The 115,343-nt window shown below is 44.2% G+C and carries 100 protein-coding genes, 1 pseudogene and 1 riboswitch; of the genes and pseudogenes, 53 read left to right on the forward strand and 48 right to left on the reverse strand.

Annotated features, from left to right (window positions below; all coding sequences use genetic code 11):
• Positions 1-448: 448 nt before the first annotated feature.
• The 9 genes from DN752_RS16650 to DN752_RS16690 form a co-directional block, all read right to left on the reverse strand.
• Positions 449-1,009, reverse strand: coding sequence for a hypothetical protein (locus tag DN752_RS16650; protein ID WP_112784997.1), 561 nt, complete (start codon positions 1,007-1,009; stop codon positions 449-451).
• 296 nt (positions 1,010-1,305) lie between these two features.
• On the reverse strand, positions 1,306-2,373 hold the full coding sequence (locus DN752_RS16655) for a branched-chain amino acid aminotransferase (protein WP_112784998.1): 1,068 nt from the start codon (positions 2,371-2,373) through the stop codon (positions 1,306-1,308).
• A 4-nt stretch (positions 2,374-2,377) separates the two neighbouring features.
• Positions 2,378-2,926 carry a cob(I)yrinic acid a,c-diamide adenosyltransferase gene (locus tag DN752_RS16660; protein WP_112784999.1) on the reverse strand — a complete coding sequence of 183 codons (549 nt, stop codon included), beginning with the start codon at positions 2,924-2,926 and terminating at the stop codon, positions 2,378-2,380.
• A 133-nt stretch (positions 2,927-3,059) separates the two neighbouring features.
• Positions 3,060-3,782 (reverse strand): ABC transporter ATP-binding protein, encoded by a 723-nt coding sequence (locus DN752_RS16665; protein ID WP_112785000.1) that lies wholly within the window; start codon positions 3,780-3,782, stop codon positions 3,060-3,062.
• Between the two features lie 169 nt (positions 3,783-3,951).
• Entirely contained in the window at positions 3,952-6,762 is a 2,811-nt protein-coding gene (locus DN752_RS16670) for a tetratricopeptide repeat protein (protein ID WP_162633240.1), read from the reverse strand.
• Positions 6,762-7,049 (reverse strand): Asp-tRNA(Asn)/Glu-tRNA(Gln) amidotransferase subunit GatC, encoded by a 288-nt coding sequence (gene gatC, locus DN752_RS16675; protein WP_112785002.1) that lies wholly within the window; start codon positions 7,047-7,049, stop codon positions 6,762-6,764. The genes DN752_RS16670 and gatC overlap by 1 nt, the downstream gene beginning before the upstream one ends.
• A gap of 21 nt (positions 7,050-7,070) precedes the next feature.
• Positions 7,071-7,805: a lysophospholipid acyltransferase family protein gene (locus tag DN752_RS16680; RefSeq protein WP_112785003.1), complete on the reverse strand. Its 735-nt coding sequence runs from the start codon at positions 7,803-7,805 to the stop codon at positions 7,071-7,073.
• 7 nt (positions 7,806-7,812) lie between these two features.
• A complete protein-coding gene (locus DN752_RS16685) occupies positions 7,813-8,184 on the reverse strand; it encodes a globin domain-containing protein (protein ID WP_112785004.1) in 372 nt (123 codons plus the stop codon).
• A 136-nt stretch (positions 8,185-8,320) separates the two neighbouring features.
• Positions 8,321-9,673 carry an NfeD family protein gene (locus DN752_RS16690; RefSeq protein ID WP_112785005.1) on the reverse strand — a complete coding sequence of 451 codons (1,353 nt, stop codon included), beginning with the start codon at positions 9,671-9,673 and terminating at the stop codon, positions 8,321-8,323.
• Positions 9,674-9,941: 268 nt separating this feature from the next.
• Between DN752_RS16690 and DN752_RS16695 the strand changes: the two genes are divergently transcribed.
• The 3 genes from DN752_RS16695 (at position 9,942) to DN752_RS16705 (ending at position 12,711) form a co-directional block, all read left to right on the forward strand.
• Entirely contained in the window at positions 9,942-11,162 is a 1,221-nt protein-coding gene (locus DN752_RS16695) for a LysM peptidoglycan-binding domain-containing protein (protein WP_112785006.1), read from the forward strand.
• A gap of 230 nt (positions 11,163-11,392) precedes the next feature.
• Entirely contained in the window at positions 11,393-11,947 is a 555-nt protein-coding gene (locus DN752_RS16700; RefSeq protein ID WP_112785007.1) for a hypothetical protein, read from the forward strand.
• Entirely contained in the window at positions 11,944-12,711 is a 768-nt protein-coding gene (locus tag DN752_RS16705) for a TIGR02757 family protein (RefSeq protein ID WP_112785008.1), read from the forward strand. The genes DN752_RS16700 and DN752_RS16705 overlap by 4 nt, the downstream gene beginning before the upstream one ends.
• 80 nt (positions 12,712-12,791) lie before the next feature.
• Here DN752_RS16705 and DN752_RS16710 read toward each other — a convergent pair whose 3' ends face one another.
• The gene (locus DN752_RS16710; protein ID WP_162633241.1) at positions 12,792-13,133 is read right to left on the reverse strand and encodes a hypothetical protein; all 342 of its coding nucleotides are present in this window, start codon (positions 13,131-13,133) and stop codon (positions 12,792-12,794) included.
• 537 nt (positions 13,134-13,670) lie between these two features.
• Complete coding sequence (pyrE, locus tag DN752_RS16715; protein ID WP_112785010.1) at positions 13,671-14,318, reverse strand: orotate phosphoribosyltransferase; 648 nt, start codon at positions 14,316-14,318, stop codon at positions 13,671-13,673.
• Positions 14,319-14,401: 83 nt separating this feature from the next.
• Here pyrE and DN752_RS16720 point away from each other — a divergent pair, with 83 nt between their 5' ends.
• Entirely contained in the window at positions 14,402-15,088 is a 687-nt protein-coding gene (locus DN752_RS16720; RefSeq protein WP_112785011.1) for an NUDIX hydrolase, read from the forward strand.
• Here the strand turns inward: DN752_RS16720 and coaD are convergent.
• From coaD to DN752_RS16740, 4 genes are read right to left on the reverse strand one after another with little or no spacing between them, the layout of a single operon-like run.
• On the reverse strand, positions 15,076-15,531 hold the full coding sequence (gene coaD, locus DN752_RS16725; protein ID WP_112785012.1) for a pantetheine-phosphate adenylyltransferase: 456 nt from the start codon (positions 15,529-15,531) through the stop codon (positions 15,076-15,078). The two genes, DN752_RS16720 and coaD, sit on opposite strands and share 13 nt — an antisense overlap.
• A 10-nt stretch (positions 15,532-15,541) precedes the next feature.
• Positions 15,542-16,375 (reverse strand): DUF3822 family protein, encoded by an 834-nt coding sequence (locus DN752_RS16730; protein ID WP_112785013.1) that lies wholly within the window; start codon positions 16,373-16,375, stop codon positions 15,542-15,544.
• Positions 16,376-16,377: 2 nt separating this feature from the next.
• Complete coding sequence (locus tag DN752_RS16735) at positions 16,378-16,965, reverse strand: hypothetical protein (protein WP_112785014.1); 588 nt, start codon at positions 16,963-16,965, stop codon at positions 16,378-16,380.
• Positions 16,966-17,017: 52 nt separating this feature from the next.
• Entirely contained in the window at positions 17,018-17,521 is a 504-nt protein-coding gene (locus DN752_RS16740; RefSeq protein ID WP_112785015.1) for an NUDIX domain-containing protein, read from the reverse strand.
• Positions 17,522-17,544: 23 nt separating this feature from the next.
• Here DN752_RS16740 and DN752_RS16745 point away from each other — a divergent pair, with 23 nt between their 5' ends.
• Both DN752_RS16745 and DN752_RS16750 read left to right on the forward strand, forming a co-directional pair.
• On the forward strand, positions 17,545-18,972 hold the full coding sequence (locus DN752_RS16745; protein ID WP_112785016.1) for an ATP-dependent DNA helicase: 1,428 nt from the start codon (positions 17,545-17,547) through the stop codon (positions 18,970-18,972).
• A 163-nt stretch (positions 18,973-19,135) separates the two neighbouring features.
• Entirely contained in the window at positions 19,136-19,558 is a 423-nt protein-coding gene (locus DN752_RS16750) for a DUF1573 domain-containing protein (protein WP_112785017.1), read from the forward strand.
• Between the two features lie 384 nt (positions 19,559-19,942).
• On the opposite strand, the gene DN752_RS16760 is transcribed toward DN752_RS16750, so the two are convergent.
• Entirely contained in the window at positions 19,943-20,152 is a 210-nt protein-coding gene (locus DN752_RS16760) for a hypothetical protein (protein WP_112785019.1), read from the reverse strand.
• A 476-nt stretch (positions 20,153-20,628) separates the two neighbouring features.
• A complete protein-coding gene (locus DN752_RS16765; RefSeq protein ID WP_112785020.1) occupies positions 20,629-22,518 on the reverse strand; it encodes a DUF294 nucleotidyltransferase-like domain-containing protein in 1,890 nt (629 codons plus the stop codon).
• Positions 22,519-22,649: 131 nt separating this feature from the next.
• On the opposite strand from DN752_RS16765, the gene DN752_RS16770 reads away from it, so the two are divergent.
• Positions 22,650-23,312 carry an HAD family hydrolase gene (locus tag DN752_RS16770; RefSeq protein ID WP_112785021.1) on the forward strand — a complete coding sequence of 221 codons (663 nt, stop codon included), beginning with the start codon at positions 22,650-22,652 and terminating at the stop codon, positions 23,310-23,312.
• 85 nt (positions 23,313-23,397) lie between these two features.
• On the opposite strand, the gene DN752_RS16775 is transcribed toward DN752_RS16770, so the two are convergent.
• From DN752_RS16775 to DN752_RS16795, 5 genes are all read right to left on the reverse strand, one after another.
• Positions 23,398-24,147, reverse strand: coding sequence for an SGNH/GDSL hydrolase family protein (locus DN752_RS16775; RefSeq protein WP_112785022.1), 750 nt, complete (start codon positions 24,145-24,147; stop codon positions 23,398-23,400).
• Positions 24,148-24,210: 63 nt separating this feature from the next.
• A complete protein-coding gene (locus tag DN752_RS16780) occupies positions 24,211-25,260 on the reverse strand; it encodes a S66 peptidase family protein (RefSeq protein WP_112786591.1) in 1,050 nt (349 codons plus the stop codon).
• A 22-nt stretch (positions 25,261-25,282) separates the two neighbouring features.
• Positions 25,283-26,542 carry a D-alanyl-D-alanine carboxypeptidase/D-alanyl-D-alanine-endopeptidase gene (locus tag DN752_RS16785; RefSeq protein ID WP_245949274.1) on the reverse strand — a complete coding sequence of 420 codons (1,260 nt, stop codon included), beginning with the start codon at positions 26,540-26,542 and terminating at the stop codon, positions 25,283-25,285.
• 90 nt (positions 26,543-26,632) lie between these two features.
• Complete coding sequence (locus tag DN752_RS16790) at positions 26,633-27,019, reverse strand: DUF423 domain-containing protein (RefSeq protein ID WP_112785024.1); 387 nt, start codon at positions 27,017-27,019, stop codon at positions 26,633-26,635.
• 186 nt (positions 27,020-27,205) lie between these two features.
• On the reverse strand, positions 27,206-27,880 hold the full coding sequence (locus DN752_RS16795) for a YggS family pyridoxal phosphate-dependent enzyme (protein WP_112785025.1): 675 nt from the start codon (positions 27,878-27,880) through the stop codon (positions 27,206-27,208).
• A 196-nt stretch (positions 27,881-28,076) separates the two neighbouring features.
• On the opposite strand from DN752_RS16795, the gene DN752_RS16800 reads away from it, so the two are divergent.
• From DN752_RS16800 to DN752_RS24530, 19 genes are all read left to right on the forward strand, one after another.
• Positions 28,077-29,615 (forward strand): GH3 family domain-containing protein, encoded by a 1,539-nt coding sequence (locus DN752_RS16800; RefSeq protein WP_112785026.1) that lies wholly within the window; start codon positions 28,077-28,079, stop codon positions 29,613-29,615.
• Between the two features lie 4 nt (positions 29,616-29,619).
• Positions 29,620-30,249, forward strand: a complete 630-nt coding sequence (locus DN752_RS16805; RefSeq protein WP_112785027.1) for a LysE family translocator — start codon at positions 29,620-29,622, stop codon at positions 30,247-30,249.
• 91 nt (positions 30,250-30,340) lie between these two features.
• Positions 30,341-30,529, forward strand: a complete 189-nt coding sequence (locus DN752_RS16810; RefSeq protein ID WP_112785028.1) for a type II toxin-antitoxin system VapB family antitoxin — start codon at positions 30,341-30,343, stop codon at positions 30,527-30,529.
• Complete coding sequence (locus tag DN752_RS16815) at positions 30,522-30,914, forward strand: PIN domain-containing protein (protein WP_112785029.1); 393 nt, start codon at positions 30,522-30,524, stop codon at positions 30,912-30,914. The genes DN752_RS16810 and DN752_RS16815 overlap by 8 nt, the downstream gene beginning before the upstream one ends.
• Positions 30,915-31,251: 337 nt before the next feature.
• Positions 31,252-32,652 carry a glycosyltransferase gene (locus DN752_RS16820; protein ID WP_112785030.1) on the forward strand — a complete coding sequence of 467 codons (1,401 nt, stop codon included), beginning with the start codon at positions 31,252-31,254 and terminating at the stop codon, positions 32,650-32,652.
• Between the two features lie 102 nt (positions 32,653-32,754).
• A complete protein-coding gene (locus DN752_RS16825) occupies positions 32,755-34,878 on the forward strand; it encodes a peptidase domain-containing ABC transporter (RefSeq protein ID WP_245949539.1) in 2,124 nt (707 codons plus the stop codon).
• A gap of 7 nt (positions 34,879-34,885) precedes the next feature.
• Positions 34,886-35,098: an HTH domain-containing protein gene (locus DN752_RS16830; protein ID WP_112785031.1), complete on the forward strand. Its 213-nt coding sequence runs from the start codon at positions 34,886-34,888 to the stop codon at positions 35,096-35,098.
• Positions 35,099-35,176: 78 nt separating this feature from the next.
• Positions 35,177-35,386, forward strand: a complete 210-nt coding sequence (locus tag DN752_RS16835; RefSeq protein WP_112785032.1) for a hypothetical protein — start codon at positions 35,177-35,179, stop codon at positions 35,384-35,386.
• Positions 35,387-35,946: 560 nt separating this feature from the next.
• Complete coding sequence (locus tag DN752_RS16840; protein ID WP_162633242.1) at positions 35,947-36,147, forward strand: hypothetical protein; 201 nt, start codon at positions 35,947-35,949, stop codon at positions 36,145-36,147.
• A gap of 390 nt (positions 36,148-36,537) precedes the next feature.
• Positions 36,538-37,167 (forward strand): hypothetical protein, encoded by a 630-nt coding sequence (locus DN752_RS16845; RefSeq protein ID WP_112785034.1) that lies wholly within the window; start codon positions 36,538-36,540, stop codon positions 37,165-37,167.
• A 1-nt stretch (position 37,168) separates the two neighbouring features.
• Entirely contained in the window at positions 37,169-37,705 is a 537-nt protein-coding gene (locus tag DN752_RS16850) for a peroxiredoxin family protein (protein WP_112785035.1), read from the forward strand.
• A gap of 212 nt (positions 37,706-37,917) precedes the next feature.
• A complete protein-coding gene (locus tag DN752_RS16855; RefSeq protein WP_162633243.1) occupies positions 37,918-38,154 on the forward strand; it encodes a hypothetical protein in 237 nt (78 codons plus the stop codon).
• 11 nt (positions 38,155-38,165) lie between these two features.
• Positions 38,166-38,351 carry a hypothetical protein gene (locus DN752_RS16860; protein ID WP_162633244.1) on the forward strand — a complete coding sequence of 62 codons (186 nt, stop codon included), beginning with the start codon at positions 38,166-38,168 and terminating at the stop codon, positions 38,349-38,351.
• A gap of 58 nt (positions 38,352-38,409) precedes the next feature.
• Positions 38,410-38,628, forward strand: a complete 219-nt coding sequence (locus DN752_RS16865) for a hypothetical protein (protein WP_112785038.1) — start codon at positions 38,410-38,412, stop codon at positions 38,626-38,628.
• A gap of 324 nt (positions 38,629-38,952) precedes the next feature.
• Positions 38,953-39,864, forward strand: a complete 912-nt coding sequence (locus tag DN752_RS16870; RefSeq protein WP_112785039.1) for a glycosyltransferase family 2 protein — start codon at positions 38,953-38,955, stop codon at positions 39,862-39,864.
• Between the two features lie 190 nt (positions 39,865-40,054).
• Positions 40,055-40,267, forward strand: coding sequence for a hypothetical protein (locus DN752_RS16875; protein WP_112785040.1), 213 nt, complete (start codon positions 40,055-40,057; stop codon positions 40,265-40,267).
• Between the two features lie 227 nt (positions 40,268-40,494).
• Positions 40,495-40,686 (forward strand): hypothetical protein, encoded by a 192-nt coding sequence (locus DN752_RS16880; protein WP_162633245.1) that lies wholly within the window; start codon positions 40,495-40,497, stop codon positions 40,684-40,686.
• A gap of 59 nt (positions 40,687-40,745) precedes the next feature.
• Positions 40,746-40,931: a hypothetical protein gene (locus DN752_RS24780; RefSeq protein ID WP_112785042.1), complete on the forward strand. Its 186-nt coding sequence runs from the start codon at positions 40,746-40,748 to the stop codon at positions 40,929-40,931.
• A 303-nt stretch (positions 40,932-41,234) separates the two neighbouring features.
• The gene (locus DN752_RS24530; protein ID WP_162633246.1) at positions 41,235-41,411 is read left to right on the forward strand and encodes a hypothetical protein; all 177 of its coding nucleotides are present in this window, start codon (positions 41,235-41,237) and stop codon (positions 41,409-41,411) included.
• Between the two features lie 115 nt (positions 41,412-41,526).
• On the opposite strand, the gene DN752_RS16890 is transcribed toward DN752_RS24530, so the two are convergent.
• From DN752_RS16890 to DN752_RS16900, 3 genes are read right to left on the reverse strand one after another with little or no spacing between them, the layout of a single operon-like run.
• Positions 41,527-42,573, reverse strand: a complete 1,047-nt coding sequence (locus DN752_RS16890; protein WP_112785043.1) for a vWA domain-containing protein — start codon at positions 42,571-42,573, stop codon at positions 41,527-41,529.
• On the reverse strand, positions 42,560-43,483 hold the full coding sequence (locus DN752_RS16895; protein ID WP_112785044.1) for a hypothetical protein: 924 nt from the start codon (positions 43,481-43,483) through the stop codon (positions 42,560-42,562). Before DN752_RS16895 ends, DN752_RS16890 begins: the two co-directional genes overlap by 14 nt.
• Positions 43,476-44,354, reverse strand: a complete 879-nt coding sequence (locus DN752_RS16900) for a DUF58 domain-containing protein (RefSeq protein WP_112785045.1) — start codon at positions 44,352-44,354, stop codon at positions 43,476-43,478. Before DN752_RS16900 ends, DN752_RS16895 begins: the two co-directional genes overlap by 8 nt.
• 108 nt (positions 44,355-44,462) lie before the next feature.
• On the opposite strand from DN752_RS16900, the gene DN752_RS16905 reads away from it, so the two are divergent.
• A complete protein-coding gene (locus DN752_RS16905; protein WP_112785046.1) occupies positions 44,463-44,810 on the forward strand; it encodes a DUF4296 domain-containing protein in 348 nt (115 codons plus the stop codon).
• Between the two features lie 140 nt (positions 44,811-44,950).
• Positions 44,951-47,341 (forward strand): endonuclease MutS2, encoded by a 2,391-nt coding sequence (locus DN752_RS16910; RefSeq protein WP_112785047.1) that lies wholly within the window; start codon positions 44,951-44,953, stop codon positions 47,339-47,341.
• A gap of 108 nt (positions 47,342-47,449) precedes the next feature.
• Here the strand turns inward: DN752_RS16910 and DN752_RS16915 are convergent, their stop codons facing one another.
• Genes DN752_RS16915 through DN752_RS16945 form a run of 7 tightly spaced genes read right to left on the reverse strand, consistent with a single transcriptional unit; the run spans position 47,450 to position 53,546 of the window.
• Positions 47,450-47,887, reverse strand: a complete 438-nt coding sequence (locus DN752_RS16915) for a nuclear transport factor 2 family protein (protein WP_112785048.1) — start codon at positions 47,885-47,887, stop codon at positions 47,450-47,452.
• 8 nt (positions 47,888-47,895) lie between these two features.
• Positions 47,896-48,372, reverse strand: coding sequence for a hypothetical protein (locus tag DN752_RS16920; RefSeq protein ID WP_112785049.1), 477 nt, complete (start codon positions 48,370-48,372; stop codon positions 47,896-47,898).
• 59 nt (positions 48,373-48,431) lie between these two features.
• Positions 48,432-49,067: an ABC transporter ATP-binding protein gene (locus DN752_RS16925; RefSeq protein ID WP_112785050.1), complete on the reverse strand. Its 636-nt coding sequence runs from the start codon at positions 49,065-49,067 to the stop codon at positions 48,432-48,434.
• Between the two features lie 2 nt (positions 49,068-49,069).
• Positions 49,070-49,849, reverse strand: a complete 780-nt coding sequence (gene lpxA / locus DN752_RS16930; protein WP_112785051.1) for an acyl-ACP--UDP-N-acetylglucosamine O-acyltransferase — start codon at positions 49,847-49,849, stop codon at positions 49,070-49,072.
• Positions 49,846-51,240, reverse strand: coding sequence for a bifunctional UDP-3-O-[3-hydroxymyristoyl] N-acetylglucosamine deacetylase/3-hydroxyacyl-ACP dehydratase (locus DN752_RS16935; RefSeq protein ID WP_112785052.1), 1,395 nt, complete (start codon positions 51,238-51,240; stop codon positions 49,846-49,848). Before DN752_RS16935 ends, lpxA begins: the two co-directional genes overlap by 4 nt.
• A 38-nt stretch (positions 51,241-51,278) precedes the next feature.
• Positions 51,279-52,301 (reverse strand): UDP-3-O-(3-hydroxymyristoyl)glucosamine N-acyltransferase, encoded by a 1,023-nt coding sequence (gene lpxD / locus DN752_RS16940; RefSeq protein WP_112785053.1) that lies wholly within the window; start codon positions 52,299-52,301, stop codon positions 51,279-51,281.
• 15 nt (positions 52,302-52,316) lie between these two features.
• Entirely contained in the window at positions 52,317-53,546 is a 1,230-nt protein-coding gene (locus DN752_RS16945) for an HD domain-containing protein (RefSeq protein ID WP_112785054.1), read from the reverse strand.
• A gap of 66 nt (positions 53,547-53,612) precedes the next feature.
• Between DN752_RS16945 and porX the strand changes: the two genes are divergently transcribed.
• Genes porX through DN752_RS16960 form a run of 3 tightly spaced genes read left to right on the forward strand, consistent with a single transcriptional unit; the run spans position 53,613 to position 56,823 of the window.
• Positions 53,613-55,175 (forward strand): T9SS response regulator signal transducer PorX, encoded by a 1,563-nt coding sequence (gene porX / locus DN752_RS16950; RefSeq protein ID WP_112786592.1) that lies wholly within the window; start codon positions 53,613-53,615, stop codon positions 55,173-55,175.
• Between the two features lie 6 nt (positions 55,176-55,181).
• Complete coding sequence (gene tsaE, locus DN752_RS16955; protein WP_112785055.1) at positions 55,182-55,616, forward strand: tRNA (adenosine(37)-N6)-threonylcarbamoyltransferase complex ATPase subunit type 1 TsaE; 435 nt, start codon at positions 55,182-55,184, stop codon at positions 55,614-55,616.
• Positions 55,606-56,823, forward strand: a complete 1,218-nt coding sequence (locus DN752_RS16960; RefSeq protein ID WP_112785056.1) for an alanine dehydrogenase — start codon at positions 55,606-55,608, stop codon at positions 56,821-56,823. The genes tsaE and DN752_RS16960 overlap by 11 nt, the downstream gene beginning before the upstream one ends.
• A 14-nt stretch (positions 56,824-56,837) precedes the next feature.
• Here the strand turns inward: DN752_RS16960 and DN752_RS16965 are convergent, their stop codons facing one another.
• A complete protein-coding gene (locus tag DN752_RS16965) occupies positions 56,838-57,311 on the reverse strand; it encodes a response regulator (RefSeq protein ID WP_112785057.1) in 474 nt (157 codons plus the stop codon).
• A 242-nt stretch (positions 57,312-57,553) separates the two neighbouring features.
• On the opposite strand from DN752_RS16965, the gene DN752_RS16970 reads away from it, so the two are divergent.
• Genes DN752_RS16970 through DN752_RS16985 form a run of 4 tightly spaced genes read left to right on the forward strand, consistent with a single transcriptional unit; the run spans position 57,554 to position 62,557 of the window.
• On the forward strand, positions 57,554-58,642 hold the full coding sequence (locus DN752_RS16970) for a ThiF family adenylyltransferase (protein ID WP_112785058.1): 1,089 nt from the start codon (positions 57,554-57,556) through the stop codon (positions 58,640-58,642).
• A 10-nt stretch (positions 58,643-58,652) separates the two neighbouring features.
• Positions 58,653-59,339 (forward strand): hypothetical protein, encoded by a 687-nt coding sequence (locus DN752_RS16975; RefSeq protein WP_112785059.1) that lies wholly within the window; start codon positions 58,653-58,655, stop codon positions 59,337-59,339.
• Positions 59,340-59,346: 7 nt separating this feature from the next.
• The gene (locus DN752_RS16980; protein ID WP_112785060.1) at positions 59,347-61,485 is read left to right on the forward strand and encodes a 7TM diverse intracellular signaling domain-containing protein; all 2,139 of its coding nucleotides are present in this window, start codon (positions 59,347-59,349) and stop codon (positions 61,483-61,485) included.
• A complete protein-coding gene (locus DN752_RS16985) occupies positions 61,475-62,557 on the forward strand; it encodes a hybrid sensor histidine kinase/response regulator (RefSeq protein WP_112785061.1) in 1,083 nt (360 codons plus the stop codon). Before DN752_RS16980 ends, DN752_RS16985 begins: the two co-directional genes overlap by 11 nt.
• A gap of 39 nt (positions 62,558-62,596) precedes the next feature.
• Here DN752_RS16985 and DN752_RS16990 read toward each other — a convergent pair whose 3' ends face one another.
• Complete coding sequence (locus DN752_RS16990; protein ID WP_112785062.1) at positions 62,597-63,316, reverse strand: SIMPL domain-containing protein; 720 nt, start codon at positions 63,314-63,316, stop codon at positions 62,597-62,599.
• A gap of 163 nt (positions 63,317-63,479) precedes the next feature.
• On the opposite strand from DN752_RS16990, the gene DN752_RS16995 reads away from it, so the two are divergent.
• Both DN752_RS16995 and DN752_RS17000 read left to right on the forward strand, forming a co-directional pair.
• A complete protein-coding gene (locus tag DN752_RS16995; RefSeq protein WP_112785063.1) occupies positions 63,480-64,019 on the forward strand; it encodes an inorganic diphosphatase in 540 nt (179 codons plus the stop codon).
• A 136-nt stretch (positions 64,020-64,155) separates the two neighbouring features.
• Entirely contained in the window at positions 64,156-65,292 is a 1,137-nt protein-coding gene (locus DN752_RS17000) for a 1-acyl-sn-glycerol-3-phosphate acyltransferase (RefSeq protein WP_112785064.1), read from the forward strand.
• Positions 65,293-65,296: 4 nt separating this feature from the next.
• Here the strand turns inward: DN752_RS17000 and DN752_RS17005 are convergent, their stop codons facing one another.
• Positions 65,297-68,308 carry a DNA polymerase III subunit alpha gene (locus DN752_RS17005; RefSeq protein WP_112785065.1) on the reverse strand — a complete coding sequence of 1,004 codons (3,012 nt, stop codon included), beginning with the start codon at positions 68,306-68,308 and terminating at the stop codon, positions 65,297-65,299.
• A gap of 986 nt (positions 68,309-69,294) precedes the next feature.
• Here DN752_RS17005 and DN752_RS17010 point away from each other — a divergent pair.
• On the forward strand, positions 69,295-69,666 hold the full coding sequence (locus tag DN752_RS17010) for a DUF983 domain-containing protein (RefSeq protein ID WP_245949277.1): 372 nt from the start codon (positions 69,295-69,297) through the stop codon (positions 69,664-69,666).
• Positions 69,667-69,771: 105 nt separating this feature from the next.
• On the opposite strand, the gene DN752_RS17015 is transcribed toward DN752_RS17010, so the two are convergent.
• Positions 69,772-71,313 (reverse strand): BCCT family transporter, encoded by a 1,542-nt coding sequence (locus tag DN752_RS17015; protein ID WP_112785067.1) that lies wholly within the window; start codon positions 71,311-71,313, stop codon positions 69,772-69,774.
• A gap of 359 nt (positions 71,314-71,672) precedes the next feature.
• On the opposite strand from DN752_RS17015, the gene DN752_RS17020 reads away from it, so the two are divergent.
• Both DN752_RS17020 and DN752_RS17025 read left to right on the forward strand, forming a co-directional pair.
• Positions 71,673-72,719, forward strand: coding sequence for an App1 family protein (locus DN752_RS17020; RefSeq protein ID WP_112785068.1), 1,047 nt, complete (start codon positions 71,673-71,675; stop codon positions 72,717-72,719).
• Between the two features lie 2 nt (positions 72,720-72,721).
• On the forward strand, positions 72,722-73,600 hold the full coding sequence (locus tag DN752_RS17025) for a diacylglycerol/lipid kinase family protein (protein WP_112785069.1): 879 nt from the start codon (positions 72,722-72,724) through the stop codon (positions 73,598-73,600).
• A gap of 28 nt (positions 73,601-73,628) precedes the next feature.
• On the opposite strand, the gene DN752_RS17030 is transcribed toward DN752_RS17025, so the two are convergent.
• Positions 73,629-74,084, reverse strand: a complete 456-nt coding sequence (locus DN752_RS17030) for a DinB family protein (RefSeq protein ID WP_112785070.1) — start codon at positions 74,082-74,084, stop codon at positions 73,629-73,631.
• Between the two features lie 112 nt (positions 74,085-74,196).
• Positions 74,197-75,657 (reverse strand): Gfo/Idh/MocA family protein, encoded by a 1,461-nt coding sequence (locus DN752_RS17035; RefSeq protein WP_112785071.1) that lies wholly within the window; start codon positions 75,655-75,657, stop codon positions 74,197-74,199.
• Positions 75,658-76,123: 466 nt separating this feature from the next.
• Between DN752_RS17035 and DN752_RS17040 the strand changes: the two genes are divergently transcribed.
• Entirely contained in the window at positions 76,124-77,677 is a 1,554-nt protein-coding gene (locus DN752_RS17040; RefSeq protein ID WP_112785072.1) for a beta-N-acetylhexosaminidase, read from the forward strand.
• 145 nt (positions 77,678-77,822) lie between these two features.
• Here DN752_RS17040 and DN752_RS17045 read toward each other — a convergent pair whose 3' ends face one another.
• Together DN752_RS17045 and DN752_RS17050 are read right to left on the reverse strand one after the other, a co-directional pair.
• Positions 77,823-78,998 carry an O-succinylhomoserine sulfhydrylase gene (locus DN752_RS17045; protein ID WP_112785073.1) on the reverse strand — a complete coding sequence of 392 codons (1,176 nt, stop codon included), beginning with the start codon at positions 78,996-78,998 and terminating at the stop codon, positions 77,823-77,825.
• Between the two features lie 139 nt (positions 78,999-79,137).
• Positions 79,138-79,246, reverse strand: a riboswitch (SAM riboswitch).
• A gap of 81 nt (positions 79,247-79,327) precedes the next feature.
• Positions 79,328-80,002, reverse strand: a complete 675-nt coding sequence (locus DN752_RS17050) for a GDSL-type esterase/lipase family protein (RefSeq protein WP_112785074.1) — start codon at positions 80,000-80,002, stop codon at positions 79,328-79,330.
• Positions 80,003-80,363: 361 nt separating this feature from the next.
• Here DN752_RS17050 and DN752_RS17055 point away from each other — a divergent pair, with 361 nt between their 5' ends.
• Positions 80,364-81,530, forward strand: a complete 1,167-nt coding sequence (locus DN752_RS17055) for a DUF4407 domain-containing protein (RefSeq protein WP_112785075.1) — start codon at positions 80,364-80,366, stop codon at positions 81,528-81,530.
• Between the two features lie 1,177 nt (positions 81,531-82,707).
• On the opposite strand, the gene DN752_RS17060 is transcribed toward DN752_RS17055, so the two are convergent.
• The gene (locus tag DN752_RS17060) at positions 82,708-83,916 is read right to left on the reverse strand and encodes a Gfo/Idh/MocA family protein (protein ID WP_112785076.1); all 1,209 of its coding nucleotides are present in this window, start codon (positions 83,914-83,916) and stop codon (positions 82,708-82,710) included.
• Positions 83,917-84,120: 204 nt separating this feature from the next.
• On the opposite strand from DN752_RS17060, the gene DN752_RS17065 reads away from it, so the two are divergent.
• Together DN752_RS17065 and DN752_RS17070 are read left to right on the forward strand one after the other, a co-directional pair.
• The gene (locus DN752_RS17065) at positions 84,121-84,702 is read left to right on the forward strand and encodes an acetyltransferase (protein WP_112785077.1); all 582 of its coding nucleotides are present in this window, start codon (positions 84,121-84,123) and stop codon (positions 84,700-84,702) included.
• A gap of 7 nt (positions 84,703-84,709) precedes the next feature.
• A complete protein-coding gene (locus tag DN752_RS17070) occupies positions 84,710-85,372 on the forward strand; it encodes a Crp/Fnr family transcriptional regulator (RefSeq protein WP_112785078.1) in 663 nt (220 codons plus the stop codon).
• 13 nt (positions 85,373-85,385) lie between these two features.
• On the opposite strand, the gene DN752_RS17075 is transcribed toward DN752_RS17070, so the two are convergent.
• On the reverse strand, positions 85,386-86,201 hold the full coding sequence (locus DN752_RS17075) for a universal stress protein (protein ID WP_112785079.1): 816 nt from the start codon (positions 86,199-86,201) through the stop codon (positions 85,386-85,388).
• A 150-nt stretch (positions 86,202-86,351) separates the two neighbouring features.
• Between DN752_RS17075 and DN752_RS17080 the strand changes: the two genes are divergently transcribed.
• The 6 genes from DN752_RS17080 to metG all read left to right on the forward strand — a co-directional run bounded on the left by DN752_RS17080 (position 86,352) and on the right by metG (position 94,544).
• Complete coding sequence (locus tag DN752_RS17080; protein ID WP_112785080.1) at positions 86,352-87,155, forward strand: sulfite exporter TauE/SafE family protein; 804 nt, start codon at positions 86,352-86,354, stop codon at positions 87,153-87,155.
• A 139-nt stretch (positions 87,156-87,294) separates the two neighbouring features.
• Positions 87,295-88,716 carry an MBL fold metallo-hydrolase gene (locus DN752_RS17085; RefSeq protein WP_112785081.1) on the forward strand — a complete coding sequence of 474 codons (1,422 nt, stop codon included), beginning with the start codon at positions 87,295-87,297 and terminating at the stop codon, positions 88,714-88,716.
• 12 nt (positions 88,717-88,728) lie between these two features.
• Positions 88,729-89,310, forward strand: coding sequence for a YeeE/YedE family protein (locus tag DN752_RS17090; protein WP_112785082.1), 582 nt, complete (start codon positions 88,729-88,731; stop codon positions 89,308-89,310).
• A gap of 73 nt (positions 89,311-89,383) precedes the next feature.
• Positions 89,384-89,821, forward strand: coding sequence for a DUF6691 family protein (locus tag DN752_RS17095; protein ID WP_112785083.1), 438 nt, complete (start codon positions 89,384-89,386; stop codon positions 89,819-89,821).
• A gap of 1,375 nt (positions 89,822-91,196) precedes the next feature.
• Positions 91,197-92,378: an MFS transporter gene (locus DN752_RS17100; RefSeq protein ID WP_112785084.1), complete on the forward strand. Its 1,182-nt coding sequence runs from the start codon at positions 91,197-91,199 to the stop codon at positions 92,376-92,378.
• A 105-nt stretch (positions 92,379-92,483) separates the two neighbouring features.
• Complete coding sequence (gene metG / locus DN752_RS17105) at positions 92,484-94,544, forward strand: methionine--tRNA ligase (protein ID WP_112785085.1); 2,061 nt, start codon at positions 92,484-92,486, stop codon at positions 94,542-94,544.
• A 1,675-nt stretch (positions 94,545-96,219) separates the two neighbouring features.
• On the opposite strand, the gene DN752_RS17120 is transcribed toward metG, so the two are convergent.
• From DN752_RS17120 to DN752_RS25000, 5 genes are all read right to left on the reverse strand, one after another.
• Positions 96,220-97,299 (reverse strand): lipase family protein, encoded by a 1,080-nt coding sequence (locus tag DN752_RS17120; protein WP_112785088.1) that lies wholly within the window; start codon positions 97,297-97,299, stop codon positions 96,220-96,222.
• Positions 97,300-97,315: 16 nt separating this feature from the next.
• Positions 97,316-98,062: a 4'-phosphopantetheinyl transferase family protein gene (locus DN752_RS17125; protein WP_112785089.1), complete on the reverse strand. Its 747-nt coding sequence runs from the start codon at positions 98,060-98,062 to the stop codon at positions 97,316-97,318.
• Between the two features lie 508 nt (positions 98,063-98,570).
• Positions 98,571-102,599, reverse strand: a complete 4,029-nt coding sequence (locus tag DN752_RS17130; protein WP_112785090.1) for a non-ribosomal peptide synthetase — start codon at positions 102,597-102,599, stop codon at positions 98,571-98,573.
• Positions 102,600-102,610: 11 nt separating this feature from the next.
• A complete protein-coding gene (locus DN752_RS17135) occupies positions 102,611-109,072 on the reverse strand; it encodes a polyketide synthase (RefSeq protein ID WP_245949279.1) in 6,462 nt (2,153 codons plus the stop codon).
• A gap of 26 nt (positions 109,073-109,098) precedes the next feature.
• The gene (locus tag DN752_RS25000) at positions 109,099-109,293 is read right to left on the reverse strand and encodes a hypothetical protein (RefSeq protein ID WP_245949281.1); all 195 of its coding nucleotides are present in this window, start codon (positions 109,291-109,293) and stop codon (positions 109,099-109,101) included.
• 576 nt (positions 109,294-109,869) lie between these two features.
• On the opposite strand from DN752_RS25000, the gene DN752_RS17140 reads away from it, so the two are divergent.
• Positions 109,870-111,390, forward strand: a complete 1,521-nt coding sequence (locus DN752_RS17140) for a DUF5687 family protein (protein WP_262511681.1) — start codon at positions 109,870-109,872, stop codon at positions 111,388-111,390.
• A gap of 5 nt (positions 111,391-111,395) precedes the next feature.
• Complete coding sequence (locus tag DN752_RS17145; RefSeq protein ID WP_112785091.1) at positions 111,396-112,115, forward strand: ABC transporter ATP-binding protein; 720 nt, start codon at positions 111,396-111,398, stop codon at positions 112,113-112,115.
• A gap of 163 nt (positions 112,116-112,278) precedes the next feature.
• Here the strand turns inward: DN752_RS17145 and DN752_RS17150 are convergent.
• Positions 112,279-114,332, reverse strand: a pseudogene (locus tag DN752_RS17150) (S9 family peptidase).
• A gap of 648 nt (positions 114,333-114,980) precedes the next feature.
• Between DN752_RS17150 and DN752_RS24535 the strand changes: the two are divergent.
• Complete coding sequence (locus tag DN752_RS24535; RefSeq protein ID WP_162633247.1) at positions 114,981-115,262, forward strand: hypothetical protein; 282 nt, start codon at positions 114,981-114,983, stop codon at positions 115,260-115,262.
• Positions 115,263-115,343: the final 81 nt, after the last annotated feature.

Here is a 115,343-nt window from a genome sequence, read left to right on the forward strand (position 1 = left end):
GCACTATGATGGGCGTGTGGTCGGTGCCTTGTGTTTACAAATAAAAAAACAGTAGGTGGTGTTGAGTTGAAAACTCAATGCTAGTAGGTTCCGCAGCACAGCTGTCGGAACAACCATGTCCGTCAGGCTAACGCATGTGAGTTGCTGAAATTCTATATCCTTATTGATATCTATGCTCCTCACAAATGGCCTAGGGGGATTTCAAATCCCCATTATTCTGGTTCGGGATTTTAAATCCCGAACAGCTAAGACAGCTAAGTTTGGCAGCACAGCTGTCGGAACAACGGGAGGGTATTTGTCTTGCAATCACCGCCCTTTACCAAAAAAACTTAGTGTCTTGGTGACTTAGTGGCCTTTTGTTTCATTGCCATGCAATAGTGCATTCTGTGAATAACCCTGCTTACAGAAAAAATAAAACCTTCCATCCAGAAAAATTGCTTTATCCTAGTTATTGATAAAGGTTCTTTTTGTCGTTTTCCTTTTCTATTGGAGTGATATCGAGGTATATAATTTGGATTTTGTTCCTTCCTTCATTTTTAAAGTACTTTTGCTTAAACCTTGAGATGACGAAACTTCCGGCCAGCAAAGCACCAGATATGATAAGGCCACCCTTGGAGTAGGAGAGTTCACCTTCCGTGTAGAGGCTATTAATAGTTTCGGCGGTCAGCAGGAGGGCGCCCGCTGCGGCGAATATTGTGCTGAAGCTCTTTATCGTCCGGTTTTGCTCTCTGGTGTCGCGTACATCTACCACGGCGATGTTTTCCGGGCGGATGATGTTTTCCCGAAGTACCAGGAAATCACGGTGGATTTCTTTGATCTGATCACTGATGAAGTAGCTCATGTCCTTGGTTTGGTAGGTGATCAGGTCGCCTTCTTCATACTTGATACGTGTTTTTTGATTTCCGCCCTTCTGAAGGATCATGTATCGCTGTGCATGTGCAGAGGAGAGTCCAAGGGTCGTCAGCGCAAACAAACTGCAAAAAAGAAACAAACTGATATTCTTGTTCATAAACTAATCGGTTTAGTAATGGAAAAAGCTCTATTATTAACGTTTGATTGATTCTCAGGTTTTATTTTAGCACCATTGTGAAATGGATTTGGCCATTTTCAACATTACTTGTTGTGGTGTTTTACCGAATTCCTCGGCGGAGCTATGTGTTTTCCTCACATTAGATGGATGCTGGAAGCGCTTCTTTATTGTCGAGGCCTTTTCCTGGGTTGGGGCAGGTATTTACGAATAAAAAAAGCATTTCAGGCAAAATGATGTTCCTGAAATGCTTGGCTTTATATTTTTATAATGGGATTTCAGACCTTGGTGATCCACCCATGTGTGTCTTCTTGTCGGCCATATTTAATGGCATCAAGGGTTTCCAGTACTTGGTAGGAGAAGGAGTCGGCTGGCTTCTCAGGCAGGTCGTAATCCTTGTCCCCAACGTTGATTTTGTGGATATGGGCGATTGTGGCAGCAGTGCCTGTGCCAAATGCCTCTTGAAGACTGTTGTTGTCCAATGACTCTTTGAGCTCGTCCACGGTTAGGAAGCGTTCCTCTATTTTGAGGCCTTTTTCTTTGGCCAAGGTCAAAACAGAATCTCTGGTAATGCCCTTGAGAATGGTGCCCTTGGAAGTGGGAGCAGTGATAAGCGTGTCATTGATGATGAACATCACGTTCATAGTACCGCTTTCCTCGATGTTTTGATGGCTTTTTCCGTCTGTCCAGAGCAATTGGTCATAGCCTTGTCTTTGGGCGATTTGGGCAGGGTAGAGCGAGCCGGCATAGTTTCCTGCTGCTTTTGCTTGTCCTGTTCCTCCTTCTGCCGCACGCGTGAAGTTGGTCTCTACTTTTACCGATACAGGCTTGGCGTAATAGTGCCCCACGGGACAAGTGAAAATCATAAACTTATATGTGGCGGATGGCCGAATGCCCAGGTAATCGTCCGTAGCAAAGATAAAAGGACGAATATAGAGCGAACAGCCCGGTTTATTAGGGATCCAGTCCCTGTCTACCTCTAGAAGTTTTCTTAACCCCTCCATGAAAATTTCCTCAGGAATCTGGGGGATGCACAGCCGGTCTGCTGATTCATTGAGACGACGTTGATTGGCGTCTGGTCGGAAGATCAGCACGTTGTTGTGGTCGTCTTTATAGGCTTTCAGGCCTTCAAAGACAGACTGTCCGTAATGCAAGGTGGCATTAGCTGGATTAAGGTTCAATGGCCCATAGGGTTCCACTCGGAAATCTTGCCATTCCCCGTTTTTATAGTCGGCCACAAACATGTGGTCACTCATTACTTGTCCAAAACTCAGGTTCTCAAAATCAGTTCCTGGCAACTTAGATTGGCTAGTTTGTTTTATTTGGATGTCTATTGTTGTGTTCATGGTATTAAACTCTAGATTCCCACGTGATCTCTTTTACTTCTACTTCTATTGCTATCATCCTTCCCAGAACAAACAGGTAATCTGAAAGTCTGTTGAGGTATTTGATTATTATTTCATCCACTGCCTCTTGGGAATGGAGTGCGGTGACCCTTCTTTCGGCTCTCCTGCACACTGTTCTTGCCACATGGCTGTAGGAGATGGCTGAGTGCCCTCCGGGCAATATGAACTTTTTCAGAGCAGGAAGTTTTTCTTCCATCAGGTCGATTTCCCTTTCTAAATAAGTAACATCCTCTTCTAGGATGTCTGGCTTCTTCACCTTGTTGTTGCCTTGCTCGGTGGCCAAGTCCGCACCAATAGTAAACAGCCGGTCTTGAATGGTTTTCAACTGACCGGAGCGTTTTTGGTTTACCTCCTGATCCTTTAGCAAACCCAAAAAAGCATTTAGCTCGTCGATGGTTCCATAAGCCTCTATTCTTAAGTCAGCTTTGGAAACCCTACTTCCACCCAATAGGGAGGTCTGGCCTTGGTCGCCTCCTTTTGTGTAAAGCTTCATGAGGTAAAGATTTTAGGTTTGTTTCAGGTATAACGAAAAGGGAAAATATTCCTTGGCCCATGCTAAAGAAATTTCACCGATTTCATTTTCTGCTTTGAAATCAGGAAGCAAAATTAAGCATTTAATTGCAATACTATTCGCTGACCGCCTGAAAATTATTTTTTGTAGGGTTGGGGTTTTTCTGGTCTGTCTCCACCAGGCCGTCCCGGAGCCTTACGATACGGTGAGCGTAATGGGCGATATCGTCTTCGTGTGTCACCATGATGATGGTGTTTCCCTTTTGATGGAGCTCATCGAAGAGATTCATAATGTCGTAGGAAGTCTTGGAGTCCAGGTTTCCTGTAGGTTCATCGGCAAGGATAATGCTGGGGTCATTGACCAAGGCACGGGCGATGGCCACTCTTTGACGCTGGCCGCCTGACAGCTCGTTGGGTTTGTGGTTGATACGATCTTCTAGGCCTACACTCTTCAGTGCCATGAAAGCCTTGTCTTCACGGTCTGACTTGCTAAAACCAGCATATATCAGTGGCAAAGCTACGTTCTCCAAGCAACTGGCACGGGGAAGCAGGTTGAAGGTTTGGAACACAAAACCAATCTCCTTATTTCTTACTTCTGCCAAATCGTTTTCTGACATATGGCTGACATCTTTGCTGTTCAGGACATAGTTACCGGCAGTAGGGGTGTCCAAGCAGCCAATAATATTCATCAAGGTGGATTTGCCAGAACCTGATGGCCCCATAAAAGCAACGTACTCTCCTTTATCGATATCAATGGTGACGGACTTAAGGGCATGCACTTTTTCGGCGCCCATCACATATGTTTTCTTGATGTCTTTGGTTTCAATTATTTTCCCCATGATAAAAATTGACGTTTTGTATTTCCTAAAGATACAGTTTTAAAGCAAAAAGTGTAATGGAATATGCTTAATTTATCTTAAAGGCAAAATGAATGTATGAAGATTGGACGTAAGAGCAAAGAAGGAAGGCCCAAGCTAAAATATCAATAAAGATTACGATAGAACATTATCAGTCCTCGCTCTCCTGCAATTCTTGGAGCTTCGTTAGGGGTACCCACTGTCTCAGTTCATCCACGAAGGTGTTGACATAGCCTGTCAGTCCTAGGTCGCGGGCGGCCTGGATCATGGTGAGCCATAGTCTGGCATCTTTGTTGAATTCACATGCATTCCTTAATAGCTCGTAGCGTTCTTCTGAAGAAGGAGCGTCTTTTGCAGCCATGAGTACCATGGGCGTAAAATAGGGGTTGGTAGCTACAGGAGCATTGTCTGGAAAATACACTTTCAGCAAGGGGCTTTCGGGTGATTTGGTCACTTTCTGCCTGGCAATGGACCCGAGTTCTTCGATGTAGCGGCTATCCAGGTCCTTATGCGAAAGCAGGTAACTGCTGATTTCTTTGAGCTCGCTTTCTGAGAGCCAGTGTCCTTTCTTGAATAGGATTTCGTGGGCATAAATCACCTTTAGCGGACCGTCTTCCATTGCTTTATAAAAAGTGAGGAATTCGTCTTTGGTGGCTTTGTTGAGCTGTACGAGATGGTCAAAATAGCCAAAATAGCCCATGTCAATTTGGGGATTCCCTATGGAGTCCAGTTCGTTTTTCATCCATTCGGGAAATTCCAGCTGGTATTTTTCTGCGATCTTCTTGGCAATGTCCTTATGGCCACCAAAGTACAGGACGGGCAGCTGGTCGCTTTTAAAATCCCTATATCCCATCATTTCGGCAGTGGCAAGTTCATTGGCTGCCTTTTCAAAATCACCTTGTCCGATCAATATATATGCTGCCATGCCATGGAAGTATCCAGCAGACCCTTCAAAGTCGATGGCTAGCCCATTCAGGTATTTTAAGGCCGAGGAAACCTGGTGGTCCTGGTAGCTTCGGATGACTCGCGTGACCCGGAGCTCTTGCTGGGCAGCGGTACTTAGTTCTTTGGAATAGAGTGAATCAACAAGGGCAATGTCTTGGTCAATGGGCGCGAAGGTTTTGTTGGACCATTGGTTTCGTAGAATGGCCTGCTGTGTTAAGGGGGCATCGCTGACTTCTGCTTCAATTGTGAAATTTGCGAAATCCCCGATTAAATTGTAGTAGGCCAACGTATTGATTTTGCCTATCCTGTCTTGGCCCGGCTCAGGTAGGTGATCGATATTGAGCAGGTGTTTTACCTGAACCCCAATGCGGTTGGCCTGAATGGTTCCGCTACGGTCGTTAGGCGGTAATAGTTCCAGGGCTTTTTGAGCTTTGTTGCCTTTACTGTATAGTAAGGCCAGGTTGTTTTTGATCAGTGTGTTGTCAGGGTATATTTCGAGGCCTTTTTCCAAATAAAACAGGGCATCAAAATACCTGTTTCGTTTATGTGCCATATTAGCAGCCAAGATTACTTCAGGAACGGATGGACTCCATTCGAAAGCTTCCAGCATTTGTTGCTTGGCCAAGGTCAGTTGGTTTTCATCCTCATACAATAGCGCAGTAGCTACTTTTGCTTTGCCGTTTTTTCTGTACCTGATCCAGCTGTTTTCGTATAGGATTCTTGCTTCCAGGGGCCGGCCAGTGGCATAATAGTAATCTGCCGAAAAGTTGGTAGAGCTGGTGCTTAACTGTGGGGCGATAACGCCATCTGAATAGACCACTAATGAGAGCAAGGCAATGAGTGCCCCGATACGCATGTGGACATAGGCAAAGTACTTTGGCCTGAAAATCACCTCTGATATCGGTTTTCCAGAATTCATGAATCCGAGGAAATTGGACATGAGGTAAATGAAAAACAACAACGAAAAGGCGATTTGGGTGTAAAGCAGCCAGTGATCTAGGAAATCCAGCATAGGTTGGTTCAGTGAGAAGCTGGCTTTCCAGAAAGCCATGGAACTGATCCCAAAACCAATCCAATAAAGGGATTTTCCGACAATTGGCAAGTTGAAAGGCTGGTCGATTTGGTCGATTTTTGCACGTATTTCAAACCACCCCGCCACACCCACGACGATAAAGAGCGGGAAAAGCGGTGGGTAAGTAAAAGGTAAAGAATAACTATTGGTATAGTGTAATAAGATGATGAGCAATAGCAAGAGGTAGCCAGTGGTGAAAATGGTCAAGTGCCATGAGATTTTGAGTCCTACACCTTGGTTAAGTTTGGTAAGCAATAAGAAAAAACCTCCGACCAATGCATGGCCTACATACAGCAAAAAGATGGCCGCTACACTAAGGGCTACCAACCCGAGGTTTTCGGAAAGGAGCAAGGTGGGATTGACCGTAGGGCTGAGATAAAGAAGTAGGGCAATGGTACACCACGCTATAGGGGCGATGATCAAGGTCCTTTTTGTAAGAGGGATGTGCTCATAGAAAAAGTGGATGACCATAGCTGGAAGGGTGAATCCGGCCATCAAGATGATCAAGGCAAGGTTACTGCTGACACTGCCAATGTTCAGGGAATTGACCCCGCTAAAGGTGAGCATGAGGATAACCAAGGCCATGGCTCCAATAAAATGATACCTTCTGAAGGTGGTGATCAGGCTGATGGCCAAACCAATCAATAGACAAACGACTGCACCGAAAAAATAAGTCTTTTCAATTTGAGGCACTGGTGCAAGCACTTCGAAATTTTGGAATACTAAGTAGTTTTCTACTTGTAGGGCGTAATTGGCCACACCCCAATTGTAAAAATCGAGGGGCACTTCTACCATTTCCGAAAATAACCCCGGCTGTATGGGCAAGGCTTCGTCCGGTGCAAAGCAGTACTGATAGCATAAAAGAAAACTGCCAATGATCACGATGAGGATTGGCAGTCTTTGTAGTAATATCTTGCTGGTGTTGTCTGTTCGGTATTCAGGCATTATTCTAGCACCTTAGGCACACGGAAGTAGTCAGAGTCCTTTTGTGGGGCATTTTTAAGCCCTTTGTCATGAGGGAGGTGTTTGCCTACAGCATCTTCCCTGAGTATATTTACCTCTGAGGACATCGTGGTGATCGGCTCGATGCCTTCTGTGTCTACTTGGTCCAAGTGCTCTACCCAGTCCAAAATCTGAGTCATGTCCCTGGTCATTTTTTTGGCACTGTTCTCATCGAATTCCAAACGAGCTAGGTGGGCAATTTTTTTAAGGGTATTGATATCAATTTTCATGATGCATATTTTTTTGGTAAATCAGTGAGGTCGATTGTCTTTCCAGAGCTGCTCTTGGATGACCTGGTGACAATGAAGCTTCATGTCGGCCACCGCTTCTTTTTCTGATCCTTTGGGGATCACAGGTGCATGAATGACCACTTTTACCGGTTTATAGTTCAATAAGAATTTATTGTCGTCGGGCAAAATTAAGTGATTATAGGATAAAGTTACAGGAATTATAGGGATTTGTTTTTCAAAAGCGAGATTAAATGCCCCGTCCTTAAATGATGAAATCTTTGGTGGATCAGTGCTGCGGATGCCTCCTTCCGGAAAAATGATGATGTTGCTTCCTTCATCGATGATCTCCTTGGTCCGTTTGAGTGTTTCTCCCCTGCTTCTGAAGCTAGCCCTGTCCACGGCGATATGAAGACGTTTGAACATGTATCCGAAAAGGGGGACTTTGCCAATAGAGCTTTTGCCCACAAACACCGCATCACCGGACATTAGGCCGATCACGGGAATGTCCAAGTAGGAGAAGTGGTTAGCTACGATGATATACTGTGGCTGTTCTTTAAGGAAATGCCTGTTTTCCACTTTTACGCGCATAAGGAGGCCAGTGAAGAAGACTTTGGCCCAGATGCCATTGAGCATTCGGCCGTATTTTTTCAGGCCGGGCACCTCAATGGTGATGATAAAAAGCGGGAGGAGAACCAAAAAAGACCCCAAAAAGATAATGGTGCCGTATGTCGAATAGATTCTTCTGAGTAAGCGCATGCCTGAGTTATTGATTGATCATGTGATTGGCCACTTTTACGAAGTAGCTCATCATGAGTTCTTTGACATTTTGGTCAATAGCCATCTTGTCCATGGCGGTAAACATGGTGCTGAGCCAGTGATTCCTCATATTGTCGTCAATGGCCCATTCCAAGTGCCTCATACGGAGCCTCGGATGCCCACGCTGTTCGGAGTAAGTAGCGGGACCGCCAAAAACCTGTAGTAAAAACAGGAATAAACGCTCCTCTGCAGCATCGAGGTCACTGGGATACAGCGATCTTAAGGCTTCATTATTGGCCACGCCCTCATAAAAATAACCGACCAGTTCCTTGATCTTTTCTTCTCCTATGGCCTGATAAACCGTTTGGAATTCATTCATGGAATTTCAGTGATAGTTACGGCAAACTTAATTAAAAATGAGCAAAAACGTAGAACGTCAGTAAGTGATGGAGCACAAATACACGAAAAATGAACCCCGTAACCCACTGCCTCAATAACCAAATGGCTTTTCCCTGCTAACTGATTTTTTTTACTTTTAGGGAAGTGCCCTCTGTACTGATGACTTTGATTTTTTCCCCTTGTCCAATGAACTCTCCCCGAGAGTGGGCATCATAAATTTCCTCATCCACCAATACCTTGCCACTGGGCATTAGTCTTGTGTGGGCGATGCCTTCTTTTTCCAGCAGGTCATTGGAATACCAAAAAGAGGTGTAGCCATCTTCCTTTTTTTGGGTGGTGGCCAAGGTGATTTTGCTGAATGCTTGCCATTCATTTACTTTCGGTGCGAGCATGAATATTCCGCCTATGGCGATTACGGTGGCCAATATCACGGTGACCAAAGCGACGAACAATTCCTCGGAAGGCACAAAGGAAAAGTCAAAGGCATCATTGGGGAGCATGCCCAGCGTCAGTCCAGTCAGTATGCAGGCGATGCCCAAAATACCCGCCACACCAAATCCGGGTATGACGAAGAGTTCAAGAGCCAAGAGGATAATGCCCAATATGAATACGACGATTTCCCAGTTTTCGGCCAGACCAGTCAGGTAATAAGGGATGAAATATAAAATCACCGCAGTGACTGCAGCCGCCAAGGGAAAACCTACCCCAGGAGTTTGGATTTCAAAATATATTCCCCCTATGATTATTAATATCAAGAAGCCACTGATGGCAGGATTGAGAAAAATACTGATAATGTGCTCCGCCACACCCGCTTCATATTCGATCAGTTCATGGTTGTCTATTCCGAGATGTTGGATTGCTTCATCGATGGTGTGTACTTCTGCTTCACAGAATCCGTTTTTGATGGCCTCGGATACGGAAAAGGTGATGACAGAACCCTCGGTGGTGATGCCTTCTATGACCAGCTTTTCGTCGACCATTGCTTCGGCGATTTTGGGGTCTCTGCCCTTGGCTTCTGCTGTGCTGCGCATCATTGAGCGCATATAGGACTGGTACTTGTCGGGGGCGGCTTCTCCTGAGCCCCCCATGACCACGGTGGCCGCACCAATGCTTGCGCCCGGAGCCATGTAGATGCTGTCGCATGCAATGGATATCAATGCTCCTGCGGAGGCAGCATCCTTGTCAATAAAAGAAATGGTCGGGGTTTCGGCTTCTAAGAGCATGGTACGAATATCATCAGCATCATTGACGGCGCCGCCATATGTATCCATGTGTATAAGGATATAGTCGACCTCTTTGTTGACGGCATCTTCCAAGGCCATCTTTACCTTTCTGTTCATTCTGGGGTCGATATTGTCTCGGATTTCCAGGACGTACACTTTTTTGATATCAGTAGTGTCCTGTGCTGCTTGCACCTGAAAGTGCAGAAAGGAGAGTAACAAAAAGCAGAAAAGCTGCGCAATCTTCATAGATAAGTGATTAAGGTTTTTTACTGCTTCCGTTAAGGATGTGTTCATCCTGTTTTGGGAAGGCAGTCGTGACGACGCCCAATGAAAATGGAAGTGGCCAACTATAAATATAAAGGTTTTGATTCAATTCTCATTTAGAAACTTTAAGGTCATTCATTTAGGAAATTTCTGTTGATTGAAAATTTTAGCAGTATTTTTGTTGTAATTTGCAGCTAAGAGAAAAGCACAAATCAAAGCATAATTGCCAAAAGTAATCACAACAGGAAATATGAGTTTTATAGTGAGTATGGACAGTTTAATCAAGAAGTTAAGTTTAGCGATTTTTATTTTTTTAACTGGCGTGGGAGGAGCCTTTGCTACAGGAGCAGCCCAAGATTCAGTAGGAATGGAAAAGATAGGAGGCAAGACATATATTATCCATGAAGTGACCGCCAAGGAGACGTTGTTTGCGATATCAAGACGATATGAGACTCCTGTTGGTGACATTATCAAAAATAATGATGAGCTTAAACAAGGGCTGAAAATAGGTCAACGGATCAAGGTGCCCTATACTCCCAAAACGGAAATACCTGAAGGAGCCGTGTTGCACAAAGTGGCCCCAGGGGAAACGCTTTTTTCCGTTGCACAAAAGTACGGTGTTGCTGTCACTGACGTGAAGGCTTGGAACGACCTAAAAGGTGATGACCTTAGTGTGGGCCAAGGCTTAATTATACAAGGTGCCAAGCCAAAAGAAACACCCAAAAGGGAGGCTCCCGAGCTACGGGGAAATCCCACAGAAGTAAAACCAAGCATGAGTGAGCCAACTCCGGAAGTTGCAAAAAAAGAGGTGGTAATAGAAGAGAAGAGCCAAAAAGAAAAGACACCGAAAAAAGTGGAAGAAGTATCCGCTCCAGTCACAGAAACAGAGCGGATAGAGGAGGTTACCGATGATGAGGGCACTGGCTGGATCACCCATACAGTGAAAGATGGGGAGACGCTTTATTCCATTTCCAAGAAGTATGATGCCAATATGGGGGATTTAATCAACTGGAATGTACTCTCATCCAATAACCTCAGAGAAGGCCAGAAGCTGAAAGTAGGGAGAAAAGAAGGTGCTGTCAACAACCCCTCACCTTCCTCAACGTCACCTGACGTGCCTGATCAAAAAGAGGTGAAGGGTGCATCTGAGCAAGCTGCGGCCTCTACTGCTGCTGTAAAAAAGGCGAGCAATGAAAGTACCGCTTATAAGAACATCAAGGAGTCCGGTCAAGCAGAAGTCATCGAAGGTACAGGGAATCATAAAAAATACCTGGTATTACACAAGACGGCTCCGGTGGGTACGATCATGAGGATCCGAAACGAAGAAAATGACGTGACTATTTTCGCAAGGGTAGTGGGAAAACTACCTGATACTGGTGATAATGATGAGTTGTTAATTAAGGTTTCCCAAGCAGCATTTGACCAACTGAGGGCTGTAAATAACAGGTTTAGGGTGGAGGTATCCTACTAGGCCCATACAGCATCGTAAAGTGAAAGACTGCAGTTGGTTGGTACCAAGTGCAGTCTTTTTATTTTAGCCCGGTTTAGGATTATTTCACCATACATTTTTTCTAAGCCTTATGATCAGAGGGGGCGCTGGAATAAGGTGGAGCATCAATGCCCGATGTATAGAAGTGGTGTAAGTCATTTTGTTAATTGCTGATAATTAGGTTATTTTTGCGCAGACGTTTGCATAATTGAATGAATAAAATCCAACTCATATTCCATCACATCTTCCGTTTTATCTGGAATTTGATATTTATAATTTCATATCCTATTCTTGCTACCTTTGGGCTGGTATTTATTGGTATGACCTATTTTTTTTCATGGATATCCAGAATGTTGACCCGAATAAAACGAAAAGAATCCATTACAGAAATCACTATCCCTGAATGGGGCCAGCTGTCCCAGGATGTTGACTTGCTTGAAGCCAAGCTGTACAAGCAAATTATGTTTGGCCCCTCCTGCTATGCTGTACGTCGTAAGGATGGAGTCCCTTCGGTTTTGGAGGACCATTATTTTGGCAAGAAGGTGAATGTAATTGAAGAGGGATATCTACTGGAGAGATGGAACACCGTTGAGGCTAAAGAGTTGCCGGATTTTGATGTGTGCCTCTATGAGCCAGATGAAGATCGGCTTACGCCACTGACCAATATTAAGTGTTTTGACTGGCACTTGGCCGAAAAAGAGAAAAATAAGCTTTGTTTTAAGTGGTTTGATGGTACCCAGGGTGGTGAAGTTAGTGTGGCCTTATGATGGATTTGAAAGGGTTTTTGGAGGAGAAAGTAGCTCTTTACAATCAACCAGGGTTTATTGCAGCAGATCCTATTTTAATTCCCCATCGCTATTCCAAAAAACAGGATATAGAGATTGCCGGTTTTTTTGCCGCTACTTTGGCCTGGGGGCAACGAAAGACCATTATCAATAAATGTACTGAGCTTTTGGTCATGATGGATGATGCCCCCCATGATTTTATGCTGCACCATTCCGAATCAGACCTTAAGCCATTTTTGGATTTTAAGCACCGTACGTTTAATGATATCGACACCCTTTGGTTCATTGCATTTTTGAGCCGGTTTTATCGGGAGCACGGGAGTTTAGAGGAAGCATTTACCGTTGGCTGGGAAGATGAGGTGGATATCATGGAAGTTCTCCTTGGCAATTTTCATGAAGTATTTTTCGCCGATCCAGAGGCACCGCGCCGGACCAGAAAACATGTAGCTACTCCCAAGCGAAAAGCTGCCTGTAAGCGGATCAATATGTTTTTGCGTTGGATGGTCCGTAAGGATCAAAAAGGAGTTGACTTTGGTATTTGGGAAAAGATCAGCCCCTCTCAATTGATCTGTCCATGTGATCTTCATGTGGACCGGGTAGCGAGAAAGCTAGGGCTGATTCAGCGGAAACAAACGGACTGGAAGACGGCAGTAGAGCTGACTGCACGGCTGAGGGAGTTTGATCCTTTGGATCCTGTGAAATATGACTTTGCGCTTTTTGGACTAGGTGTCGAAGAGAAGTTTTAACCGATGATTGTCGAACTGTAGGGGTACCGTACCGACAAGCGATCCTGCAGCCCTACTATTCAACCCGGGTTTAATGCCGTTTAGTTTAGTGTGTATCTGGAAATATGTGTTCTATATTTTTTCCTTGGGCAGTTATTTTTCTTGCTAAATTTCAAGATGGTTTTCATCTCTTTACCTTTGTCACTTTTTTGCTTCAGGTCAAAAAAATAACCAAAAAAAACCCGCCGCTGTGCATCTATTGGCCTAAAATTAAAACCTTCCCTCATGCAGGCAAACTCCTCCTTTTTAGCAGCCAACATTCTTTTTGGCCAGCATTTCGTCAAACAAGCCTGCCTTTTTGCCCGCCCGCTTTTTAATTTCTTAACGCCCAATACCTGCAAGGCGGATTCAGTTAATAAGTCCCAAAAAGGTGTTGTTTCCATATGACGGCTCTTGGTATGCCTGTTTTTCATCCGGTGGTGCAGGCTGTTAAGAAAGGGAGTTAGCTCGCGTCGTGGAACAGCGAGATCCACTCTCTTTCAGCCCGGAGCCACCGAATGAAAATTAAAATGGGTGACGGATCCACGTCGCATGGGAAATCTATGTCCCATTTTAAAGGGCAGACCACCGGCCTAGATTTTTTTCTTTCTTTTTTCATCAATGGAAGAAAGGAAAAGGATAAAAACCACCAAAATGGCCAAAGCCATACGGTTAAACCCGGTTTATGCATTAGGAATCGTGATGAGGTTTGAAACTGCAAGAAAATCAGGCTGTTTGGAGATTGAGGCATAGCACCGCTATGGTGAAATCGAAAACAGCAGCGAAGCGACTGATTTTGAAGTAGGTTCATACCGTAATAGATAGGCTAATGCATATTCCGGGTTAAAGTCAAATAGAAAAGGAACTCCTAGCATGTGAAAACTGGGAAATAGCCTTAACTAAACGGCATTGAAACCGGGTTCAAACAATAAGTCAGTTAGCTATTCTGCTTTCCATGTTTCCGGGGATTTTCTCCATTCTGCGAGCGATTGTAGGTCTTCATCTGAAGCGTAATGATTTTCGATAGCTTGGGGCAACATCGCTTCATAGTCACTGAGACACATCAATTCAACTCCTGCATTTTCAAAATTTTTGCGGGCTAGTTCAAATCCGTAAGTGAAGATAGCAGCCATCCCCAATACTTCAAAGCCAGCTGTTTTGAGTGCTTCCACGGCCTTCAGTGAGCTTCCACCTGTAGATACTAGGTCTTCGATGACTACTACTTTTTGGCCTTTGGTCACTTTGCCTTCGATCATGTTTTCCATGCCGTGGCCTTTGGGTTTGGATCTTACATAGATGAATGGGATGCCCATTTCCTCAGCGATCAGGGCGCCTTGGGGGATTCCTGCGGTGGCCACGCCAGCAATACCTTCTGCATCTGGGAAGTTTTGACGGACCACTTCTACGAGCTTTTCCTTGATAAATGTCCTTGTCTCAGGAAAGGACAAGGAAAGGCGGTTGTCACAGTAGATAGGGGATTTCCATCCAGAGGCCCAGGTAAAAGGCTGTTGGGGCTGCAAACGGATGGCTTTGATTTCGAGTAACTTTTTGGCAATGGCTGCCGCTATTTCTTTGCTGTGTAATTTCATGCCATAAAATTAATTCATAAAAATGTTTTGGCGGTTGTGATGGCTAATATTTTTGTGCATTTTTGGTTTGAAATGACTTTAGTATGAGAATATTCATCAACGACAAACCGCTGGACATATTATCACCAGAAGAGCTGAGTAAAAGTAAGACCTTTGAATGTGTTTATGATAACCCTAAGGACTTGCCTGCTTATGTGGCTTTTCATGATGATGTCTTGATTACGAAGCCTTCCAAGGATATCATTATTAAGTTACTGTATTTGCTAAGGACCAGAAAGTTGAAAAACCTGGATACCATCACGATTGTCGCCGATGATGTCAAGGCATTGAAATCCTATATCAAGAGTCGCTTTAATATTGTCAAGGCAGCAGGTGGAGTGGTGACGGATAAGGAAAAGGTTCTATTTATTCATCGTTTAGGTAAGTGGGATTTGCCCAAAGGGAAATTTGAAAAAGGAGAGACCCCCGAAGAATGCGCTGTTAGGGAGGTGGAGGAGGAGTGCGCCATCTCTGTAAAGCAGGGCAAGTTGATCTGCAAGACTTGGCATACCTACACGCAAAATCGTAAAAGTATCTTAAAAAAGACCTATTGGTATAAGATGGAGTGCACGGATGATTCGAAGATGGCGCCTCAGCGGGAAGAAGGTATAGATGATATCAAGTGGCTTTCCCATCATGAAGCCAAAGTGGCCTTGGTCAATTCCTATCCATCGATGCGCTACCTTTACAAGCGCTTTTTAAAGATGGTGCCGGAAGTTCAGACCTCGTAAGGAAGAAAATCACTGACGCTTCCGCCATAGCGGTGTACCTCCCTGATGACAGTAGAGCTTACGGCCGCATACTGCGGTGAGGTGATCAGGAATACCGTCTCCAAATCCGTGTTGAGATACCGGTTCATTTGAGAGATGGTGTTTTCGTATTCGAAGTCTGTGGTGTTTCGAAGCCCTCTTAGTAGGAAAGTGGCGTCGTGCTTTTTTGCCAGACTTGAAGTAAGTTCATTGTAGACAACTACCTTAACTTCAGGAGTTTCTTTGTATACTTCCCTGATTTTTTCGACCATCATGTCAATCTCGAAATACCTGGACTTTTTGGAGGAATTGTATCCTATGCCAATAACGATTTCATCAAAGATGTCCAGTCCTCTCATGACGATGTCATGGTGTCCGTTGGTGTAGGGGTCAAAAGATCCGGGGAAGATGGCTGTTTTTTTCATTTCTACGGCTTCAATTGGTCCAGAAGGCTGCCAGTTTTTTAGTTTCTTTGAACCCTTCTGCCCCTGGAAGGTAGTTTTGGTTAGCTTTTGGTGTGGTGATTTCGATGTTTTTGAAATACATGCGAAGCACGTCAGCCTGAACGCTGATTTCTTCTAGGTTGCCGTAAATGGTGATCTTACAGTGCATTCTGTCAAATGCCAACTGGTGAAGTACACTAAAACTGTATTTCAAAAACTCTTGGTTACTGTTGACTTCAAATCGGTTAAAAAATTTAAGTGCTTTATTGGCAAATCCGGCCAAATAAATTTGACTGTCCTCGATGACCACAGCAATTTCTTGATTGAGCATTTGAGGCATTTCCCGGAGTAAGTAGGAGAGTGCCATATTGCTTCCATGTGTCAATTGGAGGTGGGGAAGGTGTTTGGTAAAGAGCTGGAGCACGGCCTTGTCCACCCCGCCTACTACCACTAGCTGGCCTTCTTGTAGGTTTGAATGAAAGAAGGAGGTGTGGTGTGACTTACTGCTAAAGTTAAGGTAGGTTTCAGCTTCCGAAGCTTCGAACATTACACCAGGTACCAAACAAAAATCAGGTGAGTAAATATAAAGGTTGGCCTTAGATTGTTTGCCAGCTTGGGAGATGAACAAGTCCTTTTGTAGGATCATGTCCAGTTCCTTAGGCTCTACGAAAGGGTAATCATTTACCCCGATGACCAGACCGTTTTGGTTTTTAACGATCACAATTAGCCTTTCAGGATAAAATAAAAGCGATAAACCTGACGTAGTGGTTACGTCAAGCTTATCGCAGTGAAATTCTGTATGAGTATTTTTTACAGTCTTAGCCAAGGTTATTCCCAGTTACCTGAGGTAGAAGCGTCTGTTTTGGATCCCACTCTCAGCGCTTTTTCATTGTTGTTTTGCTGTCTTTCTGGATTTACAGGAGCAGGGTCTCTGATCTCGAATACGTCGATAAGGGTTTTGCTGGCGCCTCTTTCTACTTTGTCAGCAAAGAACTCAAATGTCTTACCGCCTGATCCTGGCACCACGTTTAGGGTGTTGATGTTGAATTCAGGATATTTTCTTTCGTTGAAGAGTGAGTCCATTACATTGACAGAACCTAAGGTGTCGTATTTAATGGTCACTTCTTCTTCACCGTAATCCAGCAGTTTGGTTTCTTCAGTCTTCTGAACTATGAAGATGTTTCCATCTTCAATGAATTTTTTTAGATCCTGCCAGTTTCCTGAATATTCTCCGTTGGTGGCCAAGTAAGCCTGTTGTGCTTCTCGAAGCATTTGGAGTTTTTCGATTACTCGAGCTTCAATGTTAGCTATTCGCGTTTCTTCTTGCATGACATCGTCTACACCTTTGTAGAGCTTGTAGCCTACAGCCAAGGCTGCGATGAGAAAAACAATCGATAAGATTCTAGTCAAATTCATTTTTCAGTGGATTTTACTTCTTATATAAAGGTTGATGGTATCTAATAAGATGCTATTTTATGCATTTATTTTCAAAATTAAAATATCCTTTCCATATTCTTACGTCATTGAGCGATTTTATCTTCCAAAAAAGATGATGTTTTTCGTCCTTGGGAAGCTGTTGGATTTCATTTATATCCATGAACCTCACATCCTCAATGAGTTGTGAGGATTCTGGTAGTTCTGGGTCTGTGCCTTTGGTAAGTTGGCCTGATAGATGGGTTACCTCAAAAAAAAGCTCCACTGCATGAAGGGGATGTTTGATGTATTCGGTGACCGTCAATAATTCGCCAACCTGAATGGCTAAGCCTGTTTCTTCCAAAAACTCTCTTTGGAGGTTCTCGGGAGCCGTGGATTGGTAGTCCATCCCGCCACCGGGGACATTCCAGAAGTGTTTTTCGTTTCCCATCAGGTGCTTGACCATGAGGATCTTGTCGTCTTGTATAAGGACACCATTGACCCGTGTGCGCAATCTACCTCCAAATTTCTCATTGATTTCTTTTTCTAAATTCTGCATATAAGCTGTAGATTCGCTTTTACATGAATAAAGATAAGGAACATATCCCAAAGCCAGCTACGCTGATAAGGCAAAATTTTCCACATGTGCCTACCCAAGGGCAGGAAGCCTTTTTTGGATTGATGGATACTTTTTTGGATGATGGCTTTGATCAAAAACCCACTTGTGTTCTAAAAGGATACGCCGGGACGGGGAAGACCTCTGTCATTGCTGCAGTGGTGAAGTCTCTTTCAAAGCTGAATTTCCGTTCCTTGTTGCTGGCTCCTACAGGCCGTGCTGCCAAAGTAATGGCTGCTTACTCTGGCAGGATGGGGTTTACCATCCATAAGATCATTTACCGTCCCAAGGAGCAAGAAGGTTTTGTAGGATCAGCCTTTGACCTTCAAAAGAACTATTACAAAAACACGGTCTTTGTCGTAGATGAAGCTTCTATGTTGTCTGATGATGCCTTAGGGGGAAGCAACCTGCTTCGGGACCTGCTACAGTATGTATTTCAGCACCCCACCAATAGACTGATTTTGATTGGTGATACAGCCCAACTGCCGCCAGTCAACAGTGAAAACAGTCCCGCGTTGGACAGGGATTACCTTATTCATCACTACGGGCTGGACGTACTGGAAGCGGAGCTCACTGAGGTAATGCGACAGCAACTAGATTCAGGAATTCTCTTTAACGCTACGGAGTTGCGCAAGGAAGTGGTGAAAAAGAATCCAGTGATTTCGTTCAGGGTGAAAGGGTTTTCGGATTTTTATAAAATGACCAGTGAGCGCTTGGAGGATGGTTTGCGTTATGCTTATGATCAATATGGGTTGGAGAATACCATAATTATCACCCGCTCCAATAAGGCTGCCGTACAATACAACCAATATATCCGTAGGGCGATCCATTTTTATGAAGAGGAAGTATCCACAGGCGATATGTTGATGATTGTGCGGAATAATTACTATTATATGGCAGAATCCGATAAAGTGAGTTTTTTGGCCAATGGGGATTTTGTGGAAGTGGTCAAAATTCGTTCCTTTGAGGAGATGTACGGCCTGCGCTTTGCCACCTTGGAGTTGAGGTTGATAGATTATCCTGAAGAACCTTTTTTTGAGGCAAAAGTAATTTTGGATACATTATATACCTCATCTACTTCCTTGAGCGGAGAAGCTTCGCGTGAATTGTATCGGCAGGTCACTGAAGATTATGCAGGAGTGGAAAACAAAAAAGAGCGAAGGGAATATATAAAAAAGGATCCTTACCTGAATGCCCTTCAAGTGAAGTTTGCTTATGCGCTTACCTGTCATAAAAGCCAAGGGGGGCAGTGGAAGGTGGTTTTTGTGGATCAAGGGTATGTGACCGAAGACCAATTGGACACTGCCTATATTAGGTGGCTATACACGGCCTTGACGAGGGCGACAGAGGAGGTTTTTTTAGTGAATTTCCATGCTAATTTCTTTGTGGGGTGATAAAATACCCTGATAAAAAGCATATTGACTTGATTATTCTTTAAAAAATCGGAACATTTACGGAGTCATGCGTTTATAGAAGTAAGTGTGATGATAATTGTAAAATATATTTGGAACGGAAATTGCGTAATTTTCTATTAGTAATTAATAAAGACCAACTGAAATGAAAAAGTTAATTCTAATTTTTGCCGTGGCGTTTTCAGCATTTGCTGTGCAGGCACAGACTGAATCGGAGAATACTGCTGCTGAGAAAGAAGAAGTAAATGGACCTGTAATCAAGTTTGAGGAGACCGAGAAGGATTTTGGTGAGATTTCACAAGGAACTAAGGTGGAGCACACCTTTAAGTTTACCAACACGGGAACAGAAGTGCTGAAAATATCAAACGTGGCCGCTACTTGCGGATGTACCGTGCCGAAATGGCCGAAAGAGCCTATTGCCCCAGGTAAAACTGGTGAAATAAAGGTAAGCTTTAATTCTGCCGGCAAAATGGGCAAGCAACGTAGCGTCGTGAGAATATACTCCAATGCCTCTGAGCCTATCGAAAAAGTGGCCTTGATCTCCAATGTGACCAAGTCAGGGAAATAGTATAGCATCAAGATGCTAGACGAGAGATATTAAAAACCCTCCGGGAAAAATGGCTTTTCGCCTATTTTCCGGAGGTTTTTTTTTAGGCTGTTATGACAGCCTTTATGGATTCTTAAACATAGTGATGAGTCACAGGCTCAACTTTAGGCGTCCCTCAGTAAAATTGAAGGGACAACCGAGGTGTGTTTTTCGACAGCTTAAGAACATCCGGACTTGCGGTACTTGATCACTGTGTAGATACATCCGATGGTTGCAAATATAATGACTAAGAAACAAGCAAAATCCCAATAGGGAATAATATCATCAATTTTCATCAAAAGAAGCATTGAGACAATGATAGCTAAATATGAAATGATATTGATGGTGAGTTTTTTCATATTGGCATTAATAAAAATCACTTGGTCCACAAGCTCTCATAAAACTAATGGATGCTATGCCGCGACCTGCCATAGCAGTTACAGCCAAAATCCCTACACCACCTGTTAAGGCTGCTAGTCCAACCGTAGCAATTGTCCAACTAGCAATTGTCCAACCACAATCTTCACTCATTTCTCCTGTTATTTTTTCCATTCTGTCAAAACTTAACTCTTTCATAATTTACAGAATTTAATGTAAAACATTGGTTTATTGATAGGCTCAATTTATATGTGACCCACTGACATATCCTGACAGTCAGTTGTTTTTTTGTAAAACAAACCGTGCCACAGGCTTAAATTTAGGTGTCCCTCAGTACAGCTGAAGGGACAACACCGAGACGTATGATAGATGATTAAACCTCCGAGGAAGATGGATTGTGGCCTATTTTCGGAGGCTTTTTTTATTATGTATATCCGCTATGACACCAGTAATCACAGAGATATGAAATAGGTCCTCATAGAAACCACGGAAATCTCAGAAAAGCGTTGTTTCATTTTGGGGTTTCTGTGCGTTCCGCGAGAAATAAAACCTAGTGGCAATAAAGCGTATAATCAAAAAAGGATAAAACCCGCCAAGATGATCAGGGTTCGAAACATTTTTATACTAAAATTAAGTCGAGCTCAGGTCCTTAGCAAAACAGCATTGAAACTGGGTTAAAAGATCGTATTGGTAAAAGCGATCTTCACCTTCATCTGGTAGTTTTTGATGACTTTGAAGATCTCGATCAAGGTTACCTTTTCTATTTTGGTGAGGCTGTCGATGCTGATAAAGTTTTCGGGTTCCATTTTGTCCAGCATGATCTGTTTGGCTTGGCGGTCCAGCCGCAGACCCATCAGGTAATAATAGGCCTGCTTAAGTTCCAATAGTTCTTCTTCTGTGATATGGTTGGCCTGTGCTAGAGCATCCAGCCGTTCCCCCGTATTGGTCAGGAAAATCTTGTGCTTGAGCGCAAACACCCGCGTGATGTCCACGATGGGCGTCATGGCTTTTTTGATATCAAAAACCTTCTGCTCACCAACGGTGAATGTCCTGATCCCCTTAAAAAAGGTCAAGGGAGGTTCGTATTGGAGGGCATTGGTGGCCATGTTAAAGAAGAAGCGTTCCAAGGGCACATCCAGCTGCTTGTCCATGTAGTCGTGCAGCTCATCCAAAATGCCGAAGTCGCCATAAATCGGGCGGTTGTCGAAGAAAGTGGAATACTTCATGACCGTCTCTTGTGTGGACTCCATCATCCAAGCATCATAGTTGCGCTTCCAGTGGGAGAGGGAATGTGTCCATTTGGGGTTTTTGGCCATGAATCCGCCTTTGCAAAAGCTAAAGCCAATGGTGTCCAAATGTGTAGAGACTTTGTCGGCAAAGTCCAGAAAATATGCCCGGACTTCTTCACGATGTTCGTTGGCCTTGTCTTCGTAAATGATTGCGTTGTCCTGGTCGGTCTTGAGGGTTTGTTCCTTACGGCCTTCACTCCCCAAGGTAATAAAGACAAACTTCGACGGTGGAGGGCCTACTTCGTGGATGACATCATCTATCACGCGAAGGGCGATGGTATCAGAGACGGTGGTGATGACCTGATTGACCGTTTCGGATTTTACACCTCGCTGCAGCAATTGCTCCACGATGGCCGGTACTTGGCTCCATTTTTCCCGAAGCTCTCCCACAGAAGTGGCCTGCTTTACAGATTGGATAAAAAGAAAGGGCGATTGCGACTGCTCACTGAGGAGTTTGGTCCGGGAAATAAATCCCGTAAACTTCCCTTCGTTTTCTACCAAGAGGTATCGCGTTTTGGTCTGGAACATCAGGAGCAGGGATTCATAAATATAGGCATCCGCGTCGATGGAGACGATGTCCCTTTTGGTGATTTCCACCACTGGTGTGCTGGTGGGGATATTCTGCGCGATGACCTGGTCTCTCAGGGTGATGTCAGTGACATAGCCGATGATACTGTCTGCGTCATCGGTAATGAAGATACAGCTGGTTTTTTCCTCGCCCATGATTTTGGCGGCTTCGGCGATGGTGGATTGTCCACGTGCTGTGACCAGTTCACGTGGGTTTAGCGAGCCCACTTTCTGGGTATAAAAAGTATCAGAAGTGATGTTGTTCTGCTGGGGGTAATAGGTGGCGCCTTTGATAAAGTGTACGAATTCCGGCTCCAGCATACGTTCACCAAATTCCCTGACAAAATGATCCCTGAATGTTTGTTGTTCTTGACAAATCAGGCGAAATTCCTCTGGTGTGAGGCGCATTACCTTGGTGTTGGGGAGGGTGTCCACCGTCTGTAAGGAGATGCCTTTGTTGTACAGGAGAGAAATTCCCCCAAACCAAGCCCCTGGGCCATACTTTTCCACCCTGCGTTTTTTTTGGTTGCGGTCATAAAAGTATCCTTCAAACCCTCCTTCGATAATAAAGTCAAAGCCCTCAATGCCAGATTGGTTTTGGAGGTAAAGCCGCTGGGATTTGGTGTATTTTACTTCCGTGAACTTTTGGTTGAGCTGGCTTTGAACAGTGTCAGGGAGTGTTGTGAATGGCTTGGTAAAATTCACCATGGGTAATTCCTGTTTTAAAGTTGGTTTTCTAAAAGTATGAAAAAATCAAAAACTATTAGCGATGAAAAGAACCAAATTAGTGAGCGGACCGTTTTTACCCTTTGTCAACCTATTTTAAACCAATAATGACGATGAACAACAAAGACTTAACGTTTATTTTTGACCTTAACGGTACCATTATAGATGATATGCATTTCCACACCAAAGCTTGGCACCAGCTGTTCAATGAAGACCTGGGCGCCAATCTCAGTTGGGAAGAAGTGAAAGTGGAGATGTACGGAAAGAATCCCGAAGTGTTGGACAGGGTATTCGGGAAGGGGCATTTTACTCCTCAGGAAGCAGACCAGTGGTCCATGGAAAAAGAGAAAAGGTACCAGCAGGAGTATAAGCCCCATTTGTCCCTGATCAATGGACTGGGAGAGTTTTTTGAAAAGGCAGAGAAAGCCGGGGTAAAAATGGCGCTAGGGACCGCCGCCATTCCTTTCAATGTGGACTTTGCACTGGACAACCTAGGTATCAGAAAGTACTTCTCGTCCATTGTCACGGCAGATGATGTGAAGCTGAGCAAGCCCCATCCGGATACTTTTGCAATGGGAGCGGAAGCACTGGGAAGGGAACCGGAGGATTGTATCGTTTTTGAGGATGCACCGAAAGGCGTCGAAGCAGCCCAAAATGCAGGCATGAAAGCCGTAGTACTCACCACTGCCCACCCGAGGGAAGACTTCGATCAGTATTCCAATGTGCTGGCCTTTATTGAGGATTATGAAGATCCTTTTATCAAGGAGTTGATCTAACGTTTTAATTGTTAAACTGTCGAACTGTTTTATTGTTAACAATCATTCAGTTTGACAGTTTTCCCATTTTTCAATCTTCCAATTATTACAATCTTTCAACCAAAATCCCCTCAAGTTGCTGTGCCCAATAGCGATAGACATTGCCACTTGGATGGAGCCCATCGGCGGCCATATTGTCTTCTAAATGCCCGATTTGGCGGTATTTTTCCGTGATGTCGATGAAGGTGACGTTTTTGCCTTCCGTGATTACTTGTTGTGCCCGATTGTAAGCGTCGATTTCAGCAGCTATCTTTTCTTGGTCCACTTGCTGTTGCTCCGCAAACCGGGTGACACCCCAATCAGGAATGGAAATGACCACTACACGACTGGCATGACCATCGGCAAAAGCAACGGCCTCGTCTAATAACTGCTCAAATTCTGCTTTGTAATTTTCTACGGTACGTCCACGGTACTGATTGTTTACGCCTATCAGCAGGGTGACGATCGAGTAAGTGTTCTCTCTAATATTGGCAGCATCAATGCCTTGCTGGAGTTCGTCCGTGGTCCATCCCGTGGTGGCGATGATCTTAGGTTTGGTTACTTTTACTCCCTTTGCAGAGAGCAATTTAGCCAATTGGGCGGGATAGGTGTCATTTTCGCTGACCCCTTCACCAATGGTGTAAGAGTCTCCAAGTGCCAAATAGGTGATGTCTTCGGTGGAATTGGTCATGTCCTGGTCTTGGGGTGATGGTGATGAATTGGGTTTAGGTGATTGATTGGTGCCATTGGTGACACAGGCTGACAGTAGGATTGACAGCAGACTTATTAGGATCCAATAGAATGGTAAAGTTTTCATGCTTAAACATACGATGTTTATCGAAATGGGGATGATCAGAATAGCTTCGTCCAAACTCTCGTGCTAGTCCAGAAAGATGTTTTCGGTCATTTCAAAGATCCCCCGGTCGGCATCCATTTTTACATTGGCTCCTATGGGGACGATAAACTGCTTGCTGACATGGCCGATCATGGCTCCACGGTAAGCAGGGATGTCCAGTGGCTTGATATAGTCTTCCAATATTTGCCAGATCGTCAAAGAACCGTATCCTCCAGAGGGCTCACAATCCGAACATTGGCCAAAGATAAATCCGCTAATATCTTCCAGTGCTCCCATGAGCATCAGGGTGCTCATCATGCGGTCTACCCGGTATGGGTCTTCCCCGACATCTTCTAGGAAAAGGATTTTGTCCTTGAAGTCGGGAAGGTAAGGAGAGCCGGCGATTCCTGTCAAAACCGTCAGGTTTCCGCCCACTATGATTCCCTCGGCAGTGCCAGAAGTGATGGTCTGGATCCTGTTTTTCTTCACGATCAGGTCATCGCCTTTTTCCTGCTCATTTTCAAATCTCACCAATTTCTGGTCAAAGAACATTTGCTCAAATTGGTTGACATTAAAGTTGTTCCAGCTTCCGGTGCCATTAGGCCCGTGGAAGGTGATCAGGCCAGTTTGTGCATAGATGGCATTGTGAATGGCTGTGATGTCACTGTAACCAAGGATGGGTTTGGGGTTTTTCCGGATGGTTTTATAGTCCAAAAGGGGCAAGATCCGTGCTGCTCCCGAACCACCACGAATGCAGATGATGGCCTTGACATCCTCGTTCGCAAACATGGCATTGATGTCTCCTGCTCGGTCTTCATCTTTCCCCGCAAGGTGCCCGTATCGGTCAGTGAGGTGCTTTCCTTTTAGCACCCGAAATCCCAGCGCTTCCAGCGTCTCCTGTGCAAACTGGAACAGTATCTCGTCATTGGTAGCGGACGACGGGCTGACCAGTCCAACTAAATCTCCACGTTTTAGCGGCCTGGGCAGTAAGGTTTTTGAGTCTGTGGTGGAAGCGATCAGGTCGCTTTTGAGGGCCATCATCGGTGAGATGCCCGCCGTCAGTCCCAAGGCTTTGATAAATGTTCTCTTGTTCATGCAGGTGTTTTTTTGGTTGAAGTTAAAAATTATCCCGGACATACAATAATACCTTTTCCATCTCATTGATGACTTGACGGGCTTTGTAGGGGTAATTGTTGTTCATAAAGGCAAAGGCGTAAAGTTTGCCTTTTTTGGTTTTGATATAGCCGACCAATGAGTGATTATTGCTGATCGTTCCTGTCTTGGCAAAGATATACGGAGTAGGGGCGCGGTAGGCATTCTTGAGCGTGCCTGTCCTGCCTCCTTGCGGCAAAAGCCTGAATAAGGTGGTGTCTGGCACGATCTGGTAAATCTTTTCAGCAATGGATACCATGGATCTTGGAGTGAATAAATTGTACCTCGACAGGCCCGATCCATCCAGCCAGATAGGTTCGTCTTTGAGATCGGTAAGGTAGTTTTTCGTAACAAAGTCGATGGCCTCTTCAGCATTGAGCTTGAGCATCAATTCATCGGCGACCATCAGTAAGAGGTGTTCCGCTAGGAAATTGTCACTTTCGTGAAGCATTTCCTGATAGAGGCTGTCCAAAGGAATTCCTTTTAGGATAAAGTGGTTTTCGGGCAGTTTTTCCTTGGTGGGGATGACCTTTTTATTCAGCTCCTGACTGGCCAGCTGGGCAAAGGTCTCCGTGGAGGTGGCGAAGGGTACTTTGGTATCCCTTCCTCGGTACACATAAGTGTTGGGATTATAGTAAAACCGATTACTGCGAAAATCCCGCTCCACATCTTTGATGGCTTTGGTGGTGATGGCCAAGGCATTGGCAAAAAGCGGTGGTGACAAGGAAGGGGAGCGCTGAAGGTTCGTTATCGTGGCCAAATTCCCGTAAATGGGCAAAGGAGATCGTTCGGCAGCATAGGAATAATAATAGTCGTCCCACTGCCAGCCATACCCATAGGGTGTATCATCCCAGTTGCTGTCAGAAAAATAAATGTCCTCATAGTTGGCAAAGAACCTCTTCATGTCAATGTCCGGAACAGGCTTGTACTTCCAAGAAGGATCCCCAGTGCCCCAAATGATCACATCCTTTCCCTTGGGGAGATAGCGAAGGCGCTTGGAGCTATCCCCAAGAGTAACCAGCGCTGCATAATAAGTGAATAATTTGGTGGTGGAGGCCGGTGCAAAGTACAGCTCGCTATTTTTTTCATAAACCGTTTGCTGCTCGTCCAGGTCATAGAGCATAAAGCCTGTAAGGTGCTTTGAAAAAAAAGAGTTTTCTCCCAGTTGGTTTTCTAATGCTTTGACAGCTGGTTTACTTGCTTGTGCCCATAGTTGTATAGGCAAGCATAAACAGGAAATAAGGATTAAGTTTCTAGCTTCTCTCATAAAAAAGTAATTGCCTATGTGGTTGAAACAAGGGAGGTCATAATACCATCAGCTTTTAGCATTCGGCTTTGCTCCCAAAAAAACCATGATCCATCCGGCAATAAAAGCCACTCCTCCGATGGGCGTAATGGCTCCCAACCAAGTCACTCCAGTAGTAGACAGGACGTAAAGCGAGCCGGAGAAAATAATGATTCCAGCCAAAAATGCATAGATGGCAGTGTCCAATATTTTGGCATGTGGGAGTTTTGCCTGCAACAGCCCTACCATGAATATGGCCAAGGCGTGGTAAAATTGATACTTTACGGCAGTCTCAAAGGTGGCTGTCCGGCCAAACTGCTCCAAAGTAGCCGCCAGCCCATGTGCACCAAAAGCCCCAATGGCCACCGTTAAAGCGCCTAGGATCGCGGCAAGTTTAATCGTACTGATATAGTTCATCTTTTCGTTGATTGTTTACGTGTCCAAGGTCAGCTGTTTACTGTCCACGGAGAAAATTAGTTTTTTGAACCCGCACTGAATGCAGGCCAGTTTGTTGCCAAAATAACCCCACCTAACCTCCCCTAAAAGTGGAGGATGACAAATCTCAAATCTCAAATCTCAATACTCATTACTCAATACTATTATCTACCCATAATTTCTTTCACCAAAAATGGCACTGCCGATCCGGACCATGGTGCTGCCTTCTTCTTGGGCAATTTGATAATCTCCGCTCATGCCCATGGAAAGCTCCTTTAAGGCCATTCCTTCAGGAAGGTCTTCGGTGTTTAAGCGGTCCATAAGCTGCTTGAGCCCCGCGAATTCCGCTCGGACGACATCCTCTTTGTCCGTGTTGGTGGCCATGCCCATTAGCCCGATGACACGGACATTTTCCAAAGCAGCAAACTCAGGCATTTTGATCATTTCTTGGATTTCTTCCTCGCTAAAGCCAAATTTACTTTCTTCCTTCGCAATATGTACCTGCAAAAGGCACGCGATGGTACGGTCGGCCTTTTCAGCTTGTTTGTTGATTTCTTTGAGCAGCTTAAAAGAGTCCACCCCATGGATAAGGTGGATGAATGGAGCGATGTATTTGACCTTATTGCGCTGTAAGTGGCCGATCATGTGCCAGCGGATGTCGTCGGGTAACTGGGGTTGTTTATCGACCAGCTCTTGGACCTTGTTTTCTCCAAAATGCCTCATTCCTGCATCATACGCCTCTTGGATGTCTTCTACTGGCTTGGTCTTGCTGACAGCAACCAACAAACAATCTTGCTTTTTAAATTGCTTTTTTAACTCGGATAGGTTCTCTTTTATATGCATTCCGTTATTTTTATGCTTGAAAGCTGGACAGTCACTTGTCGCGGCCAATTACCATCGGTATCCAAAGATAGTAGGGAAGAGGGCTATTGGCAAATTATAAAGGTGGAGTAGAGCGGGGAAAGTGTTTAAAATCCGGAATAATCATAACAGAAATCAGATCATCGACTACTACATAAGATATTGAAGCGTAAAAAACATGGCTATACTAGGCACATTGCTAAAGAAAGGGATCAGACTACGGGAATCCCTCGAGCAGGAATACAGCTCTCCACTGGAACTTCAAAAGCAGGAATTGAAAAAACTGCTCATTACGGCCAGCAAAACCCAAATGGCCGAAAAATATGAATTCAAGGCCATACTTTCACAGTTTCCCAAGGCAGGAGATGATTTTTATAGGGCATATTCGGAGAGGGTACCTATTTATGATTATGACAAAATCTACGAAGAGTGGTGGCATAAGCTTCAAGAGGGACAAAAAAACGTCACTTGGCCCAAAGCCATCAAGTATTTTGCCTTGAGCTCAGGGACCTCGGGGAGTGCTTCCAAGTACATTCCCATTACCAAGGAGATGGTGAAGGCTATCCGTAAGACCGGGGTAAGGCAGCTGCTGACACTTTCCAAATATGACCTGCCTTCCAAGTTGTTTAACAAAGGTATCCTGATGCTGGGTGGTAGTACTGACCTGGAGTTTAACGGGACCTATTTTGCCGGTGACCTCAGTGGGATTACAGCCGGAAATCTGCCCATTTGGTTTCAGCGCTTTTATAAGCCTGGCCAAGAAATAGCCCGCAACAAAAACTGGGGAGAGAAGCTAGAGCAGATCGTGGAGAATGCACCAAAATGGGATATTGGCATCATCGTGGGCGTACCGGCTTGGTTGCAGATTTTGATCGAAAAGATCATCGACAGGTACCAAGTGGATACCATTCATGATATATGGCCAAACCTGACCATTTTTGTTCACGGCGGAGTGTCCTTCGAGCCCTATAAAAAAGGCTTCGAAAAACTACTGGCCAAACCATTGATTTACCTGGAGACTTACTTGGCAAGTGAGGGCTTTTTGGCCTTTCAGGCATTGCCAGACCGTAGTTCCATGCGATTGGTGCTGAACAATGGCATCTTTTACGAGTTTGTGCCTTTCAATGGACTTTACTTTGATGAGAACAGCGAGTTGAGAAGTGGCGTACAGCCTTTGAAGATCGATGAGGTGGAGGAAGGGGTGGATTATGCCATTTTGATCTCCACTTGTGCCGGGGCTTGGCGGTACATGATCGGCGATGTGATCAGGTTTGTCTCATTGGCAGCTAGTGAAATAGTGATTACGGGCAGGACGAAGCATTTTTTGAGCCTTTGCGGTGAGCACTTGTCTGTGGATAATATGAACAAGGCCGTGAAAATGGCCGAGGACGAGCTGAATATTCATATTCGGGAATTTACTGTTTTGGGCGTGCCTCATGGGACTTTGTTTGCCCATCGGTGGTTTATTGGTACAGATGACGAAGTGGATAGCGATCAGCTGTGTGCCGTGATTGACAATAACCTCAAAATGCTTAACGATGATTATGTGACCGAGCGAAAGCACGCGTTAAAGGAAGTCAGGCTGGATGTTCTGCCCTCTGCGGTATTTTATGACTGGATGCGCGAGCAGGGCAAAGAAGGAGGACAGCATAAGTTTCCTCGGGTACTGAAAGGCCCCAGAATGGAGGCTTGGCTGGAGTTTTTGGAAAAACAATAGTCCAATGGGGGGTTCACTGGTAGAAGGAATAGGCATGGGGTTGGTGCTGAGTTTGATCATTGGCCCCGTCTTTTTTGCGCTCATTCAGAACAGCATCGAGCATGGTTTCAGGATCTCGATGTTTATGGCTCTGGGAATTTTACTGAGCGATACCGTCTATGTGGTGATTTCCTATTTTGGCGTAAGCTTTTTGACCAATAACCCAGCGTTTAAGGCAGGGCTTGGGTATGTGGGCGGGGCGATCATGATAGGCTTTGGATTGGCCAGTTTTTTTAAGAAAGGAGTTTCCAGACCAAATTCAGGGGGAGTATCACAAAAGACACCTCCCCGTCGTAGAAAGGGCTTTTTAAAAGGGCTTAGCCTAAATGGTGTGAACCCTTTTGTGCTGCTTTTTTGGATCTCTATCGCAGGGGTGGTGCAGCTGAAAAAGCGGTATGGCCCAGGTGATGTTTTTGTGTTTTATGTGGGCATGCTGCTGACGGTGTTCAGTGTTGATTTGCTCAAAGTTTATATTGCCAAAAGGCTGAGTAAATTCATCACACCCAGGCTAATGATGCATATGAACAGGGCGGTAGGTGTGATATTGGTGGTTTTTGGGATTCGGTTACTTTGGTATGCGGTGAGCAAGTCCTGATAAACGTGAGATGGCATAGGACGGAGGAACTTTTTTGGTGACAAGTTCGTAAGATAGGCATAAATATTTATGTATATTAACATAATTTATTATGCGTACGACATTGGATATACCTGAAAAACTCATTCGTGAAGCAATGGAACTTACTGGTGCCCGGACCAAAAGTCAATTGATAAGAGAGGCCTTGGAAGCCCAAGTGCAGCAAATAAAAAGGAAAAGGTTGTTGACTTTTAAAGGGGCTATCGACTTGGATTCGGTAAGAAAGAGAAAAGATGGATAGGTATATGGTGTTGGTGGACAGCTCCGTTTGGATCGATTATTTTAAAAAAGGAGAAAATAGGCTTTTGGATAATCTGATTGAAGAGGATTTGGTATGTACTAACGAGTTAATACTGACGGAGCTTGGGCCTTTTCTGAATCACCGCGGAAGAACCGATATCTGGGATAGTTTACAAGCTCTTCCAGTCATTCCATTGAATATCGATTGGGAGCTGATTAGAAGATACCAATCGATCAACTTACAGAATGGGATAAACAAAGTAGGTATTCCTGATCTCATTATTCTACAACAGGTCATTGAAGAAAAAATCACCATGTTTAGCTTCGATGAGCACTTTAAGCTAATGGCCCGGTTACTGACTTTTGAACTTATCGATGCTGTATGAGTTGCAAGGTGTTTCTTCTGAGAATGTGAAAATTAGTTAGGTAACAGTAATTATTTTCAGTGGAAAACTGTGCTCTTTTCAAGAGCCTTTTTAAAATACATTAAAAGTCTGAAGACTTTTTTGAGTTTGGGTCCAAGTCTCCAGACTTGGACCAATCGTGCCATGAATGCCTCGAATCAATCATGTATCCGTAGGTGCATCACTTCATCATTTCCTCCTACGATTCCATAGCAATTAAGTAATAATTCAGTGGTTTTAGTTGTTTTTCACCCTGTTTTTAACGGAGGTAGTTTTCTAAATTACGGAGACTATTTTTAGTTAAACAGGGTGATTTTTTATGGATAAAGAAAGAAGTGTTTTTGAACTAAAAATGCAAAACAGCGGAGGGTCAAAAAAAGATAGAAAAACCGTTTTGCTTGACCCTTTTCCTGCCATGGGGCATGTAAATGCCTTTTTGAATCTGGCTGAATGGTTGCGCAGGCAGGGATTTAGTCCCGTGTTTCTCATCAGTTATGAATATGAGGAAAAAGTAAGGCAGGCTGGTTTTGACTACTATGTCGTGACTCCGATACTATTGATCCCAGCCAAATACGAAATAAAGCAGGAAGGGGTATTTAGGTTTTTTCTGGATAACCTCTATAAAGGACGGGAATACTCCGGGAAGGCGTTTAGGGAAAAAGCTGAAGATACCTACGCTAAGGTTTTTAGGGTAGAGGACTGCAAACTGGTGTTGCTTGACATCCATTATAAAGCAAAAGCCTTGTTTTACCATTTTAAAGGGATCGAAGTAATACAAATATCCACAGCGATGCTTCCTTTCAGGCATCTGGGTTCTCCTCCTTTTCAGTCCAGCTTTGTCCCTTATTTGGGATGGTTTTCCGCCTTAAGAGTATCGGTTTTGTGGGCAATGAATAGGGTGAAACGGGATTTTCGAAATTCGATAGATTATATCTTAAGTTTGGGACAGACAGATCTGAATATCATGTTAAAGACCTACGCCCAGCGCAAATATACATTTGAACGCAATAGGGCGCTGGGTTGGGGAATAAGCGGGGTTCCAACAGTGGCTACCTATCCCAAGGCGTTTGATTTGGTGGATTTTAGTAAAAGAGGTGATGTCTTTTATTTGGATGAATTGCCTTGTCCTGCTGGGATGGGACTTGGCGACCCTCGGCTTGTAAGTATTGTGACACTTAAAAAGATTGAAGGGAAGTGTTTGGTCTACTGTTCGTTGGGTACGGTGACAAAGGAGTTTCAGCGTGATTGTGAGCGTTTTTTCAATAAAGTCCTTGACGTTGCCAAAGCAAAGACCAAGTTACATTTTATACTGAATATAGGCCAGCACTTCGATGTCCATAAGCTCGATGATTTACCTGATAATGTGTCGGTATTTGATCGGGTGGAGCAGCACCGGCTACTGAAGGAAGTGGATGTGATGATCAACCACGGCGGGATCAATTCCATCAAAGAGTGTATTGTTAATGAGGTGCCCATGCTTGTTTATCCACTGTCGCCATATTGGGACCAGCCAGGGTGTGCAGCCAGGGTAGTGAAGTGCGGTTTGGGGCTCAAGGGAAATATTCGCAAAGATAGTTCCCGACAGCTCTTGGGTAAACTGGATACCCTATTCCGAAACCTTCACCTGTATCGTTCGAATATCAGGACTTTCCTTGGGCAGGTAGATCAAGATAAAAGTGAAAGTGTCAACAGGTTAATTGACCTGTTAAATGATGAATAAAAGATTTTTTTAAAAACCCAAAATGACAATGAAAAGAACCATTAAAGAACTACGGAAAATCCACGTCCAACAGCTGGGGAGTACTCCTGTGGACTGGCATGTCTGAGCTCCCTTTCAGCATACTATGAGGGAAGTATCTCCCAAGAGAAGCTGCGGGAATCCAGTGGTACCACGATCAATGGAACCACTATGCTGGGGCTTTTACAGGCAGCCGAGAAAATTGGCTTTGAAGCAAAGGGCTTTGAGGCAGGTATTGACCACCTCAAGGAGCTTTCCGATCCAGTGATCCTCCATGTGGTGGTGGAAGGCAAGCAGGAACATTTTGTGATAAGTTATGGGTTTTTGGAAGGCCGTTTTGTGTTAGGAGATCCTGCCAAGGGCATCTTGATGTATTCTGAAAATGAGTTGGCGGCGGTTTGGCAATCCAAGACCTTGTTGACGGTCACACCAGGAGTGAATTTCCAAACCCATAAGACTGACAAAACGAACCGATGGAGGTGGTTTAAGGAATTGATCAAGGAGGATATTCCTATTCTTACCGTAGCCATGACCTTGGGGATACTGATGGCTCTGGCAGGATTGTCTACGGCCATTTTTTCGCAAAAGCTGATCGACGATTTTTTGCCAAACCACGAAAAGGAAAAGATAGTAGTTGGCCTCGCTGCCTTGGCTCTGCTGCTAGGCTTAAGGGCCCTATTGGGTTATATACAAGGGGTGTTTATGGCCAGGCAGGGAAAGGAACTTAATATTCGGCTAGTAAAATCCTTTGTCCAAAAGATCATTCGCCTGCCGATACCTGTCCTGAACGGTTACAGTACGGGCGACCTGGTGGCAAGGATGAATGATTCGATGCGAATCCGAAGGACGGTGGCCCTCCTGACCGGAAATGTTGCGATCAATGTCCTAGTGGTGTTGGTTTCCCTCGGGTATATTTTGCACCTCTCTTGGCCCGTTGGGCTGGTCTGTCTGATAGGCTTGGTTTTCTTTACAGTAGTGGGCATCCGCTTCCATAAGCCTATATTATCGTTTCAAAAACAAGTAATGGAGGCACACAGCCAAAATGAAGCCCAGTACCTGGAATCCCTAACAGGAATTCATACCGTGAGATCCTATGGCAAGGAGGAGGTATTTCAGGATCGGGTCAATATGGTCTATGGACTGTACCAAGGCAAAAGCTATGATTTGGCCATTGTGGCAAATAAATTTGGCTTTTTTACCCAACTCGTATCAGCAGTATTCCTAAGCTTGATGTTTGCATTGGGAGTGTGGATGATTTTGGAAGAACACCTATTGCTCGGCGAGCTGATGGCCGTATTGGCTGTAGGGGGAGGCATCATTCCCGGTGCGGCCTCCCTGATCATCGCCAATATCCAACTTCAGGAAGCTAAGGTGGCTTTTGACAGGCTTTACGAGATAGCCTCTCTGGAAAAGGAAAACCCAGGAAGGGATACGGGCATGAAGGGAATTCATTTGGGAGAGCAGGGAAATAAACTGGCCATGGAGAACGTATCCTTTAGGTTTGCCGGACAGCGTACTATTTTGTCTGATGTGAATTTTTCCCTGGATCAGGGGAGAATGGTCGCACTATTTGGGCAAGTAGGCTCGGGGAAAACGACACTGGTCAATTTGTTACAGGGATTTTATACACCAGAAAAGGGATGCCTTAAGATAGGGGACAAAACCATGGATAATTGGCTTCTTGCGAACTGGAGAAAGCAGCTGGCGGTAGTATCCCAGACCGAAAAGGTCTTTAATACTACGATACTGGACAATATCTGCCTGAGCCATGATGCTGAAGAATGGCGACGTTGCGGGGAGTTTTTAAACCAGAGTGGACTGGAAAGGTTTTTTGGGCAGTTTGATCAAGGGGTGATGAGCCTATGTGGAGAAAATGGCCAAAACCTCAGTGGAGGCCAGCGGCAGCTGGTGGCCATCGCACGGGCCCTTTATAAGCAACCAATGTTTCTGGTGCTGGACGAAGCCACTTCGGCGATGGATTTCGATACGGAGCGGCAGCTATTGCTGCTGCTGAAAAGAGCCATGTACGGCCATGGGATGGGGGTAATGCTGGTCACCCACCGGGTAGGGCTGGCAAAGCAAGCGGACAGGATACTGATCCTCAAACAAGGAAGCATTACCGGAGAGGGAGCCCATGAAGCACTCGTCCGGGGAAATAACGAATATGCAGAAGCCTATCAACAGATCATCAGCGAAACCACTAAATAACGGTACCATGGGAGGACTGAAATACTACGAAAGAACAAAGCTTCTGATAGAGCTGATCGAAAAAAAGAGGACAGGTAGTCCCAAAGACCTCGCACGGAAGCTAGGGGTAAAGGAAAGAATGGTTTACCGGATTTTGGACGACTTAAAACTTTCGGTTCAGCGAAAGATCCGATATTGTCGCGATAATAAAAGTTATGTTTTTTTGGAAAAAAATGACTGACTGTAATGAAATGACAGTGAAGTGGGTATAAATTGGGGTTATCAATAAATCAATGTTTTACATTAAATTTTGTAAATTATGAAAGAGTTAAGTTTTGAAAAAATGGAAAGAATAACAGGAGGAATGAGTGAAGATTGTGGTTGGGCAATTGCTAGTTGGACAGCTGCTACGGTTGGACTAGCAGCCTTAACAGGTGGTGTAGGGATTTTGGCTGTAACTGCTATGGCAGGTCACGGCATAGCATCCATTAGTTTTATGAGATCTTGTGGGCCAAGTGATTTCTATTAATGACTATATGAAAACACTAACCATCAATATCATTTCATATTTAGCTATCATTGTCTCAATGCTTCTTTTGATGAAAATTGATGATGTTATTCCCTATTTGGATTTTGCTTGTTTCTTAGTCATTATATTTGCAACCATCGGATGTATCTACACAGTGATCAAATACCGTAAGTCCAGATGTTCTTAAGCTGCCGAAAAACACACCTCGGTTGTCCCTTCAGTTGTACGGAGGGACGCCTAAAGTTGAGCCTGCGTTACAGTTTGTTTCACAAAAAAACAACTGACTGTCAGGAAATGTCAGTGGGTCAGATATAAATTGAGCCTATCAATAAATCAATTTTTTACATTAAATTCTGAAAGAGTTAAGATTTTAGAGAATGTTAGAGGGGGGGTACCCTTAATTGTATCGGTGTAGGTCTTGCAATAGTGGGATTAGGTGCTGCTGCAATTGCTTCAGGCCCCATTGGCTGGGCATGGGGTATTGGGGTAGGAGCCACTTCAGCAGGAGGCTTACTTAGTGCTTATGGTTGCGGTTATGATTTAGCGTAATAGAAATGATCATGAACAGAGAAAAATCTATAACATTTACCATCTTTGTCTGTTTTGGGTTATCTGTTGGTCTTTTGATTTTACAGTTAATCAAGTTTGATGGTATTTCAAATGATGGATTGATGACAAGTTCTTCTTTTATTGCTTTTTGCCTGCTTTCTGTGGGATTAGGGATCCTAGGTGCGGTAAGAATCAAGAATCAGAAAGCTTGACTACCAGCCATATAAGTTTGAATTTAATAATATCCAGAAGGGCAATTGTAAGTCCTTTTGGGTATTCTTGATATTGATTTACTTATTGTAATGGTATAGGGCGTGAGCTAGTAGATATGGATAGGGGTTTAATAAAAGGAGGGGTAATTGTACTTCACCTTATTGTCATGATCGTTTTACTGTTGGATTTATTTGAAATAGTGACCAACAAGTACATACCTGTAATCTGCTATGCTGTTATTTTAGCTTTGCTTGTATTAACTCTAATGCTAAAGAAAAGAAAGTTTTTTTAACAATTGACACGGTACAGCTAAGTGGATTTATAATGAAACTTTGGGGTCAAGCGGTTGCTGACTACGAATTTAATAACCAGTTTACTGTTTAGTTCTTATGAAACCATTTTTGATTTTATTGGTCTATTCATTGGCTTTATATTTATCAACACTTTTGTTGATCGACTTTGAGGGGATGCTGCTGAACGAAATGCTAAATGAGGATGCGCTTGAACTGTCATTTAAGGAAGTCCAGACGGCCATCGACGAGGTGCTGTATTGGAACAGGTTCAGTGCGCTGTTTGCTTTTCTGATGTTTACAGTCAAATGTTTTTTGGTGGCAGTAGTGTTGTATGCAGGGCTATTCTTTGCCGATCGGCACAAGGGGGTTAGGCTGGGGACGCTTTTTGGTATTGCCGTATATGCGGAGGTGGTTTTTGTGATCGCCGGACTGGTGAAGCTGGTGTATGTATCGGCCTATGGCCTCAGCTATCAAGAGTTTGCTGCCTTTTACCCCTTGTCGCTGATCAATCTTTTTGATGTGGAGAACATTCGTCCTGTTTTTAATTATCCGCTTCAGTTGGTGAACCTGTTTGAGTTGGTCTATGTATTTGTACTGGTGTATTTGGTAAAGGAGGAACTGGAACTGAGCATGCCGAGGAGTTCCAGTATTGTCTTGGGATCTTATGGGACGGCACTGTTTTGCTGGGTAGTATTTGTCGTTTTTATCACCCTGAACATGTCCTGATATGAGGAAGAAACTGAAGTTTGTGGTGCTTTTTTTGGTAATTGCCTTTCTTGGGATAATGGGGTACCTGATCATGGATAGGGTAATGGAGAAAAATAGCGTAGCAGAAAGGATCAGCCAGTTTCCAGAGTTTACGCTTTATAGGCCTGACGGGGAAAAGTTCACCACCGACGAGCTGCCCTATGATCGACCGGTCATCTTGATCTATTTTAACTCTACCTGCCACCTGTGTGAAAAGGAAATCCGGGCCATTAGGGAAAGACAGGAAGAATTTGGCGATATCCAATTGCTATTGGTATCGAGCGAAGAGGGTAATGTGATAGGGGACTTTGCCAAAAGGATGGAACTGGAAGATTGTAAAAACATACATTGGTTCCAAGATAGGGATATGGAGGTGGCTGTTTACTATGATGTGGGCAGTGTTCCGGAGATTTTCTTATATGGCTCTGACGGTAAATTGGTCAAGCGTTTTCAGGGGACGGTGAAGGTGGAGAGGTTATTGGAAGCGTATGTGAGTATTAAAAAGGAAAAAGTCTGAAGACTTTTTTGAGTTTGGGTCCAAGTCTCCAGACTTGGACCAATCGTGCCATGAATGCCTCGAATCAATCATGTATCCGTAGGTGCATCACTTCATCATTTCCTCCTACGATTCCATAGCGATTAAGTAATAATTCAGTGGTTTTAGTTGTTTTTCACCCTGTTTTTGGTGGCGGGGAATTTTTATATTGTAGTTCTAAAATGTTGATTGTTATGGAGTTGTTAGTGAAGATAGTGAAAGTCCTTTTTAGTTTTTTGGCAAGTGTTTATTTGGTTTACCTGGCCTTTGAACATAAAGCAGATTTTTCGAGTGGAGAGATGACTTTTGTGATGAGTATGATTGGAGGAGGGATTTGCCTTGCTTATTTCTTTAGTGGGCTGCACAGGTTGGTGATGAATGTCCCGGCGGTGTTGATTTCCTTGATGCCAACGGTTCTGGGGTGTATATGACCAAAGGGCTCATGGACGGGGAACAAATCATTCGGGTAATTATTCTGGGGTTGGCTTTGCTGCTCATTGGATTGGGATGGTATGGGTATTATATAAGTGAAGTAAAGCTCATTACAGCAGTATTAAACTCTGTAGGAATGGTGTTTTCATCTATCGGCTTGATTCAAAGGATCGTCAATGAGGGAAATGCAGATTAGTTTATAATGATTAATCAAAAAAATAAATAGTGGTTTTGTTGATTTGCAGCGTACAAACATGAATAAAAGGAAACTCATACAATTCATCAAGATCAATGATGTCGTTATGTACGTAGGCACGGTAGGGTGCTATGTCTTTTTATTGGACATGGCATTTGATTTTATGGAAATCCCCTCATTGGCGGTGGCCTTTGTGCTGATTACCACGTCTATTTCCGTTTTATTTAAGACCCGTTTAGCTGCGAAATTAAAGGGGTATGAAAAAAGCTCAGATTGAAGATGTTATTTTCAGGGAAATCGCTTTCAAACTATTAGTAAAGAGATGTCAGCCTGAATTAAATAACTTCATGGGGTTATAAGCGATTTCCCTGATATTATTTTGCTTGAGATACTACTTGCCAGCGTACTGTACATGGTGTTTTTGGACGGCTTGTTGACTGAGGGGGGTATTCAAGAATGGCCAAGTTGATGTTTGGTATGTCTGTGATTATGCTGATTTTTCGGGATCGGCGGCGTAAACAATAGGTTCCGTAAAAGTCTGAAGACTTTTTTTAGTTTAGGTTCAAGTCTGGAGCCTTGGACCACTGACAGGTGAAAAATCATGAAAAAAAAACCATTGGTTTCAGTTATCATGCCGTGTTATAATGCGGTCAAATTTATTGGGGAGGCCATAGAGAGTATTCTTTTGCAATCATTGCCCGACTTGGAGCTCATCATTATAGATGATGGGTCTACAGATAGTACGGCAGAGGTGGTGGAAAGGATAAATGAAGAACGGATCAGATATGTCCGCTTTGATAAAAACAAGGGGAATTATTTTGCCCGTAACCGAGGGCTCGATCTGGCTACCGGACGGTACGTAGCAATGGCAGATGCAGACGATATTGCTTACATGGACCGCCTTAAAATCCAATTTGAACATATGGAAGCCCATCCTGAAGTAATGGTTTTGGGAGGGCAATGTGATGTGGTCGACGAGGAGGGGAGTTACATTGGGGAACTAAGGCGGCCATTGGCCTACGATGAAATCAGGGTGGCTTTATTGCAGAATAATTTTGTCCATCAGCCTACACTGATGTTTCGTCGGGAGTTGGTGGAAAAGGGCTATTGCTATGACGAAAGCTTCCCTTGTTCTGGGGATTATGATTTTGTATATAGGATAAGCCGATTTTTTCGGATCGTAAATTTGGACAAGGTGATCGTAAAGTACAGAAGGCATCCCCGTCAATTGTCTACAGCGAAAAGGGATCTACAGCACCAGTATGCGGACAGGGTAAGGGAGTGTCAGCTGGTCGATTTCGGTATGGTTTTTTCTGGAAGGGAGCTTGAAATTCATCAAAAATTGGCGAAAGGAAATTATTTGGATAATAAGGAACTTTGGACTGCAGAAAGGTGGATTAATAGCTTGTTGGAGCATAATATGGATAATGATATTTATGACCGTAAATGTTTTTATGAGTTTTGCCAGAGATTGTCGGCTGCAGCCGTACGGAAAAACCATCTAGGCAAATAGTTCATCTAAAAGTAGATGATGAAGTATGTTCTTTAGGCTTATTTATTCTAGCGACTGATGTTGGATAAAGCGGGAAAGCTGGTGAATTATGATTGGTCCTGAAAGGACACAGGAGTCGCAGATTATTAAGATTTGCGATGATTCGGTGTTATAAGAAGATATTATTTCTGATTTTATAAAAACTTAAACTATGAAACCCCACGCCTCCCACTTTCTAAAGATGAGTTTCAGTTATGTGTGCATGGTTGTTGGTACAGCCTTATCCTGGATGGCGGTGGGAGGGAAGATACCGGGATTTGATTTCTTCGTCTATATATTATGGGGTTTCATTGCTATTGCTTACGCCAGAGAGGTGGTCATCTTTCTGAAAAAGGAAAAGGATGCTAAGGGAAATAATTATTAAGTTTTAGATATGACGACTAGGGTTAAGTATTTATAAGTAAATAGTTCCCTGAGAAGATATAGGTTTTACATCATTTCATCATGTCCTCCTACGATTTCGTGCTTCAACTTGGTTACTATACCTTCATGCCTAGCCAAGTAAATAGGTGAATTTTATAGGGATTTAGTTGTTTTTTGCCCTGTTATGGAAAATGATAGCTTTTTATATTGGATTGTAAAATGTTGAATATGAAATATTTATTGATAAGAATAGCGAAAATCCTTTTTAGCCTTTTTGCAAGTGTTTGCCTGATTTACTTGGCGTTTGAATACAAAAATGACTTTTCAGCTAAGGAAGGGACCTTTGTCACCAGTATGGCAGGAGGGGTGATTTGTCTTTCTTACTTCTTTAATGGGCTAAAAAGACTTGGTAATGAATAAGCCTGTTGTTTTGGTATTTCTGTGTCCAATGACTCTCATATGGGTTAATCAGGTGGTGTATGGATAGGGAACAGGTTATGCGGATAATGATTTTGGTGGTGGGGTTATTGATAATTGGAGTGGGTTGGTACGGGTATTATATGAGTGAAGTTAAGTTAAGTGTAGCGGTACTGACCACTATTAGTATGATCTTTACCTCTATCAGTTTAATCTTAAGTATTGTCAAGGAGGGAAATACAGAGTAGCCATTAGGAATGAGTCCAGAAAAAGAAATAGTGCTCTTGGTAATTTGCGGGGTATTGATCAACCTTGCAATGCTGTCGCTTCATTATGAGTGGTTTACTGGAAGAACGGTTGTCTTTGTGTTATTAAGTCCAGTGCTGTTTATCGTTTTGGGCTTGGTTCGGGAAAAGTCGAGGTAAAGTGTCAACCTAAGCAAAGTTAGTTTGGAAATGTGGGCGGATCAGCTCGCAATACCTGTGCGTGGAGTAGATAGGTTAATGCATATTCCGGGTTTAAGGTTCATTTAGTTACAAAATTAAAGGGGTATGAAAAAAGCTCAGATTGAAGATGTTATTTTGCTTGGGATACTACTTGCCAGCGTGCTGTACATGGTGTTTTTGGACGACTTGTTGACTGAGGATTTTTATTCAAGAATGGCCAAGTTGATGTTTGGTATGTCTGTGATTATGCTGATTTTTCGGGATCGGCGGCGTAAACAATAGGTTTCGTGAAAGCCTGAAGACTTTTTTCAGTTTAGGTCCAAGTCTCCAGACTTGGACCAGTTGTCGTGGGGTTTAAGACAATTTTACGTCCCAATAGTTCGGTGTTCTCTCTTCACTAGTCCAATAGGAAATTGTTGACAAAGGTGCTTTTCAGTCCCAGCCAGATGAAGAAGAAAATAATGCCCAAGAAAAGGTACGGGCGATAGAAGTCTTGGGTTTCCTTGTAGCGGGATTCCAGGATTTCGGCTTTTTCCAATTGATCGATCTGTTCGAAGATGTTCTCTAGGGCCTTGTCATCTGAAGCCCTGAAAAACTGCCCTTTTCCGATCCTTGCCAAGTCCCTCAGGGTAGTCTCATTCAGGTAGGATTCTACCATTTGTGGCCTTCCGAAGAAATCAGTGCCATAAGGAACCATACCATCTTTTCCCACAGCAATGGTGTAGATTTTAATGTCCATGGCTTCTGCCAGCTCTGCTGCAAACACTGGGTCGACATTCCCGGCATTATTGTCCCCGTCACTGAGGAGGACCATTACCTTGGACTTGGAGTCGGATTCCCGCATACGGTTAGTAGCAGTGGCGACGGCACTGCCGATAGCGGTACCTTTGGCGTCCATCATGTCGAAGGAAATATCGTCAATAAGATCGGTGAGCAGTTCATAGTCAGTGGTCAGCGGTGCCAGCGAAAATGCTTCGCCTGCAAAGATCACCATACCGATCCGGTCACCAAAGCGGCCATTGATAAAGTCAATGGCGGTGGATTTGGCGGCTTCTAGCCTGTTGGGTTCGAAGTCCTGCAAGTCCATGGATTCAGAGATGTCCATGACCAACATGATATCGATGCCCTCTGTGGATTGTTCCACTTTTTCATTGGAGCGCTGGGGCCGCGCCAGCGCGATGATCACCATTCCTAATGCCAACATGAAAAACAAGGTAGGCACAAGCCGCAAATAGGTCCACGGGTTGCTGTTGGAGACTTTTCCAGGCAGGGATAGTTCTAGGGATGGGTTTTTAAGGAATTTGGTAAACTTCCTTATCAGTAGGATCAATGGGACAATCCATAACAGGTGTAGCACCCATGGGTTTTTCCATTCGTAGGTGCGGAAGGTTTCCGGTAAAAACCAACTCCATGAAAACCACTCGATGATACTATTTGCGTTCATGGATATCTTTTACTTTTTGGTTGTACATGTTCACACAGACAGCTTTTAGCTTATCGGCAGTGGCCACAATGTCCTCTGCCGGCCTGTTGGCATAGATGATGATTTCGATCTTTCTGAAGTCATTTACTAGTGCTGGCTGCTCCAGGTATTCGGCGATTTCTGTCGCTGTCCACTCCTTGTAGGGTTTGCCGGTGAGCTGTTCCATATAATCCCTCCATAGCCAAAGCACTTCTTCGGCTGTCTGCAGCGAAGGAGCAGATTGTAGTGACTGAATGGAGGTGTCCCATTTTTTGAGGAAGGTGTTATGTTGTTTTTTCAGACGTCCGGCAGCCCATCGTTGCTGGATTTTCTTTCCAAACAGCAATAAAACAGCTATGCCAATTACCAAGACGATTCCTAAGAAAATCAGCAAATAAGGATAATTGAATTCCTTTTCGATCGGCATGTACTTATCGTTGTCCTTAAAGGTAAGGTCCTCTGGCAGCGGGTCAATCGTAAGTTGAAGTGCCAATTCATCTTGGGATGGATAATGAACGATGCTGTCGTATTTGAGGATTTCGAATACCGGCAAGGCATATGTTTTTACAGAATCCAGTGAGAAGTTGGAAAGAAAGTAGATCGCACTGTCCTGCGTGATGCTGTCAGGAGTATAGGAGCTAAAGGTCTGTTTTTCCAAGAAGGAAAAATCCCTGTACTGAAAAGAGGAGTCTGGAAATACGATGTTCATTTCCGAAGGGTATTCGGCTTTCAATACGTATCCGACGCGTTCTCCCAGTTTAGCAGAATCCTGCATAAAATACCCTTCCACTTTGAGTCCTGGGGGCTGGTCTTGCGCCCGTCCCTGTACGGGTAGGGAAAGGCTGAGGACTGCAAATAAATAACCTAAGATAAATACGTTGATGTTACCCACGTTTCATGGATTTATTTCTATACCTAAACAATTCTATTAGAGGAAGTACGATATCCTCATGGGTGTCTATTGGAAGATAATTGATTTGGTTTTTCTTGCATAGTTCTTTTAATGTATCTCTTTCTGCCGAAAAGGTTTCGGAAATTTTACGTGAAAAGCTGCCAAAAGCAGTGTTGACCCAAGTGGTCTTGCCTTCTTCCTTGTCAAATACGGGGATGATGCCCAGTGCAGGCAATGCCGACTCACGTGGATCGGTCACCTGGATGGCTACCACATCGTGTTTTTCGCCCATGGCTTTTAGTGATCGCTGGTAATTCTCATCAATAAAATCCGAGATGATGATGATAATGCTGCGTTTTTTGATCAAGTTGAGGGCAAACGAAAACATTTCATTGAGATCTGTTTTCAGTGATTTGTTTTCGTGGTTAAAAATCCCCCTGATCACCTTTACTCCTTGTCTAGGGCCTTTGCCGGGAAGGATTATCTTTTCTTTTTGGTCAGAAAAGGAAATGAGCCCTACTTGACTGCCTTCGTGAATGGCCGCCAGGGTAAGTACACCTGCAATTTCTTTGCCCAAGTCGATTTTTTTGCGGCGCTCATCACCGATGTCCTGGGATCCGGAGATATCCAAAAGAAAATAAACCGACTGATCTTTATCTTCTCGGAATGTTTTTACGAATGTTCCATGGCCTTTGGCGGACACTTTCCACTCGATCGTGCGGATATCATCCCCATACTGATAGGGCCTAAGGTCGTCAAATTCTAGGCCTGAACCTTTAAATATAGACTGATAATCCCCTTGAAGGTGGTTGTTGGCCACTTTCCGGATCATTATTTCGTATTTCCTGAGTTTTTTCAGCAGTTGATTCATGGGCGGTTTTATTCCGAAGGCCTAAATTTAATGGACTCCTTTGAATAATAAAACGAGTATTGACTAACATATTACCTAAATTTCAACGGAAATGGCTAATTTTGAATTGTGAAAAAGGCAATATTCTTCTTCGTTTTTGTGATTGGGGTCGTTTCATGTAGTGATGACAAGGCCCCTAAATACCTGCTGTCCGAGGATGAGATGGTGGGGATAATGGTCGATATCCACATGGCTGAAGGCATGGCCAGTTCATTGCCCGTTTCCTATGACTCCTCCAAAAAATTGTACCCGCTTTTTGAAAGCCGTGTTTTTGAAGAGCATCAAGTGGCCGACACCACTTACACAAAGAGTCTGGAGTATTATTTGAGGGATACCGAAATGATGAAGGAACTGTATAGCCGCGTGATTGATTCACTGAATGTGAAGGAGAAAATCGGACAGGAAGATGATAAATGAGCTGGGCTATCCCAATTCCAGTAACCGATAATTGCGGTTCATTGACCAGCGTCCTATATCAGTAAAAGGAGGATTTTCCTAGCTGATGGCTTTTAGAGCCAACTATCGAATAACTATTAGCGAATAACCAATTCTAACGTATGCAATATCCGGATAATCTTGAAGCCAAGATTAATTTCGATAAAATAAAAGAGTGGATCAGGGAGGAGTGTAGCAGTGCGCTGGGAACAGCAATGGTGGATAAGGTGGGCTTTTCCAGTGATATAAACCTGCTAAACAAGCTATTGGACCAAACGGAAGAATTTCGCCAGATATTGATCTCTGGGGAGCTTTTCCCATCCTCCAATTACCTGAATATATATCCCTACCTTGAAAAGGCAAAAATAGAGGGGACGTTCTTGTATGAGGATGACTTTCACGAGATCAAGCTTTCTCTGATTACCCTCAAGGAGTGTGTCGATTTTTTTAGCAGAAATCAAGAAGAATATCCCCAATTGTTCCAGTTGATCGGAATGGTGGCACTCGACAATACCCTGTTACGGGCAATCGAACGGGTGCTGAACGATAAGGGCAAAATCAAGGACAATGCCACGCGGGAGCTCGGCCTGATCCGTGGACAGATCATCTATGAGGAAAATCGTCTAAGAAAAGTCTTGGACAGGATTTTCCGAGAAGCCAAGGGAAAGGGACTGACGCCCGATGACGCATCCATTACCATCCGCGGTGGGCGAATGGTCATGCCCGTTTTGGCCGAAAACAAACGAAAAATCAAAGGCTTTGTCCATGATGAATCGGCTACTGGGCAGACGGTATTTCTAGAACCTGCAGAGGTGCTGGATATCAATAATGAGCTGAAGGAGCTGGAGTACATGGAGCGTAGGGAGGTGCAGAAAATACTGATGCAGCTCACCGATACATTGAGACCATTTATTCCTGAACTGAAAAGTGCCTACAAATTTTTGGGCATGGTGGACTTTATCCGGGCCAAGGCACGACTGGCACTGAAGATGGATGCCAGCAAGCCCACTTTACAGAAGGAGAAAATCATCGAATGGTACAATGCCCGCCACCCTGTGCTCCAACATGCGCTAAAACAGCAGAGCCGGGCGATTGTTCCGCTAAACATTCATTTGGATCACAATAGTCGCTTACTGGTGATTTCTGGGCCCAATGCGGGCGGTAAATCCGTTACATTGAAAACGGTGTCATTGGTCCAGTATATGCTTCAGTGTGGCTTGTTGGTGCCCATGGATCCGCATTCAAAATGTACTGTTTTTCATCATTTCTTTATAGATATTGGGGATGAGCAGAATATCGAGAATGACCTGAGTACCTACAGCTCCCACTTGATGAGCATGAAGTATTTTACGCAGTTTGCCGATAAGAAAACCATTTTTTTTATCGATGAATTTGGCACAGGTACGGAGCCGCAGTTTGGGGGAGCGATAGCAGAATCCATTTTGCTGGCCCTGAATAAATCCGGTGCCTACGGGATCGTTACGACCCACTATGGTAACCTGAAGCAGATTGCAGCCAAAAACCAAGGCATGACCAATGGTGCGATGCGCTTTGATATTGATAAATTGGAGCCGCTCTACCAGTTGGACATTGGTAAGCCGGGGAGCTCATTTGCGCTGGAAATAGCCACTAAGATCGGTATTCAGAAGGATATCATCAGCTATGCCAAGGCACAGATCGGTGATGAGCGGGTTCGGTACGATAAACTCCTCAATAAGTTGGAATCTGAAAAAAACAAGTACGAGCAATTGGTGCTGGAATCACAGCGTAAGGAAAGGCTACTGACACAGCGGCTCAAAGAGTACAGTGAGCTAAAGGAAACCGTCGATAATAATAAAAAGCAGCTGATCCAGCAAGCCAAGCTGGAAGCCAAAGCGATCCTGGACGGAGCCAATCAAAAGATAGAGGAGACCATTCGCTCCATCAAGGAAAACAAAGCCGAAAAAGAGGCTACCAAAAAGCTTCGTAAGGACCTAGAGCAGCATAAGGCGACCGTAAAGCCGGATAAGTCCATCAAGCCAAAGATGGCGGAGGAAATAAAAGTGGTGGGCGGAGCCATAGAAGTAGGGGATTATGTGCGGTTAAAGGATAATGGAGCCGTAGCAGAAGTCTTGGCTATCCGAAATAAGGATGTGGAAATCAGCATCGGTGATCTGAAATCCAATGTCAAGCTCAGCAGGCTGGAAAAAGTCTCTAGGACGGCGATGAAAAAGGAAAAGAAGACGATCGCAGCAAGGTCTACTTTTGATACTACGTCTAAGATGCAGCAATATTCGCCTAATTTGGACCTGAGAGGAAAACGGGGGGAAGAAATCCTGCCCATAGTCCAGAATTTTGTGGACGAGGGCCATATGCTTGGTGTAAAAGACCTCAGGATCGTTCATGGCAAAGGCGACGGTATACTGCGCGAAATCACCAGAAACCTGTTACGGGATATGCCATCTGTAGCGAAGTATGAAGACGAGCACCCAGACCGCGGTGGTGCAGGGGTGACCTTGGTGACGTTAAAGTGATTTTTGATCTCACCCTATGGGCCGGGATGATCCTAATGTAAGGCAATCAACCGTAAAGTGTCCATGGGGCAAAAAGATGACGCATGGTGGTTTTGATAAGAAAGCCAATTATGGTGTTGGAAGCTTGTAGGCCTGCCTTGCCAGTAATTCCCAAGAATCCCCACTGTCCCTCCATATCATCATGACGCCTATCTTGACATTGCCTGGGTTGCCGTTATCATTGGTTTTTGCTACAAGGATATGGCGTGCGATTCCGATATTGTCCACTACTTCATAGGATTGGTCGTTCAGGTTGATGGTTTCAAAATCAGACTCCCCTGTTAGCAGTGAACCAATAAAAGTTGCTTGGTCTTCAATTCGTCCACTTGAATGGCCATAGGAAAGTTTCTTGTGTGTAATCCTTTCTAACTTGGCTTCATCTGGATTGATCATCAGCTGGGTGAGCTCTTGGACGGCATTGACAAGTTTAATTGAATTTTGGGACTGAGCACTTCCATTTACGGAAAGGGCAAAAAGCAACAGGACGAGTGACCACCATTTTTTCATAGACTTGTTTATTTTTTCTTCAACATAAATACATAATCGCCAGCGAGTGCACTGACCCTTCCAGCAACTGGACTGGGCACGTTAAACTCCAAGCGGAGATTGCTTCCTTGCCCTGAAAAGGGGATTTCTTCCCTCGCAGCAGGCTGAGAACCACTTAGCATGATTTTGTCAAAATTACTCCCTTCGAATGACCAAGTGCCACTTTCATCAAAAAGCAGGTTGCTATTGGACGTGGTGTAAGCTTTGTTGTCGTTTGATGAGGAGAAGGTGATTTCAAAATCAATAAAGTCGGAAGTGGCATTCTGTCCTTTATGGGTGACTGAGCCTTCTGCTCCAACGATCCAAGTCTGAGTGCCTTCTCCTGTCAGTTTTTCCAGGGCCAGTTGTTCTTTGGATTTGGAGGGGCTTGGTTCGTCCTCACCACCACAAGATAAAAACAGTAGAATAGAAAAGGAAGCAAAAAGGCAATAGTACAGCCGTTTCATAGGAGTTTGAAGTATTATGGTTTTGTAAAAGGATTAAATATAATAAAATATGCTCGCAATCAAAGTTGCTTTTTTAGCTTATAGTCTTCAATGTGCAGCTGTTGATTGCAGAAATCATATTCATAGGGGGAGTTTGATGCTACGAATACGGTGCGGTCATGGCCGTATTGCTGTACCAAGTCCTTGTACCATTCACTTCCTTTTGAGTCGAGATTGGAAGTAGGTTCATCCAGTAGTAATAATGGGGCGTTGGAGAAAAAACAGAGACCGAGCTTGACCCGTTGTTTCATGCCGGAAGAGAAAAAGGACAATTGTTTATGTGTGGCCTCTTCCAGGTACATGGCTTTTATCATCTCATCAAAGCCCATCCCCGGATGGGCGGATTTGAAGTTAAAGTGAAACTTCAGGAGTTCCAGAAGGGAAAATTCCTCAGGGAGTTCCATGTAGGGAGCGGAAATAGCCAAGTGTTGATAGATTTCATTTTCGGTAATTTCCTGTTGTCCCAGTAGGTAAGAGGCCTTTCCTTCTGTAAACGGATTGGTTCCGGCGAGACACTTTAAAAAAGTAGACTTGCCAGAACCATTGCTGCCAGTGATGGCGATTTTGTCTTTGGGTTTTACATGCAGGTCCAAGTTTCTGAATATCCAGTCATACTGGAAACGTTTTGCTACATTGGTTAACCTTATTTCAAGCATTATCAGTTGATATAGCCTTTCATTACACCCCTTTCGGATGACCTGATAAAGTTGACGATTTCATCCCTTTCCTTTGTGGCGGGAAGGTTGACTTCTATTTCTTCCAGTGCACGGCTGTTGTTAAGGCTGTTCAAGAACAGGTAGCGATAGACTTCTTGGATGTGACTGATAGCGTCGCTGGAAAAGCCCCTTCTACGTAGCCCCAGTGAGTTGACACCTGCATAGCTGAGAGGTTCCCTAGCTGCTTTGGTGTAAGGAGGGACGTCTTTTCTTACCAAGGAACCTCCGGATACCATGGCGTGCATTCCTATTTTGACAAACTGGTGAATGGCGCTACTGCCGCCAATGATCGCCCAGTCATCTATGGATACATGGCCAGCGACCTGGACGGCATTGGCAATGATGACATTGTCCCCCACGATACAATCGTGAGCAATATGTACATAGGCCATCAGTAAGCAATTACTCCCAATCTTGGTTGTCCTTTTATCGATGGTGCCACGGCTGATGGTGACACATTCACGGATAGTGGTGTTGTTGCCGATTTCTACGGTAGATTCTTCCCCTTGGAATTTGAGATCCTGTGGTACACCGGCGATGACTGATCCTGGGAATATTTTGCAATTTTCACCGATCTTGGTTCCTGGATAGATGGTTACGTTAGAGCCGATCCACGTTCCTTTTCCTATTTGTACATTTTCATGAACTACCGTAAAGGGGTCGATGGTTACATCTTCTCCAACTTGGGTGTTTTCATGGATTTGTGATAGCTTACTTATCATGCTTCTTTTCTTACAATACTGGCAGTCATTACGGCTTCGCAAACCAATGTGTTACCCACATAGGCCTCACCTTTCATTTTCGCAATCCCTCTTCTGATAGGGGACAATAATTCACATTTAAAAACTAGCGTATCCCCCGGCAAGACCATTTTTCTGAATTTGCAGCTTTCGATGCCTAGAAAGTAGGTCCAGTAGTTTTCCGGATCGTCTACCGTGCTGAGTACAAGAATGCCGCCAGTCTGCGCCATGGCTTCTACTTGTAATACTCCTGGCATCACCGGATTGTTGGGGAAATGCCCCATAAAAAACGGCTCATTGATGGTCACGTTCTTTACACCGGCCACTACGGTGTCATCCAAATAAATAATCTTGTCCAACAACTGGAACGGATAGCGGTGTGGAAGGATATTCCCTATTTGATTAATGTCCAGTACAGGAGGGAGCTTAGGGTCGTAGTGAGGGATATGGCTAGGGCCCACTTTTTCCATTGCCCGCTTCAGTTTTTTGGCAAAGGCCACATTGGCGGCATGGCCTGGACGAGCGGCAAGAATCTGGCCTTTTAGAGGACGGCCCACCAACGCCAAGTCGCCAACGACGTCCAGCAGCTTATGCCGAGCTGGTTCATTTTTGTAGCGAAGCTCCACATTGTTTAGGATGCCTTCCTTGCGGACCTCTACTTTTGGCTTGTTGAACATTTGCGCCAGCCCTTCCAGTTCCTCGTCTGTCACTACCCTGTCCACCACGACGATGGCATTGTTCAGGTCGCCGCCCTGAATGAGGTTTTGTTTATAGAGCATCTCCAGTTCATGCAAGAAGCAGAAAGTCCTACAAGAGGCTATTTCGGCTTTGAACTGGCTAATGTCGGTAATCGAAGCGTGCTGGCTTCCGAGAACGGGGGAATTATAATCCACCATTACGGTGACCCTGTAATCATCCAAGGGTAAAGCGGCCATTTCTACTTCTCTAGAGGAATCCCTGTAATGGATACTTTCAGGAACTTCAAAAAAGCGTCTCAGGGCATTTTGTTCCTGAAGTCCTGCCTCTTCTAATATGTTGATAAACTGAATGGAGCTTCCGTCCATAATGGGAGGCTCAGGCCCATCCAGTTGGATAAGTACATTGTCAATTTCTAAACCTACCAGTGCTGCCAGGACATGCTCTACGGTATTGACACGTGCTCCGCTTTGTTCGATAGTGGTACCGCGGGACACATCCACTACATTGTCGACATCGGCATCTACGATGGGAGAGCCTTCCATATCTATACGTTGAAACTTATAGCCATGGTTTGGTGGAGCAGGTAGAAACGTCATGTTGGCTTCCACACCCGTGTGTAGCCCTACGCCGGAAATGGTTACCTGTTTTCCAATAGTATGTTGTTTGACTTTCATTAAAGATGATTTTTGGCATCACTTATTTTGCCACAAATTTATTGTTTTTTTTCCAGTTCTTTTACTCTGTCCTGAAGAGATGGAAGATTTTTGAAAATAGAATAGGACTTTAGAAACTCTTTCATTTCAAAGCCCATGTATCCAAAAATGATTTTTCCGGATTGTAAAATTGACTTGCTGACGCCTGTTTTGGCACCAACAGTGGTGTTATCGGCGATTTTAAGGTGTCCAATGATGCCTACCTGCCCTGCGATCACGCAGTTTTTTCCGATCTCGGTGGATCCTGAAATACCCGATTGGGCAGCAATGACAGTATGCTCACCAATGATCACATTATGGGCGATTTGCACTAAGTTGTCTATTTTTACCCCTTTTTTTATAATGGTAGAGCCCATGGTAGCGCAGTCGATGGTGCTGTTTGACCCCACGCTGACATTGTCTTCCAATATGACATTGCCAAGCTGCGGGATGTTTTTGTAGCTTTTGTCCTCTTGAGGGGCAAAACCAAAACCATCAGCACCGATGACCACATTTGGATGGATTTCGCAGTCATTGCCAATGGCTGTGTCATTGTATATTTTGGCACCTGAATGGATGATGCAGCGATCGCCGATTTTTACATTGTCTCCGATATAGGCTTGTGCATGGATGATGACCTGCTTACCTATGCGGCAGTTTTTGCCGATATGGCTGAAAACTCCACGGTATCCTCCGTCATCCATTTTGGTGGATTGGTCCATATAGGAGGGTTCTTCCACCCCTGTCTTACTATGTTTGGTGAGCTGTGCATAAGCTTCCAACAGCTGGGTAAAACCGGAGTAAGGGTCTTTTACTTTTATTAATGAAGTGCTGAGTGGCTTTGATGGTGAAAAATCCTCCCCTACTATTACCGCTGTTGCTTCGGTGTTGTAGAGGTGAGACTCATATTTCATGTTGGACAAGAAACTGACCCCTCCTGCTTTTCCTTCTTGGATTTTGTCTAGACGGTTGACTTTTTGGGAACCGTCACCCTCTACTGTACCGTTTAAAAGCGCTGCAATCTGACTGACAGTAAATTCCATGAGTTTAAAATTATATTACCGCAAAGTTAAATTTTTAGCCCGACATGCATAGTACTTTTTCACAATTTTGCTCATTGCTTTGATGTTGGGGAGGTCAGCTGCTTGGGCTACATCGATAACCTCTCCTTTTTTTGTCAGGATCATGACTTTTTCCTTGGCCACATAGGCATTGTTGGAAATAAAGCCTGATGATACGAAATAGGACAACGCTTCGTCGGGGATGTTTAGTCCCTTGGCTACTTCTTTTTCCATGGCTTCCAGCTCTTTTTCCTCAAAAGGCGTATTGCTGAGTTTGATTTTAAAAAGATTTCTGGTAAGAAGCATGTTCGAAATGCTCCTCAAAACAAAATCCCCGTGGTCTTTCCAATGCTTAATAGCACCCCAAATATCAAAATCATCCAGATCGGCAAATACTTTCTGTAGTGCTGTCGAATCCTCAAAATCCTTCAGAGTATAATTGTTCTCCAAGAAGCATTTAAATGCCACAGAACCCTCTACTTCCACTCCGGATTGTTGTAAGTCCTTGGCACGTGTGATCAGGTTGATGAGCATTTTCTCAGCACTGACGGTGGTTTTGTGGAGGTATACTTGCCAGTACATCAGCCGTCTGGCGCTGAGAAAATTTTCTATACTGTACAGCCCTTTTTCTTCTACTACGATCTGGTCGTTCTTAATGTTCATCATTTTGATGATCCTATCTGCACCAATCGTCCCTTCCGAAACCCCAGTAAAAAAACAATCTCGCTGTAAGTAATCCAATCGATCAATGTCCAATTGGCTGGATACCAGTTGATAAAAGAATTTTCGCTCATATTTATTCTTAAAAATTCTTAATGCGAGACCTAATTGGCCGTTTAATTGGTTATTTAAGGATTCCATGAGCATCAGTGAGAGTGATTCATGGGGGATGCCTTTTAGCAAAGTGTATTCGAGGGCATGCGAAAATGGGCCATGACCAATATCATGAAGCAGTATGGCGATCAAAGCTGCTTCGTATTCTTGGTCGCTGATTTCGTGACCTTTGTTGCGCAGGTTGTCCAAGGTGATGCTCATCAAGTGCATGGCGCCAATAGCATGGTGAAAACGGGTGTGTAGCGCTCCCGGGTATACCATGTCAGTCAAACCAAGTTGTTTGATCCTCCGTAACCGTTGGAAATAGGGATGGTCGATAATGTTGAAAATCAACTCACTAGGAATAGTGATGAAACCGTAGACCGGGTCGTTGAGTATTTTATGGCTTTTCAATTGCCTAAGAATTAGTTGATAGAATTCAAAAGTAATTATAAATTTAAAAGATTTAAACCTGATAAGATGCAAAAATTTAAAATACTCTGGGCAGATGACGAGATTGACTTGCTCAAACCTCACATTATGTTTTTAGAGCAAAAGGGATATGAAATTACTACGGTAAACAGTGGTGTCGATGCGATTGAAATGGTGGAAAAGACCAATTTTGACGTGATTTTTTTGGATGAGATGATGCCGGGTATGACAGGCTTGGAAACCCTGCAGCAGGTGAAGATCATCAAACCCCAGACTCCAGTGGTCATGATCACCAAGAGTGAGGAAGAACACATCATGGACGATGCCATTGGTGGGAAGATTGCCGATTACCTGATTAAACCGATAAATCCCAACCAGATTTTATTGTCGGTAAAGAAGATTCTCCAAAACAAACAGCTGATCAGTGAGAAGACGAACCTTTCCTATCAGCAGGATTTTTCAAAAATCAGTATGGCCTATAATGATGCCATTGATCACCATGAGTGGGCGGATATTTACAAGAAACTGACCTATTGGGAGCTGGAGATCGACAAGACCGAAAATAAAAGCATGCAAGAGGTGCTGGATACCCAGAAAACCGAGGCCAATGCTAATTTTGCCCGCTTTATCAAGGAAAATTACCTGGACTGGTTGAACGATGCAGATGCGGACAAGCCCATTCTTTCCCACAGGGTAATGAAAGAGAAAGTATTTCCTCACCTGGTGGAGAGCGACAAACCATTGTTTTTTGTGGTGATCGATAACTTAAGGCTGGACCAATGGGAGATGATCGAACCAGCGCTCAGCGATTATTTTAATGTCAAAACAGAGGATACTTATTATAGCATTCTCCCCACCACCACTGCTTATGCCCGAAATGCGCTGTTCAGCGGAATGATGCCCTTGGATATGGCCCGTTTTCACCCGGATCTCTGGGAAAACGAAGATACCGATGAAAGCAAAAACAGCCATGAGGCGGACTTTTTGGCTATCAACCTGAAGAAAAACCGGATACAGAGCAAGTTCAGCTATCATAAAATACTACAGGCCAATCAGGGTAAATCCGTTTTGGAACAATTTCAAAATATGATGAACAATGACCTGAATGTCTTAGTGTACAATTTTGTGGACATGATGTCCCATGCCCGTACAGATATGAAGATGATCCGGGAGTTAGCACCAGATGAGTCGGCGTACCGTTCCATTACGGAAAGCTGGTTTTTGCACAGCTCATTGTTTGAGCTTTTCAAAAAAGTGAGTGAAGCAGGATGTGAAGTGATCGTCACCACGGACCACGGGACCAAAAAAGTAAACAGGCCATATAAGATTATTGGGGACAGAAAGGTGACGACCAATCTCAGGTATAAGCAAGGCAAAAACCTGAACTTCGAGTCCGGAAAGGTGTTTGAAATCGGGAAACCTGAAGATGTGAAGCTTCCACGGTTTAATGTTTCCACTAGTTATGTTTTTGCAGTAGAAGATTATTTCTTTGCATATCCGAACAATTACAATTATTATGTAAATTACTACAAAGATACTTTCCAGCATGGCGGAGTTTCTTTGGAGGAAATGATTGTTCCAATAATGCATTTGTCACCTAAGCAATATTAAAAAGGCTTGAAGAAAATTGTATGTGGAGATATCAGTGAATTGCCGGCAGTGGCCAGAGAGGTGATTTCCTGTTGCGAGGGCCTGCCAGTGTGGGTTTTTCAAGGGGATATGGGGGCAGGCAAGACCACTTTGATCAAGTCCATTGCCAAGGAGCTGGGCGTGGGGGATGTCGTGAGCAGTCCCTCTTTTGCAATTGTAAACGAATATCAAAATGATAAAGGGCAAACGTTTTATCATTTTGATTTTTACCGTATCGAAGAGCAGGAAGAAGTGCTCGAAATCGGGATAGATGAGTATTTTTATAGCGGAAATCACTGTTGGGTAGAATGGGCGGAAAAGATTCTGGACTATTTGCCGGAGGAGTTTTACCTGATCAAGATATCCGTTGATGAGAATGAAGTAAGGGAGATGCGTATAAAAAAGATGAAAGATGGGGGCTAAAATGGCTGAGATAAGTAAAGAAACAGGGGTCTATCCACAGGAGGCCTTGGCAAAGGTAGGTACTTCAGATCATTCTATTCTGATCGGTGTCCCCAAGGAAGTGGGGGCGCAGGAAAAAAGAGTAGTGCTGACTCCTGAAGCCGTAGCCCTATTGGTCAATAACAACCAGCGGGTCATGGTGGAGACAGGAGCTGGTAAGGCTTCAAAATTTTCGGACAAGGAATACGCAGATGCCGGCGCCAAAGTGGTCTATTCGTCCAAAGAGGCCTTTGAGGCAGAAGTAGTCTTGAAAGTAGCACCGCCTACAGAGGAGGAAATCGCCTATATGAAGCCTGGAAGCTGCCTTATGTCTGCCCTTCAGCTTGGTAAACAGCGGGCTGAATATATCCATGCCCTTAATAGAAAGAAAGTCACCGCTGTGTCATTTGAGCACTTGGAAGATAAAGTGGGCGGGATGCCTGTCGTACGTGCCATGAGTGAAATTGCTGGAAGTTCGGTCATGTTAATTGCGGCAGAATATCTTAGCAGTGCCAAGAAGGGAGGAAAAGGCCTGATCCTTGGTGGGATTACCGGCGTGCCTCCTACCAAAGTGGTCATCATCGGTGCCGGCACTGTAGCAGAATATGCCGCCAGAGCTGGTCTAGGGCTAGGAGCAAGTATCGAGATCTTTGACAACCACCTTTATAAATTGCGGAGAATCAAGCAGCTACTTGGACAACAGGTGTATACTTCCACCATAGATAACTATACCCTTGGACAGGCGCTGAAAAAAGCGGATGTGGTCATCGGTGCCTTGAGAGGTGAAAAAGGACGGGCCAAGGTAGTGGTCTCAGAAGAAATGGTGGCTGAAATGATGCCGGGGAGCATTCTTATCGATGTCAGCATAGATCAGGGAGGGTGCATAGAGACTTCCCGCATGACCACACATAAGGAGCCTGCGTTTATATTGTATGACATAGTCCATTATTGTGTCCCGAATATAGCGTCGAGAGTATCCCGGACGGCTTCCATGTCCTTGAGCAATATATTTACCCCCATATTACTTCAGATGGCGGATTTGGGAGGTGCTGAAGAAATGGTCTTTAATTACAAGTGGTTTATGAAAGGAGTCTATACTTATCGGGGCAGCTTGACCAACGCACACTTGGGAAGGAAGTTCCAGATGAACCACAAGGAACTCCAATTGCTTTTGGCTGCAAGGTATTGATAAACGGCCGGAGATTAGGAGAGTAGCTTTTGTCGGAGTAAAAATTCCAGTTGGTCGTTGGCCTTGATCAGGTCTTCAGTAAGTTTTTTGTTTTCTTTCCTGAGGGAGTACACTTCATATGCGTTTTTGATCACTGTCTTAACGTATTCTTCTTCCCAAGGCTTTGTCAAGTAGTGGTAGACTTGACCTTTGTTAATGGCATCTATAACGGCCTGGATGTCAGTGTATCCTGTCAGTAAGATGCGTATCGGTTCAGCGTGTTTTGCAATAATTGATTCTAAAAACTCCACACCGGTTTCTTCGGGCATGCGCTGATCGGTAATGATAATGTCGATGTCATTATTGTCGAGGATTTCCCGTCCTTTATCAGCTGAAACCGCAAGGTGAATCTTAAACTCCCTTCTGAAAGTGGCCTTGAAAGCCTGAAGGTTGTTTTCCTCATCGTCTACGTAAAGTATTCTTATCTTTTCTGTTGTTGCGTCACTCATTGGGTGTTGAATTTTAAGCCGTACCTTGGTGGAGGTATGAGTGGTTTAGAGTGATTTGGCCAAAAGCGGTTAATTTCACACACAAATATATACGTAATTTACTTATTCAAACTCTTTTTAAACAAATCTATTTTGAATTATTACAGTGATATGAAGCGAAATATTCGATTTTTCATTCATTTCTAAGACTTATAATATAACTTTACTTGCATTAATTACCTAATGAACCACCGCAAAATTAAATGAATTTACAGGATAATGAAGAGCTTGATTTTAACTATCAAGGGTTGATTTTTTCCGCAAATGTAGGAGAAGGAAAACATACTGCGTTAGCGGAGCTTATGAGTGATGATCGTATTCAAAAGATTGATCAGCTAGATGTTCAGGTAGCTGAACTGATCAAGATCAATCACCCTACCCAAAAGTTTGATGAGGATCAGTTGAGTGAAAAGGTTACGGAGTTTTATATAGACCATCCTCGAGAGGAATATGGAAACTGGGTCTATTATCATTGGAGACGTCAATTAATTCGTATTTTAGCAAAAGATGACTTTATTGACCTGAGGACATCCCGTAATCGGTACAAGATCACGGAGGAAGAGCAGGATTCCCTTTATACGAAAAAAATTGGTGTGATAGGGCTTTCTGTAGGACAGAGCGTGGCGCTGAGTTTGGCCATGGAAAGGTCATTTGGTGAGCTCCGTATTGCTGATTTTGACACCTTGGAGCTCAGCAATATGAACCGTATTAGGACAGGTCTATATAGCTTGGGAGTAAAAAAAGTATGGGTAGTGGCCCGGGAAATAGCTGAAATAGATCCCTTTCTCAAGGTGGTAATTTATGATAAAGGCATCACTGACGAAAATATCGATGCTTTTTTTGGAGAACGCGGTGGTATAGACCTGCTCGTGGAGGAATGCGACAGCTTACCAGTAAAAATACAGAGTAGGCTGAAAGCCAAAGCTATGGGGATCCCTGTGGTAATGGATACCAGTGACCGGGGAATGATGGATATTGAGCGGTTTGACCTTGATTCTGAACTGCCGATTTTTCATGGTTATCTGGAGAAATTTGGAGATGAAAGTAAACTGCTTGAAAATTTAGCGGATAATTATAGGGAGATATTGTTTGCGATTTTGCATTTTGAGCAATTATCCGAAAGATTAAAACATAGTATGAGCGAAATTGGCAAAACCATAACTACCTGGCCTCAATTGGCTTCTTCTGTCATCATGGGAGGAGCTATGGGCGCCCATTATGCTAGAATGATCCTTTTAAACCAGAAAGTCCCTTCAAATAGGTTCTATGTCGATTTGGACGCGATAAACTAGTAGTAATATAATGAGGGTACGGATACGGGCAGTCAGATCAATATGTGATACTACCACTACTAATAAATACATTGATGGACATTTTTCTGTGTTGGAGTCATATGGAGTGACCAAGGTTACTTCTGCAGATCGATCATGGGCAGAGAATCCTAATGTATATCTTTTGGTGGTGGAGTCAGAAGATGGCTCCAAGGTATTCGGTGGGGGCAGGGTGCAGATTAAGAGCGAAAACTATAATTTGCCATTAGAGCCAGCGATTATCGAAAAGGATACGAGAATTGTAGAGTATATGTCCAAATATGGAGAACTGGAGGTGGCTGAGCTGTGTGGTGTATGGAACTCCAAGGAGATTGCCGGATATGGGATTGGGAGCATTTTTTTGATCCGGGCAGGAGTGGCGGTGGCTTCCCTGCTCAACCTTAAATGCCTTATGGGGTTTTGCTCTCCTTTTACGCTGGAAAATTGTCAGAAACTGGGGTTTAAAATCATTGGGGATCTAGGAGATAGTGGTACCTTTTTATACCCAAAAGAAGGATTGATCGCCACTATATTGGACCTGCAAAACCTAAAGGAATTGCCGAATGCCAAAAAGGAAGAGCGAGAAAAAATCTTTTATTTAAAAGATAATCCTGTTCATTCTTCTGACGAGACTAGTCCAAAAGGAGACTTTACCATATTATATGATTTGGAGACTTGAAGTTGCTATGAAATCACTATTCACTCTGATCGGTTTTAGAAAGCCATTGCTTTTCGTGTTGTTTATTGCCTTTGTTTTGGGAGGCTGTTCGGACGCGGTAAGGCAGGATCAGGAGAAGGAGATAAGGGTCAATCAGTATGCATTGTTGGATGTGAATGATGATGGCTTGTCGGAGGCCACTGTTCAAGAACAACTTTCCGGTACAGAGTTTATTAGTTTGGGGATGCGTTCTGATACCATTTATATCCGGGCAAGTATCAAGGGGGACAGGATTCCTCCGGCAGGAGAGTACTACCTAGAGGTGAAAAGTCCCACTATACGGTATTTGCAAATTCTGGTCAAAGATGGAGAAGGAAATTACCGATCAGTAGGTGAAAAAGGAACGGCATTTATGACCCAAGGTGTAAGTGAGCACCTGAACCCATCCTTTACAGTCAGTGATATTGGTGATAAGGAAATAATATATAAGCTGTACTCTGTCGAGCCGATTTCTTTTGAGACATCGGTGTATCCAAAAGAGGTCTTTGAGCGAACGGAGTCTAGGAGGATGTTGCTGGCCAATATCTACATAGGTATCATGTTGGCATTGTTCCTTTATAATCTCGTTCTTTACTTTTCTGTCAAAGACCGGGTCTATTTGGTGTATTGCCTTTACATTTTGTTTATATCGTTGGCCCAATTATCCTTGGCAGGATATTCGATGCTATTTTTATTTGGGAAGAATTACCGCTTCTTTGAGATGAGTGCCGTTTTGTTTTCTGCCTTTTCAGGGGTGTTTGCAGTGACATTCATCCGGACTTTTTTAAAAACAAAAAGAATTATTCCAAAGCTGGATAAGGTCCTGATAGGCATAGGGCTGATTTATGGTATAGTGTTTTTTGCCAGGCTCTTTTCATTTGTGGAGCTGAGTTATCGGTTAACTGATTTGGCAGGGATGCTGGTAGCGGTATTCTTTTTCTTGTCTGCCATTATAGCGGCCAAAAGTGGTTACCGACCTGCTATTTACTTCTTGATTGCTTGGTCTTTTTTCTTGATAGCGGTGGTGGTTTTTGTACTTAAGAACCTAGGTATAGAGTTTTTCCAAGACTTGGCGAGTTTCCCCATGTTGGTAGGTACGGCACTGGAAGCGATATTGCTTTCCCTGGCCTTGGCCAACAGGATCAATATTCTGAAGAAAGAAAAGGAACAGCAGCAGCAGGGCAAACTGGAGGCGCTAAAAGAAAATGAAAGGTTAGTACGTGAACAGAATGTTATATTAGAAGAAAAAGTTAAATTAAGAACTGAAGAACTCGAGCAGACATTAAAGAACCTTCAAAATACACAAACACAGTTGGTAAATCAGGAGAAAATGGCTTCTTTAGGGCAGTTAACGGCAGGTATTGCCCATGAGATCAATAATCCGATCAATTTTGTAAGCTCCAATATTTCGCCTTTGAAGCGTGATCTTCAGGATGTATTGGAGATTATGGACGCCTACAGAAAGAAGGGGCAGGAGGAATTTTCCGAAGAAGGCAAAAAGTCCATGAAGGACATTGAAGAGGATTTGGAGTTTGATTACCTGGTAGAGGAAATAGAAATGTTGTTGAAGGGAATGGAAGAAGGGGCAAAGCGGACAGTCGAGATCGTGAAAGGTCTAAGGCTGTTTTCCAGGGTGGATGAGCAGGATGTGAAGAAAGTGGATTTGCATGATGGAATTGACAGTACGTTGATATTGCTCAATAGTACAATGGGGCGTATTGAGGTGGAAAAACATTTTGGAGAAATTCCCATGGTGGAATGCCTGGCTGGTAAGATCAATCAAGTGTTCATGAACATTATCAGCAATGCTATCCAAGCGCTTAATGAACAGGGTAGTAGCAACGCTCGTCCGGCCATTACCATCTCTACAGAAACCGTGGATGAAAGAATTAGTATAAAAATAGCGGACAATGGCCCAGGGATGCCCGACCATGTTAAGGAAAGGGTGTTCGAGCCGTTTTTTACCACCAAGGCGGTAGGGAAAGGTACTGGTCTTGGTTTGTCCATTGTCTATAAAATAATTGAAAACCACCAAGGGACATTAGAGGTGTTCTCCGGAGAAGGAGAAGGGACCACTTTTGTAATTACATTGCCTATATATCAAAAAACACCAAGGAATGAGCAGTAAAATACATGTTTTATATTTAGACGATGAGCATAATAACCTCAATTCTTTTAAGGCCAGTCTAAGGAGGGATTTTAAGATTTTCACTGCTATAAATGCCGAAGAAGGATTGGCGATTGCAGCGAAGGAAGATGTCCATGTGGTGATAGCTGACCAACGAATGCCTGGGATGACTGGGGTGGAGTTTTTTGAGGAACTGATGAGGTTTAAGCCTGAGCCGATACGGATACTGCTCACGGGCTATTCCGATATTTCCAGCGTGATCGATGCGATCAATAAGGGTGAAGTCTATCGGTTTATTGATAAGCCTTGGAACTTGGAGCAAATCAAAAATGCGGTAAAGAATGCGGCGGATATTTATTTTACCCGACAGGAGCTAAAAGAAAAAAATACCCGGCTGGAAAAAATGCACTCCGAAATGAACCAGTTCGTATACAGTCTCTCTCATGAACTAAGAGGGCCACTGATGAGTATTTCGGGGGTTTCGAAGCTTGCTAAAATGGAATGTGGAGACGCGACGATTTTGGAGTACTTTGATATGATCGATTCAGCAACAGTGAAGTTGGATGACTTTATTTATAAGATGTTGGATTTTTATCGGTCAACAAAAATCGATAATGTCGTTACCAGTATAAATTTTGAAGAACTTCTGGCGCAGCAATATGAGGCTTATGCCAATAAGTGGGATTTGGATGATGTGAATGTAGAAACGGTTATCCATCAGAATAATTCCTTTAATTCTGATGAAGCTAAACTAAGGGTGGTGTTCAATAACCTGTTTAGCAATGCGTATAAGTTTCAACATGAAGAAAACCCTGACAAGTATATTAAAATCCAGGTAGATGTCCTAGAAGGGAAGGCCATCATACAGGTGGAAGATAACGGGATAGGAATAGATGAAAAATACCAAGCAGAGGTGTTTGAACTGTTTCATCGGGCTACACAAAAAAATGTAGGGTCTGGCATAGGACTTTATATGGTGAAAGAGTCTGTGGAGCAACTCAAGGGAAGTATAGAGCTGGATTCCCAAGTGGGCAATGGTACTTTGTTTAAGATTACAATTCCATCCTTGTAAAAAAAAGCCCTCGAACGAGGGCTTTTAAAATAAGGACGATTAATCTCCAAAACTAAATATAACATTGACTTCGTCAGTGAGCTTCTGTTCTTCAGGTGAAAATGATGGCTCCTGGTCAGCAGCCATGCTTTTTTCCACCCTCATGTATTGCATTTGAACGGGACGGGGAAATGTGATGGGGGTATTGGAGGAATAATTGATACTGGCAACAGAGAGGTGGTCCAGTGACATGGTGGAAGCGATCAATTCAGCCTTTTCCCTTGCATCGTGCAGCGCTTCTTCAAGAAGTTGGGCTTCGTATTTTTCGGCCATTTTTTCGGAGATGGAAAAATTGACGTCAAACATGATTTTCTCATTTTTATTTAAGACTTCGACCACCTTGACCAAGTCTTCAAGGGGATTGGAGAGCGTGACCTTTAGGTTTTGGCTGGCTACATATCCGCTGTCTTTACTTGTACCTTTGGTATAAATCCTGTTGACGTTTACAGTGTAGTTGCTGGTGGTCAATTCGTAATCTTTGACTTTGCTGTTTTTAAGTTGAGCTTCGATTTCGTTGGTTTTTTTGTTGAGCATAGCAGAAGCATCAGATGCTTTCATTGCCTTGTTTTTTAGTCTTACATTGATGATGGCTTCATCAGGTTTGATGGAGATTTCACTTTTTCCGGTTACTGCAATATGATGTTCACTGGCTTTTGACTGGGCATTGACAGTGGTGCACCCTGTCCAGATCACTGCGATAATTAAAAGTACTTTTTTCATATCTAGTAGTTAGTTTTAATACCTATACGGCAAAACATAAGCCAATATGACAGCGCTGTTAAAAAATATAATAAATTCAGCTTTTTTTGTTTTGTTAACTACGTAAATGGCAGTAATTTGCCATCCGTAAAATTTTGCAATAAAAAGTAAAAAAGTTTTTAATATGATTAATCCATGGCATGATGTCCAGATAGGAGAAGATGCTCCTGAGTATGTACAAGGCATCATTGAGATTCCCAAAGGCAGTAAAGGAAAGTATGAGCTGGATAAGAAGACCGGCATGCTGATGTTGGACAGGGTTTTGTTTTCTGCTGTTCATTATCCTGCAAACTATGGCTTTATCCCTCAGACTTTTTGTGAAGACCATGATCCATTGGACATATTGATCATGTCCCAGATCGATATTCCTTCCATGACTTTGGTAAAAGCAAAAGTGATCGGTGTAATGAGGATGATCGATGGTGGTGAGGCTGATGATAAGATCATCGCTGTAGCTGCTGATGATCAGTCAGTAAACTATATCAATGATATAGATGAGCTTCCTCCTTACCTGATGAAAGAGATCCACCGCTTCTTTGAGGACTACAAAAAGCTGGAAAACAAAGAGGTGAAAGTAGAAGATTTCCTAGGAAAAGAAGACGCCATGAGAATCGTAAATGAGAGTGTGGAGCTCTACGATAAGAACTTCCGGACAAAAAAATAAACTAAAAGCCATCGAAAGATGGCTTTTTTTATGGATCCCTGTATGTTTAGCTTAGCTAAGTGATAACTAAAGTTGGCACTGATGGTCTGCCAACGCTTTATTTTTTGTATTTTGCGGCTTAGTAAATGAGAACTACATGTCCAATTTTGATCATATAAGACCGTTTTATGATACTGAAGTGAATCAAGCCATCAGAGAGATCAGTGATGATCCCATGATGAAAGCTATTATGAACTTCACGTTTCCTGAAATGGAAGAAAAGGAATGGAAGAAGGAGCTGAACAGAACGTACTCTATTCGTGATTTTCAGATTAACTTCATCTATCCGGCCATTGAAATGGTGCTGAAGCGGAGTAGCCAAGGATTGACCTATTCGGGGTTGCATCAGCTTGATCAGCATGTCCCGTATTTATTTATCTCCAATCACAGAGACATCATTCTAGATACATCTTTGCTTAATTATGTCCTTTTTAATAACGGGCTGATGATGACTTCTTCTGCTATCGGAGATAATCTGGTGAAGCGACCTTTGCTGATGACCTTGTCTCGTCTGACGCGTAACTTTATGGTGCAGCGAGGGCTTTCTGCCAGGGAATTATTGGAGAGCTCAAAGCTTATGTCAGCATATATCCAAGACCTGCTGTTTCATGAAAACAGGTCCGTTTGGATTGCGCAGCGGGAAGGACGGACCAAAGATGGAAATGACGCTACCCAAAAGGGGGTGCTGAAGATGATTTCCATGGCGAGGGGAGAAGTCAAGGAAATGGAATATTTCAAAAAAATACACATCGTCCCAGTGTCTATCTCCTATGAATACGACCCCACCGATGTGCTAAAAATGCCTGAACTAATGGCCAAATCCCGGTCAGAAGTTTATGTAAAGCATGAAAATGAAGATTTTAATACCATCCTTAACGGGATCATGGGACAAAAAAAGCGGATTCACGTCCATGTGGATAAGCCCTTGGATGGGGAAATCGATAAAATCATCAAAAGCGGAGAGGCTGCCAATAAACAATTCCAATACCTGTGTGAAGTAATAGATCAGAAAATTGTCTCCAACTACAAGTTGTGGCCGACCAATTTTATTGCGCATGACCTACATCACGGTGGAGAACAATACCGTGATAAATATACCAAGGAAGAACGTGAAGAATTTCAATCGCGTATGGCCAAGGGGATAGATCTACAGGATGAGGTGGCTGTGAAGAATTTTCTTTCCATGTATGCCAATCCAGTGACCAACCAAGAAGCATTGAAGGTCAAGTCCTGACCAGTTAAGTTTGTTTAACGCGGTTTATGGGCGTGAGCGTAGTAGAAGAGGAAGGCTGGTCATCGGCGGCATTCCAATAGGCCAGTTTTTGGCAGTTGGTGATCTCCAAGGTGTAAAAGTCAAATTCTTCAGTGATTTTCCCTTTCAATAAATAAATGCCACGTCCCGTCAAAGGGAATCTTTTGACAATAGGCGGGAAGTGTACCGTGTCAATCCAGAGTCCGTCCCTGTCCAAGAAAGTACCAAAATTCATCACATCACCTTTGACGGTTCTGGTATATTTTACAGTGACCAGGTACCCGAGCAGTTGGACTTCCTTGCCGACAAAGCGGCCAATGTCCTTTGCTTTTTGGGAGGGGAAGTGTTGCTCTTTGAGCAATAGGAAGGGATCGTCCACTGGGAATTCCATGATTTCTAATTGGTCTAGGATGTCTTGCCGTGGATCATTGGTTTCTAATTGAGGAACTTGGAGTTCTCGGAGGTTGATTTGGCGGAAAAGGTGGTTGGTGGACGTCTTGTTTTTTCGTTTGTTGGTAATAAAATGTGCTTCCCACAGCAGTGCCTGCTTGGTTTTGGAAGTAAATCGAAAGGCTTCTATCCTGATCAGGATCAGTAATTGTTCGAGACTGATACTTACCCGGTTGATAAAATCCCTGAGATCCGAAAATGGGCCTTCTAGGGTGCGGTTATGCAAGATGCTGTTGGTGATTTCTTTTTGTAAGTATTTTAGGTGGATAAAGCCTAGGTAAACGGTTGTGCCTTTGATGGAGGTGAGTTGTTCGCTTTCATTAATATGGGGGAGCTGGACATCTGCATTATAGGATTGAAGTTCCCTGATGTAGAATTCGGTTTTGTAAAACCCTCCAAAATTATTAATGACTCCCACCATGAATTCCAAAGGAAAGTGGGCTTTCAGGTAAAGGCTCTGGTAGCTTTCTACGGCAAATGAGGCCGAGTGGCCCTTGGCAAATGAATATCCTGCAAAACTCTCGATTTGATACCATACCTCATTTGTGGTTTTTTTGTCACGGCCTTTATTGAGGGATTTTTTAAAAAAACTTGCCTTTACCTTGGTGAATTCTTCCCTGGACCGAAACTTTCCGCTCATGCCCCTCCTCAGTACATCCGCCTCGTCAAAAGACAATCCTGCATAATAGTGGGCCACTTTGATGACATCTTCTTGATATACCATGATGCCGTAAGTTTCGGGCATCAGGTCGTAAAGGATGGGGTGCGCCCTGGACTTTCGCAAATCCGGAGTGCGATGGCGTAGGATGTATTCACGCATCATACCAGAGCGTGCCACCCCCGGTCTGATGATGGAGCTGGCCGCTACCAGCCCTAAGTATTCATCTACTTTAAGTTTGGCCAATAACATGCGCATAGCTGGGGATTCTACGTAAAACGCACCGATCGTGTGCCCTCTCCTTAGGTGCTCTTTTACTTTTGTGTCTTTTTTGAAGTCAGCAATGCGGTGGATATCAATATGTTTGCCTTGGTTCTTTTGGATGATTGCTAAGCTGTCCCGGATATGTCCTAGTCCACGCTGACTGAGGATGTCGAATTTGGCGAAACCGATTTCTTCAGCCGTGACCATGTCAAAATGTGAAATGGGATAGCCTTTTGGGGGAAGGTCGGTAGCGGTGTAGTAATGGATGGGGTGTTGGGAAATCAAGATACCGCCGGCATGGATGCTGAGATGGCTGGGCATTCCTTGGAGCAGGTGGCTGTACTTGAGTACTAGCTGGCCGATGCGGTCAGGAATATAATTGCCTGGCTTGGATACATGATTGATCAATGCTTCAATGTCCGTTTTGGGCAGGCCAAAAACTTTACCCAATTCACGAATGGATGAATTGATTTGGAAGGTGTTGTGTGTAGCTAGCAAGCAAACATGTTCGTGTCTGTCAGTGTTGTATTCGTTGAAAATGTGCTCAATGACGTGGTCACGATCACGCCAGGAAAAATCAATATCAAAGTCCGGCGGAGAGGACCTGTACAGGTTGATAAAACGCTCAAAATACAGGTCAAGTTCAATAGGATCCACATCCGTAATGTACAAGCAATAAGCTACCATGCTGTTGGCGCCACTGCCCCTGCCGACATAGTAAAAGCCCTCTCGTCGGGCATAAGTTATGATTTCATGGTTGATGAGAAAGTAGGAGACAAAATTCTTCTGTTGGATAATGTCCAGTTCTTTTTGGATACGGGCTTCTTGGGTGGGTGAAAGGACCTTGCCATATCGCTGTCGGGCACCTTTATAGGCCAGCAGGTGTAGTCTGTTGACATCTGCTTGGGAGGAGCCGAAGAGGGAGGCCTTGTTTTCTACTTTTCGGTACTCGTGATCAAAATGACAGCTTGCGAGCAGTTCTTGTGTTTGCTGGAGCAACCAATACTGCTGATCGCAGCGTTCTGTTAATTCCAATGTGCTGTAAAATCGGTCGGATAGATCTGCCTGTTCCGATGTTGGGAGTTTGCTCAAGAGGGTGTTCAGCTCGATGCAGCGCAATAGACGATGGATATTGAAAGATTGTTGAGAGTGGAAGGTGGCAGGCTGCAGGAGGACCCAGCGGTGCTTTTGTGCTGCCCAAGAGGAACGTAGCGCCTTTTTGATCTGGTAGGGATGGATACCGATGTATTCATGGGATTGTAATTCGAAATAGGTTTGCCCAAAAGGATAGATGACTGCAGTGTGCTGCCATTCAGGCGCTTTTTCTGGGATGGCTGTTTTTTTTCTTTTATGGTAAGATAGGTGCTTGTTCATTTCCCAAAACCCATGATGGTTCCTTGCCAAGCCGATGTATTGCTGTTGGATACCGTTCCTGAAGTCAATGCCAATGACTGGGTGCATGCCAGCTGATTTTGCTGCTTTGATAAATGGATAAACGGCTGCGGTACAGTTGATGTCAGTAAGTGCCAGACAGCGAACACCTTTTGCTCGGGCTTGCTCTACCAGCTCCTGTACGGACAGGGTTCCGTATCGAAAACTGAAGTGGGAATGGCAATTGATGTACATGGTTATGAGTGCCTTATATTGATGGTGTAAATATATGGGTTTATTTTATGAACTAAAAAATGTTTGTTTTGTAAACTATTTATAACCCCCTAAAAATGAAATGCTGCTAGTCTCCTTATTTGCACGAAAGCTTGTCTTTTTTTGTAATAATGGACGAGGCAGGCCCCACTGATAGATGACTGGAACTTAAACCCCGAATTCAATGCGGGGTGAAATGAAAGGGGGCTCGGTGAGATGCTGAGGGCGAACGCATTTAAAAAAGTGTCCCAGTTTGAATATATCTGCCGTTCCTATGGAATTTAGCTTCATATGCTTTATTGGACTTTCCTACTTTTTCCCCCGAAAGCTTTCGGGGCAGGCTATTGATGAAAAAGTAGGCAAAAAATCTAGGCCATGGAGCATTCTTCGCATTAAGTGGTTAGGTTTACGAGTACGAATTCGGTTGCCTTAATTTGATTTTGTGCTAGTTGCTATGGGCTAAAAATGAGTGGATCTCGCTTGTCCACTGCACGAGCTAACTCATTTTCTTAACGCCCCCATCAACTGTCCCAAAACCGAATGCTCCAAAGGCCGAATAATGGACTCTCAGTGACTACTTCGTTTCTATGAGACTGAGTGTTGCGTTACGGATACACATAAACTTATCTAAACCATTCTCCCCACTTGGGCAGATAGGTGCGGTGGATTATTCGTCCTTTAGACCAATTGATGCTCGTGCTCTTTCAGTATTTGCCGGGAGAGGTTGCTGCTATTCCTAATGTACAAACTGCGGTAAAGTGCCAGCGGCACGATAAATTTAGTAACCTGGGGATTCATCCGCAGGACGTTAAGCACTCATCAGCCTCCAGAAGGAGTGCCAGCGGCACGGATGATAGCTGCCCTACACGAAATTAATACTAAATGTGTTTGCCTTGGTGAGATGCTGGAAATAGAGGGGAATGATAGGCTTTTTTATTATCTTTGTGTCAGCAAAAAAAATGGTGAATATGAAGAGTAAAGGAGCTGCGATCTTGGCTGCAAAGTGCCCCAAATGCCATAAAGGAAATGTTTTTCCTGTTTCGCTTTTTAGCTTTAGAAAACTGTCAAAGGTCAATGCCCACTGCCCGCATTGCGGTGTTTCTTTGGAGCCAGAGCCGGATTTTTATTATGGAGCCATGTACATCAGCTATGCATTGTCCGTGGGGCTGTTGATCAATGTGATGATCATTCTCAATTTTTTCTTTGGAGACCCTGATCTTTGGGTTTATTTGGTATCGGTAGCGGTGGCCAATGTCCTGCTGTTACCGGTGATGTTGCGCTATTCAAAAGTGCTGTATTTATATGTTGCTGGAAAGCTCAGGTACGACCCAAGTGCGTGATTTTTCTGGAGATCAAGGTGTCCTTTGACCCGATTTATGCTCGCTGAAGACCATTAGTCCAGGGGGGAGGGAGGACACGTTTGCTTTGATGGTGAAGTAGGATGTTTACCATCTTTTAAGGTATTTCTTTGGATGCCACATCAGTTTGTTGAGGCTGATGGTAATGCCCGTGAGCAGTAATAGCGCAGGAAGGCCTCCGAGGTTGGAAAGCATTTTTACCCCATCTATACCGGCAAAGGTGATCATGATCCATGCCAAAAGGCCGACCAGCATCCCCCATACCACTTTTAGGGTAGTGTCCGAATCGAAATCCTCTAAGGAGAATTTTTTCATGCTCAGTGAAGCCATTGCCTCCGTGCTGGAGTCGGCCGCAGTGACATAACTGATGAACATGGCAATGACAAAAGCTGGGCGTAGGATTTCTGTGTGGCCGATATTTCCAAATACCTCATAGATGATGGACTCTGGTCCTGAAGTTTCCAATAGGTTCTTGAATAGTTCAGGAGACTGGGAGGCGTAGTACAAAGTGCTTCCTCCGAAAATACTCATCCAGAAAAGACAAAAACAGGCCGGTAACAGCCAGGTGAAAAGTAAAAATTCCCTAACGGTTCTTCCATAGGCTATTTTGCCCAGAAATAAGGCGGTGATGGGAGCCCAGGCCATCCAGTTTGCCCAGTTGAAGACTGACCAAGACTGGGTCCACTCGCTATTGCGGACGTCTCCCCATTGTAGGCTAAGAGGAAGCACGTTTTTCAGGTAATTCCCTGCGCCAGTATATGCTGCCTCCATGATGGCAGAAGTGGGGCCAATAAAAAGGATGATGATGCTGAAGATTACAAAAAAGGAAAAATTGAGCTGGCTAAGGTTTTTGATACCGTGGTCAATCCCGGAAGAAGCTGATACAATGAATGAACAGATAATAGCCAAGGTGACCAAGGGTAATAGGATATCCCTATTAAGGCTTTGCCATTGGTCAGCGATGCCGCCAGATATACTTAAAATCCCCGCTCCCAAGGAAGCGGACATTCCTGCCACCAAGGCGAATAAACAAATCATGTCAATCCAGCTGGCCAGTTTAGTGCGGCCGTATGGGCCAAGAAGGGGAGCCAAAGGACTACTTAGGCTGAACTTTAGGTTGGCATTGTATATCGCCAAGGCAATGCCCAGCGCAGGGATCGCATAAATGGCGTAAGGAGTGAGTCCCCAATGTAAGAATATGGCGCCCATGGAAAAGGCAGCAGCCTCCTTCTCACCACCTTCAAAAGGTGTAAAGGAAGGAGGAAAAAGAAAATGGAAAAGGGGTTCGGCACTCCCCCAAAAGAGAATTCCGACAGCGACTGTAGTGCAGAGCACAATGGAAAACCAGCTTATCCGGTTGAATTTTGGACGGGCATCTTTGCCGCCAATGCGAACCTTGCCCAGTGGTGAAAAAACAATCAGTAGGCAGGTGATGACCATAGCAAAGGAGCTGTAGGAGAATAGCAATGAAAAGTGGTCTAGTATAAAAGTGTTTAGTCTGTCAAGGGAGCTTTCAAAAACCGCTGGGCTAAAAATACTGGTGCCTACAGCAGTCAGGATTAGTAAAAAGGGAGGCCAGAAAACCCTTCTCCTGATGGGGGTATCTAAGACGGAAGCAAGTTTTTTCAAAATCGATGGGGTAAAATATCAAGAATATTTTTGATAACGCATTGGGGCTTATTCCTGCTTGTGGCAAAGACGCCTTTATGTGGAATACCTGTGGATCCAAGCTGTAAAGACGGTCTGCTAGATGAATTATTTGGTTATTTGGACGAAACATTGGATGTCATTAAGTTCGGATTATTTTTATTAAAAATAAAGGTATCTTTAGAATAACAATTTCTTTGGGACGATTGTTGAGACAGTGAATACACCGTTTTTTTAATCTGGTTTATGCATTAGGGAACGCAATACCTGTGCGCCGTGGCGTAGATAGGCTAATGCATATTCCGGGTTTAACTGATGCTAGGAAATAAAGGAATAGGAATATGATTTTAAGAATATTGACATTTCCCTTTCGCTATACTTTTGGTAAAGTGAAAAAGGTAGTAGGTAAACTAGGACAGATAAAAATTGAACCGTTGTATGCTTTTGGGAATGAGGAGTGTGTTTATGTAAAAGGGCGTGTGGTAGAGGCCTATCGACAAAGCAAGCCCTCGGCCAAAAATAGTAGTGTGCAAAATATTTTTGCGGCGCTAAGGAGGTATGCGGGCAGCAGTGTGCCCGACGCCAAGGTCATTGTCACTTATTTTGGCCAGCAAAAGGAAGTCTATAGCGATGAGGAAGGGATTATCAATTGTGAGTTTAATACGGTCTGCCCAAATCCCGAGGAAGATCATAGGGTTGGTTTTAGCTTAGTAGAGGAAGAGGGGCTGGTCGCTGAAAAGAAAAATAATTTTCTTAAAGTGAGTCAGTATTCCAAAACGCACCCTGTAGGGGTGATTTCTGATATAGACGACACTGTATTGGTTTCTCATGCTACTGATGTAGGAAAAAAATTATGGTTGTCTGTTTCCAAAAATGCTTTTACCAGAAGGCCGTTTCCAGGAGTGAGTGAGTTTTATAGAGAGCTTACCGTGAATGGAAAACATCCGATATTCTACGTTTCCAGCAGTGATTGGAACCTATTTGATTTGATCAAGGATTTTTTAGCGTATCGTAATATTCCTTCAGGGCCTATACTACTGCAAGACCTCCATCTAAATTTGAAGAATATTTGGAAATCAGGAGGTGGTAGCCACCAGCATAAGTTGGAAAAGATAAGAATGCTGCTGGACATGTATCCAGGGATGCATTTTTTTCTAATTGGAGACAGCGGGCAGCATGATCCCGAGCTGTATGCAGAGGTGGTGAAGTCCTATCCGGATAGGATAAAGTCTGTTTATATCCGGAAGGTAGATGACGATGAGGAGGGCAGTCGGGAGACCTTGGTGGAGGAATTGAAGAAAATAGAGAATGCTGCTCAGATGGTCTTTGTGAAGACGACCCAAGAGGCCATTAGGCATGCAAGACAACACGAGTATATACCTTCTTGACTATGACAAAAAAACGGTTTTTATACATTCTTAATCCGATCTCAGGAGATGGGGTTGACCGGGAAGAGGTGTTGGATATCCTTTCCAACAATCTTTATGGTATCGAAATAACGGTATGGGAAACCACAGGAAGCCCCGATGATCCAAAGGAAATTCAGCAAATGCTCAAGGAAAAACAGTGGGATGGGCTTTTGGTAGGAGGGGGAGATGGTACCATTAAAATGGTGGTGACAGCGATTCTGGGTGCTCAGTTACCGTTGGGAATCATTCCTTTAGGATCGGCAAATGGCCTGGCCACTGGATTTGGAATCCATGGTGTGTCTGATGCTTGCTATGCTGTCCAAAAAGGGAAAGTGGAGGCGGTAGATTTATGGGATATCAATGGCGAGCTGTGCATTCATCTCAGCGATTTTGGCTTTAATGCCGGACTGGTAAAAAAATCAACCGCCCTCCAGCATAGAGGCATGCTGGCGTATGCCAAAAGCTCATTGGAGCAGTTAAAGGAAATGAGGCAGTATACTTTTGTGATCAAAGCTGATGGAATAGAAGAAAAGGTGAAGGCCAAGAGCTTGGTGGTGGCCAATGGCAATAAGTATGGTACTGGAGCTGTGATCAATCCTACTGGAAATGTCGGGGATGGTAAATTTGAGGTGGTGACACTTGACCCTGAGGGGCTAGAAGAGATCATTGGGCTTTCATTGGCGATGTTTAATGACCGGTTAGGAGAGGTGGCCCACGTGAAGACCAGGAGCTTTGACAAGGCAGAGATTGAAAACCCCGAGGGGGCAGATTTCCAGATTGATGGAGAAGTAATGCCCCAGACAGATCAGATCAAAATAGAAGCTATGCCTCACAAGGTAAACTTTTACTGTCTTGTATAAGTGAACAGTCTGGGGAGATAAGGGGGATTTAGGCCCGTACCGCTTTCCTTTGGGCCATGGCATAGCCAAGGTGCATGCCTTCATGGATGCTGTTGAATTCCACGGCTTCTGAAATATTTCTAAGTGTAGCGCCAAAGCTGGTGGTGTATTCATTGAATTCCTTGAAATGGCCAGCCATAAAGTCATTTTTGAAGCTTTCCAATGTGGACAGGGCTAATATTTTAAGTTCTTCGATCTCCTTGGAGGTGGCAGGGGCCTCAGGCTTGGTGCCTTTACGGTATTTTTCTACCAGTTCACCAGAAACCAACATATCTTGACCTGATAGTTTATAACATAATAATTGCTGGGTAACTATGACGTGTCCAAAATTCCAAACGATGTTATTGTTAAATCCCGTAGGGATTTCATTGAGTTCGGCGAGGGTCATTCCATTGATCAAGTGAATGAAGTTTTCTCTAGTTTTTATGGTTGAATTTATGTTCATGGGGGATGTAAAGTGGATGTGGTTAATATTAAAGTTAGGTGATTTTTTTAAGCTTTTATCCTTTTAAAAGAAAAAAGCTGGCCATGTAGGCCAGCTTTTGGTTTTTTATGGGTTAGACACCAAGTGACCAATCTTCTCGGTATTCCCGTTTCACAAACTGATTAGCTTCATCGAAGTTGGTTACTTTCATATTAGGTCCATCCCATACCAGCTTGATTCCCCTGCCAGGGTAATCATAGCCTCCGTTTTCGCGTGGTTTTCTTACGTCATAGCTGCGTATGGCAAGGTTGCCCATAAGCACCGACTCCGTCAGTGGTCCAGCAATAGAAAAAGGAGAACTGAGTTCTTTGAATTCCTTGCTGCCATGTCCGGCTACGCAAGCCTTTACCCATTGGGCATAGTGGCCATTGTCACCGTTTTCAACTCTAGGGATGGTTTTTGGTACTTTTTTACCATCCTCTCTGGAAGTTGGTAGCAGCATGGGGTTGATGCCATAGGTGGAGCACATCATTTTGCCTTTGGAGCCTTCGATGATCACGCCATTGCCGCCATCGCCCATTTGTTCGTTAGGGCCAAGCTCTTCTGGTCGGGTAGGTTGGATACCACCGTCCATCCAGTGGAATTCCAGGTCTTTGCCGCTTGGCATTTTGAATTTAAGGGTGACGTGGGAGGATGGAGGACATCCGTCAGGGAAATAACCGCGCTGGAATTCACCTACGTAGACAGAGCCAACACTACATTCGGCTTCTGTAGGATAGCCGAGGTCTAGGGCTCTGAAGGGCGGTTCCATGATGTGACAGGCCATGTCACCAAGGGCACCGGTGCCATAATCCCACCATCCACGCCAATTGAACGGGACGAGATTGTCTACATATTCTTTATAGGGAGCAGTGCCTAGCCAAAGGTCCCAGTCAAGTTCTTTTGGGGGTGTGGTGCCCTGTTCTGGCCATTGGATGCCTTGCGGCCATACTGGCCGGTTGGTCCAGCACCATACCTTGGTGGCTTCACCGATCAGTCCTGCATCGTACCACTCCACCATCCGACGGACGCCATCACCTGAGGATCCTTGATTGCCCATTTGGGTGACTACTTTGTATTTTTCGGCCGCTTGCGTGAGCATTCGGGCTTCGTAGATGTCGTGGGTAAGCGGCTTCTGGACATAGACGTGTTTTCCAAGCTGCATGGCGGCCATGGTCATGACAGCATGGTTATGGTCAGGAGTGGAAATGGTTACCGCATCGATGTTTTTTTGTTCTTTTTCCAAAAGCTCCCTGTAGTCTTTATAGTATTTGGCTTTTGGGAAGCGCTCGCGGGAAGTGGCGGCCCTTCTGTCGTCCACATCGCATAGGTAGCCGATTTCAGCATGGCCACTTTGGTACATGGAGTTGATGTCACTTTGGCCCTTCCCCCCAGCACCGATGCCGGCGATGACGATCTTGTCACTTGGAGCAGTGAAACCAGGACCTCCTAAGACGTGTCGTGGCACTAAGTAAAATCCTGCAGCGGCTGTGGCTGCACCTTTCAAAAACTCTCTTCTGGAATGACCAGTGCTGAGTGGCTTTTGCTTTTTCATGGGAAATATTGTCGGTTGAAAATTTTTTAATTGTTTTTTTAATTATACGCTTTCTTGCGAGTAGATTTTATTTCTCACGGAACGCACAGAACACCCAGAATGAAATAGGGCTTTTCTGAGATATCCGCGGTTTCTGTGAGCATCTATTTACTATTTCTGTGATTACTGGTGTCATTGCGGATATACATATTGTTTTTTAGCCTGTTCAATTTATCAAAAACTTTTTTCACTTCCAGCTAAAAAATAGTTTTTCGCTTCAAAAGGTCTTATTTTAGGATAAATGGCGCTGGTTTTTAGTGATTTTTAGCGGGTTAGTGGCTGTTTTTAGTGTTGCTAAATCGTTAAATTATCTTTAATCCAAGGGGTTTTATATGATAAAAAGTTTATGTAATCATGAATAATGTTTTAACAAAAAATTAATTAAGTTTAAGGATTGTAAAAGCGTAATTTAAAAAACATAGGTAAAATGGCTGTACACATAACAGGTAGGATTTCGGTGGTTTTATTGGCAGTGGCATTGCTTTTTTCATGTGGACAAGATCCTAAGATGTCCAGTGCTGCATTGATCCCATTGCCCGATAAGGTGAGTGAAGCTGAAGGGGCTTTTGAAATCGATAAATCTACTAAAATCCATGTACACCAAGATGCGGGTGACATGCGCGGCGTGGCTGATTTTCTGGCGGGATTTATCAATAATTCCACCGGATTTAATGTGCAGGTGGTCGAGAAGCTTCCCGAAACGGGAAATTATATTTCCTTGTCCCAATCAGGTAGTGGAGAAGCTTATAAGCTTGGTATTGATCATGATCGTGTCCAAATAGAAGCTGGGTCAGCAGCAGGTGCTTTTTGGGCAGTGCAGACGCTCCGTCAGCTATTGCCGGTAGAGATCGAAAAGCCAGGGACCTATGAAGGTGTGTCTTGGAAGGTACCTGCGGGGACGATAGAAGATGATCCAGAGTACGCTTACCGAGGGAGTATGCTGGATGTGGCCAGGCATTTTTTTGATGTCAATGATGTGAAGCGTTATATCGACCTGATGGCCATGTATAAGTTTAATCACCTGCATCTACACTTGGCAGATGATCAAGGTTGGCGGATTGAGATCAAATCCTGGCCGAAGCTCACCCAGATAGGTGGAAGTACAGAAGTAGGTGGGGGAGAAGGTGGTTTCTATACCCAAGAGGAATACAAGGAGATCGTTCGGTATGCGCAGGAGCGGTTCATTACCATCGTCCCGGAAATCGATATGCCAGGACATACCAATGCCGCCTTGGCTTCTTATCCTGAGTTGAACTGTAATGATGAGGCGCCGGAGCTTTACACAGGAATTGAGGTGGGATTTAGTACGCTCTGTACGGACAAGGAAGTGACCTATCAGTTTATAGACGATGTGGTGCGCGAGCTGGTAGAGATGACGCCTGGGTCCTATATCCACATCGGTGGTGATGAGTCACATGTGACGGCTTTGGAGGATTATATACCGTTTATAGAACAGGTACAAGATATTGTCAATTCTTATGATAAGCAGGTGATCGGCTGGGATGAGATTGCCCATGCAGCACTACGGCCAAGTACAACGGCCCAGTACTGGGCAAAAGCTGAAAATGCTAAAATGGCCGTAGAGCAGGGTGCCAAGGTGTTGATTTCTCCTGCTAGCAAAGCTTATTTGGACATGCAGTATGATTCTACTTCTAAGTTGGGATTGCATTGGGCGGCTTATATCGAATTGGACAGTGCTTATATGTGGGAGCCTACCGAATTGGTGGAGGGAGTAGGTAAGGAGGATATTCTGGGAGTGGAGGCCCCGCTATGGACAGAGACGATTGAGAAGATGGATGATATTGAGTACATGGTGTTCCCACGATTGCTCGGCATTGCTGAGGTGGCCTGGACTTCTCCTGATCAGCGGGATTGGGAAAGTTATAAGTCGCGACTGCGCAAGCATACGGCCAGACTGGAAGTGCTGAAAGTGGATTATTACAGGTCTCCATTATTGGAAGAGAAGGAAGAAGAAAAATAAAAGAGCGAAGGCCGGTTTGGGAAAACCGGCCTTCGCTCTTTATTGGATTTCGTCTCTGAAAAGACGGAATTGCTACGTCGTACCTTTTCACTGGGGTATTGATGAAATAGAAACAGTCTCACCAGTATTGACTGTTTACGATGAGCTATTTGGATTTTTCCAGTGCCCGCTCAATGTCCGCGATGATGTCATCATGGTGTTCCAGTCCGGCAGAAAGCCTAATTAGCCCTGGGAGAATGCCTACGCGTTGGCGTTCTTCTTCGGTAAGTTTGCTATGAGTGGTAGATGCTGGGTGTGTAATGATGCTTCTGGTATCCCCCAAGTTGGCCGTGACGGTGATCATCTGTAGCTCATCTATGAATCGCTGGGCTCTCTCTATGCCCCCTTGCAGCGTGAGCGTGACGATGCCCCCGCCGTGCTTCATTTGCTTTTTGGCAAGGTCATGCTGTGGATGGGATTTTAAGAAAGGGTATTTAACCAACTCAAGCTCTTTGTTGTCCTGAAAATAGGAGGCTACCGCCAATGCATTGGCACAGTGCCTTTCCATTCTGACCGCCAGCGTTTCCATGCTTCTGGAGAGGATCCAGGCATTGAAGGGAGAGATGGAGGGACCTGTGTGGCGGGAAAAGAACTGTACGTCTTTGATCAATTCCTGTTTGCCGAGGATCAGTCCTCCCAAGACGCGCCCTTGTCCGTCAATGTACTTGGTAGCGCTGTGTGCCACGATATCCGCACCCCATTTGGCCGGTTGCTGTAGATAAGGAGTGGCGAAGCAATTGTCCACCACTAAGATCAGGTTATGTGCTTTGGCAAACTTGCCAATCCACTCTAGGTCGATTACCTCTAGCCCAGGATTGGAAGGGGTCTCGATGAACAGCATTTTGGTGTTGGGCTTCACGAGTTTGTCCCAGTTTTCGATATCCGAAATGTCTCCGTAAGTAGAAGTAATCCCCCATTTGGGAAATACCCTTGTGAGGAGCTGGTGGGTAGAGCCAAACAATGAACGGGAAGCAAGTATATGGTCGCCTTGCTGTAAGAGAGAGGCGATGCTGCCAAACATTGCCGCCATTCCAGAGGCAGTGGCGATGCCGTCCTCGGTGCCTTCCAGTGCGCATACTTTTTCGATCAAGTCTGAGCTGTTGGGATTGGCGTAGCGGGAGTAGATATTGCCGGGGATCTCCTCGGCAAACATCTGACGGGCTTCTTCGGCGCTGTCAAAGGTAAAACTGGATGTCAGGTAAATGGGGGCAGAATGTTCCCGTTGATTGGATTTGGAAGAAGCGATCCTGATGGCTTCTGTTTCAAAGTGCTTATTTGACATGGTGTTTAGTATCTTTCAGTTGTATAAAATCAGTAATTAACCGTGAAAAATCAATAATTGCCCACGCATGGCATAGGCCAAGGAAGTCCGGTAGGGGATAAGGAAAAAGCGGTGAAAAGGTAAATTGGCCATAATGTCTAATTTATAGGTCCCGAATTTGTTTTGGGCAGGTATTGGCACCTTTTTGCTGTAGCAAATGGTTGCCAGAGGGTCGCAGAGCCTGGTCTCTCGCCTCTTCTGTATAAATCAGTTTCCTGAAGTCATGCAAAGTAACGGCAGGGCATTGGAAATTCCAAACAAATTTTCTTTTGTGTCAGACTCGTGCTGCCTTATGGGATGTGTGGATCAAGCATCTCTGCCCATCCATCGTAGCCCAATTCGGTCATATGGAGGCTGTCTGACAAGAAGATTTCTGGCTTGGGTTTTCCCCCTTCATTGAGGGCGATGTCCCAGACATTGACAAATTCCACTCCACTGGTCTTGTCAGCGTAGACTTCCAATAGGCGGTTTAATGACTCATAGTCTTCTTTGAGCTGCCAACGTGATGGGCTGGGTTTGGGGCTGATGAGGACTATTTCGGTGTTGGGAAGCTCTGCCTGTAGTTTCCCTACCAGTTTTTGCATGGTGGTCAGGATGGTGACGGGAGTCTTGCCGCTTGCCAAGTCATTATCGCCCTCGTAAATGAACACTTTATGAGGAGCGTAGCGGATGATCAGCTCATCCGCATAATGTAGCAATTCAAACGTCTGCGAACCGCCAAAGCCAGTATTGACTACCGTCACGTCAGGGAAATAACGGTTGATATCCTTCCACATTCTTACGCTGGAACTTCCCGTAAATAGGTAAACATCACCTGATGGTACGGGTGTATCGGTGACGATTTGATCTACTTCTTTTTGGAATTTCTCAGGCTTGTCCTGTGCTGATAGCGTTTGGGTAAAGGCTATCTGTAGCAGTATAAGTAGCAGGCCTTGGTTTCGGGTAAATGAAGATGGGATGGGCATTTGTTCAAGTGGTTTGTGAAAAGACTCTGGTCAATTATTCCGTCATGTAAATAACTAAAAATATTGGGAAAGGAGAAATATTGGGGCTGGAGAAAAACGAAAGAAGTGTCCTGCCGAATCTTCATTTCTGAACATATTTCCGTACACAAAAAGGACTTGTGCGATATTGGGCATGGTGATTTATAAAGGTGGCGATGGGTAGGGGAGACTTTTTCACACCTTAAAAGGGCTGATTGGTGGCATGGTAGGCTGTTTTCATCACATTCGTTATTGGGTGCGCTTTTCGATCCATAATTTCAGGGAATTGTTGCTCGCTTTTTGAGCTGAGGAACAGAAAGTAGCCCAATGAAATAGACCGTCAATGGAAAAAATGAAAGTATTCTTTTGGTTTTGTAGTGGAGCCAACATGGCCATTCTTAAAAAATGTCCTACCGAAACCAACAAATATATAGGCGTAGGAGGTACGGTGTTCTTTACAGGGATTCTGGCGGCATTATCAGCTGGATATGCCCTGTATACGGTGTTTGAAAATTGGTATTGGGGGCTGGTTTTTGGCTTGGTTTGGGGCGTGATGATTTTCAACTTGGACCGTTTTATCGTGTCAAGCATGAGGAAAAAGAAAAACTCCTGGGCCGAATGGAAGCTGGCCTTTCCTCGCCTATTGCTTGCGGTGTTTTTGGCTATGGTGATTTCCAAGCCGTTGGAGTTGAAGGTGTTTGAAAAGGAAATCAATCAAAAAGTGAGTGAGCAGAAGGTACTGGAAATGGAAGAGGCCAAGGGGAATTTGGACGCTGTCTATCCAGAGGTGGCTCGTCTGGAAGCAGAGAACCAGCAGCTTCGTGATGAGATGGCGGCTAAGGCGGCTTTTAGGGATCAGGTGCAAAAGGAATATGATGAGGAACGTTTTGGGGTGAAAACCCCAGGGACCACAGGTGTGGTAGGCTTGGGGAGCAATGCAGAAAAGAAAGAAGAGCAGCTAGATGCTGCCCAGCAGGATTTGGATCGAGTGCAGGAAAGGAATTGGGCCAAGATCGATAAAAACGAACAAGAGATGGCAGTAGTGATGACCAGAAGGGAGCGGGCCTTTGAGCGACAGCAGGCCTCGATTGATGAGTTTGATGGGTTGGCTGCCAGAATGCATGCCTTGTCGCAGTTGACTGGGGAGAGTCAAGCGGTCTATTGGGCCAATATTTTCATCATGTTGCTTTTTGTGGCGATGGAAACTGCTCCGGTAGTGGTCAAACTGATGGCTGGAAGAGGTCCTTATGACGAGATGCTGGATAAGTCCGAACGTGCGGTGAAGCTGTATACTGATGAGTGCAACTATAAAAGTCAGGCAGAAAGCACCCATCGGATCCGGGTGTTTGATGAGGTGATAGCTGCTGAGACAGTATCGCTCATTGAGAAAAAGCTCCATCGCAATGAGGTCTTGACCAAGGCAGAAATGAAACTTCTCGAAGAGCGGCTAAAAGATACCCATAGGTTTCAGGCGCAGCATGCGACTGGGAATAAGACGGCGGACCATTAATGGGCAGACGATAGTGGTGCGGGTCGTAGATTGTTTGGGAATTGTTAAAGAAAGGTTAATATGGTATTGGTTATCGGAAGGAGGATAGATTTAATCGTTTTAATAATGTGTATTAAGGTTTTATTGTATTTGGAAAGGAAAGGTGCTGGGCTTTAAATAAGGCACGGAACGAACGATAGAAGAAATTATTTTTGGTGTTTTATTGTATTCAAAAATATTTTTGCTAAGTTTAAAGAAGTTTTGGTTCTAAAAACGAGGATTAAGTTCCTTTTTTCCAAAATATATACGGCTGTTAGTCAGTTAAAATAAACCCATTCGAGGAATCTCTGCAAGGATTCCTCTTTTTTTTGTCTTTTTTTGAACCTGTTTTCTTTCAGTTTGCAGAAATATTGATTTTGTCGGTTGGTTTTTTAACCAATATTTTGTGTTTTTGCAAAATTGATTTTTGGACTGCTGCTTGTTTTGACGGTTTTTCGGTGTAAACGTCAGTTTTTAAGGGTATTAGGTTTTTTTTGAGGCCTGTTTTTAAATAATAGAACGAAATCCAGTATAAAAGCTTGCCATTGGTATGGTGTTAATTAATTGTTAAGCAGGTGTGGCGAGTTGGGGGATTTATAAACGATGGAGCAAGATGAGTGTAGCGGACCAGGGGAATGGCTTTTAACCCCATGAAGTTATTTAACCCGGATTATGCATTAGGAATCGTAGTGAGAGCTGAAATTGCAAGAAAATCAGTTAGTTTGGAGGCATTAGCGTAGCACCGCTACGGTTATGCCGAAAACTAAAGTGAAACGGCTGATTTTGAAGCAGTTTCAGGTCGCAACAGATAGGCTATTGCATATTCCGGGTTTAATTCAGGCAAAAAGAGTCAGACCGAGCAGATCTATCTACCCTCCAGGTAGAGTCGAGGTTCAACGTCTAGCCTTCGACTCCGCTCAGGCTGACACCTCTTTACTAATAGTTTAAAAGCGATTTCTCTGTGTGGCGGACAAGGTGGGGACATGGCAAAGGCATTTTGTATATTGAAGTAACCGCCTAAAGGGCTGACAGGTCGCGATACCTGTGCGTGGCGTAGAGAGTCCAATGCATGTTCCTGCCAAAAACACAAAAGCCATACGCTTAGACGAATGGCTTTTGACATTATGAGGTTACGTACGGTGTAGTGACCGTGCGCGGTTTATCCGTAATTATATGCTGGCTTCCAGCTTTCGATGGTTTTGTTGAACAGGGAATGGTTGGCCAAGTGAATGCAGGTAGCGGTGGTGGCACCACTGATGACATTGGAGGCTGGGTATTCTTTGCTTTGGATGGATTTATAGAAATCGTTGAAAGCATACCATGTGCCGTCTTTGGTCTTTTCTTCCAAGATAGGGATTCCTTTGCCATCCTTCCAAGAGAGCTTGGTGGCACCAGAGACACCATCGACAACTTGCAATTCCTCCATTTTGTCTTTTTCAGGATAGAAATACCCTTCGTTCATCAGTAAGTCTACGGTTCCTTCTGTTCCTTTAATGGAAAATGAATATCCCTCTCTGGCATTGCTACAGGTGGCTCCAAAATTCCCGATCATTCCTTCTTTTTCATATCTCAGGAGCAGTTGGACGTTGTCATAGGTTTCTCTACCATCGTGGTAATTATCTATTCCGCCAGTTCCGATAATGGTGTCAGGGTGTGTTTCGAATGCCCAGTTGATAAAATCAATTTGGTGGGACAATAGTTCTGCAGGCAGTCCACCTGAATATTCCCTGTACATTCTCCAATTGATGATTCTTTCTAGTGATGGATCTGAGACAGGTCTTTTCCAGTTCCAGTTTCTGTCCCATCGAGAATCTATTTGTGTGATTTTCCCTAAGTACCCCGACTGGATCATGTCTTTTACCTTATAATATAGAGGTGTGTACCGGTATTGGTGACCGACTTGCAGGGTGAGTGTAGGGTTGTTTTTTACCAGTTCGACCAGCTCCATAGCCTCGGGGATGTTATAGGTCATCGTTTTTTCGAGGTATACATGTTTTCCTGCTTCCATGGCTGCTTTGGCCGGGGCAAAGTGCATGTTGAGCGGAGTGGCGATGGCAACAGCTTCTATGGAGCCATTGTCCAATAGATCTTGATAGTTTTTATAGGATTTGGCTTTTAGCTCTGGGAAAGCTTTGCTGGTTTGGTCAAGTCGGAAGTCCATATTGTCACAGAAAGCGACGATCTCAAATTGCTCAGGCATGCTTGACATGACATGCATGAGTCCTTTTCCCCTGTCTCCACAGCCTATGACGCCTATTTTAATAGGACCTTTATCGGTGTTGGTTCGAAAAGCGTTTGCGAATTGGTAAGGGAGGATGGATCCGCCTAAAACTACACCACCGGTTTTCATAAAGTCCCTTCTGTTCATGATTGCATTTGTTAATTATTTGAACGATTATATTTCTTGGCAAAGTCTAAATATATAAGATTAATGGTTGAAAGAAAAATGATTAACTTTTTAGTGGGAGCATTGTCGGGTTGTTTGGTAGATTTAATGTGTGTTAGGTGAACGGTAATGAAAACTGTAATTCTTCCTATATTTAGCCCTTATACTAATTTAAAACCAACTACCATGTACTTGTATGGAGCATCCGGTCACGCCAAAGTGGTGATCTCAAATTTGGAAAGCCAAGGAGAAATGATCCATGGTTTGTATGACGATGACCCTTCTGTCAAGGAATGTTTGAATTATCCAGTGTTTCGGTGGGGGAGTATTTTGCGCACCAGCATATATGTCATCGTGAGCATTGGGGATAATTCCATTCGGCATCAAATTGTAGAAAAGTTACGTAAAGAAGTGCTTTTTGGCAAGGCGATCCACCGATGGGCGATGGTCAGCAGCCATGCAGAAATCGCTGCGGGCACTGTGGTGATGGCAGGGGCTGTCGTCCAACCTGGAGTAAGGGTCGGGGAGCATGTGATTGTCAATACATCTGCGTCTATAGACCATGATTGCTGGATAGGTGATTTTGCTCATATTGGTCCCCAAGCGGTTCTTTGTGGAGATGTGAAGATAGGAAAGGGTGCTTTGATCGGTGCAGGGAGTACGTTGGTGCCCGGAGTTCGTGTGGGTGCGGGCTGTGTAATTGGTGCAGGAAGTACCGTGTTACGGAATGTGGCTGACGGCGAGAAAGTATGGGGAACAGTAAAGTGAAACGAGTATGAAAGAAAATAGGATCCGGACATCGGTGCCTACGATTACGGACGAACGCTTGTTAGATGAAATGGATCAGCAGGGAGCACTGGTGGAGATTGCCGCAGGGGAAGCGATCATGGAGCCAGGGAAATTTATAAAGACCGTGCCGATCGTGTTGGAGGGCGCTATTAAGGTTTTGAGGTTGGACGAAGAGGGAAAGGAGCTTTTCTTGTACTACCTGTATCCCGGTGAGACATGTGCCTTGTCACTGACCTGTTGCGAGGCAGGGAAGGCCAGTGAAGTGAAAGCAATAGTGGAAGAAGATACCAAGATGCTCATGGTTCCTGTCCAGTATCACGAGCAGTGGTATGAGCAGTATAAACAATGGAAGGATTTTGTCATGGCAACGTACCAAAAGCGGTTTCAGGAAATGCTGAAAGTGCTGGATTCTGTGGCCTTTCTTAAAATGGATCAGCGATTGGCGCGGTACTTAGTGGCCAGGATGAAGAAAAACGGTACAACTGACCTTTCCATTACCCATCAGGAAATAGCCAATGAACTGGGGACTTCCCGGGAGGTGATCTCCAGGCTCCTCAAGCAATTGGAGAAGAAAAAATGGATTGAATTGGGACGAAACAGGATCTTTGTACGGGGTGATTTTGAGGAACTGGCAGAAGTGGGAAGGTGATGTTGGTCAGTAACTATGGTTTTTTGGATTTGAGCACCAAAAGGGGGATGCTGGTGTGGAGGGCCATTGCTGCACAGTGACTTGTCCTGAAGAGGTAGTCAAAGAATCCTTGGTGCCTTGAAAACATGGTCAGGAGTGTTCTTGGATGGTTTTCAGCGTACTGCTGCAGTCCTTCGCTGACGTGGTCGGCATTTAAGGTGTCAAAGGTGATGGATAGCTCTGGGAACCGGTCTTTTAAATACATCGACAATTCCGAAAAGGGTATTTCGGGAAGTGGGTCATTGTCCTTTTTGATATGGATGATTTGGTAAGGGAGCTTGTAATGACGGGTGAGTGCAATTAGCTGGCCCAAAAAGACGATGTCTTCCCTGTTTAGCTCCATGGCCAGGGAAATATTGTCTACTGCCATAAAGGTTGCATTAGCAGGAACGGTAAGTACGGGAACCCTGCTCAATCGGATGACCTCAGAAGTGGTAGAACCAAATATATTTGTAGGGAAGTCACTTTTGCCTTGGCTGCCCAGAACGATTAAGTCATAAGCCCCTTTTTCTGACTCTGCGCAAATCGCCGAAGAGGGTGTTTTTTGCTCAATCAGGTAGTTAGTTTCAATGCCTTCTTTTTTACAAGTCTTTTTCAAGGACTTCAATACCTTTGTGGCTTGCTGTTCTATTGTGGTAATGTATTCGGCTGTTTGAGCAGCAAAGTCGTAGACAGGGGAGTAAGCAAACAGCAGCGTAATCGAACTGTTATGAGCTTTGGCCAAATACAGTGCAAAATCCAATGCGTTTTGTGCATTTTTAGAAAGATCGGTACCTACTAATAGTTTCATCCTTGGTCATAAATGCCTATAATAATAAAGATAACAACATTGGAGGATATTCTCAATAAGAACGGGGCTGATATAATGTAACAAAAGTCACTGAATAAGCGGAATGGATAAGGTAGCTTTGTACGAGTTTGAGCAAAGAGAAACAATCGCATGGAAGTAAATTCACTAATTGGGTTTGGAGGGGCAGTGTTGATAGGCGTCAGTCTTGGGATGATCGGTGGGGGAGGATCTATTTTGACCGTGCCCATTTTGGTCTACCTTTTGGGGATAGAGCCGGTATTGGCCACTGCCTATTCGCTTTTTGTAGTGGGAAGCACCTCTTTGGTGGGGGCTGGAAGCTACTTGAAGCGAGGAAAGGTGTCTTATCGAATTGCGCTGGTTTTTGCCATTCCTTCTTTTTTGGCGATTTTTCTCATGCGCAAATTTGTGGTCCATGCCCTGCCTGAGGTTTTATTTACAATGGGTGGTGTTACCATTTCAAAAGACCTGGCGATCATGGTGTTCTTTGCTGCTATTATGTTAGTAGCGGCATATTCTATGATAAAAAATGGTGCCAAGCTAAAACCGGAGAGCAAGGCCAAAACACTTAATTATCCACTCATCGCAGTGCAGGGAGTGGTGGAAGGAAGTATTACGGGGATCGTAGGAGCGGGAGGAGGCTTTTTGATCATTCCGGCTTTGGTGCTGATCGCTAAGCTGCCCATGCGAGTGGCGGTCGGTACTTCCTTGTTGATTATTGGGATTAAGTCTCTTTTGGGGTTTACAGGAGACCTTGTCTCTCAAGATATCGATTGGTTTTTTCTTTTGATCTTTACAGGGCTGAGTATTGTAGGGATTTTTATTGGCGGGAAGCTTTCCCGTAAGGTGAACGAGGCAGCGCTGAAAAAAGCCTTTGGGTGGTTTGTGCTGCTGATGGGAGCCTATATTCTGATCAGGGAAATCTTTATCGGGTAGTGGGGCCTTATGTGATAGATGTCACTGAGAAAATGATTTGTCCGCCTTAAATTAGTAGTATTATTTACCAAACGGAACCAGCACGTGTTCCTTTGGCATTTATATAGAAATCAACCGCAAATATAACTAGAAGATAAAAATGAAAATTGAACAAATCTATACGGGATGTTTGGCGCAAGGGGCTTATTATATAGAGTCCAAGGGAGAAGCTGCCATCATCGATCCACTTCGGGAAGTGGAGCCCTATGTCGAAAAAGCCAAACGGAACGATGCTGCGATCAAGTATGTCTTTGAGACGCACTTTCACGCTGATTTTGTATCAGGACATAAGGATTTGGCGGAGAAAACAGGTGCCAGTATTGTCTTTGGTCCCACTGAAGCCAAATTGGGTTTTGATGCGATCATTGCTGAAGATGAACAAGAATTTAAAATTGGGGATGTCACCATTAAAGTCCTGCATACACCGGGGCATACCATGGAAAGCTCATGTTACCTGTTAAGTGATGAAACAGGAACCCCAAAAGCGATATTTACTGGTGATACCTTATTTATTGGGGATGTAGGAAGGCCAGATTTGGCGCAGAAAGTATCCGAAGACCTGACTCAAGAAAAACAAGCCGGGCATTTATACGACTCTTTGAGGAATAAAATATTGCCCCTCCCCGATGATTTGGTGGTATACCCTGCACATGGGGCAGGAAGTGCCTGTGGCAAAAACATGAGCAAGGAAACTTCCGATACCTTGGGAAACCAGAAGAAAACCAATTATGCCCTTCAGGAAATGACGAAAGAGGAATTTATCAAAAAGCTGATAGAAGGGCTAACGCCGCCTCCAGCATATTTTCCGCAAAACGTCAAAATGAATATTCAGGGTTATGATAGTATCGACGAAGTGCTAGAGCGGGGCGTCAAGGCCCTTTCTCCAGTGGAGTTTGAGGCAGTAGCCAATGATACAGGAGCCGTGTTGCTGGATACCAGAAGTCCTCAGGTATTTGCCCAGGGATTTATTCCCAATGCTGTAAATATTGGCATAGATGGGAGCTTTGCCGTTTGGGTGGGGACAATGATCCCAGACGTGAAACAGAAAATCTTGGTCATTGCAGAAGAAGGACGGGAAGAAGAGGTGATCACGCGATTGGCCAGGGTAGGCTATGACTTTGCCTTGGGGTATCTGAAAGGTGGTTTTGAAGCTTGGAAAGCGGCTGGAAATGAAGTGGATACCATCACTTCCCTCCCTCCCGAGGAAGTAGCTAAGGTCACTACGGACAATCCTAATGCAGTTATTTTGGATGTCCGCAAGCAAAGTGAATATGATAGCGAGCATGTCAAAGGGGCAGAACACGCTCCCTTGGATTATATCAACGAACATATGGGGCAAGTGGATAAGGACAAAACCTACTTCGTGCACTGTGCAGGAGGATACCGTTCCATGATTTTCGCTTCGACCATGCGTGCAAGAGGCTATGATAACTTAGTGGATATATCAGGTGGATTCAAGGCCATCAAAGAATCGGAAGAGTTTGACTTGACTGATTTTGTTTGTCCCACCACTAAATTATAATCGGCAACTATTATGGAGAATTTTATAGAATGGATCAGTCAGCCTTGGCCCTGGTATGTAGCAGGGCCTTTGCTCGGGCTGACGGTACCCATATTGCTCTTGATTGGCAATAGGTCATTTGGCGTGTCATCATCATTGCGGCATGTCTGTGCCGCTTGTGTGCCAGCTAAAATCCCCTTCTTTTCTTACGATTGGAAGGCGGAAGCTTGGAATTTGTTGTTTGTGGCGGGTATCGTACTTGGCGGAGTGGTAGCCGCATCGGTTCTGTCCAATCCTGCGGAGGTCATCGTTGCCGAAAGTACGCAGCAGGATTTAAGGGCCTTGGGGATTGCCCAATTCGAAAACCTCTTGCCATCCGAGATATTTACTTGGGAGAATCTATTTACGATGAAAGGATTGATCTTCTTTGTCTTTGGGGGATTCATGGTAGGTTTTGGTACTCGGTATGCGGGCGGCTGTACTTCCGGTCACGCCATAATGGGGATCAGTAACCTCCAGTGGCCTTCAGTGGTGGCCACTGTCTTCTTTATGCTTGGTGGATTTGCGATGACCCATTTGTTTTTACCCTTTCTGATGCGGTTGGCAGGTTTTTAGGATATAATTGACCTAAGTGACCTTCGCTTGTTGCTGGTAGAAAAAAAAGAACACGAATTAAGAAACTATCTATATGAATACTATAAAATCAGAAAAGGGTTTGGCCCTGTTGAAATACCTCCTTGTGGGAATGTTTTTTGGGGTGGTACTGGTGAAGGCTGAGGTGATTTCCTGGTTCAGGATCCAAGAAATGTTCAGGCTCCAATCTTTCCATATGTATGGTGTGATAGGAGCTGCAATTGCCGTGGGCATGCTTTCCATATTCCTTATCAAGAAATTTAACATTAAGACCGTCTCAGGTGAAAAGGTGGTCATCAAGGACAAGGAGTTTAGAAAAGGCCAGGTGATTGGCGGATTTATATTTGGGTTGGGATGGGCTGTTACCGGTGCCTGTCCTGGGCCGATTTTTGCCCAAATAGGCATTGGCTATACCGTGGTCATCGTGACCTTTATCAGTGCGCTTTTAGGCACTTGGGTGTATGGTAGATTGGCTGATAAACTCCCCAATTGATACATGTTTGTTTTTTGCCAGTTGCTCCAGTTGTTCCAGTTGTTCCGAGAGCTGTGCTTCGGGACCATTTTGCTGTTCGGGATTTGTAATCCCGAAATGAAATAAAGGGGATTTAAAATCCCCGTATGCCCTATGTGAATAGCATAGACATAGATGAGAGTAGAGAATTTAGCACCTTACATATGTTGGTCTGACGGCAATGGTTGTTCCGGCAGCTGTGCCGTTGGACCACGAGGTTTGAGTTTTTAACTCCATACCACCTATTGGATGGCTCCTGCCACGGAATAACGCCTAATCTTCACATTAGGTCTTTACTTTTGGCCTATGAACCTCATGCCGTAGGTATGAGAGCTTGGTAACAGCCAGAGCCATCGGTCCTCTGTAATGTGCCGTAGGTACATCACATTTGGTCAATTAAACTTTTTAAAGGTTAGGTGATATACTTGCTTCGTCCCTGTCCAGTACCTACGGCACTGTTAGTATGCTTTATCTACTTTCTGTTACCAAGCTAATGCTCCTAGTGGAGCATCCCTACTGACGCCGTTGCCCACTAATAAACACGAAATCGGATATACACTATCTAAACGGTATAGATGCCTTTGCAGGGCAAACGCGTTTAGTGTTATGAAGGGAAACACTTTTCGTGTAGGCATAGCGATCATCCGTGCCGCTGGCACTTCTTCGGGAGGTTGAGGAGAGCTTAAGTTCCTGCGGATGAATCCGCAGGTTACAAAATTTATCGTGCCGCTGGCACTTTGCCCCGATTTGAACATTGGAAACCGCAGTAGCCTAGGGTCAAGTCAGCACTTAAATGACGGGTAAGGCGGTAGTGGATTTTGGACGAGATCAAGGCGCAAAAAAACGCCCCTAGCCGTATCTAAGGAAGTCTTTTTGCAACGTAGAGATAGGCCAAAAGACATACCGGATTACACGTAGGTTTAGGTTTGGCTTGACACTAGATTGCCGAATGGCGGGATAGGCTGAAAGAATAATTAGTTGATTTGGATCGAACAAGCCGTCGCAGCTATCTGCTCATGTATAGTGGTTGGCTTGGTTGAGGTTAAACCCAGAAGAGGCGTTAGCAACTGAGCGTCCTGCCTAATCCGCCTATATGGCCAAGTTTTATTTGAAGACTTTTTTATATACCGTTCGGATGATGAAGATGGCGATGAGGACGGTGCCTCCAGCGATTACAAATTCCATTTTGAAGTGTTTTTGTACGTTAAGGTAGTTTTAAAATTACATGAATCGGAGTGAATGTGGAAAAAAACATCTCTGTTGCAATCGATTGTGTTGTTTTTAGTTTGAAAATCAGGGTTTTTAATGCTGAAAAAGTCCTTTACTTTGTGTTATCAAACCTATTGACAGAGAACCTATGAATTTACTAAGAAAACGGCGTATTGCGTTGAGCGGACTTTTCTTTCTTGCTGGTTTAAGCTTCGCCTCTTGGGCGTCAAGAATTCCTGATTTCCAGCAGTTGTTTGACCTTAGCGAAGGGCAATTGGGGACATTGCTGCTGGGCATGCCGCTTGGTTCCTTGATAGCCTTGCCACTGGCGGGCTGGGCAGTGGACAAATATGGCAGCCGTAAAGTGATCGTGACCGGGAGTTTACTGTATGCGTTGTCCTTGTTGAGTATAGGCTATACGGGTTCGGTTATTCAGCTGGGCGTGGCAGTGGTGTTTTTTGGGATGATGGGAAATATCATGAACATATCCTTAAACACCCAAGCACTGCTGGTAGAAGATGGGTACAACCGAAGTATTTTGGCCTCATTTCACGGTTTGTGGAGTTTGGCAGGATTTGCTGGAGCTGGCATCGGCGCCCTGATGATCAAACTCGATTGGGCACCGATCAATCATTACTGGGTGGTGACGGGCATTATGCTGCTGATATTGGTATCAAGTTTCAATTTACTTTTCAAAGAAGAAAAAAGAGCTGGCGCTGGCGGCTTAATGCTCAAAAAGCCCGATGCCTTATTGCTGAGGATAGGCTTGGTGGGTTTTTTCGGAATGATGTGTGAGGGATGCATGTTTGACTGGAGCGGGGTGTACTTGAAGAAAGTAGTCGTGGCAAGTCCTGATTTGGTGCCATTGGGCTATGTGACCTTTATGGCCGCCATGGCCTCCGGCAGGTTTTTCTCTGATACCTTGGCCAATAAATGGAGTAAAATAGTAATGTTGAGGATTTCTGGCACCTTGATATGCCTAGGGCTATTGATAGCGGTGATATATCCTACATTTTGGACGGCTGTTGTAGGTTTTTTATTGGTGGGTTTCGGGACAGCTTCTGTTATTCCACTTTCATACAGTATTGCTGGGAGATCCAAAATGTATTCACCGAGTATCTCCCTGGCACTGGTGTCCACGATTTCGTTTTTTGGATTTTTGCTCGGTCCTCCGATGATCGGTTTTATTGCGGAATTATTCGACCTCCAAGTGTCCTTTGCTGTGATTGCCTTGATGGGAATGTGCATTACGCTTTTGGTCAGTATAAAAACCCAACTATTTGAAAGTTATAAAGTTCCTGCCAATAAAAAAGTGGTGACAGGAAAGTGATATTCGTGTAAGGTCATGAGCTACTTGGAGGCTTTTAGAGAAAGGTGGAAATCACCTTGGTAATTATTCCTCTAGAAAAATCAATTTTCCCTATCTTTGCAGCCTATGAGCAAAAGAGACTTTAAAAGATATACCGTTACTTCAGCGTTGCCTTATGCGAATGGACCGCTCCATATAGGCCATTTGGCAGGATGTTATATTCCATCAGATATTTATGTACGCTACTTGCGATCGCTTGGCAAGGACGTGGTGTACATTGGTGGTTCTGACGAGCATGGTGTTGCCATTACCATAAAGGCCAAAAAAGAAGGTGTCAGCGCTCAGGAAATCGTGGACCGCTATCATGGCATCATGAAGGCCAGTTTCGAAGAATTCGGGATTAGCTTTGATCATTATAGCCGTACCAGTTCGCCGGTGCACCATGAGACTGCCTCTGAGTTTTTTAAGGACTTGTATGATAAAGGTGAGTTTCTAGAGCAGACTACTGAGCAATATTACGACGAGGAGGCCGGCCAGTTTTTGGCAGATCGCTACATCGAAGGAACTTGTCCAAAATGCGGTCATGAAGGTGCCTATGGGGACCAATGCGAAAAGTGCGGCTCATCACTAAGCCCCACCGAGCTGATCAATCCTAAATCCAAACTCAGTGGCAATTCACCGGTTCTTAAAGAAACCAAGCATTGGTTTTTGGATCTGGGAAAATATGCTGGTTTTCTGAGAAAGTGGATATTGGAAGAGCACCAAGAGGACTGGAAAAATAATGTACTGGGGCAATGTCGGTCTTGGCTCGAGACAGGCGATGGCCTTCAGGCGAGGTCGATGACCAGGGATATGGACTGGGGCGTACCCGTGCCAGTAGAAGGAGCAGAAGGGAAAGTGTTGTATGTGTGGTTTGATGCTCCGATAGGCTATATCTCCTCTACCAAAGAGTGGGCTGCCGAAAAGGGCGTCGACTGGGAGCCTTATTGGAAAGATGAGGATACGAAACTGGTGCATTTCATAGGGAAAGATAATATTGTGTTTCACTGTATCATTTTTCCGGCCATTCTAAAAACCCACGGAGAATATATCCTTCCAGATAATGTGCCAGCCAATGAGTTTTTGAACTTGGAAGGAGAGAAGATTTCAACTTCTCGAAACTGGGCCGTGTGGCTGCATGAGTACTTGAAGGAATTTCCTGGCAAGCAAGATGTGCTTCGGTATGTGCTGACTGCCAATGCGCCTGAAGCTAAAGACAATGACTTTACCTGGAAAGATTTTCAGGGAAGAAACAATTCCGAATTGGTGGCCATTTATGGCAATTTTGTCAATAGGGCCGTAGTGCTTACGCAAAAGTATTTTGACGGAGTCATTCCCCCGCGGGGAGCGTTGTCTCCGTATGATAAAGAAGTGCTTGCAGCACTGGAAGGTTATCCTGATAAAATAGCGGCTTCTATCGAAAAATTCAGGTTTAGGGAGGCGCTTGGGCTAGTAATGGATTTTGCACGCTTGGGCAATAAATACCTGGCAGATACAGAGCCTTGGAAGAGCATCAAACAGGATAAAGACCGAACAGGTACGGTGCTAAACATCGCATTGAACATTGCGGCGAATCTTGGGGTGGTGTCCGAGCCTTTTCTTCCATTTACTGCCAAAAAACTTGCTGACATGCTGGGTACTGGTGAAGTAGACTGGTCCAAGGCAGGTGATGGAAAAATCCTCCAAGGAGGAGAGACCATAGGAAAAGCCGCCTTGCTGTTTGAGAAAGTGGAAGACAGTGTGGTAGAAGAGCAGGTGAACAAGCTACTGGAGACCAAAAAGGAAAACGAAGCAGCAAACGCTCCAGCAGAGCCGGTGAAGGATACCATAGCCTTTGATGACTTTACCAAAATGGACCTGAGGGTCGTTACTGTACTGGAAGTAGAGAAGATGAAGAAATCTAAAAAACTGCTGAAGCTAGTAGTGGATACCGGTCTTGGCAAGCGAACGGTTCTTAGCGGAATTTCAGAACACTTCAAGCCAGAGGATTTGATCGGGAAGCAAGTGACGATGTTGATTAACTTGGCTCCTCGTAAGATGATGGGAATCGACTCAGAGGGAATGATCTTGATGGCAGAAGACAAAGATGGCTCACTTCGTCTGATGATGCCAAGTAGTCCTGCTGCTCCGGGATCTCCGATCAACTGATAGGTGTTAGGTTTAACACAATAGATATATCCGTAATGACATCAGCACTCACAGAGATAGTAAATAGTTTCTCACAGAAACTACGGAACTCTCAGAAAAGCCTTTTTTCATTCGGGGTGTTCTGTGCGTTCCGTGAGAAATAAAATCTACTGGCAAGAAAGTATATAATAAAGTAATAAAATTATGGAGTCCGCTTTTCATCGAGAAGCAGACTTTTTTTTGTCCAAAATTGAATGAAAATCTGAGTCCGATTTGTTTTTAGTATTAAAAATGTCCTTTAACCCGGATTATGCGTTAGGAATCGTAGTGAGAGCTGAAATTGCAAGAAAATCAGTTAGTTTGGAGGCATTAGCGTAGCACCGCTACGGTTATGCCGAAAACTAAAGTGAAACGGCTGATTTTGAAGCAGTTTAAGGTCGCAACAGATAGGCTAATGCATATTCCGGGTTTAAGAGATTGCGTTCCTCCATTGTCGCTGGGTTCGCAATCCAAATATGTCGATTTTATGATCAAACTCAGGTCAGTAGGCAAGGACAGGGATGCTCCGCTAGGAGCAATAGCTTGGTAACAGTAGGTGGATAAAGCATCCCTACAGTGCCGTAGGAACTGAACAGGGACAAGTAAAGCAAATATGCATAGCCTAATCTACCGAATCAGGCTCTTGGAAAATTTAATTGATCCATTGTGATGTACCTACGGCACAATATCGAAAGCTGATGGCTGTTACCAAGCTTTCATACCTACGGCATGATGCTCTTAAGCCTTTGGTAAAGGTTTGGTGATACTCCATAGCAAGCTCCGCATGAAACCGCTGATTAGGTGGATTTGAGTTGAAACCTCAAGACTAGTGGTTCCGCAGCATAGCTGTCGGAACAACGGCGAAGCATTCTCGGATTCAAATAAAAGATTGCGTCACTCTAATGACACCAGTACTCACAGAGATAGTAAATAGTTTCTCACAGAAACCACGGAACTCTCAGAAAAGCCTTTTTTCATTCGGGGTGTTCGGTGCGTTCCGTGAGAAATAAAATCTACTGACAAGAAAGCATATAATAAAGTAATAAAATTATGGAGTCCGCTTTTCATCGAGAAGCGGATTTTTTTGAGCCTAAAATTGAATAAAAAGTTAAGGTAACTGAATCGTTTTAGGAATGGGAACCCTCCGTTTATTAATTATGGTGGAATATCATTCGAAGGTATAAGTTGGTCAAAATAGGATAAAGCAAAGGACGTATTTGGAGAATCATACGTAAAAATACCCAATTTGGGGTATTTTTTTGTTGGTATTTAAATTATAGATTTGATGTGTTGCTAACCTTAGTGTTTATAAGAATGACTTTCTTTTATCTTACCAATTTTTATGACCAATCTCTCCCGCATGTCATCCATGCGCTAGGATGCCCAGATATGCCTGACATGAATGAGTTGAGTTACTTAGGGCCTTATAATAACTGCTCGGAAGCATTAAGAAGTGCAGGAAAAAAGGTGACTAATGCTACTGTATGTGCGTGTTGCTGCGAAAAACTCAAAGCGTCAATTTTAAACAACAACTCATGCTAATTCTCCATACGGCAGTGGGCTGCTGCTCTATCCGACTGCGGAGCTAAAAGGTTGGCTTGGTTTCAGACCGGAATAGATAGGTTAATGCATATTGCTGGGTTAAGCCAAAGGGCCATCAGTCCATTTCAGGAAGTTGGTTTGCTAAATAGTAGTAGGGCTCAAAATGATGGTGAGTAAAGACCTTTTCATTATTACTCGGGTAGATGGATTGATATTCTTGATCGGCTTTTAGCACGATGTGGTTTCCCGTTCTGCTGTAATGGTTGGAGTTGACATATTGTGGAGGGACAAATTCAGGCAAGACACTTTTGACTTGTTTTGCGACCATATTACCCAAGTGTTTTTGATAACGCTTCTGGGCTTTTATAGTGGGTTTTGTGAGCCTTCCGTAAGCATATTGCAGTGCGATGTTTTTCGGGAATTTTTGTTTTTTTAAGGATGATTTAATGGTAGAAAATGGGTTTAATGTAGCAAAATCATCCATGTTTTGGATGGAGATGGGCGTTTGAGGAACCCAATCTTCCGAAGAAACCACATTATAGGCCCAGCCGCCCATGGTGGCAGATTCATAAGCATAGGCAAAATACAAATTACCAGGCTTTGGGGCAGCGCTGGAATAGGTTTTAATGACAAAATCTGCTGGAAACTGCTTTTTTTTCTGTAGTGATCTCAAATGGGCAGTGAGTAAATAGCTAATTGCTCCGCCTTGACTATGACCAGTAATAAGGAGTTGTTTATACCCACCCTGATAGAGAGAGTCTAGTTTTGGGAGGATGTCCCTACTCAAGAAGGCTGTACCTATCAACCATCCTACATGTACCGCTGCTTTTGGGTCAGTGGCAAGCTCATAATCGAAGGTGAAATCAGAGGAAAGCTGCAAGCTTCCCTTTGCCGGAACCATGGCTGCATAAAAGTTTGCTAACCAACTGACAGGGTCTGCGGTCGTTCCCCGGATACTGAGAAGGGCTGTTTGGTCGCCGATCCATAGCTCCCAACGGTTTTTTAGCCCCATTTCTGGAGAACGGTATAGGCGTTCAAATTTTTGTGGGGAATCAATACTTTTTAATGTGTCTATTTGTGAAGCACCTACTCGGATCATCTCGAGGTACTCTTCCTTGTCAAAACCCGGCTGTAGGGTTTGCGCAGTGAGGGCAGCAGGTGTGCCTAAAACCAGTATCAGCAATAACCAATGCATTACTAAATATACTCCATTAGTCTTTTACATCAAAAAAGCGGATTTTTCGGTATTTCACAGGGAATGATAGGCTGACAAAGTAAAGCTCGTCCATCAGTAGACTTTTTATTTTCCAATCAGAAAATCCTCCCCCTACTTCGTATGGGATATACTGAGTGCCGTCGAGGCAGTTGATGGCGTGTAGATTGTCCACCATGCCGATTGAGGTAGCTTTTAGTAGGGATTCTTTCCGCGTCCACAATTTGTAAAATTCATGCCGAGGTGAATAGGCATTTTCAATATAGTGAGCCTCAGGTTTTGTGAAACAATTGTTGATAAGGGAAAGAAAGTCAAAACCACTATCGACATACTCTATGTCCACTCCCAGTTCGTCTCTGCTAAACCCGAATATCACCCAATCATTGGAATGGGAAATATTAAAATGGATGGTTCTGGTGTCTTTGAGGATTGGCTTTTTATTGATCCCTTCGACAAATTCGATATCAATCGGAGCTTTGTTCAAATACTTTGAGAGGAAGATTTTCAGGTATCCTTTGCCAATAATATACCTTACCCGGTCACTTTCCCTTTGGTACCTGTTCATGGTTTTTATTTCCTGTGCTGTGAGGTGTTGTTGGATTTGCTCCAAATTATTCATCACTTCTTTGACAGAAACTCTCCACAGATCGACATGCTCATCGATCAAGTAATTCGATTGTTGGTTCCAGGTGGGAAGTAAAACGGTGCTGCAATGAATCTTACTGATATAAAGTTGGCTATTCATGGGACACGTTTTATTCTCCAATAATTCAAAGAGTAAACGCCATTCTCATTAATGAAATTTTTGTTTACTTCGTTTTTTAACTGTTCACTCCTGTTACTAAAGACAGGTAGTACGGTAGTTTTTTTATTCATTCGTTAAAATCGGTTTTCCATTATTCTTGGAAAGCTAGTAGATATCAGCATTCGTTGGTATTTTTATAAGATACTATGACCAAGATTGTACTTAATTGATCTTCGATAGTTATGTTGGTGTCACTTGGATACCTAATGATGCCCTTACTAATCTAAAGTAAATCTAGCTAATTTTTAAATCAATAAAAATGTATTTTATATTAAAAAAAATGATTTTAAATAAATTGTGGTTCAAGTGAGCTAAAACAGTTATCATCCTTTGTAAAAAGTATATAACATCAAGAATAAATTGTCTTTTATTGAGAGTGATTATAGGGTCAAATAATTAGGGTGCAAAATCGGCACCTCTTCATGGTGCCGATTCTGAAATTGGGCTGCTAGAGGTCACTGTTGAGTAGCGATTGTAGTTTTTGGGCAAATGGCTTTACAAATGGCGGGTCAAACATGCTGTTGTGGTCTCCGTCTACATCGATTACTTTTACGGAGTTGGCGTACGAGGACCACCCGTAAAACTCCGCGTCTTGGACAGCAGTGAGCTTGATCTTGGCTTTGAAGAGTACCAGGTCCATGTCGATGGGGGCCAGCTTGTAGTTTTCTATAGCGTCCGTGTTGATCTTTTTTATTTTTTTGATGATCGCTGCCCTATCCATAGGGTCTTTTTCTTTTTGAATCCCCATTTTGATTAATATTTCCTCCGCCTTTCTCTTGATCATCCTTCCTTTGGTAATGCGGAAAGTCTGTGGAGCATTTACCAATAACTGCATTTCTACCTTTCTTTTTTGGAATTCTTTCGCAGCCTTCTCAAGGAAACCACTGGAAATAGCGGTTTCTTGATCTATACTAGTGTCAAAGATGATCAGTTTGCCCATTTTTTTATTGCGTTTGATCAACTGCTTGGCCATTTCAAAAGCCACATATCCTCCAAAAGAATATCCGCCGATATGATAAGGACCTTCCGGGTTATGCTCGATGATTTCGTTGACATAGTGGGCAGCGATATTTTCCATGCCGATGTTGGGGCTATCTGTGCCGTTAAGTCCTTTTGCTTGAAGGCCGTATAGCGGCTGGTCTTTATCTACATGGTCGATAAGCTTAAAATAGTTGGTGATGTTGGCAGCTACGCCATGGACCATATAGATTGGGGCTTTATGGCCGGAGGGCTTGATAGGGAGCAGTGAACTCCATTCTTTGTTTTGCGCTTGTGTTTGGTTTTTATTGTCCAAAATTGCCGCAAAACCCCGTACCGTGGCATGTTTAAAGATCGTCGTCAAGGGTAGTTGGGCATCGATTTTTTTATCCAATGTGCTCATGACTTCTACAGCGAGGATAGAATGCCCCCCCAATTCGAAGAAGTCATCGTCCAGATCAATGAACGGTAGTTTTAATTTGTCCTGCCATATTTCACTGACCAGCATTTCATTCTCCGACCACGAAGAGCGATCACTGGCTTTGTGTTCCTTCGCTTCAAAAGTCGGAACTGGCAAGGCTTTTTGGTCGATCTTTCCATTAGGTGTGAGCGGAAAATGTGTTAGGGCGACCCACTCCACAGGCACCATATAATCAGGGAGTGATCTCTGAAGGAAAGATTTCCACAGGAGGGTTTCATCATTGGGTGGCCTCTCCGCAGATTGGTTTTTTCTAATGATGTATGCAATGAGATGCTTAGGACCGGCAGTACCTTGGATAATGGAGACGTGAGAGGCCGTCAAGCCGTCGATAAGATTTATCTGTTGCTCGATCTCTCCGAGTTCGATGCGGTGGCCTCGGATTTTTACTTGAGTATCGATTCTTCCCAAGCATATTAATTCCTCGTTGGAGTTTATTTGCCCCAAGTCTCCGGTTTTGTATAATTTGGGATGGGTAGAATCAAAAGGATTATTGATAAACCGTTCCTTGTTAAGTTCTGGTCTTTGCCAATATCCTAAGGCTACCCCTTTTCCTCCGATATATATTTCTCCTATTTCTCCAGGACTGACAGGCTGTTGGTGTTCGTCAAGAAGGTATATCTGTGTGTTATGGATGGGTTTGCCGATGGAGTTGTACGCTTCTGGCTTATCGATGAGCTTGATGGTGGAGAATATAGTGGTCTCAGTAGGGCCATAAGCATTCCAGATTTCGTCAGTGATAGGGAGGAGCTGTTCGATAAGCTTTTGGCTAAAGGGTTCGCCTCCAGATACTATTTTCAGGGGCAAATGACTCTCCCATCCTACTTGAAGGAGCATTTGATAAGTTGCAGGAGTGGAAAATACCCGTGTGATGTACTTTTCTTTAAGTGCTTTGAGCAATAACCTTCCGTCTTTCTGGGTAGGGGTGTCTGCCACGACCAGTGTGGCTCCATTTCCTAAGGTAGCCACGATTTCCATTCCGGCCACATCAAATGAAATGGTCGTAATGGCCAGTGTCCTGTCTGATTCGGATACATTAAAAATGTCTTTGGCACTATAATAAAAGTTGATAAGGTTTTGATGGGAGACCAGAACGCCTTTTGGCAGCCCTGTACTACCTGAAGTGTACAGTAGGTACAGCGGGTCGTTTTGAGTGAGCCCCACCTCTTGGTACGTGCTGGAATATACCGAAGGGTTGTCCATAAATGTCTCCATAACCAAATGGGAGATGTCTTCCGGAACTTCTCCAAGTAAATCCCTCGACGTGATTATGGCCTTGGCAGCACTGTCTTCTAGCATGTGCTTGATTCTTTCCTTGGGGAGACTTGGATCAATTGGAATGTAGACCGCACCGGATTTAATGGTTCCTATCAGGGCCATGATCAATTCCGCTGATCGGGGAAGGAATAAACCTACTCTGTCCCCTTTGTTGATGTTTTGTTTTCTAATGAAGTCAGCAAACTGGTTGGAGAGCTCATCGAGTTCTGCATAGGTGAGTTTTTGTTGTTGAAATTCTACTGCAGTTTTTTGAGAGTACCGAACGGCGCTTTCATGTAGGATATCGGCAAAAGAGCCTTTTTGAGGAACTTCCAAGGTGGTTTTGTTCCAGCTGCGATAAAATTCCAGCACCTCGTTTTTGTCACGCAAGGAAATCTCCGAAATCCGTAACTCGGGAGACTGGGTTACCGAGTCCAGTAGATAGCTGAATTCTTCCATCATGCTCACAATACTTTCTTTTTTGAAAAGAGTCGTATTGTAGGACCATTCAAATCTGCAATGGTCCTTATTGTTGGTGAGATTCAGTGCGATTTCAAAATTGTCATAGGCCCGAGGATTGCTGATCAGCTCAAAATCCAAGTTGTCAAACGCTACATTGGAATCCATTCCCAAGTCTAGGTTCAATACCACAGGAACCAAGGTAGTTGAAGAAAGGTCCCGTTTTAGGTTAAGTTTATTAAGTAGGCTGCTATAGGTAAGTAGCTGATGATCGTAGCAGTCCAGGATAAATTCGTTGCGCTGCTTTAGGTGCTGCAAGAAGGTGTCATCAGGAGAAAATCGGCTGGGAAGAGGCAGTAGGTTTACACAGTGACCGATTAGGTTAAAATGCCCCATGGCGGGTTGTCCTGCTGCCGGAACACCCAATACCACCTCGTTTGAACGGTATTTTTTGGAAAGAAATACTTCAAAGGCAATGATGAAAGTATTCACCATTGAGACATTGTGCTGCAGGCCCAGTTGCTTGATTTTGTTGATTTGCTCCGAAGGGATGTTGAAGTCAAGTCGAGCACTTTTATAACTCTTTATTTCTGGTCTTGGATAGTCGGTGGGAATCTTAAAATCTTTCGATACATCCTTGAATTTATCAAGCCAGAATTGTTCTGTCGATCGTTGTTCCTGTGTGTTTTCCCTCTTGTGTATCGCTTCGCAATAAGTGCCCAGCGAATTGGCTTTTGCCAGGTAAGTGGGTGAGTAGGACAATTCGTTGTTATACAGTTTGCTGAGTTCTTCCAATATTACACCTAGTGACCATCCGTCACCAATGATATGGTGTATGGTGAAGGTGAAGTGATATTCTTTTTCCCCCAATCGGTGAATCGCCAAACGAAAAAGCGGCCCGTTTTCGAGGTCAAAAGCGGTGTTTACGTTTTCTTGTAGGAAGTTTTTCAAATAGGCTTCCTGATCGGATTTGGTCAAAGAAGCGATGTCTTTGGTGATCAGCTCTGGCTGGAGATGCTCCTGGATGAAGATCGACTTTCCGTCCTTGCTAAAGGTGGCCCTAAGCGCTTCGTGCCGGACGACGAGTTCATGTATAGCCCTTATGAAATGCTGTTCGGAAAAGGCCCCACGGAACAGTAGAGAGATGGATTGGTTATAGGATTTGTTGGCTTCTTTCCCGCCGATTTGACATGCCAGCCATATTTCTTTTTGTGAAGCTATAGGAGCAAAGACCCTTTCAAGTGCGGTGGTTTCAAAAGGATCAAAATCTACCTGCTTAAATTCGTAGTCGAGTAGTTGTTTCATGACAGGAATAGTTAAAAGTTTTTAGGGGCCAATTGAAGGTACTTGCCTGGCCGCTTAGGATCAGGGACAAACCACGCCGCTGTCCCCTCCGGGGTCTTGCCGAGTTTGGCCCCAGGTAGTGGAGGAATACTGTTTTCTATATTTATTGAAAAGCGTTGGGAAAGCCCAGGTACCATATCGTCCCAAAATTCCGCTTTGGCCATATTGCAGAAGCCTTTTTTGATTACGTGAACAATGTTATCTATATCGGCGTCCACATAGGCTTCAGTAGCGAAACAGGGAAAACCATCATAGATATGGAGTCCCATTTCCCTGAAAGTGCCAAAGAGCAGTTCTGTAAATGGAAGTTCTTCCTTCCACTTGATTTTCCACATTGAGCCAAAGTGTCCAATGTAGGCAGGAAGTCCGTTTGATTCAAAAAAGCTGTCCAGCTCATTGGCCAATCGTTGGACCTTGTTCCCGAGCGCTAGCTGGAGTTTCCCTGCGTCATTCTGGATGTGCTCTAAGGTAGCCTTTGCCGCAGCAAGAGCTAAGGGATGGCGTACAAAAGTCCCCGCAAAGTAAGTGACGCCTACTTCCGGTATGCTGTCATCTCCGTATTGCCATTGCCCACCATCCAGTGCATTCATGAATCTGGAGCTACCAGCTATTACGCCAATGGGGAGTCCGCCTCCTATCACTTTGCCGTAGGTAGCGAGATCGGCCTTTATCCCAAACAGTTCTTGGGCTCCTCGGGGATGCATGCGGAATCCCGTGATCACCTCGTCAAAGATCAATGCCGATCCGGAAGATGCGGTGATCTCGCGGACTTTGCGGAGAAACTCCACCGGCTGGAATTCTGGCCGACGGCTTTGGACCGGCTCCACTAATACAGCTGCAATTTCGGCCTTTCTTTCTTCAATGACCCTGAGGGACTCCTCTGTGCCATAATCGAGCACCAGGATATTTTCTACGGCCTCGGGCATGATGCCTGCTGAGGCAGGGATCGATTTTAGACTCTTGGTGCCTCGGACGATTACCTCGTCAAATATGCCATGATAAGAACCGTTAAATGCGACTATCAAAGAGCGCTGGGTGATGGTCCTTGCGATACGGAGAGCCCCCATCACTGCTTCTGATCCCGTGTTGCAGAGCGCCGAGCGTTCGTGACCTGTGATGTCACAGACGAGCTTGCATACTTCCCCGGACAGTTCATGCTGGGGGCCGATTTCATAGCCCTTTGTTAGTTGATCCTGAATGGCAGTATTGATAAATGACGGGCCATGGCCAAAAAGCACAGACCCGAAGCCGTTCAGGACATCCAAGTATTCGTTTCCATCAATATCCCAAAGACGACTACCTTTTGAGCGGTTGACCACCAAGGAGTAGACGATTTCCTTGATGACGGGATTAAAGCCATTCACCACCCTGGGGTCAGCCATGTGCGGACGGTTTTTCTGGGTGTATTCCTTGCTGGATTTGGTCTTGGAAGTATATCGTTGAGTAAACTCCGAGATAAAACTTAACTGCTTTTCGCCTAATGCCTGGCCTTTTCGGTCGATCTTCGCAGCAGCACCAAAAGGCTTGCTGGTTTTTTGGATGTCCTCATTTAAAAGGGCTTTGGCGGGAACGGCTTTTTCAGGAATTTCCTTGGGGGCTGAATAGTGGGGCAGAGCGCTTGCAGCTGTAGCAGGTGCTGTATTTGCTTGGGCCGCTGTGCCTTGAAGCAGCGCGATTTGTTGACTGAGCAATTCCAACTGCTTACCGATAAGCCCAATGGTGGCTTGTTGCTGTTGGGAATAAACATGTCCTTCCGTTGGGGCAGGAGTAGCTGTGTTGGTTGGTGTCGGTGGAGCTGTGTTGGTGTCCAGTGATGGAGAATGCACAGGGGGTGTTTCAGGCTGAAACTGATCAGGAGGAAGGTGTTGGTCCAAGTGATCGGTCAAAGAAACGATAGAATTGAAGCGGGAGCTCAGCTCTCTAAAAGAAACAGGCATCCCGAATTCCCTTTTGAGATTAAAAGAGAGTTGGGTAAGTAACAATGAGTCCAGCCCCATTTCTAAGAACGTGGCATCGTCAGGCTGGTCCGAAAAGTCCATTCCTGAGACCTCTTCCATTACTTTTTTGATCTTTTGGGAAATTAGGGCTGTTCTCATAACCGTCGGAGATTCTTTTGGTATTGGGGTTGAAGGTGTTGGAAGACTGGTGGCAGCCATGATGGTCCTCTGGTCTTTTTGTTGTGGTGGAGGGGCTATCCAGCAGGTTTTCCGATCAAAGGCATACGTAGGGACATCTAGTCTTATGCGTTTTTGTCCGTAATAGAATTTTCCCCAGTCGACATGTAAGCCTTGGTCAAGTATTTCGCCCATGGAGTGGAGCAGTGTGGAATATTCATGGCTATCTGACTGCCTGTTTAGGCTGTTTATTACGGTTGCCTTCTTGGAGGAAGGATGTTGTTTTACAAGTGAGGAAAGTACATTCCCAGGACCTATTTCCAATAAGATACCGGTAGGCCATATATCCATCAGCGTTTCTATGGTCGGGCTGAACAGCACTGTTTTTCGTAAATGCTCTGTCCAGTATTCAGCTGAGGTGGCTTCAGTCTCGGTCAAGCGCTGAGAGGTGACTGTCGAGTAAATAGGTAGCTGTGGTGCCTGAAGCGAGCATTTTTTTATTTCCTCCTTAAACGCCCCCAGAATGGGATCCATCATGCTGGAATGGAAGGCATGACTGGTGAAGAGTTTTTTATGGAGAAGGCCATGCTTCTGGAGCGTTTTGCCAAATTCGTCAATATTGCTGGAAGGTCCGGCTACCACACAAAGTTGAGGTGAATTTACAGCTGCCAAAGAAAGACCTTCGGTCATTAACGGGGCTACCTTTTCTTGTGGAGCCCTCACGGATAGCATGTCGCCGTTCGGTAGATCAGCGACGAGCTTCCCTCTGACGGCCACGATACGGGTGACCTCTTCAAGTGTAAATATTCCTGCTAGGTGAGCCGCCACAAATTCCCCGATGCTGTGTCCGGTAAGTGCTACAGGAGAGATTCCCCATGACATCCATTGCTTTGCGAGGGCATACTCTATGGCAAATATAGCTGGTTGGGTATATTTGGTGTTTTTCAAGAGTGATTCAGCTTCTTCGGTCACCTGCGCTGGGTAGATGATATCCAATAATTCCCTGTCCAAATGGGCGTCAAATAAGGAGGCACAATGCTCAAGGGCCTCTCTGAATACAGGAGCTGATTCCAAGAGATCTTTCCCCATATTGAGGTATTGGGATCCCTGCCCAGGAAAGAGAAACAAGGGTGATTGGGGAAGGTTTTTGACCGTATTGATCTTTAATTTCCCTACTTCCTTTTCACTTAATTGTGCCAAAAGGTCTTCTTGGTCCTTAAACACTAAGTGGTTTTTCTTGGGGAAATCACTTGGTTTGGAATGGATGGAATAAGTAAGGTCGTCAAGGTTTATCGGGCCATTTGAAGAAATAAAATTCTTTAGCTTTTCCCTGTATTTTATGATGCTTCCTTCTGATTTGGCCTGTAAGGCGATGAGATGGTAAGGGGCAGAGGAAGGAGTGGATTCCTTTTTGGTCGTTTGGTATTCTTCCAAAATGACATGAACATTAGTGCCTCCAATTCCAAAAGAGCTGATGCCTGCTCTCCGAGGAAACTTCGCTTTCCAATCGGTAGTTTTGTCTACAATATAAAATGGGGTCGAGCCAAAATCGATATGGGGATTTAGTTTTTGGAAGCCCAGTGTTGCAGGCAGCTTTTGATGATGGATGGAGAGGGCTGTTTTGATCAGCCCTGCGATACCGGCTGCTGCGGTAATATGGCCGAAGTTGCTTTTTACCGAACCTATGCCGCAGGTGAATCCTGTGTTTTTGGCCTGCTGGAAGGCCAGTTTTAAGCCTTCCGTTTCGATGGGATCTCCCAGAGGAGTGGCCGTTCCGTGTGCTTCGATATAAGAGATCGATTCAGGTGTTACATTACCGTCCTGCATGGCAGAAAGGATGACGTCGGCTTGTCCGTGGGCACTTGGCGCCGAAAAGCTCCCTTTGTCTCCGCCATCATTATTGATGCCTATTCCCTTTATGGTAGCATAGATATTGTCACCGTCTTCAATGGCCTTGTCCAGGTCTTTTAACATGATCGCACCAGCTCCATCACTAAAGAGTGTGCCGGATCCGTTGGCGTCAAATGGACGGCAGTGGCCGTCCTTACTGAAAATGGCTCCTTCTTGGTAAAGTGATCCGCTATTGATGGGAGAGGTCACGGATGCGCCTCCTGCAATGGCCATTTCACATTGGCCACTTCGGATACTTTGTACGGCCTGAGCCACTGCTAAGAGCGAAGTGGAGCAGGCGGAATAGACACTTACTGCAGGGCCTTTTAAGTCAAAGTGGTAGGCTGTTCGGGTGGAGATATAATCTTTTTCATTGAGCGTCATTACCTGAAATTCACCGGACTCTTCTATGAGATCCCTATTGGGAAGGATGTTCTTTTGAAAATAGGTGTTGGTATTCGTTCCGGCAAAAACCCCGATTTTGTACCCTTTCTCATCTTGTTTCAAATAACTTTTTTCCAGTAGTTCCCAAGAAAGTTCCAAAAACAAACGCTGCTGGGGATCCATCAGTGCGGCATGTTTCGGGTTGATACCAAAAAAAGCAGGGTCAAACTGATCCGCATTGGCCAGTACTCCTCTGGCTTTTATATAATTGGCATCTTCGGATAGAGAAGGGGGAATGCTGGGATCCAGATCTTCTTTGTCAAAGAACGTAATTGTTTCCTTTTCGGAAACAAGGTTGTTCCAGAATTCCACGGTGTCTTCTGCACCTGGAAATCTTCCTGTCATGCCAATGATAGCAATGGCGTTGGTAGGGTTTTTCTGAAAGGAAGCTTTGGAGGATGGTTCCTTCGGGTCGGTGGCAATATATCCTGCTAGCTTTTGGGGCGTGGGGTATTGATAGATTTTGGTGACAGGAACCTCGATGTTCAATAAGAGCAGCAGGTCATTGGATAATTTTTGGGCCAAGAGGGAATTTCCCCCGAATTCAAAGAAATTGTCCTTGAGGCCGATAACATCGTAGTTGAGCAGTTTTTGAAACACCCCACATATCTCCTTTTCCTCACTGGATACTGGAGGTATTAATACAGCTTCTATATTTTCTCTTTTGTTTATAGGGGAAGGGAGGCGCTTTTTGTCGACTTTTCCGTTGGTATTTCTGGGGAAATCAAGCATCGGAATATAAACCGAGGGCACCATGTACTCAGGGAGACTGCTGCTTAGCTTCTTGTTCAGCTCTTGGCTGGTATAAGAGTGCTCAGGTGCTTGGTAATAGGCCGCCAGGTATTTTTGGCCATCTTCATAGGATTTTGCCAAGACCACTGCTTGGAGAATGCCTTCTATGTTACTGAGGGAAACCTCGATTTCCCCAAGTTCTATCCTGTGCCCCCTGATTTTGACTTGATCATCTTTCCGGCCCAAAAACATGATTTCACCTTCTTTGGTTATTTTAGCGATGTCTCCGGTTTTATAGATCCTTCTCCGCTTATTGTCAGGGAAAGTGACCCAAGTGAATTTTTCCGCGGTCAGTTCTTCCCTGTTAAGGTAGCCATTGGCAAGGCAGGGACCCGATATGCAGAGCTCTCCTTCTTGGCCGGATTCCAAGATACGGTCATGCTCATCAAGGAGGATCATTTGGGTGTTGGCGATCGGGAATCCTATGGAAGGGAGATTTGGCCATCCATCCACCTCACTGGCGGGCAAAACGAGCTGGGTCACTATTACTGCAGCTTCTGTTGGCCCGTACTGGTTGAAGAGCGTGGTGGTGGGGAGTGCTTTAAAAAACTCCCTGATCTTTGGGGTAATGACCAATTGCTCCCCTGCTGTGAAAATTTCCTTGAGAGATGTTGGATAATTGTCCTTCAGTACCGCAGTATTGGCGATCGCCTGAAAGCTGATGAATGGCTGAAAAATTCGATGAATTTGGTTGTCCTGGATAAAATCCAATAATCCATTAGGATCCTTGGTGAGCTCGTCGCTGATGAGGTACAAGCTCCCTCCAGTGACCAATGTGCTGAAGATCTCTTGGAAAGATACATCAAAAGAAAGCTTGGTAAATTGAACGGTATTGATGCCAGGGCCTGAGATGGAGTTCTTGGCCTGCCATTCCAGTAGGTTTACGAGTGAGGCATGAGGCACGCTGACGCCTTTTGGCTCCCCGGTACTTCCTGAGGTGAAAATAACATACGCAGTGGATGCAGCAGTACATCGGACCGAAGGAGATAAGATAGGGTAGGTCGCAGAAATTGATTTCGAAATATCTATATACTGTAGGTCTTCCGAAACCTTGCCCAGATTATGGCTGTCTGTCAATACCAATTTTGTGTTTGCCGCTTGGCACATGAACTTCTTCCGCTCAGTGGGCAGTTCGGGAGCAATGGGCACATAAGCGGCACCGCATTTGAGAATGGCCAGAATTGCAATGATCATGTCCATTGATCGGTGGGTGCTGATCCCTATGTGATCCCCGGCGAAACCCCAGTTTCCAAAAGTAAATGTGCCAATTGGTTACTACGGTCTTCGAGCGACTGATAGGTAAGGTACCCTTCTTGAGAAACTACCGCTTTCAGTTGAGCTACAGCGGCTACATTTCTACGAAGTAAGTCGATCAATGTCATTTCGGGTACGTATAAAGTGTCCTTGGTATTCATAAGTCTAAAGAGAGAGTAGTACAAAAAAGAGGGCACCAGCTTCAGAGATGCGCCCATACAACCTTTTTACAACTAAATATAGCTATTTTAATACAAATAAAAATGTATTTTATATAATAAAAAATGATTTTAAGTTAAATTTTTGCGAATGCATATTCAGTGGCAATTAGACAGGTGTTTTGAAAGGTTGATATTGTGTTAAAAAATGCCAAAGAATGGTTTATGTTGAGATAATTTGGTGAAAAAGTGATGATAATTTGAGGATTGTCTAAAATAGCTTACTTTACATTATTGTAGGCTGTCTTTGTATGTTCCAAACAGCCAATGATTTTACCTTTGCATAAACCGGGTTAAACCCGGAATATGCATTAGCCTATCTATTGCGGTCTGAAACTGCTTCAAAATCAGTTGCTTCGCTGCTGTTTTCGATTTCACCATAGCTGTGCTATGCCTCAATCTCCAAACAGTCTGATTTTCTTGCAGTTTCAAACCTCATGACGATTCCTAATGCATAAACCGGGTTGAAGATTACCAAGGTTTGTTGATGACATCTTTTCTAAGGGTAAAAAAAACATTGTGGAGGAAGAACGTGATCATTGGCAACCATCATCTAATGTAAAATTTATAATAAAGCATTTAATTGTACTTCAATGGAAGTCGTTTTTTGGATCAGCATCTTTTTCTTCCAATATAGCCATTAAGATTATTATGGGCTTTTTTGCCTTGTACCTGATGCTGACATTTGGCTTTATGGGGGTGGGTACCTATTATTTTCTCGAAAAAGAGATGGAGCTAAATGCTTTTGAGATGGTCAATAAGCTTTTGGTTTATTATTGGGCATTTGATCTTATCTTCCGCTATCTGCTCCAAAAAATGCCAATCGTGCACATCAAACCACTGTTGTTTCTTCCGATCAAGAAACCCATCATCGTACAATATAGTATCTGGAAGACCATTCTTTCTTTTTTTAATATTATCCATGCCTTTTTCTTTATTCCCTTTTCGGTGGTTTTGGTCAGCAATGGTTATGACAGTGTTCCAGTGGCCCTTTGGCTTTTGGGATTTTATGCACTTTTGATGAGCAATAATTTTATTAATATCTTCCTTAACCGGGTAGATTCCGTGCTTTTTGGTGTCGCCGGGCTCATAGGGGCCTTAGGGTTGATGCAGTACTATGGGGTGTTCGATGTTTCGGTAATTACGGGGCCGATTTTCCAGTCATTTTATAATACGCCTTTTGTTGTACTGATTCCTGTGAGCTTTATGGTGGCCATGTATTGGGCAGCCTATCGTTACTTTAAGCGGCGGTTATATCTTGATGACGGCTTAGCGGTTAGGGTACAAGAAGCACAATCGGAAGATTTGGGCTGGTTGGACCGGTTTGGAAGCGTAGCTGTTTTTCTTAAAAATGACATTAAGCTGATCAAAAGAAACAAGCGTTCGAAGACGACAGTGATGATGAGTATTATGTTTGTTTTTTATGGGTTATTGTTTTTTACCAATTCCATCGAGGCTTATGAGGGGCCAGGTTGGCGGATCTTTGCAGGGCTCTTTGTGACGGGAGGTTTTCTCTTTAGTTTTGGGCAATATGTCCCGAGCTGGGACAGTTCTTATTACCCTTTGATGATGAGCCAAAATATCCGTTATCGGGATTATCTCAATGCCAAGTGGTGGCTAATGGTCATGGCGACAGTGGTTTCGACTATTTTGGCCTCTTTTTATGCTTATTTTGGTTGGGAAGTTTATCTGGCCATTTTGGTGGCAGGATTTTATAATGTCGGGGTCAATTCCTATATGGTCTTGTGGGGAGGAGCTTATGTGAAGACCCCCATTGACCTGACGAGCAATAAAGGCGCATTTGGCAGCTCTCAGGCTTTTAATGCCAAAACACTATTGCTTACCATTCCCAAAATGCTTGTCCCGATGGTTTTATATGTGATTGGACACGTGGTCAAGGGACCTTACCTGGGATACTTGTTGGTGGCGATAGCTGCTGTTCTAGGGTTTGCATTTAAAGAGAAGGTGTTCAATTTGATTGAGAAAAACTATAAAACAGAGAAATACAAGACCTTGGCAGCTTACAAGCAAAAAAATTGATTATTATGATAAATGTAGAAAATCTAACGAAAAGTTATGCTGGCGATCCAGTGTTGAATATGGAATCCTTGGAGATTCCTGCCGGAGAGGTGTTTGGGTTAGTGGGCAACAATGGGGCAGGCAAAACGACTTTTTTCAGTTTGCTCTTGGACCTGATCCGGCCCAGCAGCGGTCATGTACTGAACAATGGAGTGCAGGTCGATACCAGTGAGGACTGGAAGCCTTATACTTCGGCATTTATCGATGAGAGTTTCCTTATTGGGTATTTGACACCAGAGGAGTATTTTTATTTTATTGGCGAACTGCGCGGGCTGAACCAGCAGGATGTAAATGAGTTTTTGGAGCCTTTTGAAGACTTTTTTCATGGGGAGATCTTAGGAAGTAAAAAATTTCTCAGGGACCTGTCCAAGGGGAACCAAAAGAAAGTGGGCATTATTGCCTCTTTTATCGGGAATCCCAAGGTAATAATCCTTGACGAGCCCTTTGCCAATCTAGATCCCACCACCCAAATCCGGCTCAAAAAGATCATTGCCAGCTATAAGGAGGATGTGGAAGTTACCCTTTTGATCAGTAGCCATGACCTGTTACATGTCACCGAGGTCTGCCAGCGTATCGTAGTGCTGGACAAAGGCAAGGTGGTGCGGGATACCAAAACATCCGAATCTACCCTTAAGGAATTGGAAGGATTCTTTGCTGAAGAAATCCAGCCTACAGAAGGAGAATAGGGGAGGCTAGCGATGACCTGTAACCAGCCTGCGTGGTACATGAAGGCATTTACCCCAGACTTGATCCACTCCATAACCTCCCCTGACGACGGATTATAAAGGGCCTTTTACTCGTTGCCGATTACTGATACCCGCTTATGTCAGAAAGCTGCTTCATCCTGTTTTATGCTTTCGCTGCTAAATCCAGGAGAAAGGCATACTCCAAGGCCGTTTCTTTCAGCGAGTGAAACCTTCCCGAAGCTCCACCATGCCCAGCATCCATATTGGTATGGAGGAGAAGTAGGTTTTGATCTGTTTTTAGTGTTCGTAGTTTGGCGACCCATTTGGTGGGTTCCCAGTATTGTACTTGGCTGTCGTGGAGACCAGAAGTGACCAAAAGGTGAGGGTAGTCCTTGCTTTCTACATTGTCATAAGGCGAGTAAGCAAGCATATAGTCATAATACTCCTTGTTTTTGGGATTTCCCCATTCGTCAAATTCACCCGTGGTCAGCGGAATGCTTTCATCCAGCATGGTCGTTACCACATCGACAAACGGTACGGCGGCGATAACACCTTTGTAAAGTTCAGGCCGCATATTGATGACCGTGCCCATCAGCATTCCCCAGCACTGCCGCCCATGGCGAAAAGCTTCTTCGAAGAGGTGTACCTTTCGTTGAGCAGGTGCTCGGAACAGGCGATAAAGTCCGTGAAGGTATGCTGCTTTTTGAGCATTTTCCCATCGTCATACCAGTGTCTTCCCATTTCCTGTCCACCACGAATATGGGCGATGGCAAAGACAAATCCCCTGTCAAGAAGGCTTAGACGGTTAGAGCTGAACACAGCATCGGTGCTGAAACCATAGGAACCATATGCATACTGTAGCAATGGATTGGAGCTGTCCTTTTTGAAAGTATCGATTTTGTAGACGAGTGAAATGGGGATTTTTGTGCCATCTGGAGCCATGGCCCATATTCTCTCGGATTGGTAGCGGGAGGGGTCGTAGCCGCCCTGAACTTCTTGCTGCTTTAGCAGTTCCTTTTCCCGGCCTTCCATGTCATAGTCATAGGTGGAAGAGGGGGTCGTCAGGGAATTATAGCCAAATCGTAAAACTTTGGTGTCAAATTGAGGATTATAACCTAGCCAAGCCGTATAGGTGGGGTCGTCAAAGGTGATATAGTGGCATGCTGAACCGTCCCACGGCATGATTTGAATTCTTGTCAGCCCATTGGTGCGTTCTTCGAGTACCAAGTACTGCCCAAATACCTCAAAACCTTCCAGCAAAGTATCCTTTCGGTGGGGGACGATGTCCTTCCAGTGCTCTTTTCCTGGGCTATTGATAGGAGTTTTGACCAATTTGTAATTACTGGCCTTTTGATGGTTAGTGAGGATCATGAAGTGATCTTCAAAGTGTTCCACACTGTATTCCAGGTCGCGCTCCCGTTCCTGTATAAGTTGGAAGGAAGAAGTCGGCTGATGGGCGTCTAAGTAGCGGATCTCTGAGGAAACGGTGCTTTCGCTGACGATAAAGATGAAATCTTTGGATTTGGACTTGGCGACATGACAGGTGAACGTTTCATCGGCTTCCTCATAGACTAAAATATCCTTTTCCTGTGGCGTGCCCAGTGTGTGTTGGTAAATCTGAAAAGCCCTTAATGTATTGGGGTCTTGTTTGGAATAAAACAGGGTGTTGTTGTCGTTGGCCCATACCATGTTGCCGGTTACTTGGGAGATTTCGTCTGTTAGCGGAGTATCGGTGTTGAGGTCTTTTACCTTGATGGTATACACTCGTCTTCCGATATTATCTTCTGCGTGGGCAAGTAATTGTTGGTTAGTGGAAACTGCAACAGCATTGACATTGAAATATTCATGTCCTTGTGCTATTTGGTTGACATTCAGCAGGACCTCTTCGTTGTTTTGCAGCGAGTCTTTTTTTCTGCAAAAGACTGGGTACTCACCTCCTTTTACAAACTTGGTGTAGTAGAAATAGCCATCTCTAAAGTAAGGAACACTTTCGTCGTCTTCCTTGATGCGGTTTTTCATCTCTAGATAGAGTTCTTCCTGTAGTGGCTCCGTGTGATTTAGGCGTTCCTTTAGGTAGTCATTTTCTTCATTTATGTACTGGATGACATCTGGGTTTTCCCTGTCGTTCATCCAGTAAAAGGGATCTATTCGTGTGTGCTTGTGGTGGGTCAGTTCTTGGTTTTTGATAGGAGCCTTAGGAGCTTTTACTGTTTTCATAGATGGTTTTCGCTTTTCGAGATGAATTGCTGCAAATTTACGGTCTCGGTAAAAAGAAACCTACCATTGTCAAGATTTCCTGTGCCCCAATGCCAGTAAGTGGTTTTCTTCCCTACTGAGTAGATGATGTGGATGTTGGTTTTATCCCAGTTTATGCGCAGTGGCGTAGATAGGCTAATGCATATTCCGGGTTCAATGCCGTTTAGTTAGTGTGTATCTGGAAAATATGGGTTCTATATTTTTCCCTTGAGCAGTTATTTTTCTAGCTAAATTCCTAGGTGGTTTTCATCCCTTTACCTTTGTTACTTTTTTGCTTCAGGTCAAAAAAGTAACCAAAAAACCCCGCCGCTGTGCATCTATTGGCCTAAAATTAAAACCTTCCCTCATGCAGGCAAACTCCTCCTTTTTTAGCTGCCAATATTCTTTTTGGCTAGTATTTCGTCAAACAAGCCTGCCTTCTTGCCTACCCGCTTTTTAATTTCTAAACGCCCAATACCTGCAAGGCGGATCGGATTAATAAGTTTCTTATGGATAAATTATCATCATTATTCCATGTAGTGGTATATTTTCTTAAGTAACCAAGTTGAGCGAGAACTATAAGCCCCCCATAGCCAAAAAAGGTATCGCTTCCTTATTACGGCCCTTGGTATGCCTGTTTTCCAGCCGATGGTGGAGGCCGTTAAGAAAGTGAGTTGGCTCGCGTCGTGGAACAGCGAGACCCACTCACTTTTAGGTCGTAGCCATCGGGTGGAAATTAAAATGGGTGACGGATCTCGGTCGAAGGGTAAATCCATGTTCCATTTTAAAAGGCATACCACCGGCCTAGATTTTTTTCTTTCTTTTTTCATCAATGGAAAAAAGGAAAAGGATAAAATCCACCAAGATGATCAGGTTTCTCCAGCCAAAGTCAATCAAAAAAAGGACTTTTAGGTATATGAAAAGGAGGAAATGCCCTTAACTAAACGGCATTGGTTTCGGGTTAATCCGATTTTGGTGGAGAACCAAATAGAA

Origin of the sequence: Echinicola strongylocentroti, from assembly GCF_003260975.1 — a bacterium.
Taxonomy (GTDB): Bacteria; Bacteroidota; Bacteroidia; order Cytophagales; family Cyclobacteriaceae; genus Echinicola; species Echinicola strongylocentroti.

What these genes read in the sequence shown, in the direction of transcription:
- DN752_RS16865 (WP_112785038.1), top strand. Translation starts at nt 38,410, where the DNA reads ATGAATAAAAGGAAACTCATACAATTCATCAAGATCAATGATGTCGTT.
- DN752_RS16690 (WP_112785005.1), bottom strand. Translation starts at nt 9,673, where the DNA reads ATGAAGATTGCGCAGCTTTTCTGCTTTTTGTTACTCTCCTTTCTGCAC.
- DN752_RS16680 (WP_112785003.1), bottom strand. Translation starts at nt 7,805, where the DNA reads ATGCGCTTACTCAGAAGAATCTATTCGACATACGGCACCATTATCTTT.
- DN752_RS16810 (WP_112785028.1), top strand. Translation starts at nt 30,341, where the DNA reads ATGCGTACGACATTGGATATACCTGAAAAACTCATTCGTGAAGCAATG.
- DN752_RS17100 (WP_112785084.1), top strand. Translation starts at nt 91,197, where the DNA reads ATGAATTTACTAAGAAAACGGCGTATTGCGTTGAGCGGACTTTTCTTT.
- DN752_RS16980 (WP_112785060.1), top strand. Translation starts at nt 59,347, where the DNA reads ATGAAATCACTATTCACTCTGATCGGTTTTAGAAAGCCATTGCTTTTC.
- DN752_RS16840 (WP_162633242.1), top strand. Translation starts at nt 35,947, where the DNA reads ATGAACAGAGAAAAATCTATAACATTTACCATCTTTGTCTGTTTTGGG.
- DN752_RS16765 (WP_112785020.1), bottom strand. Translation starts at nt 22,518, where the DNA reads ATGGTGAATTTTACCAAGCCATTCACAACACTCCCTGACACTGTTCAA.
- DN752_RS17145 (WP_112785091.1), top strand. Translation starts at nt 111,396, where the DNA reads ATGATAAATGTAGAAAATCTAACGAAAAGTTATGCTGGCGATCCAGTG.
- porX (WP_112786592.1), top strand. Translation starts at nt 53,613, where the DNA reads ATGCAAAAATTTAAAATACTCTGGGCAGATGACGAGATTGACTTGCTC.
- DN752_RS16920 (WP_112785049.1), bottom strand. Translation starts at nt 48,372, where the DNA reads ATGAAACGGCTGTACTATTGCCTTTTTGCTTCCTTTTCTATTCTACTG.
- DN752_RS16795 (WP_112785025.1), bottom strand. Translation starts at nt 27,880, where the DNA reads ATGCATATAAAAGAGAACCTATCCGAGTTAAAAAAGCAATTTAAAAAG.
- DN752_RS17065 (WP_112785077.1), top strand. Translation starts at nt 84,121, where the DNA reads ATGTACTTGTATGGAGCATCCGGTCACGCCAAAGTGGTGATCTCAAAT.
- DN752_RS17075 (WP_112785079.1), bottom strand. Translation starts at nt 86,201, where the DNA reads ATGAAACTATTAGTAGGTACCGATCTTTCTAAAAATGCACAAAACGCA.
- DN752_RS16695 (WP_112785006.1), top strand. Translation starts at nt 9,942, where the DNA reads ATGAGTTTTATAGTGAGTATGGACAGTTTAATCAAGAAGTTAAGTTTA.
- DN752_RS16870 (WP_112785039.1), top strand. Translation starts at nt 38,953, where the DNA reads ATGAAAAAAAAACCATTGGTTTCAGTTATCATGCCGTGTTATAATGCG.
- DN752_RS16660 (WP_112784999.1), bottom strand. Translation starts at nt 2,926, where the DNA reads ATGAAGCTTTACACAAAAGGAGGCGACCAAGGCCAGACCTCCCTATTG.
- pyrE (WP_112785010.1), bottom strand. Translation starts at nt 14,318, where the DNA reads ATGAAATTACACAGCAAAGAAATAGCGGCAGCCATTGCCAAAAAGTTA.
- DN752_RS17010 (WP_245949277.1), top strand. Translation starts at nt 69,295, where the DNA reads ATGAAGAGTAAAGGAGCTGCGATCTTGGCTGCAAAGTGCCCCAAATGC.
- DN752_RS17005 (WP_112785065.1), bottom strand. Translation starts at nt 68,308, where the DNA reads ATGTACATCAATTGCCATTCCCACTTCAGTTTTCGATACGGAACCCTG.
- DN752_RS17085 (WP_112785081.1), top strand. Translation starts at nt 87,295, where the DNA reads ATGAAAATTGAACAAATCTATACGGGATGTTTGGCGCAAGGGGCTTAT.
- DN752_RS17080 (WP_112785080.1), top strand. Translation starts at nt 86,352, where the DNA reads ATGGAAGTAAATTCACTAATTGGGTTTGGAGGGGCAGTGTTGATAGGC.
- DN752_RS24780 (WP_112785042.1), top strand. Translation starts at nt 40,746, where the DNA reads ATGGATAGGGAACAGGTTATGCGGATAATGATTTTGGTGGTGGGGTTA.
- DN752_RS16925 (WP_112785050.1), bottom strand. Translation starts at nt 49,067, where the DNA reads ATGCTTGAAATAAGGTTAACCAATGTAGCAAAACGTTTCCAGTATGAC.
- DN752_RS17000 (WP_112785064.1), top strand. Translation starts at nt 64,156, where the DNA reads ATGTCCAATTTTGATCATATAAGACCGTTTTATGATACTGAAGTGAAT.
- DN752_RS16815 (WP_112785029.1), top strand. Translation starts at nt 30,522, where the DNA reads ATGGATAGGTATATGGTGTTGGTGGACAGCTCCGTTTGGATCGATTAT.
- DN752_RS17095 (WP_112785083.1), top strand. Translation starts at nt 89,384, where the DNA reads ATGAATACTATAAAATCAGAAAAGGGTTTGGCCCTGTTGAAATACCTC.
- DN752_RS16845 (WP_112785034.1), top strand. Translation starts at nt 36,538, where the DNA reads ATGAAACCATTTTTGATTTTATTGGTCTATTCATTGGCTTTATATTTA.
- DN752_RS16910 (WP_112785047.1), top strand. Translation starts at nt 44,951, where the DNA reads ATGCAATATCCGGATAATCTTGAAGCCAAGATTAATTTCGATAAAATA.
- DN752_RS16820 (WP_112785030.1), top strand. Translation starts at nt 31,252, where the DNA reads ATGGATAAAGAAAGAAGTGTTTTTGAACTAAAAATGCAAAACAGCGGA.
- DN752_RS16990 (WP_112785062.1), bottom strand. Translation starts at nt 63,316, where the DNA reads ATGAAAAAAGTACTTTTAATTATCGCAGTGATCTGGACAGGGTGCACC.
- DN752_RS16850 (WP_112785035.1), top strand. Translation starts at nt 37,169, where the DNA reads ATGAGGAAGAAACTGAAGTTTGTGGTGCTTTTTTTGGTAATTGCCTTT.
- DN752_RS16875 (WP_112785040.1), top strand. Translation starts at nt 40,055, where the DNA reads ATGAAACCCCACGCCTCCCACTTTCTAAAGATGAGTTTCAGTTATGTG.
- DN752_RS16760 (WP_112785019.1), bottom strand. Translation starts at nt 20,152, where the DNA reads ATGAAAGAGTTAAGTTTTGACAGAATGGAAAAAATAACAGGAGAAATG.
- DN752_RS16745 (WP_112785016.1), top strand. Translation starts at nt 17,545, where the DNA reads ATGAATAAAGATAAGGAACATATCCCAAAGCCAGCTACGCTGATAAGG.
- DN752_RS16800 (WP_112785026.1), top strand. Translation starts at nt 28,077, where the DNA reads ATGGCTATACTAGGCACATTGCTAAAGAAAGGGATCAGACTACGGGAA.
- DN752_RS16705 (WP_112785008.1), top strand. Translation starts at nt 11,944, where the DNA reads ATGATGGATTTGAAAGGGTTTTTGGAGGAGAAAGTAGCTCTTTACAAT.
- DN752_RS16805 (WP_112785027.1), top strand. Translation starts at nt 29,620, where the DNA reads ATGGGGGGTTCACTGGTAGAAGGAATAGGCATGGGGTTGGTGCTGAGT.
- DN752_RS17090 (WP_112785082.1), top strand. Translation starts at nt 88,729, where the DNA reads ATGGAGAATTTTATAGAATGGATCAGTCAGCCTTGGCCCTGGTATGTA.
- DN752_RS16790 (WP_112785024.1), bottom strand. Translation starts at nt 27,019, where the DNA reads ATGAACTATATCAGTACGATTAAACTTGCCGCGATCCTAGGCGCTTTA.
- DN752_RS16960 (WP_112785056.1), top strand. Translation starts at nt 55,606, where the DNA reads ATGGGGGCTAAAATGGCTGAGATAAGTAAAGAAACAGGGGTCTATCCA.
- lpxA (WP_112785051.1), bottom strand. Translation starts at nt 49,849, where the DNA reads ATGATAAGTAAGCTATCACAAATCCATGAAAACACCCAAGTTGGAGAA.
- DN752_RS17035 (WP_112785071.1), bottom strand. Translation starts at nt 75,657, where the DNA reads ATGAAAAAGCAAAAGCCACTCAGCACTGGTCATTCCAGAAGAGAGTTT.
- DN752_RS17125 (WP_112785089.1), bottom strand. Translation starts at nt 98,062, where the DNA reads ATGAATAGCCAACTTTATATCAGTAAGATTCATTGCAGCACCGTTTTA.
- DN752_RS17050 (WP_112785074.1), bottom strand. Translation starts at nt 80,002, where the DNA reads ATGCCCATCCCATCTTCATTTACCCGAAACCAAGGCCTGCTACTTATA.
- DN752_RS16735 (WP_112785014.1), bottom strand. Translation starts at nt 16,965, where the DNA reads ATGAATTTGACTAGAATCTTATCGATTGTTTTTCTCATCGCAGCCTTG.
- DN752_RS16750 (WP_112785017.1), top strand. Translation starts at nt 19,136, where the DNA reads ATGAAAAAGTTAATTCTAATTTTTGCCGTGGCGTTTTCAGCATTTGCT.
- DN752_RS17025 (WP_112785069.1), top strand. Translation starts at nt 72,722, where the DNA reads ATGACAAAAAAACGGTTTTTATACATTCTTAATCCGATCTCAGGAGAT.
- DN752_RS16710 (WP_162633241.1), bottom strand. Translation starts at nt 13,133, where the DNA reads ATGGAAACAACACCTTTTTGGGACTTATTAACTGAATCCGCCTTGCAG.
- DN752_RS16890 (WP_112785043.1), bottom strand. Translation starts at nt 42,573, where the DNA reads ATGAACGCAAATAGTATCATCGAGTGGTTTTCATGGAGTTGGTTTTTA.
- DN752_RS17135 (WP_245949279.1), bottom strand. Translation starts at nt 109,072, where the DNA reads ATGATCATTGCAATTCTGGCCATTCTCAAATGCGGTGCCGCTTATGTG.
- DN752_RS25000 (WP_245949281.1), bottom strand. Translation starts at nt 109,293, where the DNA reads ATGAATACCAAGGACACTTTATACGTACCCGAAATGACATTGATCGAC.
- DN752_RS16685 (WP_112785004.1), bottom strand. Translation starts at nt 8,184, where the DNA reads ATGAATGAATTCCAAACGGTTTATCAGGCCATAGGAGAAGAAAAGATC.
- DN752_RS16830 (WP_112785031.1), top strand. Translation starts at nt 34,886, where the DNA reads ATGGGAGGACTGAAATACTACGAAAGAACAAAGCTTCTGATAGAGCTG.
- DN752_RS16965 (WP_112785057.1), bottom strand. Translation starts at nt 57,311, where the DNA reads ATGAGTGACGCAACAACAGAAAAGATAAGAATACTTTACGTAGACGAT.
- DN752_RS16995 (WP_112785063.1), top strand. Translation starts at nt 63,480, where the DNA reads ATGATTAATCCATGGCATGATGTCCAGATAGGAGAAGATGCTCCTGAG.
- DN752_RS17045 (WP_112785073.1), bottom strand. Translation starts at nt 78,998, where the DNA reads ATGTCAAATAAGCACTTTGAAACAGAAGCCATCAGGATCGCTTCTTCC.
- DN752_RS17130 (WP_112785090.1), bottom strand. Translation starts at nt 102,599, where the DNA reads ATGAAACAACTACTCGACTACGAATTTAAGCAGGTAGATTTTGATCCT.
- lpxD (WP_112785053.1), bottom strand. Translation starts at nt 52,301, where the DNA reads ATGGAATTTACTGTCAGTCAGATTGCAGCGCTTTTAAACGGTACAGTA.
- DN752_RS16860 (WP_162633244.1), top strand. Translation starts at nt 38,166, where the DNA reads ATGGACGGGGAACAAATCATTCGGGTAATTATTCTGGGGTTGGCTTTG.
- DN752_RS16900 (WP_112785045.1), bottom strand. Translation starts at nt 44,354, where the DNA reads ATGAATCAACTGCTGAAAAAACTCAGGAAATACGAAATAATGATCCGG.
- DN752_RS16700 (WP_112785007.1), top strand. Translation starts at nt 11,393, where the DNA reads ATGAATAAAATCCAACTCATATTCCATCACATCTTCCGTTTTATCTGG.
- DN752_RS16780 (WP_112786591.1), bottom strand. Translation starts at nt 25,260, where the DNA reads ATGAACAAGAGAACATTTATCAAAGCCTTGGGACTGACGGCGGGCATC.
- DN752_RS16770 (WP_112785021.1), top strand. Translation starts at nt 22,650, where the DNA reads ATGAACAACAAAGACTTAACGTTTATTTTTGACCTTAACGGTACCATT.
- DN752_RS16670 (WP_162633240.1), bottom strand. Translation starts at nt 6,762, where the DNA reads ATGCCTGAATACCGAACAGACAACACCAGCAAGATATTACTACAAAGA.
- DN752_RS17040 (WP_112785072.1), top strand. Translation starts at nt 76,124, where the DNA reads ATGGCTGTACACATAACAGGTAGGATTTCGGTGGTTTTATTGGCAGTG.
- DN752_RS17070 (WP_112785078.1), top strand. Translation starts at nt 84,710, where the DNA reads ATGAAAGAAAATAGGATCCGGACATCGGTGCCTACGATTACGGACGAA.
- DN752_RS16970 (WP_112785058.1), top strand. Translation starts at nt 57,554, where the DNA reads ATGAATTTACAGGATAATGAAGAGCTTGATTTTAACTATCAAGGGTTG.
- DN752_RS24530 (WP_162633246.1), top strand. Translation starts at nt 41,235, where the DNA reads ATGAAAAAAGCTCAGATTGAAGATGTTATTTTGCTTGGGATACTACTT.
- DN752_RS16835 (WP_112785032.1), top strand. Translation starts at nt 35,177, where the DNA reads ATGAAAGAGTTAAGTTTTGAAAAAATGGAAAGAATAACAGGAGGAATG.
- DN752_RS16655 (WP_112784998.1), bottom strand. Translation starts at nt 2,373, where the DNA reads ATGAACACAACAATAGACATCCAAATAAAACAAACTAGCCAATCTAAG.
- DN752_RS17120 (WP_112785088.1), bottom strand. Translation starts at nt 97,299, where the DNA reads ATGCATTGGTTATTGCTGATACTGGTTTTAGGCACACCTGCTGCCCTC.
- DN752_RS16650 (WP_112784997.1), bottom strand. Translation starts at nt 1,009, where the DNA reads ATGAACAAGAATATCAGTTTGTTTCTTTTTTGCAGTTTGTTTGCGCTG.
- DN752_RS16985 (WP_112785061.1), top strand. Translation starts at nt 61,475, where the DNA reads ATGAGCAGTAAAATACATGTTTTATATTTAGACGATGAGCATAATAAC.
- DN752_RS16915 (WP_112785048.1), bottom strand. Translation starts at nt 47,887, where the DNA reads ATGAAAAAATGGTGGTCACTCGTCCTGTTGCTTTTTGCCCTTTCCGTA.
- DN752_RS16665 (WP_112785000.1), bottom strand. Translation starts at nt 3,782, where the DNA reads ATGGGGAAAATAATTGAAACCAAAGACATCAAGAAAACATATGTGATG.
- DN752_RS17020 (WP_112785068.1), top strand. Translation starts at nt 71,673, where the DNA reads ATGATTTTAAGAATATTGACATTTCCCTTTCGCTATACTTTTGGTAAA.
- DN752_RS17030 (WP_112785070.1), bottom strand. Translation starts at nt 74,084, where the DNA reads ATGAACATAAATTCAACCATAAAAACTAGAGAAAACTTCATTCACTTG.
- DN752_RS16935 (WP_112785052.1), bottom strand. Translation starts at nt 51,240, where the DNA reads ATGAAAGTCAAACAACATACTATTGGAAAACAGGTAACCATTTCCGGC.
- coaD (WP_112785012.1), bottom strand. Translation starts at nt 15,531, where the DNA reads ATGAAAAAAACAGCCATCTTCCCCGGATCTTTTGACCCCTACACCAAC.
- DN752_RS16740 (WP_112785015.1), bottom strand. Translation starts at nt 17,521, where the DNA reads ATGCAGAATTTAGAAAAAGAAATCAATGAGAAATTTGGAGGTAGATTG.
- DN752_RS16880 (WP_162633245.1), top strand. Translation starts at nt 40,495, where the DNA reads ATGAAATATTTATTGATAAGAATAGCGAAAATCCTTTTTAGCCTTTTT.
- metG (WP_112785085.1), top strand. Translation starts at nt 92,484, where the DNA reads ATGAGCAAAAGAGACTTTAAAAGATATACCGTTACTTCAGCGTTGCCT.
- DN752_RS17060 (WP_112785076.1), bottom strand. Translation starts at nt 83,916, where the DNA reads ATGAACAGAAGGGACTTTATGAAAACCGGTGGTGTAGTTTTAGGCGGA.
- DN752_RS24535 (WP_162633247.1), top strand. Translation starts at nt 114,981, where the DNA reads ATGCCTGTTTTCCAGCCGATGGTGGAGGCCGTTAAGAAAGTGAGTTGG.
- DN752_RS17055 (WP_112785075.1), top strand. Translation starts at nt 80,364, where the DNA reads ATGGAAAAAATGAAAGTATTCTTTTGGTTTTGTAGTGGAGCCAACATG.
- DN752_RS16720 (WP_112785011.1), top strand. Translation starts at nt 14,402, where the DNA reads ATGAGAATATTCATCAACGACAAACCGCTGGACATATTATCACCAGAA.
- gatC (WP_112785002.1), bottom strand. Translation starts at nt 7,049, where the DNA reads ATGAAAATTGATATCAATACCCTTAAAAAAATTGCCCACCTAGCTCGT.
- DN752_RS16975 (WP_112785059.1), top strand. Translation starts at nt 58,653, where the DNA reads ATGAGGGTACGGATACGGGCAGTCAGATCAATATGTGATACTACCACT.
- DN752_RS16855 (WP_162633243.1), top strand. Translation starts at nt 37,918, where the DNA reads ATGGAGTTGTTAGTGAAGATAGTGAAAGTCCTTTTTAGTTTTTTGGCA.
- DN752_RS16775 (WP_112785022.1), bottom strand. Translation starts at nt 24,147, where the DNA reads ATGAAAACTTTACCATTCTATTGGATCCTAATAAGTCTGCTGTCAATC.